The sequence below is a fragment of the Streptomyces sp. NPDC039736 genome (genome assembly GCF_055596485.1).
The window spans coordinates 1-110788 of record NZ_JBVIUQ010000011.1; the positions used below are offsets into that span (position 1 = coordinate 1).

Consider the following 110788-nt stretch of genomic DNA (forward strand, 5'->3'; position numbering starts at 1 on the left):
ACGCCCGGTTACATTCCGAACCCGGAAGCTAAGCCTTTCAGCGCCGATGGTACTGCAGGGGGGACCCTGTGGGAGAGTAGGACGCCGCCGAACAAATTTTAAAAAGCCGCTGCCCCCGAGTCTGTTGACTCGGGGGCAGCGGCTTTTTTGCGTTTATGGTCAGATCATGCGCTATGAACTGGTCATCTTCGACAATGACGGCGTCCTCGTGGACAGCGAGCCGCTCTCGAACAGGATTCTTTCCGGATACCTGACGGAGCTCGGGCACCCCACGACGTACGAGGACTCGCTCAGGGACTACATGGGGGCCGCCGTGCACCGGGTGCACGACCTCGTACTGGAGCGGACCGGTCAGGAACTGCCGGTGGACTTCGGGGACCGGCTGCACGAGCGCGTCTTCGCCGCGTTCGAGCAGGAGCTGCGGCCCGTCCCCGGGGTGGAGGACGTGCTCGCCGACCTGGTCGCCGAAGGCGTGCCGTACTGCGTGGCGTCGTCCGGGAGTCACGAGCGGATCCGGGTCGGGCACCGCAGGACCGGGCTCGACGAGTGGTTCGAGGAGGAGTGGATCTTCAGTTCCGAGGACGTCGGGAAGGGGAAGCCGGCGCCGGACCTGTTCCGGTACGCGGCGGAGCGGATGGGGGTGGCGGCCGGGCGGTGCGTCGTCGTCGAGGACAGCCCGCTCGGGGTCCAGGCCGCGCAAGCCGCGGGGATGGACGTGTACGGGTTCACCGCGATGACTCCCGCCGAGCGGCTGGCGGGGGCCAAGGGGTTCTTCTCGGACATGAAGGAGTTGCTCGGGCTGCTCGGCTAGGGTCGGGCCGAGATTGGGCGCGTGATCCATCTACCCACGGGTAGACCCGAGTCGTACTCTCACCGTTCATGACAGATGCGCGCCTGCGGCACGGCAGGGCTTCCTTGGCGTTGAGCTTCTTCGCGCAGGGGCTCGCCTTTGCGATCCTCGTGACCCGCATCCCCGCGTTGCAGAGGCAGTACGGGATGTCGGACGCGGTGCTTCCGGTCTTTCTGGCGGCGGTGCCGATCCTGGCGGGCGCGGGCAGCTTCGTCGCCGAGGCGGTGGCGAAGCGGGCGGGGCCGGCGGCCGTGCTGCGGTGGTCCCAGCCCATGGTGCTGCTGGCCCTCCTGGGGGTCGGGGCCGGGCGCGAGATGTGGCATGTCGCCGTCGCGCTCGGGGTGTTCGGGCTGGCGGTCGGCATGCTGGACGCGTCCATGAACATGCTCGGCGTCAGCCTTCAGCGGGCGTACGGGCGGAGCATCATGACCGGGTTCCACGCGGCGTACAGCCTCGGGGGAATCGTGGGGGCCTCGCTGGCGTGGGCGGGGGCGCACGGGGAGCTGTCGCTGCTCGCCCTCTACCTGCCGGTTGCGGGTGTGCTGGTGCCGGTGGTGCTGGTGGGGAGCCGGTGGTACGTCGACGCGGTGGACGGCGGGGAGGGGGAGGCGGCCGCGGCGGCGAAGGGGGCGTCGTTCTCGTTCAAGCTGTTGTTGCCGTTGTGCATGGTGATGGCTTTCGCGTACATCGGGGATTCGACGGTCTCCAACTGGAGTGCCAAGTACCTCCAGGACGTGCTGGGTTCGTCGGAGGCGCTGGCGACCGTTCCGTACAACCTCTACATGGTGACGACGTTGCTGGGGAGGGCCGTCGGGGACTTCGGGGTGCGGCGGTTCGGGGCGGCGGCCGTGGTGCGGGGTGGGGCGGTGGTGGCTGCCGTGGGGTTCGGGGTGGTGGCGGCGGCTCCGGGGGCGTGGGCCGGGATGGCCGGATTCACGCTGCTGGGGCTCGGGTTGTGCGTGATCGTGCCGCAGACCTTCGCGGCGGCGGGGCGGATGTTCCCGGGGGCGAGTGACCGGGCCGTGGCCCGGCTGAACGTCTTCAACTACGTGGGGTTCCTGGTGGGGTCGCCGTTGGTGGGGGCGATCGGGGACGCGTGGAACTACCGGGGGGCGATGCTCGTACCGATGGTTCTGGTGTTGGTGACGCTGGTGCACGCCCGCTCCTTCGCGGCGGAGGGCGACCGATACGGTGGCGGGCATGAGCGGCCGCGCACTGTTGATGTGGGATGACGCCGTCACGGCGTACGACTTCGGCCCGCACCACCCGATGGATCCGGTCAGGCTTGAGCTGACCATGGGGTTGGTGCGGGCCCTCGGGCTGGACGCGGCGGTGGAGGTGGTGGCCGCGCCGGCGGCGGGGGACTCGACGTTGCACCTCGTGCACCGGGAGGACTACGTCGCCGCGGTGCGGGCGGCGTCCGGTGCGCCGGGGGAGGCGGACGGGTCGTACGGGCTGGGGACCGTCGACGACCCGGCGTTCGCGGGGATGCACGAGGCGTCGGCGCTGATCGCCGGGCAGTCCGTGGGGGCCGCGGAGGCGCTGTGGCGGGGGGACGCGGCGCACGCGGTGAACTTCGCGGGCGGGCTGCACCACGCCATGCCCGGTTCGGCGTCGGGGTTCTGCGTGTACAACGACGCGGCGCTGGCGATCGCGCGGTTGCTGGAGATGGGGGCCGAGCGGGTCGCGTACGTGGACGTGGACGTGCATCACGGGGACGGGGTGCAGGCGGCGTTCTGGGACGATCCGCGGGTTCTGACGATCTCGCTGCACGAGCATCCGCGGCATCTGTTTCCGGGGACGGGGTGGCCCGAGGAGACCGGCGGGGAGGGCGCGGCGGAGGGCAGCGCGGTGAACGTGGCGCTGCCGGCCGGGACCGGGGACGCGGGGTGGCTGCGGGCCTTTCACTCGGTGGTGCCGGAGCTGCTGGCCGATTTTCGGCCGCAGGTGCTGGTTTCGCAGCACGGGGCGGACACGCACGTCGACGACCCGTTGGCGGATCTGGCGGTGTCGCTGGACGCGCAGCGGGCGGTGCAGGCGGCGTGTCATGAGCTGGCCCATGAGTACGTCGAGGGCGGGCGGTGGCTGGCGTTGGGGGGCGGGGGTTATGCGGTGATGGATGTGGTGCCGAGGGCGTGGACGCATCTGGTGGGGATCGCGGGGCATCGGCCGGTGGATCCGGAGGCGGAGGTGCCGGAGGTGTGGCGGGAGTGGGTCCGTTCGTTGCGGGGGGAGTCGGGGCCGGGGCGGATGACGGATGGGAGGACGGTGGCTTGGCGGGGGTGGGATGAGGGTTATGACCCGGGGGACCGGGTGGATCAGGCGGTGGTGGCGGCGAGGAGGGCGGTGTTTCCGTTGCGGGGGCTTTTGGCGTAGGGGGTACGGGGCCGGGGGCGGGGGCGTGCGGCCGGTGCGGGCGCTCGGGCCCGGGGCGGCGCCGGGGTGGGCCGGGGGCGGGAGGGGCCGCCCCTTGCCCGCCCTCCCCCGAGCTCTCGGCTTCGCTTGAGCAGGGGGCACCCCCTCGCACCCTTGGGGCGGCCCCGTCGCCCCAAGGGGGCCAGGGAGCCAGGGGATTGGGCTGATCGGTGGGGAGGGACGGGGTTCGGGGGACAGGGGGGTGGCGGGCGAGGAGCATGGTGGGGTGTTGAGTCGTGGGGCAGTGAAGGCGCACTTGTTGGCGGCGCGGTTGGCGGGGGCCGTGGCGACGTCGAGGGAGGTGAGTCTGCGGAGTTATCGGCTGTTCGGGGCCGGTGATCCGCGGGTGTTGCTCGGGTTGGAGCCCCAAAGGCGGTGGGGGGAGGGGGAGTTGGTCGACCTGATGGCGCGGAAGTGTGGTGTGTCGAGGGATCCGGGGTACCGGGTGGGGCCCGACGCGATTGATCCGGAACGGACCCTGGCGGCCCTGGACGCCTTCGCCGAGAGGGTCGGGGAGGCGGCCGCGCGGCGGGTTCCGGTGTTGTTCGGGACCGGCCATCCGCACCGGTTGCTCGATTTCTACGCCGAGTTGGCGGGGGCCATGTCGGCGGCGGGATGTGAAGTGCTCACCCCGGCGCGGGGGAAGCGTGTCGACATAACGACCCGGTTCGGCGTACGTACGTACAACCTTGACTACGTACGAGGAGTCGCGCTGATGCGCGAACCCGGCGCACAGGGCGGCGCGAGTGACCCCGGCGTGCACTCCCATTCTCCCCTGCCGATTCGGGTGGTTCTGGGGGCCGCGGCGGAGGGTGGCGGGCCCTTGCCCGGGCTGGTCGTCGGGGATCACGGTTGGGTCGTCGGCGCAGGTCAGCTCGGGCTTGAGGCGATCGGTCCGGCGGACGTGGACGACCCCGCGATGTTCGTCGGGGAGGCGGAGGGGCGGGTTGCCGTGGCCGTTCCGCTTGATGACGGTGTGCGGTCTGATTACTACCGACCGCTTACTCGCTATGTACTCAATCGAGCGTGTCTGTCACGGTAGCGGGCCGAACGCATCTCCTCTTCCCCACTCGCATCACCCGCCCCTAGTCTGGGGAGTGAGCGCACAGCGACGAAGAGTCACCGGAAGGGGAAGCCGGTGCGCGTCTTGTGCGGAAGGTACAGGTGGGTCATGACTGCTTCAGGCGAGAGGCCTCTCAACGAGGTCAAGTTTCTGACCGTGGCGGAAGTCGCCTCGGTGATGCGAGTGTCGAAGATGACCGTGTACCGCTTGGTGCACAGCGGTCATCTGCCGGCGATCCGGGTGGGCAGGTCCTTCCGGGTCCCGGAGCAAGCGGTTCACGAGTACCTCCGGGAGTCGTTCGTGGGGGTCGAGACGGCCTAGTCATGGCCTGGGCCGCCCTCGGATTACGTCCCTCACCCGGTGGGCGGTAGGCTAGGCCCTTGTAGGTCGTGTGGGCCCAGACGCCCCGCACCAGTAGAGAGAAGCGAGGGTAGTCGTGGGCTCTGTTATCAAGAAGCGGCGTAAGCGGATGGCTAAGAAGAAGCACCGCAAGCTGCTGAAGCGCACGCGCGTTCAGCGTCGCAACAAGAAGTAAGCGACGGCTTGACGCAGTACGCAGTTCGGAACGGCCCCCCTGCCGGCAACGGCAGGGGGGCCGTTCCGCGTTCCGGCCCCGGCACGCCCCCCGGCCCCGGGCGGGCCCCGGGTGGCCGAGAGTGCCGCGAGGACATCACAGGGCGACATCCAGGCGCTAACGTGGCCCGGGGAGACCCAGGAGACCCGGCCCGGCCGGCCGGGAGACCGACGGGGAGACCGAGGGGAAGGCGCTGATCTTGGGAAAGGTCGTGCTCGTCACAGGAGTGGCCCGGCAACTGGGGGGCCGCTTCGTGCGGCGCGTGCAGCGGGATCCGGAGGTGGACCGGGTGATCGGGGTCGACGCCGTCGTGCCCGAGCACCAACTGGGCGAAGCCGACTTCGTACGGGCGGACATCCGGCAGCCCGCGATCGCCCGGGTCCTCGCCGAGTACGGCGTCGACACGGTGGTCCACCTGGACGTCACCGGCACCCCGCTGGGCGGGGGCGGGGGCAGGGCGACCGTGAAGGAGACGAACGTCATCGGGACGATGCAGCTCCTCGGCGCGTGCCAGAAGTCGCCGACCGTGCAGCGCCTGGTGGTGAAGTCCACGACCAGCGTGTACGGGTCCGCGCCGCGCGATCCGGCCGCCTTCGGGGAGTCCACGCCGCCCAAGGCGCTGCCCAGCGGGGGCTTCGCGAAGGACGCCGTCGAGGTCGAGGGGTATGTGCGGGGGTTCGCGCGGCGGCGGCCGGACGTCGCGGTGTGCGTGCTGCGGTTCGCGAACATCCTGGGGCCCTGCGCCGATTCGCCGCTCTCCGAGTACTTCTCGCTGCCCGCGCTGCCGACCGTCTTCGGGTACGACCCGAGGCTTCAGTTCGTCCACGAGGACGACGTGGTGGAGGTCCTGCGGATCGCCGCGCACGAGCCCCGGCGCGGGACGCTCAACAGCGGGACCTTCAACATCGCCGGCGACGGTGTGCTGCTGCTCTCGCAGTGCGCGCGCAGGCTGGGGCGGCCGACCGTGCCGTTCCTGCTGCCTGCCGTGCGCTGGGTGGGCTCGGCGCTGCGGACGGTCGGGATGAGCGACTTCTCGCCCGAGCAGATACGGCTGCTGACGCACGGCCGGGTGGTGCGCACCGGGCAGATGCGCGAGACCCTCGGCTTCGAGCCCGCGTACACGACGGCCGGGACCTTCGAGGACTTCGCCCGCAGCCGGGGCCGGGGCCTGCTGCCGCCCGAGGTGCTCGCCCGTACGGTGGACAGGGCGGCAGGACGGGTCTCCGGGCTCGTCCGCGTCGTACGACCGGCAGGCGAGGCCTCGCCCGCCCGGCCCTCGTCCTTCGAAGCCCCGCCCGCCACGGAATCCAAGGAGCGCATCTGACATGGCCGACGCCAAGGTCATCCCCTTCGGTGACGAGCCCCGGTCGCGGCGCGGCGCGGGGAGCGCACGGGCGGGGGCCCACAAGCGTGGCGGCGCCCGCAAGAGCGGCTCGGCGGGTGCGCTCGCGCCCGTACCGCAGCAGCGGACGGCATCGGCCGAGGACGGCCCGCAGAAGCCCGCCGAGCAGCCGCAGGAGCAGGGCGACGGCTGGGAGCGGCGGATCGCGGGCGGGCTCGCCTTCCTGCGGCGGCGGCTGACCGGGGACTACGAGGTCGACGAGTTCGGGTACGACGAGGAGCTGACCGATCAGGTCCTGATGTCGATGCTCCGGCCGCTGTACGAGAAGTACTTCCGGGTCGAGGTGAAGGGCATCGAGAACGTGCCCGCCGAGGGCGGGGCGCTGATCGTCGCGAACCACTCCGGGACGCTGCCGCTGGACGGGCTGATGCTCCAGGCCGCCGTGCACGACGAGCACCCGGCGGGCCGGCATCTGCGGCTGCTCGCCGCCGACCTGGTCTTCGTGCTGCCCGTGGTGAACGAGCTGGCCCGCAAGGCCGGGCACACCCTGGCGTGCGCGGAGGACGCGCAGGCGCTGCTGGAGCGGGGCGAGCTGGTGGGCGTGATGCCCGAGGGGTTCAAGGGGATAGGGAAGCCGTTCAGCGAGCGGTACAAGTTGCAGCGCTTCGGGCGGGGCGGTTTCGTGTCGACCGCGATGCGGGCGGGCGCGCCGATCGTGCCGTGCTCGATCGTGGGCGCGGAGGAGATCTACCCGATGGTCGGGAACTCCAGGACGCTGGCGCGGGTGCTGGGGCTGCCGTACTTCCCGATCACGCCGACCTTCCCGTGGCTGGGGCCGCTGGGGGCGGTGCCGCTGCCGACGAAGTGGACGATCCAGTTCGGCGAGCCGATCGAGACGAAGGACTACCCGGCGGACGCGGCCGAGGACCCGATGCTGATGTTCAACCTGACGGACCAGGTGCGCGAGCAGATCCAGCACACCCTCTACAAGCTGCTCGTGCAGCGGCGGTCGGTGTTCTTCTAGGCGCCGACCGCCGCTGCACCGGCAATGTCCGTGTGGTTACCGCTTGTTGAGGTCCTCGCCGTCGATGCCCAGGCCCGGGAGCACGTCCGGGAGGATGGGCGGGATGGTGACGTCGGGGACGGCGGGCTTGGCGGGTTTGCCCGGCTTGCCGGGGGCGGGCGGGGCGGGCTTGTTGGACGGGGGGTCCAGCAGGTCGCCGGCGCCGCCGATCAGGCTCTCGGACGGCTTGCCGTCCGACGAGGCGGGCGGAGGGCTGCCGGGCTTGCCCTGGTGGGGGCGGCCCGGGGTGGTGCCCGGGGTGGCGGGACGGGTGCTGTCGGTGCGGTGCGGGGTGCCGGGGCGGTCCTTGTGGGTGCCGGGGGCGGACGGCTTCTGGTCGGTCTGCGGCAGCGTGGGCAGCAGTGGCCTGAGCGGGTTGACCTTCTGGTCTATGGCGTCGAAGACGGAACTCACCTGCGAGCCGACGTCGCCCAGCTGGGCCGGCAGCAGGCCGCGCAGGCTGCTCCAGCTTTCGCGGTGGGACTTGGCGAACGCGTCGAGGGCCTGGATGGGGCCGATGTTCCCGTCGCGTTCGTACGCCTCGTAGAGGAGCCGGTGGCCCTCGTCGACGTCGTGCTTCATCCCGTTCAACGTGCGTCTTACTTCGCCCAGTTGCTCGTGGTCGAGCTGAGCCGCTCTGCCCCGCTCCATGAGGCGTCTGGCCTCCTGGAGTCTGGTGGACGCCTGGTCGAGGTAGATCCGGCCGCGGTCGGACACGTCGTCCGCCATGGTCAGCTTCAGATCTTCCATGCCGCGCTTGAGCCCGTACAGCGAATCACCGGGGAGGGCGTTGGAGCTGGCGGCGGCGACGCCGCCGAAGGCTCCGGCCGCCACTCCGACGGTGAGGCCGCCCGCCGCGAGGCCCTTCGACCAGCGGGAGCGGGGGCGCAGCTTCCGGAGGGTGGCCCGGTGGGCCCCCCGGCCGGTGCGCTGCTCGGGCACCTGAGGACCCGTGGGGCCTTCCGCGGTGCCTTCCAGCAGCATGGCTTCCATGGCGGCGACGAGCTGGGCTCGTTGCACCACTTTGACCTCGGGGTCCATTTCCGGTGCGGGCAGGTCGCCAAGGCCCGCGACAAGGGAGAGCAGTGCTCCCTGGTCACCGGGCCCTTCGGCTGCTCCGGCCGTACCTTCGGGCTGTTCGGCCGCCGTGCCCTGGAGTTCCTGGTCCTCCAGGGCCTGGGCGAAGGCGTTGGCCCGCCGGTGCGCCGATACGTTAGCGATCACTGGCGGCACCTCCTCTCGTCATGACGATCGACTCCCCGGGTGGTCCGGAAGGTTGCACGCCATGAGCGCATCCACACGATGGAATGAGTGGCTGCGGGCATGGCGTGACCGCAGGGAGCCTGCATTCCGCACAACGAGCCGTTGGGCAGTTGGGTTACGGACGAAAGATGATCCGACTGCCGAAGGGTTCAGGTTTCGACAGACGGTGATCGAACGGTCACCTGGCGTCGTCGGGGAGCAGGCGGGCGAGAGTGCGGACCGCCCGGTACTGCAGGGTCTTGATCGCGCCTTCGTTCTTGCCCATGACGCGGGCGGTCTCGGCGACCGAGAGCCCTTGCAGGAAGCGGAGTGTGACGCACTCCTGCTGCTGCGGGTTGAGCTTGCGCACGGCTTCGAGGAGCGCCGCGTTGGAGAGGGACTCCAGGACGGAGTCCTCGGGGCTGCGCTCGACCTCGTTGGCGTCGAGCATTTCGCCCGTGGTCACTTCGAGCCGGAACCGGCTCGACTTGAAGTGGTCCGCGACCAGGTTCCGGGCGATCGTGACCAGCCAGGCGCCGAAGTCACGGCCCTGCCAGGTGAAGGTGGAGATCCTCCGCAGGGCGCGCAGGAACGTCTCGCTGGTCAGGTCTTCTGCCGTCGCCTTTCCGCCGACGCGGTAGTAGATGTAGCGGTAGACCGTGTCGCTGTACTGGTCGTAGAGGCGGCCGAAGGCATCGGCTTCGCCTCCCTGTGCGCGCTCGACGAGGTCCATCATGCGCGCGCTGTCGCTGTCGGCGGTGGGCCGACGGACGGTGGACGTGCCGGTGCCCGACCCGCCGCCGGCGCCGCGGCTACGTCTGCCGACGGCGGCACCGCCGTCGGCCAAGGCGTAGCAGGGTCCTGCGGGTAGAGGGGTGGCAAAGGCGGGGACGGCGTACGCGGTGGGGACGAAGCCGCGCAGTCGGTCGATGACCGTTGCGCGCAGCGTAGCCAGGCCCGAGGCGTCAACCCCGACGTGTGGGTACACGGGACTCCCAGAGGCAGAGCTTCCATCACGTGCAGTGCCGGACTGTTCACTCGTGATGCTGATGAATGGGTTCCGGAATGCGTCTGAGGAGAATAACGCTTCGTACAGGCAGCACTACACCCAGTTGCTCAAATCACCGTTTCCGTCGCTTCTGTTACGTCTGAGTGACGGTTCGGACAGCAGATAGTGAGCACTTGTTGATCGCTTCGCGTCGCGATCTGGCCGAATGCGGGATCTGTTGTGCCCGAGTGCCGGGAGGACGACTGGCCGGGCGATCCGGGGGTAAGCCTCGGGGATTGGCCGCCGAACGGCTGTGGCACGGAGAAGGGCCGGGCCCGTCCCCTGTGCGGGGGACGGGCCCGGCCCTTCTCCGTACGGAAGGGAGGGGAAGGCGGTACGGAGGGGACGGAGGCGGAGGTCCGTCAGTGGCGGCGGCGGTGCAGGGCGAGGGCGGCGGCGGTGCCGCCGGCCAGGGCGCCGACTCCGGCGGCGGCCGGGATGCCGACCTTCGCGGCCTTGCGGCCGGTGCGGTAGTCGCGCAGTCGCCACTCGCGCTCGCGGGCGTACTTGCGGAGCTTGGCGTCGGGGTTGATCGCGTAGGGGTGGCCGACGAGCGAGAGCATCGGGATGTCGTTGTGGCTGTCGCTGTACGCGGCGCAGCGGGTGAGGTCCAGGCCCTCGGCGGCGGCGAGCGCGCGGACGGCTTCCGCCTTCGCGGGGCCGTGCAGGGGTTCGCCGACCAGACGGCCGGTGTAGACGCCGTCGTGGGACTCGGCGACCGTGCCCAGCGCGCCGGTCAGGCCGAGGCGGCGGGCGATGATCGTCGCGGTCTCGACGGGGGCTGCGGTCACCAGCCAGACCTTCTGCCCGGCGTCCAGGTGGGCCTGGGCGAGGGCGCGGGTGCCGGGCCAGATGCGCTCGGCCATGTACTCGTCGTAGATCTCCTCGCCGATGGTCATCAGCTCGGAGACCTTGTGGCCCTTCACGATGGACAGCGCGCTTTCGCGGGCGTCCTGCATGTGCTCGGGGTCCTCGACGCCGGCCAGCCGGAACCAGGCCTGCTGCCAGGCGAAGCGGGCCAGCTCCTGGCGCTCGAAGAACTTCCGCTTGTACAGGCCGCGGCCGAAGTGGAAGATCGCGGCGCCCTGCATGACCGTGTTGTCGAGATCGAAGAAGGCGGCGGCCTGGGTGTCGCCGGGGACCGGGAACGCGGGCTCGGTCGGCTGCGCGGATTCCGTGGCTGCCGGGTCGGCGGCGCGGGCCGCTTCCAGGTGGTCGAGTTCCTGTGACGTCTTGCGTGCTGCTTCGGCTGCAGCCTCGCCCGCCAGCACGCTCCGTGCGGTCGCGGAGCGCCTACGGGGGGTGAGCCATCCCAGTGCGGCCATGTCGTGAGCATAGCGATTCTGTTCGGAACTTCCCGAGCGGGAGGGCTGCGGAGGTGTGAACTCTCCGCGTCCGGTCCGTTACGGCGCGCCCGGGCGGGTGTCGGCGGGGGCGGTCAGAATGGAGGGATGAGTCCTTTGCTGCGGCGGAAGAAGAAGGAGCCCGCGTCGGGTGAGCGGGTGGTGACGTTGATCGGTAAGCCCGGGTGTCATCTGTGCGATGACGCGCGGGTGGTGGTGGAAGAGGTGTGCGGGGGGATGGGGGTGCGGTGGGAGGAGCTCGACATCTCCGTGGACGCGGAGCTGCACCGGGAGTACTGGGAGCAGATTCCGGTGGTGCTGGTGGACGGGGAGCAGCACACGTTCTGGAAGGTGGACGGGGAGAGGCTGCGGCGGGCGCTCGGGGGGTGAGGGGGCTCGGCCTCCTGTGGATGTGCGGCCGGTGCGGGTGCCGGCGTGGAGGACGTCCGGGCGGGCCGGGAGCGGGCGGGCCCGTCGCCGAGGGGGCTGGGGGGAAGGGGGAGGGGGCGTAGCATCGGAGGTGGTTTGGGTGGGCTTGGGGGTTGGGTTGTGAGGAGAGTGTCCGGGTTTGCCCCCGAAGCGATGGCGACGTCACCGTGCGTGTTCTGGTTCCAGGGTGACGCGGCGTGAACGCGTGACCCCGGTCACTTTGCTTGGACAAATCGGACACAATCTTTGTGCACGCGTTCACAAAGACATAGCCTGCATCCGACGGGGCGGTCTTGGGACATACGGCCGCCTGCAGCCCCGCTCATCCCGCAGGAGCACCGTGGCAACTGGCCGAACTCACCGACCGGCGACCCGTAGCCGAGGCATTCCCGAGGCCACCGTCGCCCGACTTCCGCTGTATCTGCGCGCCCTCACCGCGCTCTCCGAGCGCTCGGTTCCGACCGTGTCGTCGGAGGAGCTGGCCGCGGCCGCGGGGGTCAACTCCGCGAAGCTGCGGAAGGACTTCTCGTACCTCGGGTCCTACGGGACGCGGGGCGTGGGGTACGACGTCGAGTACCTCGTCTACCAGATCTCGCGTGAGCTGGGGCTCACCCAGGACTGGCCCGTCGTCATCGTCGGCATCGGCAATCTCGGTGCGGCGCTGGCCAACTACGGAGGGTTCGCCTCGCGCGGCTTCCGGGTGGCCGCGCTGATCGACGCGGACCCCGCGATGGCCGGGAAGCCGGTCGCCGGGATGCCCGTCCAGCACACCGACGAGCTGGAGAAGATCATCGAGGACAACGGCGTCTCGATCGGCGTCATCGCGACCCCGGCGGGCGCCGCCCAGCAGGTCAGCGAGCGGCTGATCGCGGCCGGGGTCACCTCGATCCTGAATTTCGCGCCGACGGTGCTCCAGGTGCCGGACGGCGTCGACGTGCGCAAGGTCGACCTGTCGATCGAGCTGCAGATCCTCGCGTTCCACGAGCAGCGCAAGGCCGGTGACGCGGAGGCCGCGGCCGCCGCTGCCGCGTCCGTGCTGCCGCCCCGGGCCGCCGAGGGCACTCCCCGGAAGGGACCCGACGGCGACGTGCCCGCCGTGATGCCGGCATGAGTCTTCTGGTCGTCGGGCTGAGCCACCGCAGCGCGCCCGTCAGTGTGCTGGAGCGCGCCTCGCTGTCGGTGGAGGCGAAGGCGAAGCTGCTCCAGGACGCGCTGGCGTCGGAGCCCGCCGCCGAGGCGACGGTGCTCGCCACGTGCAACCGCATCGAGCTGTACGCGGACGTGGAGAAGTTCCACGCGGGTGTCGCCGAACTGTCCACGCTGCTGGCACAGCACAGCGGGGTGGGGCTGGAGGAGCTGACCCCTCATCTGTACGTGCACTACGAGGACAGGGCGGTGCACCACCTGTTCTCGGTGGCGTGCGGGCTCGACTCGATGGTCGTCGGCGAGGGGCAGATCCTCGGGCAGATCAAGGACGCGCTGGCGCTCGGCCAGGAACTGCACACCGCGGGCCGGCTCATCAACGACCTGTTCCAGCAGGCGCTGCGGGTCGGCAAGCGCGCGCACTCCGAGACCGGGATCGACCGGGCCGGACAGTCGCTGGTCACCTTCGGGCTGGAGCAGCTCGCCGCCGGCGCGCAGGTCGACGCCTGGGCCGCCGGGAAGCGGGCGCTGGTGATCGGCGCCGGGTCGATGTCCTCGCTGGCCGCCGCCACCCTGGTACGGGTCGGGGTCGCCGAGGTCGTCGTCGCCAACCGCACCGCGGCGCGCGCGGAGCGGCTGGCCGAGATCCTCAACCAGTCGGGCGGGTCCGCCAGGGCCGTGCCGATGGACGAGGTGGCCCAGGAGCTGACACGAGTCGACGTGGCGATCTCCTGCACCGGGGCGACGGGTCTGGTCCTCACCGTCGAGGACGTCGCCGCGGCCCTCGGTCTGGACGCCGCGGACGCGTCCGGCGGGGCCGAGCCCGGTCACGTACCGCAGATGCGGCACGAGGCCGACCCCAACTCCCTCGAACTGCACGCCGCGTGGGCCGACAACGGGGAGGCGGCCGCGCAGGCGCAGCCCCGGATCAGGCCGCTGGGCGACAGCGGGCGGGCCGTGCGGCTCGCGCTGCTCGACCTGGCGATGCCGCGCGACATCGACGGCGCCGCGCACCGCCTCGACGGGGTGCGCCTGGTGGACATCGAGTCGCTCGCCGACGCCTCGGCGGACGCCCCCATGGCCGCCGACGTGGACCGGGTGCGCCAGATCGTCGCCGACGAGGTGGCCGCCTTCGGCGCCGCCCAGCGTGCCGCGCAGATCACCCCGACCGTGGTGGCGCTGCGCAGCATGGCCGCGGACGTGGTGACCAACGAGGTGGCGCGGCTGGAGGGCCGGCTGCCGGGGCTGGACGCCAAGCAGCGGGCCGAGATCACCCAGACCGTCCGGCGGGTGGTCGACAAGCTGCTGCACGCGCCGACCGTACGGGTCAAGCAGCTGGCCAGCGAGCCCGGCGGCGCCGGGTACGCGGACGCGCTGCGCGAGCTGTTCGACCTCGACCCGCAGACGGTCGCGGCCGTCAGCCGGGCCGACGGGCCGAAGGGTCCGCAGGGCCTGCCGGGTCTGCCGGAACTGCCGGGGATGCAGAGTCCCGAGAGCGCCCTGCTGGGCGAAACGAACGACACCATGGGTGCCGAGAGCGCGAAGAGAGGTCGGGCATGACTGATGCCGTGAAGGCCGGTACGGCCTTGAAGCTGGGGACCCGGCGCAGCAGGCTCGCCATGGCCCAGTCCGGCCACGTCGCCGCGTGGGTGCGGGAACTCACCGGCCGCGACGTGGAGCTGGTGGAGATCACCACCTACGGCGACGTGTCGAAGGAGCAGCTCGCCCAGATCGGCGGCACCGGCGTCTTCGTCACCGCGCTGCGCGACGCGCTGCTGCGGGGCGAGGTCGACTTCGCCGTGCACTCGCTCAAGGACCTGCCGACCGCGCAGCCCGCGGAGCTGGCGCTGGCCGCCGTGCCGGTGCGGGAGGACCCCCGTGACGTCCTCGTGGCGCGGGACGGGCTGACCTTCGCGCAGCTCCCCGACGGGGCGCGGATCGGCACCGGTTCGCCGCGCCGGATGGCTCAGCTGAACGCGTATGCCCGCAGCCACGGGATGCGGATCGAGACCGTGCCGATCCGGGGGAACATCGACACCCGGGTCGGATACGTACGGAACGGCGAGCTGGACGCGGTGGTTCTCGCCGCGGCCGGGCTGCGCCGCATCGGCAGGGTCGAGGAGGTGTCCGAGTTCCTGGACACCGCGATCGTCCTGCCCGCCCCCGGCCAGGGGGCGCTGGCCGTCGAGTGCACGGCAGCCAATGCCGGCCTCGCCGCCGTGCTCGCCGAGCTCGACGACCCGCACACGCGGTTCGCCGTGACGGCCGAGCGTGCCCTGCTCGCCGCCCTGGAGGCCGGTTGCAGTGCTCCTGTCGGAGCCCTGGCCGACTTCTTGGTTGACGGGCAGATTGTCAATGAAATGCGCCTGCGGGGCGTCGTCGGCTCGACCGACGGCGCCGAGCTGGTGCAGCTGTCCACTACCGGTCCCGTACCCACGTCGCACCACGCCGCGGAGGCTCTCGGGCGCGAACTCGCGTCGGAGATGCTCGCCAAGGGTGCGGCCGGTCTTATGGGGGAGCGAGCACTTTGAGCCCCACACCTGCATCCTCGGCGTCCTCGGTGTTCTCTGCACCCGGGCACGTCACCTTCCTCGGCGCCGGTCCCGGAGATCCGGGCCTGCTGACGCTGCGCGCCGTCGAGGCGCTCGCGAGCGCGGACGTGCTCATCGCCGAGCCGGCCGTCCTCGACGTCGTACGCGCTCATGCCAAGGCAGGGGTAAGTACGCCGCAACTGGCCGTGGTTGACGACTCGTCAGTAACTCCGGGCACGCCTGCGATCCGGACGCCCATGTCGTCCAAGGTCGTGGTCAATCTTGTCATGGAGGCTGCGCGCAGCGGCAAGCGGGTGGTCCGTGCGGTCTGCGGCGACCCCGGGCTCGACGGCAACGCGGGCGAGGAGATGCTCGCGTGCGCGGCCGAGGGCGTCGCCTTCGAGGTCGTGCCCGGCGTCGCCACCGCGGTCGGCGTGCCCGCCTACGCGGGGGTGCCGCTGCGCGACGCCGGGGGCGTCGACGTGCGCTTCGTGGACGCGCGGACGGCGGACGAGCGGTGCTGGAGCGAGGTGGGCGCCAGTGACGCGACCGCCGTCGTGTCGACGACGCTCGACTCGGTCGCGGCCGCCGCGGGTGAGCTGGTCTCGGCCGGGCGCAAGCCCGACACCCCGATGACGGTCACCGTCGCGGGCACCACGACGCGTCAGCGGACCTGGAACGCCACCCTCGGCACCGTCGCCCAGGTGCTCAAGCAGGCCAAGGTGCTGCCCTCCCCGGAGGGCCACCAGCCCGTCATAGCCGTGGTCGGCGAGCGCGGTGCCGCCGACCGGCGCGAGCAGCTCTCGTGGTTCGAGTCGAAGCCGCTCTTCGGGTGGCGGGTGCTCGTGCCGCGGACGAAGGAGCAGGCGGCGTCGCTCTCCGACCAGCTCAGGTCGTACGGCGCCGTGCCGCACGAGGTCCCGACGATCGCCGTCGAGCCGCCCCGCACCCCGCAGCAGATGGAGCGGGCGGTGAAGGGCCTGGTCACCGGACGGTATGAGTGGATCGCCTTCACGTCCGTGAACGCCGTGAAGGCGGTGCGGGAGAAGTTCGAGGAGTACGGGCTCGACGCCCGGGCCTTCGCGGGGATCAAGGTCGCGGCCGTCGGCGAGCAGACGGCGGCCTCGCTGGTGGAGTTCGGGGTCAAGCCCGACCTCGTGCCCAGTGGTGAGCAGTCGGCCGCCGGCCTGCTGGAGGACTGGCCGCCGTACGACCCGGTCTTCGACCCGATCGACCGGGTCTTCCTGCCGCGTGCCGACATCGCGACGGAGACGCTGGTCGCCGGGCTCATCGAGCTCGGGTGGGAGGTCGACGACGTCACGGCCTACCGGACCGTGCGGGCCTCGCCGCCGCCGGCGGACACCCGGGAGGCGATCAAGGGCGGTGGCTTCGACGCGGTCCTCTTCACGTCGTCGAGCACCGTGCGCAACCTGGTCGGCATCGCGGGGAAGCCGCACAACGTGACCGTCATCGCGTGCATCGGCCCGGCCACGGCCAAGACCGCCGAGGAGCACGGGCTGCGGGTCGACGTGCTGTCGCCGGAGCCGTCGGTGCTGCGGCTGGCGGAGGCGCTGGCCGAGTTCGGGGCGGCCCGGCGGGCTGCGGCCCTGGAGGCCGGCGAGCACGTGGCGCGGCCGAGCGAGCGGCGGCCGGGTTCGCGCAGGCGGCGCACGACGTAGTCGGGTGCTTGGGGCAGGGGCGGTGCGCGGGGAGATCCCCGCGGGCCGCCCCTTTTCCGTACGCCTGCTCGTGTGCGTCTGCTCCCGGGCGTCTGCATCTCCTGCGTACGGGAAGGGGCTCAGCGGCGGTGGACGGCCGTGCCGCGGTGGCGGGCGCCGAGGGAGTGCAGGCACTCCAGGGCGTCCAGCAGAACGGTCCGGTTGTACCAGGCGAGCCACTGGCCGGCCTGGGCGCCGAGGGCGGCGAGGGTCTCGCTCTGCCCGGCGGAGACGCCCTTGATCGTGTGGCCGAGGTGTGCGGAGACCATGCCGACGCAGCCGCCCGCGGAGGTGGTGAGGGGCAGGCTGTGCACGGCGCGGGCGCCGGCGGCGAGGACCGCCCGGCGGGAGGCCTCGTCGAAGACCGGGTCGGCCTCGACGTCGTGGACGGTGACCTGGGCGACGTTGCGGGCGGCGAGGGAGCAGGCGGTGCCGTCGTCGCCGACGTGCGCGAAGAAGTCGACGAAGTCGTCGCTGAGGCCGGTGTGCTGCTCCAGGCGCAGGCCGCCGCGGACGCGGTCGGGGAGCTGGACGTTGCCCATCGAGGTGTCGAGCACGGCGAGGGCCTGGCTCAGTACGGAGCGCAGGACGGCGGCCTGGTGGGGCTCCTCGCGGCGGTTGTTCTCCCGGGCGGCGGGGAAGGTCAGCGGCGGCGCGGGCAGCCGGGCGCGCCGCGGGAACCAGAGGGGGCTGCGGGGATCGGGGCGGGGGGTGCGGACGACGGCCTCGACGAGCTGGCGCAGGCGGACGTTGTGCTGCTGGGAGGCGCGCTGGAGGAGGGCGAAGGCGGACTCGCCGTCGGGCAGGGAGTAGCGCTCCTGGAGGATGCCCTGGGCCTGGGAGACGAGGGGGTGGGTCTGGGCGCGGGCCCGGAGGTGGCGGAGCTCGCCGCGGAGGCGTTCGAGTTCGGGGTCCCGGGAGGCGCCGGGGGTGCGGGGGTCCGTCACGGGGCGGGTCCTTTCGGGGGCGGCCATGTCCGGGGGCTGGGGGCCTGGGCGACCCCCTAGCTGACCACACCGGCGGGACGGGGCGGGAGAGGGGTGGGCGGCGCCCCGGTGCTTCCGGGCGCGGTGGGCCGCGGGGGCCGACAGGCGGTCGGTAAAGGACGCCGGGCGGCGGGCGTAGCGTGGACGCATGACTGTGTATGGCTCTTTTCCGGGGGCTCGGCCCCGGCGGTTGCGCACCACTCCGGCGATGCGGCGCATGGTCGCCCAGACCCGGCTGGACCCGGCGGACCTGATCCTGCCCGCGTTCGTGCGCGAGGGGATCACCGAGCCGGTGGCCATCGGCGCGATGCCCGGGGTGTACCAGCACACGCTGGACACCCTGCGGAAGGCGGCGGCGGAGGCCGTGGCGGCGGGCGTCTCCGGGATCATGCTGTTCGGCGTCCCCGAGGACGCGAAGAAGGACGCGGCGGGCACGGCGGGCACCGACCCGGACGGCATCCTCCAGGTCGCGCTGCGCGCGGTGCGCGAGGAGGTCGGGGACGACCTCGTGGTGATGTCCGACCTGTGCCTGGACGAGTTCACCGACCACGGGCACTGCGGCGTGCTGGACGCGCGGGGGCGGGTCGACAACGACGCGACGCTGGAGCGCTACGCCGAGATGGCGCAGGTGCAGGCCGACGCGGGCGCCCACGTGGTCGGCCCGAGCGGCATGATGGACGGTCAGGTCGGGGTCGTGCGCGACGCGTTGGACGGGATCGGGCGGGAGGACGTGTCGATCCTCGCGTACACCGCGAAGTACTCGAGCGCGTTCTACGGGCCGTTCCGGGAGGCCGTCGGGTCCTCGCTCACGGGTGACCGCAAGACGTACCAGCAGGACCCGGCCAACTCCCGGGAGTCGCTGCGGGAGCTGGCGCTCGACCTGGAGGAGGGGGCGGACATGGTGATGGTGAAGCCCGCCGGTCCGTACCTGGACATCCTCGCGAAGGTCGCCGAGAGCGTGGACGTGCCGGTGGCGGCGTACCAGATCAGCGGCGAGTACGCGATGGTCGAGGCCGCCGCCGAGAAGGGGTGGATCGAGCGGGACCGGGCGATCCTGGAGACCCTGACGGGGATCAAGCGGGCCGGCGGGCAGATGATCCTGACGTACTGGGCGACGGAGGCGGCGGGGATGCTGCGCTGAGGGGGTGCGGTCGGCGCGGGTGACGCGCGGGTGCGGGTGCGGTGCCCGGGGCTCAGGTGAGGGTGGCGGCGTTGGAGTAGCCGCCCATGTAGTAGTCCACCGTGGCCCGTTTGCTGCACACCGACACCGTGCCGTGTCGCTGGAGGGACTGGCAGAAGGCCATGTCCTCGGTGGTCTCCAGGAGGCGCTGCCACACGGAGAATTCGGTGGGAAAGGGAATGCGGCGGTGGGTCCCGCGGCGGACCAGGAGTTCGTTCGTGTCCACGCGGCTCAGTGACTTGCCGTCCATCACGCGCATGGCGTCGCGCACCACCGCTGACCCCGGTACGAACACGCCCTGCTTGACCAGGGCGTCGTATGAAGCGGCTCGCCTGCCCGGGACGGGGTGCCAGGGGTCTTCGCCCGACGGGATGAAGTCGGATCCGTCGGCTTGGTGCAAGTGCCGCCAACTGTAGGCGACTTCGGCCTCCGGGTGGGCGTCGAGCGTGTCCACCAGTGTGCGCAGGTGGGCTGGGCGGTAGGCGTTGTCGTCGTCGAGGTGTGCGACGAACTCGCCGTGCGCGCGGGCGATACCGAGATTGCGCAGGCGGGACAGCCGGGCGGGCAGGTAGTCCGTCGGCGGGCCCGGGAGGTCGGCGGGCGTCACGTTGACGAACTCCGCGTGCGGGAAGTGCGTTCGGAGGGTACGGAGCGTTCCCGGGTCGGCCAGGTGGGGGCAGTCGTCGCCGATGACCACGTGGTGGACCGAGACGCCCTCCTGTCGGGCGACCGAGGCGAGCGCACGCATCAGTAGCTGCGGCCGCCCCTTGGTGGGGGTGACGACGGTGACGGTCGGGGGTGTGGTCCGGCGGGCAGGCACGAGTTCTCTCCTGGGGTGGCGGTTCGCTGGGCTCATGGCATGGGGTCGTTTCAGGGGCGGGGCGCGGAAAGGACGAGGGAAGCGTTGTTCCCGGAGAACCCGAAACTGTTGACGAGCACGTGGCGGGCCCGTGGCACGGCGATCGGCCCGACCGGTACCAGGAGGCGGTCGGGCAGTTCGAGCGGGGTACGGAGGCCGGGGGTGCCCGGTGCGGTCCGTTCGCGCAGGAAGCCGACGGCCGCAGCGACGCCCGCGAAGGCGGAGGCATGCAGCAGGTGGCCCACGGAACCCTTGTGGGACCCGACGGGCACGCCGTTCCAGCCGAGTTCGCGCGCGACGTCGCCGAGCGCGGCCACTTCGGCGCCGTCGCCCTGCGGCGTCCCCGTGGCGTGCGCCTGGACGTGGTCGACGGGGGGTTCTCCCGCCTCCCGCAGGGCGGTGCGCATGCACGTGCGGATGGCCCGGACCTCCGAGGCCGCGGCCCCCTGCCCGTCCACCAAGCATGCGGCCCCGCTCAGTAGCGCTTTCGGGGCCCTTCCCCGGGCCGCCGCGTGTCCGGCGCTCTCCAGGACGAACGCGCCACCGCCCTCGCCGACGGTGACCCCGTTCCGCGCGCCGTCCAACGGCCTGGCGCCCGTCGGGCTCAGTGCCCTGACGACGTCCATGCTGGCGTACTCGAAGCGGTTGAGGGCGCTGGCCCCCACCACGAGTGCGCACGGGCCCAGGCCCGCGAGCAGCCAGTCGCGGGCGAAGGCCGCGCCGAACGCGGCGGAGGCGCAGGCGTGGGACAGGTGCGTCACGGTCACGGCGGTGTGCGGGGTGCCGATCGCGTCGAGCAGCGCCGTCGGTGAGGGACCGGTGAAGTCGGTCCCGGTCCGGTCGGCTTCGTGCTGATCGGTCTCGTACGGGTCGGTGTCGTACGGCGCCTGGGAGACCACCACCACCAGGGACCCCGCCGGGAGGCGGTTGAGACCGGCGTCGGTGAGTGCCTGGCGGGCCGCGTCAGAGACGAGGCGCGCCTTGCGCGCGCCGGCCGGAACGGGGCAGGCGGCGAAGGGGACTTCGGCGACGACGTCACTCCGGTACGCGCCGGCGAGACGTGTGAGCCGCCCCAGTGCGCGCCGACCGTCGAGCAGTCCCCGCCAGAAGGCGTCGGGCCCGCTGCCCAGGGCCGTCACCAGACCGAGGCCCGTCAGTGCCACCGCGGTCATGAGGCCATGCCTTCCGCGGCGAGGGCACGCAGGCGCACCCGGTCGGGTTTGCCCGCTCCGGTCCGCGGCAGCTCGGCCATGATCCGTACGGTACGGGGGCGCATGTGGGGTGGCAGCAGCTTCCGGCACGTCTCCGCGACGTGACGGCGGGTGGCCGCCGCTTCGGGCCGGGTGCTCTCGGCGAACGCACAGATCGTGTCCCCCCGGTCGCCGACGCGCACACCGACCACTGCCGCGTCCAGCACACCGGACGCCGTGCGTACGGCCTCCTCGACCACGGCGGGGGCGACGGTCTCGCCGTTGACCACGAGGACCTCCTTGAGACGGCCGGTCACGCTCAGCCAGTCGCCGTCGAGGGCGCCGCTGTCACCCGTGCGCAGCCACCCGTCCTCGGTGAAGGCGGCCCGGGACAGCCCGTCGCCCCCGGTGTCCAGGTAACCGAGCATCTGGCTCGGGCTCAGGACCTGGATCTCCTTGGTTCCAGGGTCGAGCCGGGCTCTGACACCGTCCAGCAGCGTGCCCACCGTCGATGACCGCAGCAGGCCGGGAGCGTTCAGCGCCACGTTCGGGCCCGCCTCCGACAGGCCGTAGCCGTCATGGAGCGGGGCGCCGACCACGGAGCGGAACTCGTCGTGGAGGGCCGTGCCGAGCACGTCACCGCCACACCCCCGCACGCGCAGGCCGCGCAGGGCCCGTGCTACCGAAGCGTCCCGCGAGGCGGCGGTCAGCAGGACGCGGTACATGGCGGGTACGCCGTCCAGCGAGGTGATGCCCTCGCGGGCCGTCAGGTCCAGTACGCGCGCGGGCCGGAAGGCGGACTCGACGTACAGGTGCGCCCCCGTGTGCCGCCACACCCGCAGCACGCTGAAGCCGTAGGCGTGTGAGAGGGGCAGCGGCAGGAGGAGCCGGTCCTCGTCGGAGACGGCCAGGCGGGCGGCGGTGGCCGCCCCCTGGAAGCGCAGCGCGGACTGCGACAGGACAACGGCCTTGGGATCGCCCGAACTGCCGGAGGTCCAGAACACGGCCCCGGCCGTGTCGGGCAGCCCGACCGGCCGACCGGCTGAGGCGGTGACCAGGGGCCCGCCCGTACGTGAGGTGTGCACGGTTGCCGTCACCGCGACGCGGCGGGGTGCGCGGGCGCCGGCGAACAGGAGCGGAGCGCCCAGGCGTTCGGCGGCCAACGCCGAGACCACCGTGGTCAGGGGGTGTTCGCCGGTGAGGGCGAAGAGCCGTCCCCGGCCCACGCCCGCGTCGCGCAGTTGTGCGGCGGTGCGGTTGACGAGGGCAGCCAGCTCGCGCGGGACCACCCGCTCCCCGTCGATGGTCAGACGTGCCCGTGACAGGGGGTGGTACGTCATGAGGGCCGCACTTCGGACACGTCGGAGGGCCGCGCGGTGGGGGTGGGGGTCCTGTCCGGGCCGGTGGGGGCTTCCGCCTCCGTTCCCAGCAGGCCGCGCACGCCGACCGGGACGTCCGCGTCGTCCACCGGCACGGTGATGACCGCGGTCCTGCCGTCCGCCGTGACCTTCGCGGCCTCGGTGAGGGCGGCCCGCAGTTCGGCCCGCGTCCTGACCACCGCTGTCCAGCCGCCCGATGCCAGGACGGCAGCGGGGCCGAGCGAGGGCGCCCGGAACCGGGTCGCCCGGTCGTCCGCGCCGGCGCTCGTCCGCAACAGACGGGGCCACCCGTACCCCCGGTTGTCCAGCACCAGCACGGTGATGCCGCACCGCTGTTCCGCGGCGGTCGACAGGGCCGCCGTGCTCATCTCCAGGGCACCGTCCCCGCAGACGAGGACCGTGCGGCGCGTCGGGTCGGCCACGGCCGCGCCGACGGCGGCCGGCAGCCCGAAGCCCACCATGGTCTGCTCCCCCGGGACGATCACCCGGGTGTCCTCGCCGACGGTCAGTACGGGGAAGTGGTAACCCCACATGTCGTGCAGCCCGTTCTCCTGCACCACCGTCGTCGGCGTCTCGAACGTCTCCTGGAGCAGGCCCAGCGCCGAGCGGACCGTCAGCGCGGCATCGGCGGCCTCGTCGGGACCGGTGCTTCCGTACCTGCGGAACATCTCCGCCCGTACGGCGTGAACGCGTCCCGCACGCTCCCGCGCTGCTTCGTGGGACGGCGTGAGCCCCTCCAGGAGTTGCTCCAGGACGACACCGGCGTCGCCGAGCAGCGCCGCGGCCGGTTCCAGGGCGGCGAGGAACGCCTGGGACGAGGCGTCGATGTGGATCAGCTGCTTGGAGCCGAAGCTGTCCCAGCCCATCCGCGCCGTCTCCTCCAGCCGCGAACCGACCGCGACGACCACGTCGGCCTCGGCGAGCAGGGAGTCGGCCGGGGGCGTCGTGTACAACCCCACCAGCCCGCAGGCGAGCGGGTGGCGCTCGTCGAAGGCGCCGCGTCCGGCCGCGGTGGTGAACACGGGGGCGCCGAGCGCTTCGGCCAGCCGCCGCAGACCCGCATGCGCGTCGGGCGTTGCGCAACCACCCCCGGCGACCAGGACGGGAAACCGTGCCGCAGCGAGCAGGTTCCGTGCCCGGCGTACGTCTTCGGGGTCGGCCCCACCGCGTATTCGGCGTACGGGGTGCTGCGCGACCGGGGGTTCCACCACGCCGTTCAGCACCTCGTGGGAGATCTCGACGAGGACGACGCCGGGGGCGCCGTTGACCGCCAGGTGCACGGCGCGACGCAGCGCCCACACCAACTGCCGGGGCCGTTCCACCAGGAACCGCCACTTGGTCAGGGACGCGGCCATGCCCGCCTGGTCGGTGTACTGGAAGGCCCCCTTGCCGATCTCGTCGACGGGAACGCGCGTGGTGACCACGACGACCGGCGCGCCCAGGGAGGAGGCCTCCAGCAAGCCCGTCAGGGTGTTGGCGAAGCTCGGTCCCGACTCCACCGCGAGCACCGCAGGCCTGCCCGTGCCGGCCGCGTGGCCGATGGCGGCGCAGGCGCCGACGCGCTGGTCCCGCACGCCGACGACACGTAGACGCTGCTGTGCTTCGGCCGCGTCCATGAGCCCCGGTTCGTCCGAAGGGAGTCCGAAGACGACGTCGCATCCCGCGTCCGCGAGGGCCGTCGCGGCCACGTGCCAGGGGTGGGTCTGAGTCACAGTTCCTGTCCGTACCTGTCGGGGGAGAGCCAAGGGGGAGGGGTGTCAGCGGAGCGGTGGGGCGGCAGAGAGGCGTTCGGGCCGGTCGGCCCGGGCCGACCGCTGTTCGCGACGCGCCCCTGCGAGGGCGCTGCGGGCCCACACGTCGGGCGGCACCCCGGCGGGTGCCTCCGGGGAGGCGTCCACGAGTTCGTCCGTGCCGACGGGGTGTGGCCGCAGCCGGGTGGCCAGTGCCCAGAAGGCACCGGTCTCGTCGTCCCGCAGGACCTCGCACACGTACGCCGAAGCGGCCCGGCCCGACTCCACCAGGCCCAGGCCCAGGCCGAGGGCGGTGGCCCCGCCGGCCGCGGGTGCGCTTGTCGCGTAGCAGGGACCCGTCCAGCCGGTCCGCACGGTGAACTGCTGGAGCAGGGCTACGGGTTCGAGCGCGACGGAGTCGGCGGGGCGCAGCCGCCGTACCGCGTCGTCGCAGCGCTCGACGAACTGGCGGGCCGCGAAGCGGCAGTACGCGAAGACCTCCAGGACCACCGGGGGGCCCGGCCGCCCCGAGCGGTACTCGTCCGCCTCGGTGTGCTCCGCCAGAGCCCGGTGCACCGCCTCCATGGCATCCGGATCCGCCACCAGGCGACGGGACATCGCGGCGGTGGGCGGACGGCCGGCGCCTTGCGGGCCGCCATGGACCGCCAACGGAGCCAGGACGACGGTCACGGGCGGGGCCGGGCGGTGGCCACGGGGCCGCCACCGGCGCGGGCGGCCTCGGCGGACAGCAGGAGCGGGCGTCCCTGGATCTCACCGAACCGCCGTACGTTTCCGGCTCGGGGGCCGTAGCCGCCGAAGGGGCGGTTTCCGTCCTCCACGTCAAAGGTGATCTGGTTCTCGCACACCGTGCTGGTACCTATGCGGGGACCGGCGAGGCCGGGCTCACCGAAATTCGACACATACATTCCACGTTCCCGCTCCATCGGTGTGTTCAGCCATTCCACGATCTGCGCGGGATCGTCGTATTCCATTGTCAGCAGCACGGGCGAGAAGAATTCCGGGGGATGGAAGCGGGCGTTCCATGGCATGTGGAGAAGAGTCGGCTCGACGATGTTCCGTTCGACGTCGGTGCCGCCGCCAACGACGACGAGTTCCCGGTTCTCGGTGAGGAAGCGGTCAGCACCGGCCACCGCGTCCGGATAGACCAGGGAGGAGACCCTGGTGGCGGGGTCTCGCCGGTCGCCGACCTCGACCGCGCGCAGGGCATCGGCGAGCCGCGCCGTGACCTCGCGCGCGACGGACCGGTGGAGGAAAACGATGTCCGTGGAGAGGCAGTCCTGGCCCGAGTTGTACAGCCGGGCGTCGAGCACGGTCCGGCACACCGTGTCCGGATCGCTGTCGGGACCCACCACCACGGGGTTGGGGCCCGACCCGAAGGACAGCAGCAGGGACTCCCGGGGCAGCCGCCGTGCCACGTGCTCCGCGTTGTCGGGCTGTCCCGTGAACACCACGGCATCCGACAGCGCGCAGTCGTCGAGGAACTCGCGCTGGGACACCCGGCGCATGTCCAGGTTCCCGCCCCACTCGCGGACCATCGGGCCCAGGATGTCGTGCACCGCCATCGCGGTCTCCGAGACCCGGGCCGACGGCCTGATCAGGACGCGGTCCGTGTACAGCGAGGGGACGACACCGAACAGGACGTAGGAGTACAGAAGGTTGTTGGACGGCAGGAACGTGGCCAGCCTGCCGAGGCGACCGGGCACGGTGCGCGACAGCTCCCACGGCGCGCCCGCCAGCACCCGCAAGGACCGGAAGAACTCGTCCTGTGCCGCCTGGTGGGTGGCCACCCGGGTCAGCACGGACAACAGCTCTTCCTGCCTGCGCAACAGTACGCGCGACAGCGCCGCGACGGTCTCTTCGGCCGCCGCAGGAGCACTGCCTGTCGAGGTCGTGACCGGCTTCCGGTCGATGACTCCACTGAACATCCGAGTTGCCTTCCCTCTGCCCGGCGAATGGGCCTTTCACCGACTTTCCAACAAGTGCGGCGGCGAACGCATCTTCTGACGTGCCCTGTTGACGAAGAGAACCTTCCGAAACGCCGAGTGTTCCCGGCAGTCCGGAACAGGGCACTCTCGGAGATGGCGGAAGGAGGGGCGACGAGTAGCGTGAATCGCGTGGAACACTCGGAAACCCTGGAATTCCGGTTCAGCGAATTCATTTCCCTGGTCGAGGTCGGCCGGGGAATCCTGCTGGCGCACGGTCCGCTCATGCAGCGCATCGTGCTCGACGAGGAACTGGCCGGCCCGGTGCGCCGTTTGCGGCACGCCTCCTTCACGCCTGAGGCCTTCTACGGCGCGTACGACGGAGCGGTGACGGGACGGGCTTTGTTCGCCTCGTTGCGAGAGCGCGGTCATGTGGTCCCCGTGGGCTTCGACGAGGCACGGCAGATCCGTGAGGAGATCCGGCCCCCCGGGCCCGGCGCACCCCGCCCCCGCGACGCCTCGACATGGCCGACGACGCGCTACGGCAACGCCCCCCGGCTGAGCGCCGGGGGTCTGCACACGGCGCATGGGGAGGGAGGCGGCCTCGCCCCGCTCACGGTGCTGCTCCTCGGTGGCTGCGTCACGCAGTTCGCCGAGGAGCCGCTCGTCGAACGCGGCCTCGCGTACGGCAAGGACGTACGGACCGTGCACGAGTGGCCGGGGACCGCCGCCCGGGCGGCACGCACCATCGCACGTGTCGACCCCGGACTGACGGTGTACCAGGCCGGTGTCCAGCCCTTCCTCACCGCACTGTGGGACCAGGCGCACCTCGTCGACGCGCAGGAACGCGCGAGGCTGCTCGGCCTGATGAAGAGTGCCCTGTCGGTGAACATATCCGCGCTTGCCCACGCGCTGGACGGCCGTCCCGGCCTCGTGCACAACTTCGGGCCACCCGCCCTGTCGCCCTTCGGCCGGTTCGACTTCGCCGAGGAGTACGGCATGCGGCGGCTCACCGCCGAGCTGAACGCCCACGTCGACCACTGCGTGCGGCGCCACTCCCACCTGGCGGTCGTGGACGAGGAGCGGCTCGTACGGATGCACGGCGCCCCCGCGCTCTTCGACGACCTGTACTACCCCTTCGGGCACCACGGGGGCTCGCTGGACCCCGAGTGCGACAAGGTGCACCAACTGCCCGCCCTCGGGCAGGCGCTGGCGGACGAGTACCTGGCCCTGCACGCCGTCCACCGGGGCGAGAACATCGTCAAGTGCGTGGTCGTGGACCTCGACAACACGCTGTGGCCGGGCATCGCGGCGGACGACGGGTTCGGATGGCTCGACACGGACGCCACCAGCCGGTGGGTGCACCTCGGGCTGCACCAGGCCCTGTCGGTGCTCAAGTCGCGCGGAATCCTCCTGGCCACGTGCAGCAAGGGCGACGAGAAGGCCACGCTGGACATGTGGCGCGCAGCAGGAAGCAGACAGCTCCTGAGCCCCGACGACTTCGTGCTGCACCGCATCAACTGGCGTCCCAAGTCGGCCAACGTCGCGGAGATCTGCGCGCGTCTCGGCTTCGACCCGGGCCAGGTGATGTTCCTGGACGACCATCCGGTCGAACGCGCGGAAGTGGCCAACGCCCTGCCGTCCGTACGGGTGGTGGACGCGCCCGTGCACGCCTTCCGGGAGCGGCTGCTGACGGACCCCGCGCTCGAAGTGCGCGCACCCACGGAATCGGCGCGGCGGCGCGCGGGCACGACCCGGGCCATGCTGGCGCGCGACGAACTCGCGGCGGGCGTGGACCGCGAGGAGTTCCTGTCGTCCCTGGGGATCAGCCTGAGCGTGACGGCCGACGCGGGGTCCGGGACGGACTTGGACCGCGTGACGGAACTGTTCAACAGAACGAACCAATTCACGACGACCTCGTGGCGCACCACATCCCAGGAGCTGGCGCGACGCGTCGCCAGGCCGGGCGCCCGGCTGTACACGGCGCGGGTGTCCGACCGGTTCACGGACTACGGTCTGGTCGGCGCGTGCCTGATCGAGGGCGTCGGGAGCGGCGGTGCTCCCGGTGCTGCCCCCGAAGGCCGCGAGGTCTCCGGCGCACTGGTCATCGACGCGTTCGCCCTCAGCTGCCGGGTCATCGGACTCGACGTGGCCGTGCCGTTCCTGGCCGCGGCCCTCGACGACGCCGCGGTGGGCACGTCCCCTGCCGGAACACGCGCCCGCGTCGTCGTGACCGCGCGGAACACTCCGGCGCAGGACCTGTACCCCGACGCGGGGTTCGACCCCGACCCCGGTCCCGACACCGATACCGATCCCGAATCGGCCCCCCGGACCATGCGCCACTACGTACTCGCCGACCCGCGGCGGCTGCGTGCCGCGCGTGGCACGGCCGTCGCGGTCGCCGTCCGGCACAGCCCGTCCCAACCACCCGTAGCAGAAGAGGAACTGGCATGAGAGCAGTTGTCACCGGCGGGGCAGGATTCGTCGGCTCCCACCTGTGCGAGCGGCTCGTGACGCTCGGTCACGACGTGGTGTGCGTGGACAACTTCGCCACCGGCCGACGGGAGAACGTAGCCCGTCTGCTGCGCGGTCCCCGCTTCCACCTCATCGAGCAAGACGTGTCCGAGGCCCTTGAGGTGGACGGGGAGATCGACGCGCTCTTCCACCTCGCTTCACCGGCTTCGCCCGCCGACTACCTGCGCCTTCCCGTGGAAACGTTGAAGGTGGGCTCCCTGGGCACCCTGAACGCACTCGAACTCGCTCGTGCCAAGGGTGCGCGCTTCCTGATCTCCTCCACGTCCGAGGTCTACGGAGACCCCGAGGTCCACCCGCAGCCCGAGGGGTACTGGGGGAACGTCAACCCCATCGGCCCCCGCTCCGTCTACGACGAGGCCAAGCGCTTCGGCGAGGCGGCCACGATGGCGTACCGCCGGACGTACGGCGTGGCCACCACCATCGTCCGGATTTTCAACACGTACGGGCCGAGGATGCGCCGCGACGACGGCCGGGCCGTGCCCGCCTTCATCACCCAGGCGCTCGCCGGTGACCCGATGACGGTCACCGGCGACGGCGGACAGACCCGCTCGCTGTGTTACGTCGACGACCTCGTGGAGGGCCTCGTCACGGCCCTGGAGCAGAGCCACCCCGGACCGGTGAACCTCGGCAACCCGCACGAGGTGTCGATGCGGCGACTCGCCCTCGTGGTGAAGGAGATCTGCGAATCGACGAGCCCGCTGTCGTTCGTTCCGCGCCCCGAGGACGACCCCCAGGTGCGACGTCCCGACATCGCGCGGGCGACCGCCGAACTCGGCTGGAGTCCCCGTACGGAGCTGGCGGAGGGGCTGCGCAGGACCGTCGCCTGGTTCCGCCTGACGGACCCGGTCCCCCCGGCGGCACGCCTGTCCCCTCCCGAGCCGTACCGGCTCCGACACGAAATGGCGGCAGCCCGATGACCGTGACCCCTTCCCACCTCACCCTGCGGCCCACCGCGGACGTTCCTGCGGAGGCACTGGTACGACTCGTGCGCTCCTACGAGGAACAGCTGACCGGCGAGTCCCGCTGCACACTCGAAGCGGTGGAGTCGGAGACCGGCCACCCTGGGTACGACGCGCGCCACAACAGCTGGTGCCTGACCGACCCCGACGGCGAAGCCGTCGCCTGGGCGGGCCTGACCGTGCGAGGCGGCAGCACGCTCGACTGCGCTCTGACGGTCCTGCCGGGGCGGTACGCCGAGGACGCCGCCGATTGCCTGCTGGCCGAGCTGCAGGAGCGGATCGCGCAGCTCGAAGCCGAGCGGGGTGCCCCGCTCGCCGTGACGCTCGGCGGAGTGTTCGAGGGGGACGAAGCGGCCGTCAACGCCCTCGCGCGGGCGGGCTTCCACCGCCGGGCCAGCAGGTACACGTGGGACGTGGACCTGACCGCGGAGCCGATACCGGTCCGGCTGCCCAGGAACGGTCTCGTGCGTCCGCTCGCCGCCGCCGACCTGCCCGCGCTGCACACGCTGCACCTGCGGAACCGGGGCGGGGCGTTCAAGACGGCGGACTACGAACCCTTCCGCCGTCGCGTCGAGGCGGTACGCGTGGCGGCGGCACGGGGCGCGGCCGTCGCACAGGTCCTGGAAGTGGCCGGTCAGCCGGTCGGATACGTTCTCGTACGCACGCAGGACGGCGGTGCCCAGTTCCTGGACACCGCCGTCGCACCCTCCGCCCGGGGCCAGGGCGTGGGCCTCGCTCTGGTGCTGTCCGCGGTGGACGCGCTCCGCGGACTGGGCTGCCGACGCGCCACGCTGGCCGTGGCCGGGGCCGACCCGGTGGAGCAGAAGGCCCTGTGCGGTGTGCTCGCGGTGACGCGCGAGCTGGCGGTGCTCCGCTTCGCACGGGGCCCCGCGTAGCCGGCGGAGTTCAGTTGGCCCAGGGCAGGGCCGCAGACATCTCTGTGTGGGTGCCCCGTCCGTACGTGCCCGGCCCGGGTGGCGCCGTCAGCACCGGGGGGTCCAGCTCGTCGGACGGCCGCAGTGTGACGACGGCCGGCAGCAGGGCGGTACCGCCCGGGGTGACCGGCCCGTAACCGCCCACGTACGCGGGCGTGCCCGGGTCCGCCACGGGCACACGGCACGCCGCGCCGGGCAACGAGTGGCCCAGGACGTACCACGAGCCGGCGGGCACGTCGGTGAAGGTGAAGGGACCCGGCCGGTCCAGGACGATCCGCCGCACGGGAAGCCCCTGGTGCGTCGGCGCCGGGAAGAGCCCCACGACGCAGGGGCCGAGCGCGTCGGCGGCCGCCGTGCCGACGGTGTGGTCCGGGGCGGGCGGCAGCACGCGGCCGTGCACCACCGGATCCCGCGCGGCGGAATGCCGGAAGTCCACCCGTCGGTCGGAATTCCGTTTCGCGGAATGCCGTGGGGAGGAGAGGGCGCCAACGTCTCCGTAGGTGTACGAGGCGAATCCACCGGTCGAGCGGAACTCGCTCGGCGGGAGTCCCACGCACTCCTTGAAGCGGGTGCTGAATGTTCCCACGCTGCTGTACCCCACCTGGGCGCTGATCTCCGCGACGCTGAATCCCGTGGTGCGCAGCAGGCGCTTGGCCTCCTGCAACCGCAGAGCGGACAGGAACCGGCCCGGGGAAAGCCCCGTGCTGTCACGGAAGAGCCGGGTGAAATGGAACTTGCTGAACATTGCCGCGGCGGCCATCTCGTCGACGGTCCACTCCCGTCCGGTGTCGGCGCGCATGTCGCGTATCACCCGGCGGACGGCGTTCGTGCTGGCTGTGCTGGGCACCGCTCCCCCTCGTTGGGCTGAACCGGCAGGACCTCGGCAGTGCTGTGCGGTCCCGATGTGAGTGATCCACATCATTGCCAGCCGAAGTCCGAGGGGGTGATAGTGACGCTCGACGGTTCCACGCGTGCCGATTCGACATGGGTCGGCGCGTGCGTTTCCGTGCCGCCCGCGAAAGACAGCAGCGGGAGGATGCAGGCCGCAACAAGACCGGTCATGAGTAGTTTGGCGCGCTTCATGGATCTCCCCCGGAGTCATTTGCTGATTGGAATCACCGGCCCCATTCCCTGCCGGTGCGAATATCTTCGATCAGCCCCGAGGGGGAAACCAGGCGTCCTCGGTGACACAAACTGTCACTGACACGTTTATGTCCGAGGCGGCGCGAGCCGCAGAGGAGAGCAATCGGCCATGTTCCAGGCGCTCATGGGATGGCCGCCGTGTTGGACGCCCGCCCACAGCGTGTGCGCGTAGGACCGGGCGGAGGCCTCGTCGCCCGCCCGCAGGAACAGGACCGCGCGGGCGCTGCCGCGGGCGAGGTGCACCCGTACGTGCTCCAGCCGGCCGGAGCACCGCTGGTCCTGCCGCAGCAGCAGTGATCGCAGCTCGTCCTCGGCGGGGGGACGGGGCGGGGGCGTGAAGATCCACACGGCGGAGACGAGAATCATCGAATCCCTCCCGCGGGGCAGGTTTCCGGCCCGGTCCGGAACCGGCGCGGAGAGGGACAGTGCAAGGGGGGAACGTGCTGTACACGTGGGAGGTGGGCGACGCCACCGACGCCGTCTACCGGGAGATGATCCGGTGTCCCGGCATAGACGTTTCGGGCCTGTGCGCCCGGCTCGGACTGTCGGAGGCCGAAGTACGGAGGTCCTTGGACCGGTTGGCCGACTCCGCGCTGATCCAGGCGTCCTGGGACACGGCGGGTCCGTCGGACGCCGTGCGCCCGGTGAGCCCGCGCCTGGGATTCCAGGCACTCCTGGCCAGGAGACAGGCGGAGATCGCCCGCCAGCAGCAGGAACTGGAAGAGACCCGGCTGAAGATGTCGTCGCTGATCGACGACTACGTCGCCGAGTACGCCGAGGCGCGAGGCATGGGGATGGAGCGGCTGCACAGCCTGTCCGCCGTCCGGATGCGTCTGGAGGAGCTCGCGGCCAGAACCGAGCGGGAGTCGCTGTCCTTCGCCCCGGGCGGCCCGCAGACCTCGGACAACAGGTCGTCGAGCACCCCACTGCTGAGAGAACTCCTGGCGCGGTCGGTCTCCGTGAAGACCGTGTATCTCGACAGCATCCGCAACGACGCGGACACCCTGCGGCATGCGCGGTGGCTGGACGACAACGGGGGAGAGACGCGCACCGTTCCGTATCTGCCCTTCCGGATGCAGATCGTCGACCGCGAGGCGGCGCTGGTGCCGCTGCACCTGGAGGACTCCGCACAGGGGGCGCTGCTGATCGAGGAACCTTCGGTCGTGTCGATCCTGTGCGCCCTCTTCGACATGGTCTGGACGGCCGCCGCCTCCCTGTCCTCCGCCTCGGGGGTCGCCGACGGCGTCTCGGCGCAGGAGCGCGAGCTGCTGCGGTTGCTGGCCCAGGGGCACACCGATGAGGCCGTCGCCCGCAAGCTGGGCGTCTCCCTGCGGACCGAACGCCGGATGCTCACCAGGGTCTCCGAGCACCTCAATGCCCAGAGCCGCTTCCAACTGGGACAACGGGCTGTCGAGGCGGGACTGCTCTGAGCGGGCCTTCTGCGAGGTCACCCGCGCTGCCCCCGGGAGGCGTCCGCGCGGGCGGCCATGAGGTCCGTGGCCTGTTCGTCCCGCGCGTGGACGCGTGCGACGTGCTGTCGGCACTGGGCGAGAGCCTGGTGGGACCAGGACCTGCTGTGCAGGTGGACGGTGCGTGCGAGGGCCATGATCCCGTCGGATGAATCCCGCAGGAGACGCGCCAGTTCGCGGTCCCGGTCGGCCGCGTACGACGAATCCGCCCGCGCCGCCTCCCGGTCGAGCACTGCGGCCAGCAGGCGGCGATCGCCCGCGACCTGTCGTTGCAGAGGGCCCGACACGCGCTGTCGCAGCATGCGTGGCCTGTCCGCCAGCTCCTCGATGACCCCAGGGAGGGCCTGGAGGCCCGCGAGCCCGGCCTCCTGTTGGGTCGGCTCCCGCATCTGGCGTACGGAGCGTGCCAGCAGGGAGGCCAATTCGGCGTCCCAGCCGTCCAGTTTCCGCGGCCCCTCCCGTACGGGGGCGGACGGCTCCCAGACGAGCAGGGCCGCTCCCGCCATTCCCCGCCGCAGCTCCTCGACGGGCATGGTGCCCCGGTGGTCCGTGAAAGCGGCGCGCCGGTGGTCGTTGCGGTCCGCGATCCACGCCGTGTCACCGTCGAGCCGGTGGACGAGGAAGGTGTGGGGGTAGCCGACGAAGGGCACCCGGTAGAACTCCGAATGCCACATGCCCGACAGGTCCGGGGAGACGGGGACGGCGTGACCGCGGTCGAGTTCCGCGGCGATCCGGTCGAGGGCGGCGTCCCCGTCGAGCGGCGTCGTGACCCAGGAAGCCATGAGGCCGCGCTGGAAGACCGGTGCGTGGTAGTCGGTGTCGATGCCGCCGTACAGGGTGAGCACACTCCCGTCCGCGTCGCGCTCCACGACGAAGTTCAGGGCCTGGGCGAGTTCTCGTACGGTCTCCGGGCGGCCGGTGGCGTACAGGGCGTCGCGCAGGCAGTGGAGCCAGCACGACAGCCGGGCGTGGGGGAGGCCCTCCACCGCGTCCAGCTCCGGCCCGAGGAAGGGGAACGGTTCCTGACCGGCCAGGGCGGCGGCGCTCACCGGGCGGCGCCGGCCGGCGGGGCGAGGTCCTCGTCGCGGGGCCCGGAAGCGAGTTGCACGGCGAGGACGAGTACGGGCACGGCCATGGCCAGCCCGACGAGCACGGCACTCCAGGTCACCCCGAGCACCACGGCCGCGCCGCCGAGGGTCACGCCGCCCACGAGGAACACGTCAGACAGGGGCACCAGGGTGGCGTAGTAGCGCCCGGTGAGACCCACCGGCAGGCGCTTCTGCACCTCGGCGAAGTACACCACCGAGGCCACGGACTCGAACACTCCGGCCACGAACAGCAGCACCACGGCGACCGCCACGTCACCGGTGAGGCACAGGGCGGCCCAGCACACGCCTTCGAGCGCGTTGCCGAGGATGTAGACGATGCCCTGGTTCCAGTTCCGGAACCGGGCCGCCGCCACCGCCCCGACGGCGCCTCCCAGACCCATCGCGGCGAGGAGGTACCCGAACATCCCGGGGACACCGGCGAAGTCCTCCAGCGCGTACGAGGCCAAGAAGGTGCGTCCGAGCCCCAGGGCGACCATGTACGTGAACGCCGTGATGGTCAGCGAGGCCAGCCGGGAGTCGCCGCGCACCATGCGCACCAGCTCGGTCGCCCCCCGCCCCAGAGAACGCGCCCACGAGAGTACCCAGTTGACACGGACGGCGGGCTTCGAGGACGCGGGGGCGGCCATGGAGGCGCCGGGCAGGCTGCGGACCAGGAGCAGAGCGGCGACGACGGCGGTGGCCGCTTCCACGCAGAACAGCCAGTTCAGGCCGAGTCCCGCCGTGATGACACCGGCCAGGGCAGGGCCGAGCAGCTTGGGGATGCGCTCGGCCGACACGATGAGGCCGTTGCCCTCCAGCTCGCTGCCTTCGGGAATGACCCGGGGGCGCAGCGCCATGGTCGCGGGGAAGCTGAACATGTAGCCGAACCCTATGACCAGAGCCAGGAGTTGGATCTGCCACAACGCCCCGGCAAGCGGGAAGAGCAGTGCGACGGCTCCGCTGCCCAGGGCGGCCAGCAGGGCGACCTTGCGTGGGTCGTGACGGTCGACCACCTGGCCCGCGAGCGGTCCGAGGAGGATATTGGGCAGGAACCGCACGGCCAGGGTCGCGCCGGCTTCGATGCCCAGCCCGTATCGCTGCATCACGAGCAGCGGAAGGCCCACCGTCGTCATGGCCGAGCCGAGCTCCAGGACGAACAGGGAGCCGATCAGGCGCAGCGCGCCCGGGGTCCGCAGAACTCCCGCGAAACCGCTCCGGGTGGTCCGGCCCTTTCCGGAACCGGCGCTCGCGCCGCCGTCGCGGACGGCTTCGTGCTGCCCGTCGGGAGCTACGTCTACCTCTGCCATGCGGTGTCCTTCGTGACGTTCTTCGTGGTGGGCGGGGCCGGGCACGCTGTCCTACGCGGCGGCCGTGAACGGTGCGTTCAGCACCGCGGCCTGGGCCGCCCTGCACTTTCCGAGGACGTGCGTGGTGAAGTCGTGCGGCATGTCGAGCTGGCGCATCCGTACGGAGATCGTCTGCAGGAGCTCCTGGGCGGCGCGCGCGGACGCCGCTGCCTGACCGGGGGTCCGGCCGGGCGCGATGCCGACGACCGACGCCAGCGGCATGCCGGACTCGATGACCTCATGGATGGGTTCGGCGAACCCTTCCTTCACGCCGTGGCGCAGCGCGTGCAGCCCAAAGCTGACGTGCCGGGACTCGTCGCGCGTCATGGCGGTGAATCCGGCCCGGGTGCCGGGGAGCAGTGGGACGCGCTGCAGGCTGCGGACCAGCCCACGCTGCCCGTGCAGGGCGAGCACGCCCTCGGTGATCAGATGGAAGAAGGCGACGGCGCGCAACCAGGTCGCGTAGTCGCGGGGCGAACGGTAGAGGTCCCGCAGGATCTCGTTCTCCGTGTCGTGCACCGCGCGGTGTGCCGGACTGAGCCGGGCCCAGGACGCGATGAGCTGCTCGCGCGTGCTCGCGGACATTCCGAGTAGTTCTTCGGAGAGGCGGCTGACGAAAACGGTGTGCCGGGATTCGTCTGCGGCCTGGGTGCCGAGATAGACGAGGGAATCCTCGTCCGGACAGGCTGCGAGGATCGGCGTAATGAGATCAAGGCCGGTGTATTCACCCACGAGGAAACTCTGGATGAAATATGTCAGCCTTTCCTTGGTGCGTTTGCTGAGCAGTACGTCCCAGTGCTGACGGTCCCGTTCGAGGTCGATGTCGGACGCGGACCACTGCTGCCGTTCCCACCTGCGGTACAGCTCCCGCGAGTCGAACCGGCGCTCCAGGGTGTCGGAGGCGCCGCGCAGCAGGTCCTCCGCGTCGAGCCGGGACAGCTGGTCAAGATCAGAGTTGTCGAACAGCAGTGTCGACCACCGCATGCCGTCTCCTTCCCTGGGGATCGGGACAGTGCCGCCCACCGCCCGCCGCCCGTGCCGCGAGGCAGGGCGACGGGTGATCGGCTGACATACGGAGAGTCAGGCGGCCTTGCCCATGATGAGCTCCTCGATCTCCGAGGCGACCGCCTCGAAGAGGCCTTCATTGGTGCCCTTGAGTCCCTCGGCCCAGGCCTCGAACGCGACGGCGTCGTCGGTGCTCGGTGCGGCGGCACCGGTCTCGGAGACGATGCGCTGCTGAATGTCCGTGCTGAGTGCGGTGGCCATGCCAGCACCCCTTTCCAGTGGTTGATAAAGAGCAATGAATAACCGGCTCCCGGTGGGCCGCTGTGCGGTTTTCCGAGTTCCGATGTCTGAATGCTGTCATCGCGTACGACGCGCGGCATCTCTCAAACTGCTGTTTCGCGCGGTCCGGAAGGGGCCCCGGGCCCGAAGCGATCAGGCCCACCGGGAGGCCTTGTCAGCGGGACGGGCGTCGGGAGCGAGTCACGGATCGTCACCCTGCCCCGGGACGACAAGTCCTTCCTGGACGTGTTCATCGCGCCCGCGCCCGGAAGGGGAAGGCGCTGCACCTGAGAGGCCCCGGACGAAAGGGGTGGCCCCGGCGGACTTCTTGTCCGCCGGGGCCGGTCCCGTGGGTCCGGTGGGTTCCAGGGGTTCCATGGGTGCGGGTGGATGCAGGTGGGGGAGAGGGTTCAGAGGCTGCTGACGTCGTCCAGGTCGGACTGCCAGAAGGAGACCCGGATGCTGCTGTCGACGTAGACGCCCTTCGCGGGGAGGCGGACCGGGGCGAAGGCGTCGAGGTTGCGGTGGTCCTTGTCGTAGAAGCCGATGGACAGGGACTTCGCCGTGTGGCCGGGGTCCGGGGTGCCTGTGGGGGAGGAGAGCTTCACGGCGGCGTAACCGCTGCGGCCCGGCTTGAGGCCGACGATCGCCTGCGGCTGGGTGTCCTTCATCGACGGGGGCACGGACTGCGCGCCCTCGAAGCGGACCACCGGGGCGTAGAAGAGGTCGCAGAGCTTCGAGCCGGTGTTGGTGGCCGTGAGGATCATCGTGTTGAGGGGGCGGTCCACCACCTGGGCGGTCACCTTGATGTTCGAGGCGTCGCAGCGGGCGCGGTTCGCGGGGGCGTGCGGGTCGGAGTCGCCGTTGCCGGCGGCGCTGTTCTTGCCGCCGGTGCTGCCCGTGGTGCTCTTGCCGGTGCTGCCGGAGGGGGCGTGCCGGGTGCCGCTGGAGGCGGTGCCCGTGCTGGAGGCTCCGGTGGACGTGCCGTCGGTGGTGGACGGGGTGCCGACGGGCCGGGCGGGTGCGGAGGCGCGGGGTGCGCCGGCGTCCTTGGTGCCTTCGCCGCTCTCGCAGGCCGTCAGGGAGAGGGAGGCCGCGAGGGCGATCGAGGCGGCGGCCAGGAGGCGGGTGCGGCGGGCGGTGCGTGCGGACATGACGGTCTCGTTTCTGTGCGGGGCGAGCGGGAGGAAGCGGGCCGCTCGACCCGTTGCCGGGGGCGGCGTGCTTTGATGCCCAGAGCTTGTACGAGGGGGCGTCCCAGCGGCCAGAGCTGACGGGCAGTTGGGGACGGTGGAACGCTCGTACCGGCTTTGACCTGCGGTGATGCGGTGTGCCTGGAACGCCGGGATGGGATGGGGAGCGGTGCCCGAGACCGAGGGAGCGGCCGAATTCGCGCTCGCGCTGCGAGAACTGAAGGATCGTTCGGGCCTCAGTTACGGGGCGCTGGCCAAGCGGCTGCACATGAGTACGTCGACGCTTCACCGGTACTGCAACGGGGACGCCGTGCCGACGGAGTTCGCTCCCGTGGAGCGGCTGGCGCGGGTGTGCAGGGCGACGCCGGACGAGATGGTGCGGGTGCACCGGCTGTGGATCCTGGCGGATGCGACGCGGGGGCGGAGGGCGGGGTCCGGGGCGGGGGCGGGGCCGGGATCGGGGGGAGCTGGTCCGGTCCGTGTTCCGGAGGAGGCGGCTCCGGGGGTGCGCGAGCCCGGCCGCGCTTCTGAGGAGTTCGCTTCCGCCCGTGCTTCCGAGGAGTCCGCTCCCGGCCTCGCTTCCGAGGAGTCCGCGCCGTCCACCGCACCCACTGCGCCGCCTGCCGCACCTGCCGCACCTGCCGCGCCCGACGGGTCCGGGCGGGCACGTTCCTCCCCGGCGGTGTCCGACCCCGCGCCCCTCGTCTCCTCCGTCGCCGACGTGCCCGGCAGGACGCCCACGCGGCGTCGCAACACCCTCCTCGCGGCGGCGGCCGTCCTCGCGGTCGCCGCTTCCACCGTGCTCGTCACCCAGTTCACTGGCGGCGGGCCGGGGCACGACGATGCCCCCGGCGGGCGTCCGGTGAGCGCCCGTACGCCCGCCGGGCCGACCGCGGGCGCGGGCGCCGACGGTGGCGGGCCGGTCACGTCCCCGCCCGCCACCGTCACCCCGCCCCCGCCCCCGGCCCCGGCGAGCACCGGGCCCGGCGGCGGTCCCGGCCGGAAGGGGAGCGTCGGCGGCGACAAGGAAAAGCGGGAGGGACAGGGGAGCAGCGGTGCGGGCGTCCCCTTCTCGGCCACCGTGCGGCCCTTCGTGTACGAGAGCCCGTGCAGCCAGTTCTTCCTCGTGGACAGCCCGCCCGAGCAGGTCTCCCCGCCGCCGAGCGAGCAGGACGCACCCGGCTGGGCCGCGTCGTTCAAGGCCGTGTCGGCGGACGAACAGCTCGTCGCGCTCACCCTTCAGGGGCGGACGAAGGAGACCGTCGTGCTGGAGGCTCTGCACGTGCGGGTCGTGCGCAGCGGGGCGCCGCTGCCCTGGAACCGGTACGCGGCCGGGGTCGGCTGCGGCGGCAACGTCGACACCAAGTCGTTCGCCGTGGACCTCGACGCGGGGCGGCCGGTCACCGTCCCGCACGCCGGTCAGCGGGACTTCCCGTACAAGATCAGCGAGACGGACCCCGAGGTCTTCTACGTGAAGGCGAAGGCCCGCACGCACGACGTCAGTTGGTACCTGGAGCTGGAGTGGTCCAGCGGTGACCGGCACGGGGTGCAGCGGATCGACAGCCACGGGAAGCCGTTCCGTACGAGCGGGTCGGCGGGCCGGCCGGAGTACGTGCACCCGCTGGGGTCCTCCGCCTGGGAGAAGCCGCTCGACGAGGGCGGCGGCCCGCAGGAGGGCTGAGGGTCCCGCGCGCACGGGAACGGCCCCGGCGGAGAGCGTCTCCGTCGGGGCCGTTCCCGTGTGCGTGTGCGGAAGGTCAGAGCCGCTCGGGGGTGCGGATGCCCAGCAGCGCCAGGCCCCGGTGCAGGGTCGCCGCCGTCAGCTCCGAGAGGAAGAGGCGGTTGGCCGCCACGTCCGCCGGGACGTCCTCCTTGAGGATCGGGCACTGGTCGTAGAACGTCGTGAACAGCGACGAGAGCTGGTAGATGTACGCGGCCAGCTTGTGCGGCTCGTACGCGGTCGCCGCATCGGCCACCGTCTCGCCGAACTGGTCCAGGTGCAGGCCCAGCGCCCGCTCCGCCGGGGCGAGTCCGAGCTCCGGGTGCGCCTGCGGCACGACCGCGCCCGCCGCGTTGCGGCTGATCGACTTCGACCGGGCGTACGCGTACTGCGAGTACACCGACGTGTCGCCGTTCAGCGACACCATCTGGTCCAGGTCGAACTTGTAGTCGCGGGCGGCGGAGGTCGAGAGGTCCGCGTACTTCACCGCGCCGATGCCGATCTGCGCGCCGTTCTCGACGATCTCCGCCTCGGTCAGGCCGACCTTCTCGTTGTTCTTCTCCCGCACGACCGCCGTCGCCCGCTCGATCGCCTCGTCCAGGAGGTCCACCAGCCGTACGGTCTCGCCCTCACGGGTCTTGAACGGCTTGCCGTCCTTGCCGAGCACCGTGCCGAAGCCCAGCTGGTGGGCCGTGACGTCGTCCGTCAGCCAGCCCGCCCGCCGCGCCGTCTCGAAGACCATCCTGAAGTGCAGCGACTGGCGCACGTCCACGACGTACAGCAGGGTGTTCGCCTTCAGGTCGCCCACCCGGTTGCGGATCGCGGAGAGGTCGGTGGCCGCGTAGCCGTAGCCGCCGTTCGACTTCTTCACGATCAGCGGGGTCGGGTTGCCGTCCGGGCCCTTCACGTCGTCGAAGAAGACGCAGAGCGCCCCCTCGGAACGGACCGCGACGCCCGAGTCCTCCAGGATCCGGCAGGTCTCTTCGAGCATGTCGTTGTAGCCCGACTCGCCGACCACGTCCGCGTCGGCGATGTCCATGTCGAGCTTGTTGAAGACCGAGTAGAAGTAGATCTTGGACTCGTCGACGAACCGCTGCCACAGCGCGCGCGACTCCTCGTCGCCCGCCTGGAGCTGTACGACCCGGTCCCGGGCCCGCGTCTTGAACTCCTCGTCGGAGTCGAACAGGACCCGCGCGGCCTTGTAGATCCGGTTCAGGGCGGACATCGCCTCTTCGCCGTCGGCCCCCTGGTGGTCCAGGGCCCCCGGGTGCTCCACCAGGTACTGGATGAGCATGCCGAACTGGGTGCCCCAGTCGCCGATGTGGTGGCGCCTGACGACCTTCTCGCCGGTGAACTCCAGGATCTCGACCATCGCGGCGCCGATCACGGCGGAGCGGAGGTGGCCGACGTGCATCTCCTTGGCGACGTTCGGCTGGGCGTAGTCGACGACCGTCGTACCGGCGTTCTCGTGGTACGGAACGCCCAGGCGCGCGTCGGCGGCCCGCGCGGCCAGCGTCTCGATGATCGCCCGGTCGGAGACCGTGATGTTCAGGAAGCCGGGGCCCGAGACCTCGATGTCCTTCAGCACGTCCCCCGTGGCGAGCTTCTCGACGACCTGCGTCGCCAGCTCCCGCGGGTTCGCCTTCGCCTTCTTGGCGAGGGCCAGGATGCCGTTGGCCTGGAAGTCGGCCCGGTCGCTTCGGCGCAGCAGCGGGTCGGCCGGGGCGGCGTCCGGCAGGGCTGCCGAGAGCGCGTCCGCGAGCCGCTGGTTGACGGTCGAAGCGAGCGAGGGGACCGAGGCCATGGGGTGCCGTTCCTGTTGGTGAGTGCGTGGTGTGTGCTCCGAGTATTTCACGCAGGCCCCGGGCGGCCCGCGCAACCTTATTCGTGAGGCCGCCGTCTGCCCGTCTGGGAGAATGGCCCCGCCAGCCCTCACTCAATCCGGAGAACCTCCGGGGAACCAAGGACGTGCCGACCGTGTCCCAGAGCAGCACCCCCGAGACCGACTGGGTCTCCCGTTTCGCGGACGATGTCATCGCCGAGTCGGAGCGACGTGCGCCTGGCAAACCGGTCGTCGTCGCCTCCGGCCTGTCCCCCTCCGGTCCGATCCACCTGGGCAACCTCCGCGAGGTCATGACCCCGCACCTGGTCGCCGACGAGATCCGCCGCCGCGGGCACGCGGTCCGCCACCTCATCTCCTGGGACGACTACGACCGGTACCGCAAGGTCCCCAACGGCGTCCCGGGCATCGACGAGTCCTGGGCCGAGCACATCGGCAAGCCCCTGACCTCGGTCCCCGCCCCGGCCGGCTCCTCGTACCCGAACTGGGCCGAGCACTTCAAGGCGCCCATGGTGGCGGCCCTGGCCGAGCTGGGCGTGGAGTTCGACGGCATCAGCCAGACCGAGCAGTACACCGCGGGCACCTACCGCGAGCAGGTCCTGCACGCGATGAAGCACCGCGCCGACATCGACGCCGTGCTGGACCGCTACCGCACGAAGAAGGACCCGGCGGCCGCCAAGAAGTCCCAGAAGCCGGTGGACGAGGCCGAGCTGGAGGCGGCCGAGGGGTCGGGTGCGGCGAGCGAGGACGACGGAACGAGCGGTTCCGCCTACTACCCGTACAAGCCCTACTGCGGGCGGTGCGAGCGCGACCTGACCACCGTCACCTCCTACGACGACGCGTCGACCGAGCTGACGTACACCTGCGTGTGCGGCTTCACCGAGACCGTCTTCCTGAAGGAGTTCAACCGCGGCAAGCTGGTCTGGAAGGTCGACTGGCCGATGCGGTGGGCGTACGAGGGCGTGATCTTCGAGCCCAGCGGCGTCGACCACTCGTCGCCGGGGTCGTCCTTCGTGGTCGGCGGGCAGATCGTGCGCGAGGTCTTCGACGGCGTGCAGCCGATCGGCCCGATGTACGCCTTCGTCGGCATCTCGGGCATGGCCAAGATGTCGTCCTCCAAGGGCGGCGTGCCCACGCCCGGCGACGCGCTGAAGATCATGGAGGCGCCGCTGCTGCGCTGGCTGTACGCGCGCCGCAGGCCGAACCAGTCCTTCAAGATCGCCTTCGACCAGGAGATCCAGCGGCTGTACGACGAGTGGGACAAGCTGTCGCTGAAGGTGGCGGACGGTTCCGTGCTGCCGGCGGACGCGGCCGCGTACTCCCGGGCGGTCGGGACGGCCGCCGGTGAGCTGCCGCGCACGCCGCGCCCGCTGCCGTACCGGACGCTGGCCTCCGTCGCGGACATCACGGCCGGGGCACAGGACCAGACGCTGCGCATCCTGAGCGAGCTGGACCCGTCCGACCCGATCGCCTCGCTGGACGAGGTGCGGCCGCGCCTGGACCGGGCGGAGTCGTGGATCACCGCCTACGTGCCCGCCGACCAGCGGACGCTGGTGCGGGACGAGCCGGACACGGTCGCGCTGGGCGCGCTGGGCGACGCGGACCGGGAGTCGCTGCGGCTGCTGGTCGAGGGCCTGGACTCGCACTGGTCGCTGGACGGGCTGACCACGCTCGTCTACGGCGTGCCGAAGATCCAGGCGGGGCTGGCGGCGGACGCCAAGCCGACGCCGGAGCTGAAGGTGGCGCAGCGGACCTTCTTCGCGCTGCTGTACCAGTTGCTGGTGGGGCGGGACACCGGGCCGCGGCTGCCCACGCTGCTGCTGGCGGTGGGGGCGGAGCGGGTGCGGAAGCTGCTGGGGGCGTAGCTCGCCGGGAGCGGGAGGGGCCGTCCCCCAAGGGGGGCGCCCCGCCCAACGGGGAAGGGCGGGGCGTGTGCTGCATCTTTCGGGGGAGGGCGGGCGCGGGGTTTCCACCCCGGGCAGGATGACGCGGGCCGTCCCCGCCGCCGACGCTGGACCCATGAAGAACGAACTGCTCGCCATCATCGGCTGGGTCGTCGGCATCCAAGGCGCACTCGGCTTCATCGGCCGCACCTGGTTCGACAGGGACTGGGGCCTGCTGCACCTCTGGTTCAACCCGCCCAGCGCCCTCTACCTCGCGATGGCGCTCGTCGGCATCCCCCTCGGCGTCGCCGCCGACCTCGCCCGCAAGAAGCAGAAGGCCGCCCGGTACCGCGCCTAGGGCGTGTGCTCGTCCAGTTCGAGCTGGTACTGCTCCACGTACCGCTTCGCGTACATCTCCAGGTCCTCGACCGGCAGCTCCTGCCCGTACAGGTCGAAGAGGTACGAGCCGAACTGCAGCGGCGTCGGGAACGCCCCGTTCTCGATCGCGCACTTGCGGAAGGCCGCGTAGTACGCGTCGTCGTCCAGGACGAAGTCCTCCTCGGCGCCGGGGCCGTTCGCCGCGAAGTCCGGCCCGAACTCGGCGTCGTAGTCCGGGTCGTACCCGCCGAGCGGCCGGCTGCGGCCCGGTCCGGCGGGCACCGTCACCGGTGTCGCTCCCGCGGGGTCGTACTCACCCGCGTAGTGCTCCTGCTGCGCGGGCACCGGCGCCGCGAACCACGGGCTCGGGTGGGTCGGCGGCTGCTCATCGGGGGCGGGGGAGGCCGGGGCGGTTTCGCCGGCCGGGGCGGTCCGGTCGGCCTGGTCGGCCTGGTCGGTCGGGGCGGCCGGGTCGGGGACGGCCCGGGCGGCGGCCGTCGGGGCGGGACCGGTGCCGGTGGGGTCCTCCCGTACGTCAGTCCCGTCCTTCGTCAGCCGCACCCGGTCCCCCTCGGCTATCGGGCCGGGTTCGCTCCGTGCCTCCCGCGCCGCGGGCAGCGCCGGGGTCTGCGTCTGGGCCGCCGTCTCCGGGGCCGGCGGCAGCAGCACCGGCTCGATGCCCGCCGCGGCCAGGCCCGCCGGGCCCGTGTCCGACAGCGGGACGCCGTACTTCGCCAGGCGCAGCGGCATCAGCGACTCGACCGGCGCCTTGCGCTTCCAGGAGCGCCCGAACCGGGCCTGGAGGCGGGCCTGGTAGATCAGCCGGTCCTGCTCCAGCTTGATGACCTGCTCGTAACTCCGCAGCTCCCACAGCTTCATCCGCCGCCACAGCCGGAACGTCGGCAACGGCGACAGCAGCCAGCGCGTCAGCCGCACGCCCTCCATGTGCTTGTCGGCGGTGATGTCCGCGATCCGGCCCACCGCGTGGCGGGCCGCCTCGACCGACACCACGAACAGCACCGGAATGACCGCGTGCATGCCGACGCCCAGCGGGTCCGGCCACGACGCCGCGCCGTTGAACGCGATCGTCGCCGCCGTCAGCAGCCACGCGGTCTGCCGCAGCAGCGGGAACGGAATCCGCATCCAGGTCAGCAGCAGGTCCAGCGCGAGCAGCACGCAGATGCCCGCGTCGATCCCGATCGGGAAGACCAGGGAGAAGTTCCCGAAGCCCTTCTCCTCGGCGAGCTCGCGCACCGCCGCGTACGAACCGGCGAAACCGATCCCCGCGATGATCACCGCGCCGGCGACCACCACACCGATCAGTATTCGGTGCGTGCGTGTCAGCTGCATCGCCGCCACCTGCGAACCCCTTCCGTGCGTTCCCGCGAGGTCTGTACCTTCCGTGCCTGGCGGCCACAGCCTGGCACACGCCCCCGGGGCACAGCAGCCTCAGGGAGGGGCAAGTACGGGCAAAAGTCGCTTATTCGGGCTCATCTGTAGTCAAGTTGTGGCTGCTGGGCACGGTGTCGGAGACGGGGAACGGCGGCGTCGGCGGCCGTCCGTGCGGGGGCGGCCCTGGTCCCGCCGCGGAGCCGGCGCGGTCCTCCGGCTCCGCGAACCCGTCCGCGTCAACACGCATCTTTGGGTGCAAATCGGTTAAACGTTCGTTCTAAGAGGCGGGCGGCCCCCGCGCCCGTCGGTGAAGGACAAGGAGTCTCCATGCGCATCGCATTCCTCGTGGCCACCGAAGGCATCGAGCAGATCGAGCTGACCGAGCCCTGGGCGGCGGTGGGCGCCGCCGGCGGCACCCCCGTCCTCGTCTCGACCGAGCAGGGCGAGGTGCAGGCCTTCCACCACCTCGACAAGGGCGACACCTTCCCGGTGGACCAGGTGGTCGGGGACGCGAAGGCGGAGGATTTCGACGGACTCGTGCTGCCGGGCGGCGTCGCCAACCCCGACGCGCTGCGGATGGACGAGAAGGCCGTCGCCTTCGTGAAGGCGTTCTTCGACGCGGGCAAGCCGGTCGCCGCCATCTGCCACGCCCCGTGGTCCCTGATCGAGGCCGACGTGCTGCGCGGCCGCACGCTCACCTCCTGGCCCAGCCTGCGCACCGACATCACCAACGCGGGCGGCACCTGGGTGGACGAGCAGGTCAAGGTCTGCACCGGCGGCCCCAACACGCTGATCACCAGCCGCAAGCCGGACGACCTCAAGGCGTTCTGCGAAACCCTGGTCGGCGAGTTCGGCAAGAGCGCCGACGAGGACGGGAAGGGCCGGGCATGAGCGACACGGCACGCGGGGACGACGTCTACCAGCCCGACGGCGGCAACGAGGAGCAGGAGGACGCGGCCCCGCTGGACCTCCAGGACGCGATCGGCGAGCGGACGTACGACGACATGCTCGACGAAGGGTACTCGCCCCCCGAGAAGCCCCTCGGCGTGAACAAGACCGGCACCACCGCCGCCGAGCAGCACGAGGGCGAGTCCCTCGACGAGCGGCTGAGCCAGGAGGTGCCGGACGTGGGCGAGCGCCCGGCCGACGAGGGCCGGGACGGCATCGGCGACCTGCCCGGCGGCGAGGGCGAACCGCTCGACCCGGAGACGGGCGCCGACCGGGCAGGGCGGCTGGTCGCCCCGGACGAAGGGGCCCACCCGGACGTGACCAAGGACCTCGTCGCCTCCGACGCGGGCATCGACGGCGGCGCCGCCGGGGCCGAGGAAGCCGCCGTCCACGTGGTCGACGAGGCGGACCTGCCTCCCGTGGACGCCCCCGCGGATCTCGACGCGGACACCACCGGGGAACCCGGCTCGGAGCGCTGAGCGCCCCGACCGCCCCGCCGGGCGCCCGGTCCCGCACGGCACCGGGCCCTCGGCCTCCCGGCTCAGCGCGCGGCGCTGCGAGCGGACGCGGACCCGGACGCCCTCGGACGGCCCGGACCCCCGGCCGGCGTGAGCGCCCCGGCGGACGGGCCCCCCGCCTCCGCGCGCCGGGCCCCCGCCCTCACCCGGCGGCCCGCGGCCGCGTACCAGGACGCGGCCACCACGACGGCCAGCGCCGCCTCCACCGCGTCGCCCCCGTAGTACATGAGCTGCGCGCCCGCGTGCAGATCGGCCGGGGCGAACGCGGTGCCGGGCGGCGGCGCTGCGTACAGGGTCTTGGCCAGTACGGCGTGCGCGGTGCCCGCCGCCAGCAGCGTCACCCCGCGCAGCACCGGGTGCCACCGGCGGCGCACCGGATCGAGCTGGCAGACGGCCGCCGTGAACAGCACCCCCGCCGCCAGCACGTGGGCGTACAGCAGGGCGTGCAGCCACGGCCGGTGGCTCGCGGCGGCGAACAGCCCCGTGCGGTACAGCAGCCACAGCCCGCCCAGGTCCAGCAGGGCCGCGACCGGCGGGAAGACCGGCACGCCCACGAAACGCGAGTGCAGTACGGACAGCAGCCCCCGGCGCGCCGCGCCGGGCGGCAGGACGCGCAGGGCCAGCGTCAGGGGGCGGGCCAGGACCAGCAGCAGCGGAGCCACCATGCCGACGGCCAGGTGCTGGGCCATGTGCGCGGTGAACGGCCCGCCCGGCGGGCCCCCGGCCGCGGCCCAGGCCACCGCCCCGCTCCCGGCGGCGAACGACGCGTCCCGCACCCGGGGCCAGGCGTCCCCGCGCCGCCGCAGCCGGGCCGACGCCAGCAGGTACGCGAGCACCCCCGCCCCGGCGAGCAGCAGGGCGACCGCCAGTGGGAGCTGCCCGGCGTGGCCGTGCCCGGGGTTCACGACGCCGGTCCGCGCCGGCCCGCCCGTACGGCCAGGGCCGTGCCGGTCAGCAGCAGCACCGCACCGGCGGCGTTCCACGCCCAGTCGTACGGGGTGACGTCGACGCCGTAACGGATCTGGTGCAGGCGCAGCAGCTTGTGGTCCACGATCCCGTCGAAGAGCTGGAAGGCCCCCAGCCCGAGGACGAACCCGGCCAGGCAGGACGCCGGGTGCAGGGCGCGGCGGCGGCGCAGGTCGGCGTACAGGAAGAACCCGGTGACCAGCGCCAGCAGTTCGGCGGTGTGCAGCAGACCGTCGGACAGCAGGCCGACGCCGGGGGTGGAGCGGTCGTAGAAGTGGTGCCAGCCGAGGAGCTGGTGGAAGACGATCTCGTCGACCGCCGCCATCACCCCCGTCCCGATCACCGCCCCCACCAGCAGGGACCTGCGTGCGGGGGATGACGACTGCGGGAGGAACGGGGTGCTCATCGGACTGCCTTCCTGACGGGAACGCGCGGCGCGGACGAAGGACCCCGTCCCGGGACGGGGAGGGCGGACCGGGGGCGCAGGCCCAGGACTCAACACGCCGCTACCGGGTACCCGCCGGGGCATGATCAAGCGTGCACTGTGGCAGGGAATGATCGCCGGAACCGTGGGAGGACTCGCGATGACCCTCGGTGAGAAGGCCGAACAGGCCGTCACCGGCCGGCCCGACTCGTACGTGCCCGCCCGGGTCCTCCAGCGCCTCACCGGCCTGCCCGAACACCCCGGGAAGCAGCCGCTGCCCGTCAACTGGGCCATGCACTTCGGCCAGGCCGCCCTGCTGGGCGTCCTGCGCTCGGTCATGGCCCAGTCGGGCCTGCGCGGCCCCGCGGCCTCCGCGAAGTTCGCCGTGGTGCGCCTGACCAACGACCAGATCCTGGAGAACGCGACCGGTGTGGGCGCCCCGCCGACCACCTGGCCCCGCCGGGAACTCGCCGTCGACCTGCTGCACAAGAGCGTCTACGCCTTCGTGACCGGCGTCGTCGCCGACGCCCTCGCCGCACGCGGCGGCCCCGGCCCCGGGCAGCGCCACGCCGCGCTGCGCCCCGGCCGCCACAGCGGCGTGGGGCCTCTGCCGCGCGAGGAGGCCCACGGGCGGAAGGCCGCCGGATGACCGCACTGGAGCGCGCCGCCTTCCGTACGGCGCGGACCGTCGCCCGCCGCCGGGGCCTCAGGCCCGCCCTGCACCCCAGCGGGGTGCTGCTCTCGGGCCGCGTCGCGGTTTCCGGCCGCGGTCCCTCCTGGGGCGTGCCGTGGCTGGACGCGCCGGGCTCCTACGAGGTGACCGCGCGCTGGTCCCGGGCGGCCGGGCTGCCGCGCCCGCTGCCGGACGGAACGGGGCTCGCGCTGCGCGTGCGGGACGCCGGCGGGCCGGGCCGCCCGCTGGACCTGCTGCTCACCGGCAGCGGCCGGGGCCGGTGGACGCGCCACGTGCCCCTGCCCCGCACGTCGGCCACGGCGGGCCCGTACAGCACGCTGCTGTCGTACGAGCTCGGCGGGCAGCGTGGGGTCGTGGCCGCGTTCCCGGCGCCCGGAGCGCCGCCGGTGCCCGCCGAGCCCGGCGCGGTGGCCGACGTCCTCGCCCGGCGGACCGTCGAGTTCGTGCTCTGCTTCGGGGCGGGCACGGCCTGGCGCCCGCTGGCCCGGCTGACCCTGGACGGGACCGCCCCCGACGACCGGCCGCAGGACCAGGCGTACGACCCGTACCTGAACGCGCTGCCCGGCTTCGGCCCGGGGGAGCGCCTGCGGGCGCTGCGCACCGCCGCCTACGCCGGATCGAGAGCGGGCCGGGGCGCACAGCCCCCGGCCTGAGCTGCGGGAAGGGGCGCTCAGGCGGGGGCGTCCCGGGCGCTACTCGGTGTTCTTCTGCAGCAGGCAGTCGTAGCCGAGCTGCAAGGTGTCGGCCACCGCCAGCGCGGTCAGGGACGCCGTCACGGTCCGCGTGGCCCGCGGCCACAGCGACTGGGCGCCGGTGAAGGTGGTCGTCACCCAGACGCCGAGGCAGAACGGGCACGTGATCAGCTCGCCCACCGTCGACCTGACGGAGCCGCCGCGCGGGCTCTCGTTCACCTCGGCGGGACCCGTCGCCTCCTCGAAACGCGTGAACGGCGCCCGCAGCGGGCTCGTGACGGTCCCCTTGCCGATCAGCCGGCTCAGCCGGAACGCGGCGGCCCCCGTCAGCAGTACGTCCCAGGGCCCGGGGCGGCCGGCGGGCTTCACCCCGCGCAGGTGGGCCGCCACGCCCCAGGCGGCCGCGTACGCGCCGAAGGCGACGACGGCGCCGAGGTGTCCGCCCAGCGCGCGGTCCTCGTGCGGCGAGTAGGCCCTGCTCACCCGGCGCAGGGCCGCGCCGACGCGGCGCGTGGGGGACGAGGGGCGGTGCGGGTCGTGCCGCGCGGACGCATCGTGGTGACGCGGGTCGTGCTGAGCGGGCGAGGGCATCGCGGAGATCTCCATCGAGGGTGTCGGAGTTTCGTCGTGCGAGGGGGGCCGACGTCCCGGCGTCACAGGCCGGGGGGTTTGAGTTCGGGCGGGTCGTGGGCGGGCCGGCCGGTGACTCTCACGATGAGGTCGGCGCACAGGTCCCGGAGCTTGACGTTGCGGTTCTGGGAGGCGGAGCGCAGGATCGCGAAGGCCTCGGCGCTGGTGCAGCGCTGCTGGGCCATGAGGATGCCGATCGCCTGGTCGATGACGGCGCGGTGCTGGACGGCCTTGCGCAGGTCGTCGGCGAACTGCTGGGAACGGGCCGTCCGCCGGGCCAGGGCGATGGCTCCGGTGGCCTGCCCGGCGAGTTCCCGCAGGGCGGTCAGGTCGGCCGTGTCGAAGCCGTCGGCCTCGGGCGAGTACAGGTTCAGCGCCCCGGCGGTGTCGCTGTGCGGGGCGACGGGGAAGGACGCGGAGGACCGGGTGCCCGCGGCGACCGCGTGGGCGGGGTACGTGCCCCAGCGGGTCTCCTCCAGCGTGTCGCGTACGTGCACCTCCTCGCCCGAGCGCAGGGCCTGCAGGCAGGGCCCGGTGTCCAGGCCGTACTGCTTCTCGTCGAGGGCGCAGGCGCTGGTGCCCGCGCTGGTCACGGTCAGCGGGTGGCCGTGCCGCTCCAGGGTGATTCCGCAGCCGTCGGCGGCCGGGGCGTGCCGCAGCGCCGCCTCCGCCAGTCCGTGCAGCAGCCCCTCCAACGTGTCGGTGGCCAGCAGCAGGTCGACCACGGTGGGTTCGGGCAGGGGCTCGGGGTACGAGGGGCTCATCGGAATCCGTTCCGCGGGGTCCGTGGCACGTGCGGTGGGGCGGGAGGCGAGCGGACCGCGTCGGCGGGACGAGTCTCCCGCTCGCGCGCCGTCAAACCCCTCGCTGCCCCGCGCGCCTCCTGCGGAACTGTGTTCCCCTCCCGGACCGGCCGTCATGGGCGGGCCCTGCGCCTGTCCCGCGCAGGAGGAACCCGCTCGCTGGGGCGTTCGCCGTACGCGAGCCGGGCCGCCGTGCGGGTGTCCGGGTGGGGGATGAGCATGGGCCTTGGCCTTTCCGTGCCGAGCCGCCCCTCGCGGTGCGCGCGAGGGGCGGCGGGAAGGGACCGTGACCGGCGGGCATCGGGGACCGTGGCTCCTGGCCGAACCCGGCTCCTCCCAGTCTCCGGCCCGTGCTCGCGGGGTGCCACTCGGCGCGCGGACGACGGTGGACGGACCGCCGTCCGGCACGCCGGAAACCCGGGCTCACGCGGTCGCGCGCACCGGCGCATTCGGCGCCGGGGGGCGAGCGGGCACGGAGCGCCCGTATTCAGTACCGGTGTGACACCCGCCGCGGAACATATTCATTTGACGCACCGTCAGGAATGGGGCGGGTCCGCTCGGGACGGCACGTCCTGGCCGCCACCGTCCTTCTCGTTCTCGTTCTCGTCGCGGAGCACGCCCGGCACGGCCGGAGCGGTCCCGCCGACGGCAAGGGCTCGGGAGGGGCCTCCCCGCCCGGGCCCTACTTGTTCGCCGCGGCGACCGACGCCACGACCTCCTTCGTCGCCGTCTGCGCGCCCTTCAGCAGGTCCGCCGGGTCCGGCGCCTTCGTGCCGGCGTAACCCGCGCCGTTGTAGTCCAGCGTCACGACCACGTTGCCGGTGCGGGCGACCACCACCGCGTGGTTGAAGTCCGTGCCGGCCTCGCGCGCGCCGTAACCGATCGTCGAGGCCTGGTCACCGATGCCCTCGGCCGGATTGGCGCGCACGTCCTTCACGCCCTCCTTGCCCTGCACCTTGTTGACCTGCTTGGTCACGTACTCGGTGGCACGCTTCTCACCGCTGCCCAGCGCCTGGTTCGACTCGAAGAGCTGGAGCGAGTACGTCAGGTAGTGGTACTGCGAACCCTTGACGCCCTTGTCGTCCAGACCGCCCCACGAGCAGCCCCGCCGCGACTGCGGGTCCGAGGACTCGTCGGCCGTGCCCTCCGCCTTGTCGGCCTTCGGCACCAGGTCCTCGACCGTGTCCTTCTTGAGCGCCTTGCACGCGTCCGGCAGCGCCGCGAACTTCGCCGCGGCCACGGTCGGCGGCGCCGACGGCTTCTTCTGCTGCTGCTGCGCGCCCGCGTCCTTCTTCCCGCCGTCCGAACCGGAACCAGAACCGGAGTCCGACGAACAGCCGGCCACGACGAGCAGTGCCGGGACGGCCACCGCGCAGGTCAGTATGCGGGCGATACGGGGAGCTTTTCGGTACATGGTTCGTGGAGTTCCTTAACTTCGGATCGCTGCGGGTTCCGATTGCTGTGACTGATGTGTTCTCTGTGAGGGACCGCTGTTCGTTTATTCGCCGCTGTCGGAGAACTGCTCGGCGAGCTTACGGGCCATGGCCTGCGCCCGGTCCTGGAGCGCCCGGCCGTCCGGAAGCTGGTCGGGCCGGCCCGGCTGCTCGCCGTACGTGACGCTCACGAGCACGTTGGACGTACGGAAGACGATCGAGACCGTACGGTCCTTGGCCGCCGTCGACCCGCCCGGCGCGCGCACGTCGTCGAGGAAGGCGGCGTCCCCGAGCCCTTCGAGGGTACGTGGCTGGAGGGACGCCGCATCGGGAGCGCCCGGCGAACCGGAGGCCCCGGCGGAATCCGCGGGCGGCGTCACCGGCGCCGTCGGCGAGGCCGGCGGGGCGCTCGACGCGGGCGGCGGGTCCACCGGCGCGGGGAGATCGGCGGCCGTCAACTGCTCGCGGTACACGGCCTGGGCGCGGTCGTCGTCGCTCACCGCGGCGTCGTAGGACACCACCCGCTCGAAGTCCACCGTCAGCAGGTGGGTGGCCTCCGGCGACTCCGCCTTCCAGCGGCAGCCGACCCTGCGGTCCGTGTCGTACGTCACCGCCGGCTCGCCCGCGAACAGCTTCCGCTGCTGCTCCTCGGGCAGCTTCTCCGCGCCGGGCAGCATCGCCCTCAGTACGCCCTGGTCGACGATCCGGCAGGGCTCGGGGAGCGTGCGGTACTTGCCGGGGGGTGCGGCCGGGGCGGCGGACTCGCCGGACTTGGCGTCACCCGCGGTGTCCGTCCCCGGGTCGGCGCCGGAACATCCGCTGATCCCGGCGGCCAGGGCCGCGAGGAGCGCGATGCCGGGCACGGAGACCTTCGCGCGAGCCCTGCCGGCGGCCCTGCCGCCCGCCGTGACGCCCGCTTGCCCGCCCGCCTGTCGTGGCACAGTCCAGGCCCCCTTCGAAGGAAAAGTGTTTGCCGCCCTGCGGTGGCCGATGACCACAATGTGTATCGCACGCACTGGTGTGGACGCCGGTCCGCTGTCCCGTTCGCGGCCGTTCCCACCCTTTTTTGCGCTCTGCATACCTTTCTTGTCGTTTCGGGGGATCGGGACTCATGTCATACGTGGAAGTACCGGGGGCGAAGGTCCCGATCCGGATGTGACGGATCCGCCGACGGTCGAGGACGGCGGCCCCCACAGAGGGCTGAACGGGCACGGGCCCCGGGGCGTTGCCGGGGCCCAACCCGTCAGCGGCCGGGAGGGGCTTCGCTGGGAGCTGCCACTTGGCCGGTGCGCAGGCGCCAGAGCCGAAGAGCGCAGCTGTTCTCCGTGCGGTTCAGTTCGGCGGCGGCCGCCTCCGCGTTCCCGATCTGCAGCAGCGCTGTGTCTTCCCAGGGCTTCCAGGCGCGTCGACCGACTACCCGCTTCATGTCCGCCGGACGTTCCCATGTCGCGAGCGCTGATGCAGCCAGTTGTTTGCGCTTGAGGGAAAGGCAGTCCGGGTAGTACAGGTCGGCCGCCAACTGCATCGCTGCTTCCTTCTGGAACATCACGTTGTAGATGTTGTCGCGCTTGTTGCGACCGATGTAGCGCTGCACGCCGGTGACCTTCCTTCCGTACACGCAGAAGTAGGCACCGATTGCTGTGCTGGCTGTTGTCAACGAGATGAACGGAAGCCCCGCTGACGTGAATCCCACGGAGCCGTCCGCGTCGATTACGCCGCGCAGGTAGTCGCGGCGCGAGAACTCGACCCTGGGTGGCGTGATCTTTCGGGACTTCCTGCCGTACGGGATGCCGAGTTCGTTGAGGCGGGTGCGGGCTTCGAGAGCGCACAGGGTCCAGGTTGCGGAATGGTGGGACGCGGAGAAGTTCGTGGTCCGGGTGCGCTCGGTGATGCTGCTGTTGTACGGGGTCAGGCGTTGGAACTCGCGCAGGACGGCGATGTCCCGGACGTTGATTTCTACGGTCAGCCTGCCCTTCAGGCCGGGGCCTGCGGCGAGGTGCCCGTCCGCCTGGAGGAAGCCGAACATGTAGGCGTAGTCGGGGTCCTCCAGGTCCATGAAGGACACCTGTGACTCGGGAGTCAGGGCGCTGAGGTCGAAGAGCGCGGGAGGGTTAGGGTCGTGTTCAGCCATGGGGAAGTCGCACCTTCCGTGTGGTGAGGTCCTCGTCCGGGATTGCCGTCCTGGGCGGGGGCCGTTCTGTTTGGGCTTGCGTGGCGAGCCTAGGCAGAGGGTTCGGCGGCCGTGTGGGAGATCGGAAGGGTTCACCCGTACGAGCGTGGGGCGGGGGTTCTGGCTATGGTGCCGGGGTTCGTCCGTACCGCCGTAGCCGCACCCGTGGAGTTCCGCACATGTCCGAGATGACGTCCGACCTGCGTTCCGATTGCGGGAGCTGCTTCGGGTTGTGCTGTGTGGCGTTGACGTTGACGAAGTCGTCGGACTTCGCGATCGACAAGCCCGCCGGGAAGCCGTGCCCGAATCTCGGGGAGGACTTCGGGTGCGGAATCCACGCGAAGCTGCGGGGTGAGGGGTTCCCCGGGTGCACGGTCTACGACTGTTTCGGCGCGGGCCAGAAGCTGTCGCAGGTCACCTTCGACGGGGTGGGGTGGCGGGAGGAGCCCGGGAGCGCGGAGCTGATGTTTCCGCTGCTGCCGGTGATGAAGCAGTTGCACGAGCTGCTCTGGTACGTGGGGGACGGGCTGCGGCGGGACGCGGCGCGGCCGGTGTGGGGGGAGCTGCGGGCCTTGCGGGAGGAGACCGAGGCGCTGACGCGGGGGAGCGCGGAGGAACTGGTCGCGCTCGACGCGGAGGGGCATCGGCTGAAGGTGAACGCGGTGCTGGTGCAGGTGAGTGAGCTGGTGCGGGGGGAGTGGGCGGGGCGGGTGCCGCCGGCGAGGAAGAAGGGGAAGAAGCGGCGGGTGGATTTCCGGGGGGCGGACCTGATGGGGGCGCGCCGGGCCGGGGCGGATCTGCGGGGGATGAACTTCCGGGGGGCGTATCTGATCGCGGCCGATCTGAGCGGGGCGGATCTGCGGGGGGCGGACGTGATCGGGGCGGACTTCCGGGACGCGGATGTGCGGGGGGCGGATCTGAGCGAGGCGCTCTTCTTGACGCAGACGCAGGTGAATGCGGGGAGGGGGGACGGGGGGACGGGGCTGCCGGGGGCGCTGCGGAGGCCGGAGCACTGGGGGTAGGCGGTGGCTTGCGGGGGGCCTCTCCCAGGGGCCCCTTCAGGGGCGCGGGGAACTGCGCGACCAGCCACGACGCTCCTGCACGGAACCGTGCGCCTGGCCGCGCGGCGAGCGCTTTAGGGAAAGGGGCGGGTCCGGGGCCTCTCCTGCGTGAGCAGAACGGGGCTGCCTGGCCCGGTACCGGGGCTGAGCTCTCGGCCTCGCCGAAGGAGCGTGCCCGGTACAGGCGCTGACGCGAGGGGCGGCACCCGGGTGGGCCGGGAGCGGGAGGGGCCGCCCCCTTGCCCGCCCGTTCCGCCCCCTTGGGGCGGCCCCGTCGCCCAAGGGAGCGGGGGTGCAGGGCGGCTGCGAAAGCCCAAGGGAGCGGGGTGGCAGGGCGGCCCCGACGGCCAAGGGGGCGGAGGGGGCAGGGCGACCACGTTGCCCGAGGGGGATCAGAGGGTGCGGTGGATTTTTGTGTTGGAGGCCTGGGCCCGGGGACGCACCACCAGCAGGTCGATGTTGACGTGGCTCGGGCGGGACACCGCCCACGCGATGGTCTCGGCGACATCGGACGCCGTGAGCGGATCCGCCACCCCCGCGTAGACCTTCGCCGCCCGCTCCGCGTCCCCCTCGAAACGCGTCAGCGCGAACTCCTCCGTCTTGACCATCCCGGGAGCGATCTCGACGACCCGGACCGGCGTGCCGACGATCTCCAGGCGCAGCGTCTCCGCCAGGACGTGCGCGCCGTGCTTGGCGGCCACGTAACCGCCGCCGCCTTCGTACGTCCCGTGGCCCGCCGTCGAGGAGAGGATCACGACCGTGCCGTCGCCGGACGCGGTCAGGGCGGGCAGCAGGGCCTGCGTGAGGTTGAGGGTGCCGAGGACGTTCGTCTCGTACATCTGGCGCCAGTCGGCCGGGTCCGAGGTGGCGACCGGGTCCGCGCCGAGTGCGCCGCCCGCGTTGTTGACGAGTACGGCGATCGTCCTGAAGGCGGTGGCGAACTCGTCCACGGCCGCGCGGTCGGTGACGTCCAGGGCGTACGGCATCGCCTGGTGGCCGGCTGCGGTGAGCTCCTCCGCGAGGGCCTCGATGCGGTCCTTGCGGCGGGCCGTGAGGACCACCCGGTAGCCGGCCTCGGCCAGTTGCCGGGCCGTGGCCGCGCCGATTCCGCTGCTCGCTCCGGTGACGACGGCGATGGGGGCGCTGGGCATGCGGGGACTCCTCGGGCGTACGGACGGGTGGGTACGCGTACGAGGATAGGCCGGGTCAGCGGCCCCTCGGGGCGTACATGATCAAGGCCATGCCCAGCAGGCAGACCAGCGCGCCGACCACGTCCCAGCGGTCGGGGCGGTAGCCGTCGGCGACCATGCCCCAGGCGATCGACCCGGCGACGAAGACGCCGCCGTACGCGGCGAGGATGCGGCCGAAGTCGCCGTCGGACTGGAGGGTCGCGACGAAGCCGTACAGGCCGAGGGCCACGACGCCCGCGCCGATCCAGATCCAGCCCCTGTGCTCGCGGACGCCCTGCCAGACCAGCCAGGCGCCTCCGATCTCGAAGAGCGCGGCGACGGCGAAGAGTGCTGCTGAGCGGGCGACGAGCATGGTCATAAGGGTGGCATGGGCGCGGGGCGGGAGCGGTTCCCGGGAGGAGGGGGTACGTAGGGGGCCATGACAACTGTGTGGCGCAAGGTACTGGTGTGGGGGCTGGCGGGGCTCGGGGTGCTGACGGGCAGCGGGGTGACCGCCGCGCACGCGAGGGAACCTGCCCCCGCGCAGGCCACGGGCGCAAGCGACCCGGCCCACGGCCGACCCGCCCGCGCGGGCGACCCGGCACCTCAGCACCCCGCCGACGCCGACGGCAGTGCCGATGCCGACGCCGACGAGGTGGACCTCGCGCATCACGGGCGGGTCGTGTACCAGCGCGGGCAGCTCACCGTGCACCTGCGGACGTGGAACCACGGCCCGTCGAGCCTCGACTCGGCAACCGTCCGGCTGTCCTTCTCGGCGCCGGTCACCGGGAAGCTCCCCGGCACCTGCGCGCGGCAGGCCCCCGCGGTGCTGCACTGCGAGACCGGGGCCCTGCGCGCGGGCGCGGCCGCCTCCCGGGGCCTGGACCTGGCCCTGCGCGTGCCGGGGGCGCCGGACGAGGTCTGGGTCGACGTCCGGACGACCCGGCTGGGGCAGTCCGCCGCTCCCACGACACGGGACCTGAACCCGGCGAACGACCACCAGCGCGTGCTGGCCCTGGCCACGGGCGACCCGTACTACTTCTGAGGGGAGTCCGGGCGGGAGTTCCCACCGGAGGCCCGGCGTTCGGCCGCCGCCCGCCGCCGCTGCCGTGCGCTCGGCTCGTACGCCGCCCACGCCGCGTATCCGTCCGGGCGCACCAGCAGGGACGAGCCCCGGGCCCAGTGCGCGCGGACCGTGTGCGGGGGCACCGCGAGCGGAAGGGGACCGTCCGCGGAGGCGACCAGGACGTGTTCGCCCTTGCGCAGGAGTTCGTACAGGCGGCCCTCGACCAGGGTCAGGTCGGGGACCCGGCGGCCGACGAGGGGGTGTTCGCCGCGGCCCGAGCCGTACGAGATGCCGATGCCCGAGATGAGCCGCATCGCCCGGCCGGCCAGGGGCGGCACGCTTCCCGCGAGCCGGGTGGCGAGGGTCCGGCCCGCCCGGCTCAGCGGGTTGCCGGACAGGGCGACCCGCACCATGGCCCCGCTGACCCGCAGCACCATGGCCCCCACCGGGTGGCGTTCCTCGTGGTAGGTGTCGAGGAGCTCGTCCTCGGCCCGGCCGCGCAGCACCGCCGCCAGCTTCCAGGAGAGGTTCGCGGCGTCCTGGATGCCGGTGTTCATGCCCATGCCGCCCGCCGGGGAGTGCACGTGCGCGGCGTCGCCGACGAGGAAGACCCGGCCCACCCGGTAGGAGGGGACCTGGCGTTCGTCGCTGTGGAAACGGGTGAGGAAGCGGGGGTCGTGCAGGCCGTGGTCGACGCCGAGGGCGGTGCGGGCGATCTCCTGGATCTCGGAGAGCTCCACCGGGCTCGACGGGTCCGCCGGCTCCGTCCGCGCCGCCTCCCGGCTGCGGGACCAGCCCATCACCCGGTGGTAGCCGTCCCCGAACGGCACCATGAAGGCGAACGCGTCGCCCTTGCCGCCCACGGTCAGGACCGCCTCGGGCTCCTCGTCGAGGCGCACGTCGGCGAGGATCATCGAGGCGATGACCGACTCGCCGGGGAAGGGCAGGCCCAGCGATTCCCGTACCCGGCTGCGCACGCCGTCCGCCCCCACCAGGTAGGGCGCGGTGAGGTCGGAGACAGCGCCCTCGGCGGTGCACAGACGGGCGGTGACGCCGGTGGTGTGCGTCTCGACGGCGGTCAGTTCGGTGTCGTAGCGGAAGTCGACCCCGGCGGCCAGCGCCCGCCGTTCCAGGACGCGTTCCACCTCGTACTGCGGAGTGATCTGCACGAAGGGGAAGCGCGAGCGGAGACGCGAGAGGTCCAGGGCCCGGGAGCCGAAGAGGTTGAACTCGGTGACCTGGCGGCCGGTCTTCAGGAGGTCGTCGGCCAGTCCCCGCGCGTCGAGGACTTCGAGCGTGCGCGCGTGCACGGCGAAGGCGCGGGTGAGGTTCCCGGCGGTGTGCGCGCGGCGTTCGACCAGGGTGACCTTCAGGTTCGCGGCGGCGAGGTCGCCCGCGAGCAGGAGGCCGGCGGGGCCCGCGCCGACGACGATCACGTCGGGGGCCGCGTGGCGGGCGGCCGGGCCGGGGGCGGAGGGAACGGGGTCCGGAGCGTCCTTGGGGGTCGGCATGTCCGCACCCTCCCCGCCGGACGCGGGGCGTACACCGGGGGCGCGCACATCGCGGGCGGCGGCCTGTTCGCGCCGCCCGGGCCCCCACCCCCGAAAGGGGGGGCTCAGCCGAATTCGGCCACGGCCGCTTCGACGACCTCGGCCAGGCGCGCGTGGTGCGCCCCGCGCCAGTACGGGCGCTCGCACGCCGTGCACTGCGCGAAGACGTCGTACGAACGCTCCGTGCCGCCCTCCAGCAGTCCCGCCACCGACTCCTTCGTGGCCTCCTTCAGCTCGCCGTTGCAGGCGGTGCAGCGCGTCCACGGCGCGAGGGGCGGCGCGAAGCGGCCCAGCACGTCGCGCAGTTGCTCCTCGGGCCGGTCGCTGTAGACGTACGCGCCCGCCCACAGCTCGCGCCGCCGCAGCAGGCCCCGGTCCCGGGACAGCAGGACGCGCTGCTCGCGGGCGGAGCAGGTGGCCAGCGCCGGGTCCCCGATGTCCTCGCTGAAGTACGCGGCGTCGACGCCCAGCAGGCGCATGCGCCGGGCCAGGGTGCCCAGGTGCACGTCCAGCAGGAACCGCAGGGGCGCGCCGGGGACCCGCTGCGGCCGGGCCACCGCCGCCACCTCGATCCGCTCGCCCTCCCGGGGCACGTGCCCCGCGGTGACGACGGCCCCGTCCACGGACAGCGTCCCCGCCTCGGTGAGGGGCACGCCGAGCGACTCGACGACGTGCCCGAGGCTGGAGACGCCGTCGGTCTCGGTCTCGGTGCGTCCGGCGCGGCGGTCGGCGGCGATGAAGAGGTTCAGCTCGGGGGCGAACGCGATGTGTACCCGGGGTCCATTCACGCGCCCTACAATGCCACCGGCCGCGCCGGGAGTTGCCGGAATTTTCCCGCCCGGGACACCGGGTCCGCGCCGGGAGCGGGTCCCCGCCCCCGATGCGCCCGCCTCACCGCACCGGATCGTCCAGGAACGGGAAGTCCCACCGGTGCGCCTCCGCGTATGTCCAGCCGATCCGCTCCGGCGACAGGTTGGCCCGCTCGGCGGCCGGCCGCCGGGCCTTCAGCTCGCGGAGGAACCGCTCGCCGGTCCCCGGCCGCACGAACACGTTCAGCCAGTACGCCCCGCCGAACGGCAGCCCTGCCGAGTACGTCCACCTCTCCTTCCTGACGTGGTCGACGACCGTGCGCGAGGAGGCCGTCCCGAACCAGTTCCTGTCCTCGTCCGGCCCCCCGGCCGGCACGACGACCGCCGCGCCGTGCTGCGCGAACACCTCGCGCGGGATGCCCCCGGGGTCCGCCCGGTACGGGTCGGCGAGCCCGCCCAGGTCGACGGCCTGCTGGTGCTCGTTGAGCGCGTACGGGAGGACGCCCGCGTCGCCCGTGCCCACCAGGCCCCTGACGGTGGGGTCCCGGGCCATGAGCCGCCCCAGCTCCTCGTGCGCCTCGCGCAGGTGGAAGCGGTACGTCATGCCGCCGACCAGCGACTCCAGCGGAATCGCCGACACCGCGAGCATGAGCCCGGCCGACCCGGCTGCCAGCAACGGCGTCGCCGTCCGCCCCCACAGCACCAGGGCCGCCACGACCGCGGCGGACCCGCCGACGACGACCGCCGTCGGGTCGACGCCCGGCATCCCCTGGAAGTGCAGCACCGCGACCCCGGTCAGCCCGAGCGCCGGCGCGGCCCACTTCGGGGCGGCCCCGTCGGTGGCCCTGGCCCCGCCCGGCAGCCTGCGCCCCTTCAGCGGGCGGCACAGCAGCACGAGGGCGACCGGGGCGGTGAGCTGCCAGAAGAAGCGGTTGCCGACGTCCATGTGCAGGGCCGACAGCGGATAGTAGACCAGCGCGATGCCGCAGGTCAGCGCGGCCGGCACGACCGGCGTCAGGTCCTGGAGCGGCAGCGGGCCGCGCCCGCCCGGCCGCGGCCCCGGCCCGCGGGCGGCCCGCGCCCCGCCGTCCTGCTCGCGGCAGCGGCGGGCGTCCGCGCGCCGCCACAGGAACGCGCACAGCACCGCGCCGCCGGCCAGCGTCCCGAGGACCGGCAGGACCGGGTGGACGAGCTGCCGCACGACGCCGGACGCGTCCACGGACCCGGAGGTCACCAGGTACGTGTGGGGCAGCAGGCGCCCGAACCACCAGGCGCGCAGCGCCCAGTAGCCCGCCAGCCCGCCCGCGACGGCGAGCGCGCCGCGCACCTCGCGCCGGTCCCCGCGGTTGGCCAGCGCCGCCCAGGCGACGGCCGCGAACGCGTACGCCATGCCCTCGGGGCGGGACAGCGCGACCAGGACGGCGGCGGTCCGGCCGAGCGCGCCGAGCCTTCCGCGCCGGTACAGGACGCCGTACAGCAGCGCGATGAAGAGGGCGAAGCTGCCGCTCTCCAGGCCGTGGAAGAAGTGCGAGACGAACACCGGGTTGGCGGCCATCACCGCCACCAGGACGACCCGCTGGTGACGCGGCACGTCCCGCAGCACGGCCGCGACCGCGATCCCGCCGCACAGCAGCAGCAGGCCGAACGCCTTGAAGAACGCCTCCACCGGCCAGCCGGCGACGGCGGGGACGATCGAGAGTGCCGCGTACAGCGGGTTGGTGTACGCCTCCACGCGCGGCAGTCCGGAGCCCGCCACGACCGGGTTCCAGTCCCACACCCCGCTCCCGGCGAAGGACTTGCCGTACCGCCAGCTGATGAAGGCGTCGTCGACGGTGAGGCGGCAGAGCCAGAACGCCAGCCAGCCCATGAGTCCGGTCAGACCGGCCAGCGAGACGAGGAACAGGGCGCGGGCCGCCCGGACGGGGACGCGGGGCAGCCGCACCCCGGGCGGGCCGACGCCGGACGGCTCGTCTCCGGGGCTGCGCCGGGGGGCGGACGGCAGGTCGAGGACGGTCACGGGGCCGCCTTCCGGGTGAGGCGCGGGGGACAGGGCCCGCCCCCACGGGCGGCCGGGCCGGCCGAGGGGGAAGGGACAGCCCCTGATCCAAGCGGCCGTTCACCCCTGCGGGCGGGACATCGCGTCCCGTTGACCCGGAATCACCCGCTCGGCAGCGTGACCCGCCGCCGGACGATCCGGAATCACCTGCCCGGCAGCGTGACCCGCCGCCGGACGATCCGGAATCACCTGCCCGGCAGCGTGACCCCTCGCCGGAACGGGAACGCGTATCCCCGACGCACCGCTGACGCACCTCTGACGCACGTGCGCGGCACACCCGATCCGTGAGGAGTTCCGATGCCCATCGCCACCTACGCCCTCGTCGCCATCGACTGCCCGGACCCGCGCGCGCTGGCGGACTTCTACCGCGAGGTCCTGGGCGGCGAGGTCAAGCAGAACGACGACGACTGGTGGGACCTGTACGCCCCCGGCGGCCACCGCATCGCCTTCCAGCGGGCCGCCGACCTGACGCCCCCCGAGTGGCCGAGCGCCACCCGCAACTCCCAGCAGCTCCACCTGGACTTCGACGTCCCCGACCTGGACGAGGCCGAGGCCCGGGTCCTGGCCCTGGGCGCCCGGGCGCTGGACACCGAGGACCGGGACCGCGCCTTCCGGGTCTACGCCGACCCGGCGGGCCATCCGTTCTGCCTCTGCCGGGCCTGAACCGCGCCGGTCCCGGCGTCCCGCCTCACAGCCAGCCGTTCCTGCGGAAGGCGCGGTGCACGGTGAAGCAGGCCGCGGCCATCACGGACAGGGCGAGCGGATAGCCGTACGTCCATTCCAGTTCCGGCATGTGCTCGAAGTTCATGCCGTACACACCGCAGCCCATGGTGGGTACGGCGACGATCGCCGCCCAGGCGGTGATCTTCCGCATGTCCTCGTTCTGGGCGACGGTCACCTGGGCCAGGTGCGCCTGGAGTATCGAGTCGAGCAGGGCGTCGTACGAGGAGAGCTGGTCGACGGTACGGGCCAGGTGGTCGGCGACGTCGCGGAAGTACGGCTGGAGCCCGGGTCCGACGGGCGGCAGCGGCTTGAGGGGGTCGGCGAGCGCGAGGAGCGGGCGGGCGAGGGGGGCCACCGCCCGCTTCAGCTCCAGGAGTTCGCGCTTGAGCTGGTAGATGTGGCCGGGGTCGACGCGTCCCGAGCCGGGGCTGAAGACGGTGGACTCGACCAGGTCGATGTCGTCCTGGACGGCGTCGGTGACCTGCTCGTACTCGTCGACGACGAAGTCCGCGAGGGCGTGCAGGACGGCCGCCGGGCCGAGCTTGAGCTGTTCCGGCACGTCTTCGAGGGCCTCGCGGATGGGTCCGAGCGAGCCGGAGCCGCCGTGCCGGACGGTGATGACGAAGTCGGGGCCCGCGAAGGCGATCAGCTCGCCGGTGTCCACGACCTCGCTGGTGGCGGTGAGTTGCTCGTGCTCGACGTAGCGGACGGTCTTGAAGACCGCGCAGAGCGTGTCGTCGTACCGCATCAGGCGCGGCCGGCGGTGCGGTCCCGCGGCGTCCTGGAGGGCGAGCGGGTGCAGGCCGAAGAGGGCGCCCAGCGCGTCGAGTTCGGAGGGTTCGGGTTCGTGCAGGCCGAGCCAGACGAAGGCCCTGCCGTCCCCCTTGCGGACCCGCTCCAGCGCCTCGGCGGCCGAGCAGTCGCGGGGGGTGCGCACCCCCTCCTCGAAGACCACGCAGTTCTCGACCGCGCTGCCCAGCGGGGAACGGGCGGGATGGCTGAGATCCACCGTCGCGCGGACCGCCCGGAGGCGTCGGCGGGCGGCACTGCGCAGGCGGTGCATGAGCGGCATGCCGGGGAGTCTGCCCCGCCCGCCGCCGTCCAGGCCAGTTCCTTGCCGAGCCTTGACCAGGGCCTGGCGGTGCGCAGTCGTGGTTACGCGGCCTTGACCAGGGCCTCACGCACCGCGGCGGCCCACTCCACGAGCAGCTCCTGGTAGCGCGCCTCGTCGGCTGCGGACAGCGCGCCGTCCGTGCGCGACCAGAGCGCGCGGATCTCCGCGTTGACGGCGGCGGCGGAACGTACGGAACGCGCGGAACCAGGGCTCGAAGAAGTGGAGGACATGTGTACAAGCGTAGGGGCTGCCACTGACAGTCGTCGTTCCGGACGGCTGAGAATGGCCTGAAAATCCGCCGGGCGTACGCCGGAGTGCGTAACCGGGGGGCGGGACGCGAGTGGGATGCGGGCGGGGCGGGGGCGGAGGGCGGTCGGGGGCGCGGGTGACGGGCGGTCGGCGGTGCGGGATTCCTACGGCCAGACCAGGCAGTACGCCTGGTGTCCCGCCTCGTGCAGCCGGTGCGAGAAGTCCTGCCACTCGTGCAGGAGCCGGTACACGTTGAACGCGTCGCTCGGGCCGCCCCGGTCGGGGACCGTCGACCAGATGAAGGCCGCCGCGCCCACCGACTCCTCGCCGACGCCGCGCAGCGGGTCGACCACGGTCATGGGGAGCTTCACCACGGCGTAGTCGGGATGCAGGACGACCAGTTCCAGCGGCGGGACCTTGTGCAGGGGTATGCCCTGGATGCCGGTGAGGACCATCGCGGCCATCGTCTCCGGCTTGATCTTGGTGAACATGCCGCCCATGCCCAGCTCGTCGCCGCCCAGTTCCTCCGGGCGCATCGAGATCGGCACGCGGGCGGCCGTCGCGCCGTTCGGGGCGCCGAAGTACTTGTAGGTCACCCCCACGCGGCCAACCCTGCTTCCCGTACCCGACGACTGAGGCCCAGCGCTCCATCCTGCCAGGGAATCGTGACCCGCCGGAGAGCCGTGCGCCAAAGCGTCGGCGCCGCGGGCGTCACCGCTGAGGGCGTCGAAGGCCCGGGGCTCCGCGCCGCGTGCGTCCAGGCTCCGGGCGTCGCCGCCGAGGGCGTCGGCGCTGCGGCCGTCGGCGACCGGGGCCGCGTCCGGGGCCTCGCCCGCCTCCGCACGTGCCGCACGTTCCCGTCGCCGGTGCCGTCCGCGCCGGGCCCGCTCGGGACCCAGGTCGTCGGTCCCCTCGCCCAGTCCGCCACCGCGATGCATATCTCTCACCCGACTGTGCTGTGTCAGCGCTTGTTGCCGTGTCCGGCCCACGGGCTCAGCCCCGGCCGCGCGGCCCGATCATCGTCTTGGTTTGGTGACCAGTGACCTCCCCAGCACCCGTGCGGTGAAACACCTGTCCGCAAGACCGGGCGGGCCTCTGACACCATTGCTGTGTGAGCCTCCCCTATGACGCCCCAGTTTCGCAGACGCTTTTCGACCGCGCGTCCCTCGTGACGCCCGGCGGCGTGAACTCCCCGGTACGGGCCTTCAAGGCCGTGGGCGGTACGCCCCGGTTCATGGTGTCCGGTACGGGTCCGTACCTCACCGACGCCGACGGCCGTGAGTACGTCGACCTCGTGTGCTCGTGGGGTCCGATGATCCTCGGGCACGCGCACCCGGAAGTCCTCGCCGCCGTCCAGGAAGCGGTCGCCCGCGGCACCTCCTTCGGCACGCCCGGCGAGGGCGAGGTCGCGCTCGCCGAGGAGATCGTCGCCCGCATCGCCCCCGTCGAGCAGGTGCGCCTGGTGTCCTCCGGCACCGAGGCGACCATGTCGGCCATCCGGCTCGCCCGTGGATTCACCGGGCGCGCGAAGGTGATCAAGTTCGCCGGCTGCTACCACGGGCACGTGGACGCGCTGCTCGCCGCCGCCGGTTCGGGCCTGGCCACGTTCGCGCTGCCGGACACCCCCGGGGTCACCGGCGCCCAGGCCGGCGACACGATCGTGCTCCCGTACAACGATCTGGACGCGGTCCGCGCCGCCTTCGCCGCGCACCCCGGCGAGATCGCCTGCGTGATCACCGAGGCCTCGCCCGGCAACATGGGCGTCGTCCCGCCGCACGAGGGCTTCAATGCCGGTCTGAAGGACGCCTGCGCCGAGAACGGCGCGCTCTACATCTCCGACGAGGTGATGACCGGCTTCCGTACGAGCAAGGCGGGCTGGTACGGCGTCGACGGCGTCGCGCCCGACCTGATGACCTTCGGCAAGGTCATGGGCGGCGGCTTCCCGGCCGCGGCCTTCGGCGGCCGCAAGGACGTCATGGAGCACCTCGCCCCGGTCGGCCCGGTCTACCAGGCGGGCACCCTGTCCGGCAACCCGGTCGCCACCGCCGCCGGTCTCGCGCAGCTGCGGCTGCTGGACGACGCGGCGTACGAGAAGGTCGACGCGGTCTCCGCCGAGCTCCAGGGCCTGTTCACCGAGGCGCTGACCAAGGAGGGCGTGGCGCACCGCCTCCAGACGGCGTCCAACATGTTCTCCGTCTTCTTCACCCCCGACCAGGTGCGCGACTACGACGACGCCCGCCGGCAGGAGTCCTTCCGCTTCACCGCGTTCTTCCACTCGATGCTGTCGCAGGGCGTCTACCTGCCGCCCTCGGCCTTCGAGTCGTACTTCGTCTCCACCGCCCACGACGAGCGGGCGATCGAGCGCGTCGCCGCCGCCCTGCCCGCCGCCGCCCGAGCCGCAGCAGAGGCCACCGCATGAGCAGCTCCACCAGCAGCAAGAGCGATCTCACCGTCGTCCACCTGATGCGGCACGGCGAGGTCCACAACCCCGACGGCGTCCTCTACGGCCGCCGCGCGGGCTACCACCTCTCCGAGCTGGGCAACAAGATGGCCGAGCGGGTCGCCGAGCACCTCGCGGACCGCGACATCACCCACGTCGTGGCCTCCCCGCTGGAGCGCGCCCAGGAGACGGCCGCGCCGATCGCGACCGCGCACGGCCTGGACCTGGTCACCGACGCCGCGCTGATCGAGGCGGGCAACGTCTTCGAGGGCAAGACCTTCGGCGTCGGCGACGGCGCGCTGCGCCGCCCGGCGAACTGGCGGCACCTCACCAACCCGTTCCGCCCGTCCTGGGGCGAGCCGTACGTCGAGCAGGTCGTACGGATGATGGGCGCCCTGAACGCGGCCCGCGACGCCGCGCGCGGCCACGAGGCGGTGTGCGTCAGCCACCAACTGCCGATCTGGATCGTGCGCAGTTTCGTGGAGCGCCGCCGGCTGTGGCACGACCCGCGCAAGCGGCAGTGCACGCTGGCCTCGCTGACCACGTTCACCTACCGGGGCGACAAGATCGCCTCGGTGGGTTACACGGAGCCCGCCCGGGACCTCGTGCCGGCGCACCTGCTGGCGGGGGCGAAGCCGGTCAAGGGCAAGGACAAGGCGTTCGGCGCCTGAGTCCGGAGCACGCGAAACCGGCCGGATGCGGACGTTCCGCGTCCGGCCGGTCGGGTAGCAGTCGCACGTACACGCGAACCGCACATGATCGCTTCGTGTCTTCACGAACACTCAGCGAATTATGTGCAATTTGCCGGAACCTGAGCGTTCGCCGGGCCCTCTCAGTACGTGTCCATCTGATGGGCCGAAGGCGCGACGAATGCGGATGGGGAGTTATGCGCGACATCACCCGAAGGGGACTGCTCGGAGCCGGTGCGGGAGCAGCGGCCGCGATAGGCCTCGCCGCCTGCAAGGGCGGCGACGGCGACGGCCCCGCACCCGCGGGCAAGGGGCAGGGCACGGAGCGGCCCGGCAAGGGCGGCACTCCCGCGCCCACCGCGGAGGCGAAGCCGATCGGCGACGGCTCGACCGCCGACACCGGCAAGCAGCCCAACCAGCCCGACAAGCCGGTGCCGCTCCAGCCCGGCGAGGCCCCGCCGCAGTTCGTGATCTTCTCCTGGGACGGCGCCGGCGAGGTCGGCAACGGACTCTTCCCGCGCTTCCTGAAGCTCGCCGAGGAGCACGAAGCGGCGATGACCTTCTTCCTCTCCGGGCTCTACCTCCTGCCGGAGAGCAAGAAGAACCTCTACAAGCCCCCGAACAACCGCGTCGGCGCCTCCGACATCGGCTACCTCACCGACGAGCACATCAAGCAGACGCTCCAGTACGTGCGTCAGGCCTGGCTCGAGGGCCATGAGATAGGCACCCACTTCAACGGCCACTTCTGCACGGGCTCCGGCTCGGTCGCCAAGTGGACCCCCGCGCAGTGGGAGAGCGAGATCGACCAGGCCGTGAAGTTCGTCACCCAGTGGAAGACGAACACCGGCTGGAGCGACCTGGACCCGCTGCCCTTCGACTACTCGAAGGAACTGGTCGGCGGCCGCACCCCCTGCCTGCTCGGCCAGGACAACCTGCTGCCGGTCGCCAAGAAGCTGGGCTGGCGCTACGACGCCTCCTCGCCCGGCGGCCGCCAGATGTGGCCGGTCAAGCGGGGCGGCGTCTGGGACCTGCCGCTCCAGCAGGTGCCCTTCCCCGGCCGCGGCTTCGAGGTCCTCTCGATGGACTACAACATGCTGGCCAACCAGTCCAAGAACTCCACCAAGGGCCCCACCGCCCGCTACCCCGAGTGGAAGAAGCAGGCCACCGGCGCCTACATCAAGGGCTTCCAGCGCGCGCACTCCACCAACCGCGCCCCCTTCTACGTCGGCAACCACTTCGAGCAGTGGAACGGCGGCATCTACATGGACGCCGTCGAGGAGGCGATCAAGCACATCGCCGGCACGAAGGACACCCGGCTGGTCTCCTTCCGGCAGTACGTCGACTGGCTCGACGTGCAGGACCCGCAGGTCCTCGCCAAGCTGCGCACCCTGGAGGTCGGCCAGAAGCCCGCGGGCGGCTGGCAGGGCTTCCTGACGCCGGGCTCCAAGACCGCGCCGCCCACCCCGCCCGCGTCCTGAGAACGGCGCATGGCCCCTTATGTGCCCTTGACAAGGGGCTTTGCAGGCACGTAGGGGGGCGGGCAAGATCGTAGGAACTGCCATGCGAAACTTTTCACATGAGTCCTGCCCGTGCCCCCCGCCGTCGCCCGGCCCGCGCCTCCCGCACCGCGCTCGCGGTCTCCGCGGCGCTCGCCGGCGCCCTCGCCCTGTCGGCCTGCGGCGGTGACGGCGACACGTCGTCCGGCGGGGGCGGCGGCACCAACTTCGTCGCGGGCAAGGACAACCTGGACACGGTCCCCGCGGCGGACCGGGCGGCCGCCCCGAAGCTCGACGGCAAGACCCTCCAGGGCGAGGACTTCGACTCCACCTCCCTCAAGGGGAAGGTCGTCGTCATCAACGTCTGGGGCTCCTGGTGCCCGCCCTGCCGGGCCGAGGCGCCGACCTTCGCGAAGGTCTCCAAGGAACTCAAGGGCAAGGGCGTGGAGTTCCTCGGCATCGACGCCCGTGACCCGCAGAAGGACCAGGCCCTCGCCTTCGAGAAGGACGCGGGCATCGAGTACCCCAGCCTGTACGACCCGGACGGCAAGCTGATGCTGCGCTTCCCCAAGGGCAGCCTCAACCCGCAGGCCATCCCCTCCACGATCGTCCTCGACAAGGACGGCAGGATCGCGGGCCGCTCGCTGGCCGCGCTCAGCGAGAAGAAGCTGCGCAAGCTGATCGACCCCCTGATCGCCGAGAAGTGACGCACGTGAACGCCGTCTCCCTCGCCGACGCCGCCGGCACGGTGCAGTCGGGCGCGCTGCTGCTCGCCCTGCCCATCGCGCTGCTGGCCGGTCTCGTCTCCTTCTTCTCGCCGTGCGTGCTGCCGCTGGTGCCCGGTTATCTGTCGTACGTCACGGGCACGAGCGGTACCGACCTCGCCGAGCAGCGGCGCGGCCGGATGGCGGTCGGGGCGTTGCTGTTCGTCCTCGGCTTCAGCGCCGTGTTCGTCTCCGGCGGTGTGCTCTTCGGCTACTTCGGCACCGTCCTCCAGGGCTACAAGAGCACCACGAACATCGTCCTCGGCGTCCTGATGGTGCTGATGGGTCTGTTCTTCATGGGGGCCTTCCCCTTCCTGACCCAGCGTGAGTTCCGCTTCCACCGGAAACCGGTCGCCGGGTGGATCGGGGCGCCGGTGCTCGGCGTGCTCTTCGGGATCGGCTGGACGCCGTGCCTGGGCCCCACGCTCGGCGTGATCCAGGGTCTGGCCTGGCACGAGGCCAGCGCGGGGCGCGGGGCGCTGCTCACCGCGGTGTACTGCCTGGGCCTCGGGCTGCCATTCATCGTGGCGGCCGTGGCCTTCCGCAAGGCGCTCGGCGCGTTCGGCTGGGTGAAGAAGCACTACGTCTGGGTCATGCGCATCGGCGGCGTCATGATGATCGCGACCGGCCTCCTGCTCCTCACGGGCCTCTGGGAGACGGTCCTGCTGTCCATGCAAAGCTGGACCGACAGCTTCCAGGTGGGGATCTAGTTCCATGAGCAAGACCGAAGAGCAGGCCGCCGAGACGGACGAGCGGGTGGCCGGAGACCGGCTCTCCACCGCCCCCAAGGACGACCGCGAGAGCGACCCCCAGGGCGGCGGGCCCGCTCCCGCGTCCTTCGGCGTCGTCGGCTGGGCCCGCTGGTTCTGGCGGCAGCTCACCTCGATGCGGGTCGCGCTGATCCTGCTGTTCATGCTGTCGATCGCCTCGATCCCCGGCTCGCTGGTCCCGCAGCGCAGCGTGGACCAGACGAAGGTCGACGACTTCTTCAAGGCGCACGAGACGCTCGCACCGCTCTACGACAAGGTGCAGCTCTTCGACGTCTACAGCTCGGTGTGGTTCTCCGCGATCTACATCCTGCTGTTCGTCTCCCTCATCGGCTGCATCGTGCCCCGGAGCTGGCAGTTCGTCGGCCAGCTCCGCAGCCGTCCGCCGGGCGCGCCCGGCCGCCTGACGCGCATGCCGGCGTACACGACCTGGCGCACGGACAAGACCCCCGACGAGGTCCGCGCGCTCGCGCTGGCGATGCTGAAGAAGAAGCGCTTCCGCGCGCACGTGGACGGCACCGCCGTCACCGCCGAGAAGGGCTATCTGCGCGAAGCCGGGAACCTGATCTTCCACATCGCGTTGATCGTGCTGCTCCTGGCCTTCGCGACCGGCCAGCTCTTCAAGTCCGAGGGCGGCAAGCTGATCACCGAGGGCAGCGGCTTCTCCAACACCCTCACCCAGTACGACGACTTCAAGTCGGGCTCGCTCTTCGACCGCGACCACGACCTGGAGCCCTTCGGCTTCCGCCTCGACGACTTCGTCGGCACCTACGAGCGCTCCGGCCCGCAGCGCGGCACCCCCCGCGTCTACAAGGCCCACATCACGTACTCCGAGGGCGCCGACGGCAAGGAGAAGAAGGGCGTCATCGAGGTCAACACCCCGCTGACGGTCGGCGGCTCCAAGGTCCACCTCATCGGCCACGGCTACGCGCCCACGATCACCGTCCGCGACGGCCGCGGCAAGGCGGTCTTCCGGGGCCCCGCGCCGCTCCTGCCCACCGACTCCAACGTCACCTCCACCGGCGCGATCAAGGTGATGGACGGCTACCGGGACAAGAACGGCAAGCGGACCCAGCTCGGCTTCACCGCGGTCTTCGTGCCGACCTTCGGCGGTGCGGGCAAGGGCAGCATGTTCTCCAAGTACCCGGGCCTGGACTACCCGGCGCTCGCCCTGACCGGCTACCACGGCAGCCTCGGCGTCGACGCGGGCCTGCCGCAGAACGTGTACCAGCTCGACACCCGCAAGATGACCCAGTTCAAGAAGCCCGACGGCAGCCCCTTCGCCAAGATGCTCCTGCCCGGCGAGACCATGACCCTGCCCGACGGGGCGGGCTCGGTCACCTTCGAGAAGGACATCAAGGAGTGGGCGACCTTCCAGGTCTCCCAGCAGCCCGGCAACATGTGGGCCCTCGCGGGCGCGATCGCCGCCATCCTGGGACTCGCGGGCTCGCTCTTCATCCAGCGCCGCCGCGTCTGGGTCCGTGCCGTACGGTCCGACGACGGCACCACCCTCGTCGAGATGGCGGGCCTCGGGCGCAGCGAGTCCGGCCGCCTCCCCGAGGAGCTGGCCGCCCTGGCCGAAACCCTGCACACCCGGGCGCCGACGACCGCGACGCCCCCTCCCGCCCCGTCCGCCTCGCCCGCCGAAGAACCCCCTGCCGAAGGAGCGCGCGCGTGATCCTCGCAGCCGCCGCAGTCACCGAGACCAATCAGAGCCTGGCGGAGACCAGCAACGTCCTGATCTACTCCGCGATGGCCGTCTACACCCTGGCCTTCCTGGCGCACATCGCCGAGTGGACCTTCGGCAGCCGCAGCAAGGTCGGCCGCACCGCCGCCGCGCTGACCCGCCCGGCCGCGGCCCCCGCCGTGACCGTCCGCTCCCGGGGCGGCACCGCGGTCCTCGACAAGCCCCAGGTCGTCACCCGGGCCGCCGCCGGTGCGCGGGACGCCGAGGACGGCGCGGGCGCGGCGGGCGGCACCGAGAAGGGCGACCTCTACGGCCGCATCGCGATCTCCCTCACGGTGCTGGCGTTCCTGGTCGCCGCGGGCGGCGTCGCCACCCGGGCGCTCTCCGTGCAGCGGGCCCCCTGGGGCAACATGTACGAGTTCTCCATCACCTTCTCCACGGTCGCGGTCGGCGTCTACCTCGCCTTCCTCCTCACGAAGATGAACGTGCGCTGGGTGGGGCTGCCGCTGGTCACCACGGTCCTGCTGGACCTCGGCATCGCCACCAAGTGGCTCTACACCGACAGCGACCAGCTCGTCCCCGCGCTGGACTCCTACTGGCTGTGGATCCACGTCTCCACCGCGATCATCTGCGGTGCGATCTTCTACGTCGGCGCCGTCGGCACCATCGGCTACCTGCTCCGCGACCGCTACGAGGTCCGCGCCGAGCTGGGCGAGACCGCCGACACGCTCAAGGCGCACCTGGCCGCCCTCCCGAAGGCCAACCCCTTCGTGACGACCGTCCGCGCCGCCCGCGTCCCGCTGCGCCGCGTCATGGACAGCGCGGTCTCCCGGCTGCCCTCGGCGGCCTCGCTCGACAAGTTCTCGTACCGCATCAACGCGGGCGTCTTCCCGCTGTGGACGTTCACGATCGTCGCGGGCGCCATCTGGGCGGGCGACGCCTGGGGCCGCTTCTGGGGCTGGGACCCCAAGGAGGTCTGGTCCTTCGTCACGTGGATCGTGTACGCCACCTACCTGCACGCCCGCGCCACCGCGGGCTGGAAGGGCCGCAAGGCCGCCTACCTGGCCCTCTTCGCCTTCGCGACCTGGCTCTGGAACTACTACGGCGTGAACATCTTCCTCTCCGGCAAGCACTCCTACGCGGGCGTGTAGCCGCCGCTGCTCCATCCAGCCCGGCCCGGTCGCGTCCCGCACGCGGCCGGGCCACGCTGTCTGCCATGACCGAAGTCCCGTACGGCACGGCCGAACCGCGCCCCGGAAACGTCTGGTACCTCCGCCACGAGCTGCCGCTGCCCCATCCCCTGGACCACGTCTGGGCCGCGGTGGCCACCCCGGCCGGGCTGGGCCAGTGGCTGGCCGTCCCCGACCCCTGGGACCCGAGACCCGGCGCGGCCACCGCCTTCACCTGGCAGGACACCGGCCGGGACGGCGACCCGCCAACGGTCGACGAGGGCCGGATCACCGCCTGGGACCCCGGCCGGGTCGCCGAGTACACCCTCGCCGTCCACGGTCGCCTCCGCTTCCACCTGGAGCCCAACGGGCCCGCCGGGACCGTGCTGCGCCTCACCAACGAGGTCCCCGACCTCACCGCCGCCGAACGCGCCGGCCGCCTCGTCGGCTGGCACCTCCACCTGGAACTCCTGGCCCGGTCCCTGGCGGGCGCCCCCCACGACTGGTCCACCTGGTCCCCGTCCCGCTACGAGGAACTGCTCAGGGCGTACACGTCCCGCTGACCCCCACCCGCACGCCGTCCGGCACCGGATACGGCGACTCGGCCGGCATCAGCGACGCCGCGCTCTCCGCGCTGCCGGCCATGGCCCTGGCCAGCGGGGTCACGTCCCGGATGCCGACGATCCACTCGTCCGCGTACCGCCGCGCCGCCTCCCCGGCGAGGCCGAGCTGGAGCGAGCGGTAGGGCAGCGGACGCAGCCGCACGTCCCGCTCCGGGTCCCACTGCACCCGTACCGACGAGTGCTTCAGCTCCCGTTGCCAGGCCGCCCGGTCGGGGTGCACCCCGGGCGCGTAGTGCGACAGCACGGCGTTGCGCAGCGCCCAGTCGAAGCCCTCGCGCCGGATCTCCACGGCGAGAACGACCTCCTGGCCCTCCTTCCGGGCCCAGCCGCAGCGGTACATCATCCACAGGAACGACGGCTTGATCCACGTCATCCGGTCCCGCTTCCAACTTCCCGGAAACCGGCCGTCCCGCGCCGCCGCCAGCCCGATCTCGGGCCGGTAGGCCTGGTACACGGTGACGGTCTCGTCGGTGTGCAGGGCGCGTATCTGCCGCTGGGGCGCTTCGAGGGATGCCATGCGCGTCACAGTGACGCACCGGCGGGCACGGCGGCCAGCGAATATGCGGCGCGGGCTACTTCGCCGGGTCCTCCGGGCCCTTGGGGCCGTCCTCGTTGCCGTCGCGGCGCTTCAGTTCCTCCTCGCGGCGGCGCAGGTCGGCCTCCCAGTCCTTGAGGAGGGACTCGTCCTTCTTGGTCTCGTCCTTGATGGACTTCAGGAACTCGGGGTTGTCGTCCGGCGCCACCCAGGTCGAGCGGTGGCCCCGGTGCCACTCGGAGGGGGTGCGCCCGCCCCGCGGCGGGCGGCGGTCCTTGCCCGCGGCGAGCCAGACGATCGGGCCGACGATCCAGAAGAGCAGGATGATGAAGACCCAGGCGACCTTCGGCAGGTGCTTGGCCTCGTCCTCGGGGGTGTTCAGGCAGTCGATGAACGCGTAGATCGTCAGCGCCAGCGGCAGGATGAACATCAGTGCCCTGAGCATGGAGTGCTTCCCCCTGGGAACGTCAGACGGGCCGTACGGGCGGCCCCGGTGAGGGGCCCAGGGTAGTCGGTGTCCGATACTGGACGGCATGGCTTACGACGATCTTCGCTCGTTCCTCCGTGCCCTGGACCGCGAGGGCGACCTCAAGCGCATCACCGCCGAAGTCGACCCCCACCTGGAAGTCGGGGAGATCGTCGACCGGGTGAACAAGGCCGGGGGCCCGGCCCTCCTCTTCGAGAACGTCAAGGGCTCGGCGATGCCGCTGGCCATGAACGTCTTCGGGACCGACCGGCGCCTGCTCAAGGCCCTCGGCCTGAAGTCGTACGGCGAGATCAGCGAGCAGATCGGCGGGCTGCTGAAGCCCGAGCTGCCGCAGGGCTTCGTGGGGGTCCGGGAGGCCTTCGGCAAGCTGGGGTCGATGGCCCACGTGCCGCCGAAGAAGGTGAAGGAGGCCCCGGTCCAGGAGGTCGTGCTGCGGGGGGAGGAGGTCGACCTCGACAAGCTCCCGGCGCTGTTCACCTGGCCGGAGGACGGCGGGTCGTTCTTCAACCTCGGGCTGACGCACACCAAGCACCCGGAGACCGGGATCCGCAACCTCGGGCTCTACCGCCTCCAGCGCCACGACAAGCGCACCATCGGTATGCACTGGCAGATCCACAAGGACAGCCGCAACCACTACCAGGTGGCCGCCAAGCGGGGCGAGAAGCTGCCGGTCGCGATCGCCTTCGGCGCGCCGCCCGCCGTGACGTACGCCTCCACCGCGCCGCTGCCGGGGGACATCGACGAGTACCTCTTCGCCGGGTTCCTCCAGGGGAAGCGGGTGGAGATGGTCGACTGCAAGACCGTGCCGCTCCAGGTGCCGGCGCACGCCGAGGTCGTCCTGGAGGGCTGGCTGGAGCCGGGGCGGATGCTGCCCGAGGGGCCGTTCGGCGACCACACCGGGTTCTACACGCCGCAGGAGGACTTCCCCGCGCTGACGATCGACACGATCACGATGCGCAAGCGGCCCCTGTTGCAGTCGATCGTGGTGGGACGGCCGCCGACCGAGGACGGGCCGCTGGGCCGGGCCACCGAGAGCTTCTTCCTGCCGCTGCTGAAGATCATCGTGCCGGACATCGTGGACTACCACCTCCCCGAGTCGGGCGGCTTCCACAACTGCATCATCGTGTCGATCGACAAGAAGTACCCGAAGCACGCGCAGAAGGTGATGTCGGCGATCTGGGGCGCGCACATGCTGTCCCTGGAGAAGCTGATCGTGGTCGTGGACAGCGACTGCGACGTACGCAACTACCACGAGGTGTCCTGGCGGGCCTTCGGGAACGTCGACTACTCCCGCGACCTGGTCGTCGTGGAGGGCCCGGTCGACCACCTCGACCACGCCTCCTACCAGCAGTACTGGGGCGGCAAGGCGGGCGTCGACGCCACGAAGAAGCTCCCCGAAGAGGGATACACCCGAGACGGTGGCTGGCCGAACATGGTCGAGTCGGACCCGGCGACGGCCTCCAAGGTCGACCGCCGCTGGAAGGAATACGGCCTGTGAGCAGCGCCGCAGCAGCAATCCCGCAGCCGCAGCCGGGGCCCCCGCCCGGGAAGGTCCGCGCGTTCCTGAACCTGGTGCTCATCGAGCACTCGGTCTTCGCGCTGCCCTTCGCGTACATCGCCGCGCTGACGGCCATGTACCGGCTCGACGGGAACATCCACTGGGGCCGGCTGCTCCTGGTGACCGTCGCGATGGTCGGCCTGCGGACCTTCGCCATGGCGGCCAACCGCATCATCGACCGCGAGATCGACGCCCGTAACCCGCGCACCGCGCACCGCGAGATCGTCACGGGCGCCGTCAGCGTCAAGTCCGCGTGGACGGGGGCGGGCATCGCGCTGCTCTTCTTCCTGGGCGCCGCGGCGCTGCTGAATCCTTTGTGCCTGGCGCTGGCCCCCGTCGCGGTCGTCCCGATGGTCGTCTATCCGTACGGCAAGCGCTTCACGAACTTCCCGCACGCGATCCTGGGCCTGGCCCAGGCGATGGGCCCGGTCGGCGCGTGGATCGCGGTCACCGGGGAGTGGTCCTGGGACGCGGTCGTGCTCGGCCTCGCGGTCGGCGTCTGGATCGGCGGCTTCGACCTGATCTTCGGCTCGCAGGACGTCCAGGCGGACCGCGCCCACGGCGTGAAGTCGGTCCCGGCGCGCTTCGGCATCCCGGTGGCCCTGCACGGGGCGCGCGCCTGCCACGTGGTCACCACCGCGCTGTTGGTCTGGTACGGGCTGCGCACCGACGCCGGTGTCTTCTTCTGGATCGGCATGGTGATCGTGGCGGCGGCCTTCGTGTACGAGCACACGATCGTCCGCCCGCACGACCTCTCGCGCCTGAACCGGGCCTTCTTCACCGTCAACGGGTTCATCGGCATTGCCCTGTTCGTGTGCGCCCTGCTGGATCTCCTGGTTCGTGGTCTGACCGTGTAGGTACGTTGCCGCCTACCATCGAGAGCAGGGAAGGGAGAGCCGACGTGACCATCTCGGAGATCGACCGCCTGCACTCGCAGCTCAGCCGGTTCGAGGACCAGTTCCCCGGTTACCGGACAGAGATTGTCGAGGGCAACATTGTGATGAGTCCGGTGCGCGCGTTCCACGCCAAGACGATCCGGTTTGTATGGAACCTGCTGGAGCCGCAGCTCGAACCGGATTGGGAATGTGTCAGCGACGTGAGCTTCCCGTTCAGCGACGATTTCGAGTTCTGCCCCGACCTGGCGGTCATCCCCGCCGCTGAGGAGGCACGGAATCCCAGCGTCTGCTCCCCGGACCTGATCGAGCTTGCTGTCGAGGTCGTGTCGCCCAGCAGCGTGCGCAATGACTACGAGATCAAGAACAGGGAGTACGCCGCGCGAGGCATCGCCAACTACTTGATCTTCGATCCTCGGAAGGGCCACTGCGTGACGCTGTGGCACCCCGGCCCGGACGGCTATCAGGGCCGCGACACCGTCCCGTACGGCAAGCAACTGGTGGTTGAGGCGAGCATGGGCCGTCTCGTCATCGACACGACGAAGCTGCCGGTCGATCCGGGCACGTCCTGACCGCACGGCGGTTCAGGCGGGTATCCGCCCCCGCCTGAACCAGAACGCCGCCAGCACCCCTCCCACCAGCCCGAACAAGTGGCCCTGCCAGCTCACCGCCGTGTTCGTCGGCAGGACGCCCCACAGGATCGACCCGTACACGACGGCGACGACCAGGCCGGTCACCACGTCCCACGGGCGGCGGTCCACGAAGCCCCGCACCACCAGGTAGCCGAAGAGGCCGAACACCACGCCCGACGCCCCGGCCGTGACCGAGTACGCGGGGGCCGTCAGCCAGACGCCCAGGCCGCCGACCAGCATGATCGTCAGGACCACGGCGGCGAACCTGCGTATCCCGCCGAGCGCCGCGATGAAGCCCAGGACCAGCAGCGGCAGGGTGTTCGACGCGAGGTGGTCGAAGCCGTGGTGCAGGAAGGCCATCGGGATCACGTCCCGCAGCTCCGGGAGCGAGCGCGGGGACAGGCCGAAGGTGTGGAGCGCGCCGGTCGCGGAGTCGACCGCTTCGAGGACCCACAGCAGGGCGGCCCAGAGCAGCATCAGTCCGGCGGCGGCCCTCACCCGGGCACCCCTGGTCGGCGGTCGTGGCTGTGCCTGCGGCAGATACGTCATGTCCGTCACCCCCTGGTGTTCCTAGAACGTCCCCGTGCCTTCCCCGGTTCCCGGGAACCGGCCCCGATCCGGCCCCCGATAAGCTCCGCCCATGACTGAGCCCGCCGCGCACCGCGCCCGTACCCCCTGGGTGGTAGGGGTCTCCGGCGCCTCCGGAACCCCGTACGCCGCCGCCGTCCTGCGTGGTCTGCTCGCCGCGGGCGAGGCCGTCGACCTCGTCGTCAGCCGGGCCTCCCGGCTGACCATCCTGGACGAGACGGGGATCTCCTATCGCGACAGCCACTGGCGCGAGGACCTCGCGGCCTGGCTGGCCCGGGGCGCGGACGGCAAGCCGGACACCTTCACCGGCCTGGACCTGTCCGACGTGCGGCACTGGAGCGCAGGGGACCTCGCGGCGGGCCCGTCGTCCGGGTCGTACGCCGTCAAGGGGATGCTGATCGTCCCGGCCTCCACGGCGAGTGTCGCCGGGGTCGCGCTGGGGCTGTCGAAGGACCTGTTGCAGCGGGCCGCGAGCGTCACGCTCAAGGAGCGGCGGCGGCTGGTGGTGGCGGTCCGGGAGACCCCGCTGAACGGTCAGACGCTCAAGCACCTGGTAGCGCTGGACGAGGCGGGCGCCGTGGTGCTGCCCGCCTCTCCCGCGTTCTACGCCGGGGCGACGCACATCCAGGACCTGGTGGACTTCGTCGCGGGGCGGGTGCTCGACGCGGCCGGTGTGCCGCACGGCCTCTACCGCAGGTGGGAGGGCGAGCTCGGCGGAGCCTCCCGCGACCCGGCGCCCCGCGGCCCCGCGTCCGGCGCCCCGGCGCCCGGCGGCCCCGCCGCCCGCAACCCGTAGCAGGGACCGCCTCACCCCCGCTCGGCCAGTTGGTGAAGATCCGCAGGGGAGTCGGCCCCTGTGCCTTAGGTTCTACTCGTAAACTCGCGGTATCGCTGAACAATGGAAGGCTTCAGGCATATGGACGCCGTGGACAGGCAGCTCATCCAGGCCCTTCGGGAGAACGGCAGGGCCTCGTACGCCGAGCTGGGACGCCTCGTCGGCCTCTCCGGCCCGAGCGTCACCGACCGCATCAACCGGCTCGAATCGGCGGGGGTCATCACCGGCTACCGCGCCACCGTCGACGCCAAGTCGCTCGGTCTCGGCGTCACCGCCCTGATCGGCATCTCGCTGTCCGACGCCGCCGACCACGAGGACGTGGCCCGCCGGCTGAAGGACCTGGAGGAGATCGAGGACTGCTGGTTCATCGCGGGCGACGACTCGTACATGCTCAAGATCCGTGCCGGGGACGTGGACGGCCTGGAGCGCACGATCCGCCGGCTGAGCGGGACCCGGGGCGTCTCCCGGACCCGCACCACCATCGTGCTCTCCACCAAGTGGGAGAACCGGGTCGGGGAACTGCCCGAGGAGAGCTAGGCGCGCGGGCGCCGCATCGGGGGCATCTCCCGCCCGAAGGGCGGGGGAGTACCGTGGTCAAGGCTTGTTGGCACGTACAGACATAGGAGGCGGCCGGGTATGGACGCGGGACTCAAGCGCGAGCTGGAGCAGAAGGTCCGGGCCGGGGAGCGGCTGAGCCGCGAGGACGGCATCGCGCTCTACGCGTCGGACGACCTGGCCTGGCTGGGCGGCCTCGCCCACGAGGTGCGGACGCGGAAGAACGGCGACGTCGTCCACTTCAACGTCAACCGTCACCTCAACATGACGAACGTCTGCACCGCCTCCTGCGCCTACTGCTCCTTCCAGCGCAAGCCGGGCGAGAAGGACGCGTACACGATGCGCATCGAGGAGGCCGTCCGCCTCGCCAAGGCGATGGAGAACGAGAACCTCACCGAGCTGCACATCGTCAACGGCCTGCACCCGACCCTGCCGTGGCGCTACTACCCGCGCTCGCTGTCCGCCCTGAAGGAGGCCCTTCCGCAGGTCTCCCTCAAGGCGTTCACCGCCACCGAGATCCACCACTTCGAGACGATCTCCGGGCTCTCCGCCTCCGAGATCCTGGACGAGCTGATCGAGGCCGGTCTGGAGTCGCTGACCGGCGGCGGCGCCGAGATCTTCGACTGGGAGGTGAGGCAGCACATCGTGGACCACAACACCCACTGGGAGGACTGGTCGCGCATCCACCGCCTCGCCCACGAGAAGGGCCTCAAGACCCCGGCCACCATGCTCTACGGCCACATCGAGGAGCCCCGCCACCGCGTGGACCACGTGCTGCGGCTGCGCGAGATGCAGGACGAGACGAACGGCTTCCAGGTCTTCATCCCGCTGCGCTACCAGCACGACTTCGTGGACATGAAGGACGGCAAGGTCCGCAACAAGCTCCAGGCGCGGACGACGATGGCGACGGGCGCCGAGGCGCTGAAGACCTTCGCGGTCTCCCGGCTGCTCTTCGACAACGTCCCGCACGTCAAGGTCTTCTGGGTGATGCACGGCGTCCAGACCGCGCAGCTCGCGCTCCAGCACGGCGCGGACGACATGGACGGCTCGGTGGTCGAGTACAAGATCACGCACGACGCGGACGACTACGGCACGCCGAACAAGCTCGGCCGCGACGACCTGCTGGAGCTGATCCGCGACGCCGGGTTCCGCCCGGTCGAGCGCAACACGCGCTACGAGATCATCAAGGAGTACGAGGGCCCGGACGCCGCGCGCCGCGAGAGCCCGCAGGCGATGCGCGTCTGACCTGCCCTTCCGCGTTCCGCACGGGAGCCCCGGCCGACCCCACGGCCGGGGCTCCCGCGTTCCGTACGAGGGTCCCGGCCGACCCCACGGCCGGGGCTCCCGGCTTCTGGCGTTAGCGTGCCGGGCATGACAGCTCGTACCTCTCTCCGCTTCGTCTTCGACCCGCCCGTCGACGCGGCCCTCCGGGACGGACTCCTCGCCCTGTGGGCCGACGTCACCGACGCGGGCGGGTCGGTCGGCTTCGTGCCGCCCGCCGACCCGGAGGAGATCCGGCCCGAGCTCGTGCGCCACCTCGTCGCGATGGCGCGGGGCCGCACCCGGCTGCTCGTCGGGTACGACGCGGACGGCACGGTCGCCGCGGCGGCGTTCCTGGCCCTGAACGACCACCGCCTGATGACCCACTGGATCTGGCTCTACACCGTGATGGTCCACCCCGGGCACCAGGGCAAGGGCTGCGGCCGCGACCTCATGGCCGCCGCCGCCGACGCCGCCCGGACGCTCCCCGGCGTCGAGGCGATCCGCCTGACCTGCCGGGGCGGCACGGGCACCGACGCCTTCTACACGGCGTGCGGATACCAGGAGGTCGGACGGGTGCCGGGCGCGATCCGGGTGGCCCCGGGCGACGACCGGGACGACGTGATCATGCTGCTGGAGCTGGGGGCCTGACAGGGGGCGCGGTCCGCCCGTACCGCGAAGCACAGGGGCCCGGCAGCGCCGCCGGGCCCCTGTGCTGTACTGGAGGAGCCGTATGTCTCCGTCGCCACGAAGAAGGTCACGCCGTGAGCACCAAGCACGCCACGCTCCGCTACACCGCCCTGCGCCTCGGTGTCTTCGCCGCCTGCTTCGCGGTCGTCTGGGTCCTGGTGAGCCTGCGTGTCCTGCCGTCCGGCCTCGGCGGCATGTCGAACGTGCTGTGGGTGCTGCTGCTCGCGATCGTCCTCTCCGCGCCCCTGAGCTTCGTGCTCCTGCGCAAGCAGCGGGACGCGATGTCGGAGCACATCGTGGCCAGGGTCGACCGGACCAAGGCCCGCCTGGAGACCAACCGCAACCAGGAGGACCTGGCGTGAGCGCCGGGTAAGCTGCGTCACACTCGACGGCGCCCCGGGAGTGAGCCACTGGCTCAACTCCCGGGGCGCTGCACGTTTTTCACGGCACCCGCGCCACTTCCGCACCGCTCCTGCCCAAAGAAGACCTTTGATGTTCTCAAAGTACCGGTGTTAACGTGTCGGACATGACGACATCCGCCGCGCCCCAGAACCCCATGAGCGTCCCGCTCGTGGCGCGCCTGCATGTCGATCTCTGCCGCCGCGTCTCGGCCGCCTGTCGCCGCTCCGTCTGAAGTTTCAGCGCGACCCCTCTCTTCCCTCTCTCCTGCCTTTACGCAGCTTCCTTCACCGGAGTGTGTCCGTGTCCGCGTCCGCGTCCCCCGACGAGCCGCAGCAGGCCTCCCAGGCCGATCGGCAGCCCGCCGCCCAGCCACAGGTCCAGGCCAAGAAGAAGAACCCGCTCTCCCGCATACCCTTCTGGGTGCAGATCGTCGCCGGTCTCGTCCTGGGCGTGGTCTTCGGCTACCTGGCCCGCCAGTTCGAGATCGCCTGGCTCTCCACCACCCTGGAGACCATCGGCAAGACCTTCGTCGGCCTGCTGAAGCTGGCCGTCGCCCCGCTGGTCTTCTTCGCGATCCTCGTCTCGATCACCAACCTCCGCCAGGTCAACAACGCCGCCCGGCTCGCCGGACGCACCCTGCTCTGGTTCATGATCACCTCGCTGATCGCGGTCGCGATCGGCCTGCTGCTCGGCCTCTTCACCAACCCTGGCTCCGGCACCGGCCTGACCCCGGCGGACGGCAAGAAGCCGGAGGGCTCGGGCTCCTGGCTCGACTTCCTCACCGGCATCATCCCGACCGACGTCATCACGCCGTTCCAGGAGCTGGAAGTCCTCCAGATCGTCTTCATGGCGGTCGTCGCGGGCATCGCCGCCCTCGCCCTCGGCGAGAAGGCCCAGCCGATCCTGACGCTGTCCTCCTCGGTCCTGGAGCTGCTCCAGAAGGCCCTGTGGTGGGTCATCCTGCTCGCCCCGATCGGCACCATCGGCCTCATCGGCAAGGCGGTCTCGCAGTACGGCTGGGACCTGCTCGGCCCGTACGCGACCTTCACCATCGACATCTACGTCGGTTGCGCCCTGGTCCTCTTCGGCGTCTACCCGCTGCTCCTCGCGACGGTCGCCAAGGTCAACCCGATCCAGTTCTTCAAGGGCGCCTGGCCGGCCATCCAGCTCGCCTTCGTCTCCCGCTCCTCGGTCGGCACCATGCCGGTCACCCAGCGGGTCACCGAGCGCCTGGGCGTTCCGAAGGAGTACGCCTCCTTCGCGGTGCCCTTCGGCGCCACCACCAAGATGGACGGCTGCGCCGCGATCTACCCGGCGCTCGCCGCGATCTTCATCGCGCAGATCTTCGACGTGCAGCTCGGCGTCAAGGAGTACCTGCTGATCGCGTTCGTGTCGGTCGTCGGCTCGGCGGCCACCGCCGGTCTCACCGGTGCGACGGTCATGCTGACCCTGACCCTGTCCACGCTGGGGCTGCCCCTGGAGGGCGTCGGCCTGCTGCTGGCCATCGACCCGATCCTGGACATGATCCGCACGGCCACCAACGTCGCGGGCCAGGCGCTGGTCCCGGTGCTGGTCTCGGCCCGCGAGAAGATCCTCGACCTCGACGCGTACAACTCGGCGTCGTCGTCCCCGCTGGACGACAGCTACGCCGCCGCCCCGGCCAAGCAGCCCGTCACGGTCTGACCGCTTTCCCGTACTTCCCCGTACGCACCCGAGCCCCCCTGCCCCTCCCCGGGCCGGGGGGCTCCGTGCGTACCCTTGCCGGGGGGCAACGACGGGTGCGCGGAGGGGACGAGCGGATGGGGGCGGACGGGGTGTCCGAGGAGAACGGTGCGGCGGGTCCGGGCGCCGGGCGGCAGGCGGGGAGCGCCCCCGCGAGGACCCGGCGGATGCCCCGGGCCGTGCGGGAGCGGCAGATGCTGGACGCCGCCGTGCGGACCTTCGCGCGGCACGGGTACCGGGCGGCCTCCATGGACCGGATCGCCGAGCTGGCGGGGGTGTCGAAGCCGCTGGTGTACCTGTACCTGCACTCCAAGGACGAGCTGTTCACCGCCTGCATCCGGCGGGAGGCGGGCGCGCTCGTGGCGGCGGTACGGGCCGGGGTCGAGCCCGGTCTGCCCGCCGACCGGCAGTTGTGGGACGGGCTCACCGCCTTCTTCACCCACACCGCCGAGAACCCCGACGGCTGGTCCGTCCTGCACAGCCAGGCCCGCACCCACGGCGAGCCGTTCGCCGCCGAGGTCGCCGCGATGCGCGCGGAGATCACGGCCTTCGTGAACCACCTCATCGGGGACGCCGCCCGCGCGGCCCGCTGCGATCCCCACCTCGCCGACCGCGAGGTCGCCGGGCTCGGCGAGGCCCTGGTCGGCGCGGCCGAGTCCCTCGCGGCCTGGGCGAACGACACCCCCGGCGTCACCGCCCGGGACGCCGCCGCCACCCTGATGAACTTCGCCTGGCCGGGGCTGGAGAACCTGATGAAGGGGGAGCGGTGGTCGGCCTCGGCCGGGTTCAGGCCCCCAGCAGGCTCTGCCCGCACACCCGGACCACCTGCCCCGTGACCGCGCCCGACCCCGGATGCGCCAGCCACGCCGTCGTCTCGGCCACGTCCTCCGGGAGGCCGCCCTGGCCCAGGGAGTTCAACCGGCGGCCCGCCTCGCGGATCATCAGCGGGACGGCCGCCGTCATCCGCGACTCGATGAAGCCAGGGGCCACCGCGTTCACCGTGATGCCGTACGCGGCGAGGCCCGGCGCCAGGGCCCGCACCAGGCCCGCGACGCCCGCCTTGCTCGCCGCGTAGTTCGTCTGCCCCGCGTTGCCCGCGATCCCCGCGATCGAGGAGGTGGCGACGATCCGCGCGCCCTCGCCCAGCGCGCCCGACTTCACGAGCGACTGGGTGGTGCGGATGACCGCGCCGAGGTTGACGTCGAGAACCGAACTCCACGCCTCCGCCGTCATGCCGGCGAGGCGTCTGTCGCGCGTGATGCCCGCGTTGTGGACCAGGACGTCCAGCGGGCCCGCCGCCACCATGCGCTCGGCGGCGTCCGGTGCAGTGACGTCCAGCGGCAGGGCCGTGCCCCCGACCCGTACCGCCGTACGCTCCAGGTCCTCGGCCACCTGGGGCACGTCCAGGCACACCACGTGCGCCCCGTCCCTGGCCAGCGTCGCCGCGACGGCCGCGCCGATGCCCCTGGCGGCGCCGGTCACCAGTGCCGTCCGGCCGGCGAGCGGCCGGTCCCAGTCGATGTCGTACGGCAGCGGGCCCCCGGCGTCGGCGAGTTGGACGACCTGCCCGCTCACGTACGCCGACCTCGGGGACAGCAGGAAGCGCAGGGTGGACTCCGCACCGGAGAGCCCGCCGGGGGCGAGCCGCAGGAGCTGGGCGGTGCGGCCCTGCCCGAGTTCCTTGGCGAGGGAGCGGGTGAAGCCCTCCAGGGCCTGCTGGGCGGCGGCCTGTTCGGGGTCGTCGGGGGAGAGGTGCGCGCCGAGCACGAGGACGCGGCCGCCGGCGGCTATGGACCGTACGACCGGGTGCAGGGCGGCGTGGACCCCGGCGAGGTCCTCCACGGTGCCCACGCCCGTCGCGTCCAGGACCACGGCGGGGGGCGCGGCGGCGGAGGCGGAGCCGGGGCGTGCGACGCGCAGGCCGGTGCGGGGGAGGAGGTCGTCGAGGGCGTCCGTGTGCGGAGAGGTTCCCGCGGTGAGGTGCAGCAACTCGCCCTCGAAGGTGGGGCGTTCGGGGGACCAGCGGGGCAGGGGGGCCGGTTGGGGGAGGCCGAGTCTGCGGGTGAGGAAGCGGCCGGGTGCGGTGCCCGTGAAGTGCAGATAGCGATCGGCCATGGTCCTACTCCCTGCGGGGTGATCGGCGGCGTTCGCCTCCCGTTTGCCCGCTGCGGGGGCCCGTACGCGACACCTTCCCGGACCAACGGGGCCGCCGTCCCCTCGGGCGTCGCAGCCGCCCGCCGCCCCCGCTCCCTTGGGCTTTCGCAGCCGCCCTGCACCCCCGCCCCCTTGGGCGACGGGGCCGCCCCAAGGGGGCGAGGGGGGTACCCCCTGCTCGAGCGAAGCCGAGAGCTTGGGGGAGGGCGGGCAAGGGGGCGGCCCCTCCCGCTCCCGGCCCACCCGGGTGCCGCCCCTCGCGTCAGCGCCTGTGCCGGACGCTCGACCCCGCCAAGGTCGAGACCCCAGCCCCGTACCGGACGCGTCAGCCCCGCCCGGCTCGGGCAGAGAGGCCCCGGACCCGCCCCTCCACCTAAAGCGCTCGCCGCGCGGCCAGGCGCAGGGTTCCCGTGCAGGTGAGTGGGTGGCTGGGCGCGCAGTTCCCCGCGCCCCTGGCGGGGTGTCACCCGGGGTGGAAGCCGTGCAGGAGCGTCGTGGCTGGGCGCGCAGTTCCCCGCGCCCCTGAAGGGGCGTCACCCGGGGTGGAAGCCGTGCAGGAGCGTCGTGGCTGGTCGCGCAGTTCCCCGCGCCCCTGGACGGGGCGTACCGCCCGGGGTGGAAGCCGTGCGGGAGCGTTGGGGTGGGGCGCGGAGTTCCCCGCGCCCCTGGAGGAGCGCCCCCTCTATCCCTCCCGCACCGAGATCGCCCCCACCGGGCACGCCTGGATCGCCAGGGTCACCCGGGGGCTCCGGGGGTTGGCGTCCGGCAGTACCTCCGAGAAGCCGTCGTCGTCCTGGGTGAAGGTCTCCGGCGCGGTGAGGACGCACTGGCCCGCCCCGATGCACACGTCCGTGTCGATCGCGATACGCCTGTCCACGTCTCTCCTCACCACTCCACCGGCAGTTCCGCCAGCCCCTGGATCTGGTCGCCCGGTTTGCACGGGATGCGGTCCGCCGGGGCGCCCAGGCGCAGGCCCGGCAGGCGGCGGAAGAGGGCGGGCAGGGCGATCTCCAGTTCCGCGCGGGCCAGGTTCTGGCCCAGGCACTGGTGGATGCCGAAGCCGAAGGCCAGGTGGCGGTCGGGCCGGGTCAGGTCGAGTGTGTCCGGGGCGGCGTAGACGGCCGGGTCGCGGTTGATCAGGGAGGTGGCGAGGACGACCGCCTCCCCGGCCCGGATCGTCTCCCCGGCGATGTCGATGTCCTCGATCGCCAGCCGGGTCATCCCGTCCGCGATGGACAGGAAGCGGAGGAGCTCCTCGCAGGCCAGGGACACTCCGGCCGGGTCCGCCGCCTTGAAGCGGGCGAGCTGCTCCGGGTGCTCCAGCAGGGTGTACGTGCCGAGCGCGATCATGTTCGCGGTCGTCTCGTGCCCCGCGAGCAGCAGGATCAGTGCCAGGTTGACCAGTTCGTCGCGGTCGTCGAAGACGCCGGTCATGTCGTCGAGCAGACCCTCGGGGAGCCCCGGCTCGGCGGCCTGCTTGCGGTCGACCAAGTCGTTGAGGTACGCGTCCAACGCGTCCCGTGCCGCCTCCACGTCCTCCTTCCCGGGCCCGCGCAGCAGCCGCCGCGAAGCCCCTTCGAAGAAGTCGTGGTCCGCGTACGGGACCCCGAGCAGCGCGCAGATGACGATGGACGGGACCGGCAGGGCGAAGGAGGCGACCAGGTCGGCGGGGGAGCCCTGCGCGACCATGTCGTCCAGCAGGCGGTCCACCGTGGCCTGGATGGCCGGGCGCAGCGCCGCCGTGCGCTTCAGGGTGAAGCCGGGGATCAACTTGCGCCGCTGGGCGTTGTGTTCGGGGTCGTCCACGCCGAGCAGTTCGACGCGGCGGCGCTCGATGCCGACGAGCCGTTCGGCGAAGACGGGGAAGTCGGGCCGTTCGCGGTCGGAGGAGAGCCGCTGGTCGGCGAGGAGCGCGCGGGCCTCGGCGAGGCCGCTCACCATCCACACCTCGGTGCCGTCGAAGAGTTCGACCCGGTTCAGGGGTTGGCCGGTGACCCGCACGGGGTCGTAGCCGGGCGGGGGGTCGTACGGACAGGTGCGGCTCTGCGGAAAGACGACGGGCGGCGTGGTCGTGGGCGATACGGGCGTGGGAGATGCGGGTGCGGGCGATGCGGGTGCGGGCGACTGCGTCACGGACAACCTCACTCACGGGCAAGCGGAGGAACCTCTACCGATCACCTTCCACTAGATGCCCCAAGCATCTATCCGGTCTACGCGATGTTCGGCCAAAAAGCGTCCCGACCGGCTCCCGGGCGCGCACATCAAGCGCGAGGACGCCCTGAGGCCGTGCGCGGCCCCGGCCCCCGGCGCGCGTCCTGGAGGGCGGTCGCACCCTCCAGGACCGCGAGCCGGTCCGACCGGACCCCTGGCTCAGCCCCGGGCGTTGCGGCGGCGGCGCGAGGCCACCAGCAGGCCCGCGCCCACGGCCAGCGCGGCGGCGGTGGCGCCGGCCGCCCACGGCAGGGAGTCGCCCGCGCCGGTGGAGGCGAGGTCGGAGCCGCCGGTGGCGGGGGCCGGGGTGTTCTTGTCACCCTCGGCCGCCGGCTTGCCGGAGGTCTCGCCCGCTCCGGCGCCGCCGGTGCCCGAGGTACCCGGGGTACCGGTGGTGCCGGCCGTGCCGGTGCCCCTGGAGGCGTCGGGCGCGGGGGTGCCCTTGTCGCCGGGGGCGCCCGTGGTGGCGTCCTTGGAGGGCTTCGGGGACGGCTTGCCCGTCTCCTTGCCCGGCTCCTTCGAACCGGCCGCGTCGGCCTCGTCCTGCTTGCGGGCCTCGTGCTGGCCCTTGTCGAGGAACGCCTGTACGTCGGCGGGCGTGCCCTGGAGGGCCTTCTTCCCGGCTTCCCGCACCCGGGGGCCGCCGGTGCTCATGACCTGGCCGACCAGCACCCGGTTGTCGGTCGCGCGGGCTTCGTGCTGGCCCTTGTCGAGGAACGCCTGCACGTCCTCGGGCGTGCCCTTCAGCGCCTTCAGGGCGGCTTCCTTCACGCCCGGCCCGCCCTTGCCGTAGATCCGGGTGGCCAGCACCCGGTTGTCGACGACACGAGCCTGGAACCGGCCCTTCTCCAGGAACTCCCGGAGGTCGGCCGGGGTGCCGTCGAGGGCCTTGAGGGCGGCCTCCTTGACGCCCGGACCCGAGTCCTTGGACCCGTAGATGCGGACGACCTCGACGCGGTCGTCCTCCGCCGACGGGGAGGCGGCCTGCGGCGCCGCGACGAACGCGGCCCCGAGGCCGGCGGCCTGGGCGGGTGCGGCGAACAGGACGGCCGGTGCGATGGCGGCGGAGGCGACGAGCGCGGATATGCGCGTGTACTTCACGAGTGGTTCCCCGAGATGATCAAGAAAGGCAGGAATGGTCGCCTCAGGGTAGACCGGCCCTCACAAGACCTTTACATCAGGATGATCACCGTCCGCTTTACGGTGAGTTGGAAGGTTCGCTGGACGGCGTCACCAGGTCCACCGGAACCGGATCGAGGGCGTCGAAGACGAGGACGCGCTTCTCGAAGTCGACGTGGAAGCTCGCGGCGTACCGGCCGCCCCCGGTCACCGCCCCCTCGAAGCCCTCGCTGGTCCGCCATCGGGCCCCGGCCGGCAGCAGCGGGGCGACGGCCTCGGGGACGGAAGGCGCGGTGGCCTCCCGCCACTCGTACCCCGTGCGCAGTCGTTCGGCGTCCCGCGACGAGAGGTCCACCACGCCGGCCATCCGGACGTCCGTGGGCCCGGGAAGCCGGGGGTCGCTGAGCGTGACGCCCACCCAGCGCGCCCGGACGAACTCCCCGAACGCGGGGAAGCGGCGCTCCACCGGCCGTCGTTCCTCCCGTACGGGGACCTCGGCCTTCTCCCGGACCGGCTCCCGTGCCTCCTCGCATCCGGCGAGGCCCGTCACCAGGGCCCCGCTCACGACCGCCACCGCAAGCTTCCGTCCCCACCCCATGCCGCCCCCTCCCGCCCCGTGCGCGCCTGCACTCCTCTGTACCCGTATAGGTGTTCGAAAGCTATAGGGTGGCGGCTCCGTTGCTGGCCGCAGGCGAGGAGTCCGGGCATGGTCGAGGTCGTACTGTTCCACCACGCGCAGGGGCTGACGCCCGGAGTCCTCGCGTTCGCGGACGCGTTGCGCGCGGCCGGGCACGCCGTGCGTACGCCCGACCTCTTCGAGGGGCGCGTCTTCGGTTCCCTCCGGGACGGGATGGCGTACGTCGAGAAGGTCGGGTTCGGGGAGGTCGTCGAGCGGGGCGTCCGCGCGGCCGAGCGGCTGCCGCAGGACGGCGTCGTGTACGCCGGGCTCTCGCTCGGCGTGCTGCCCGCCCAGAAGCTCGCGCAGACGCGGACGGGTGCGCGCGGCGCGCTCCTGGTCGACGCCTGTGTCCCGCCCGAGGAGTTCGGTACGGCGTGGCCTGCGGGCGTGCCGGTGCGGGTGCACGCGAAGGACGCCGATCCGCTCGTCGCCGAGGACCTGGCCGCCGCCCGCGCGCTCGTCGCGGAGGCCGACGACGCGGAGCTGTGCCTCTACCCCGGCGACCAGCACCTCTTCATGGACAGTTCCCTGCCGTCGTACGACCCGGAGGCCGCCGGACTCCTCACCGCGCGCGTGGTGGAGTTCCTGGGACGCCTGGACCCGCGCTGAGTCAGAAGGCGGGGTCCGGGTGGACCCGGGCCCGCAACGGGGCCCAGGCGCCGCCCCGTTCCTCCTCCACCAGCTCCGCCAGCATCGGGTACTCGCGGCGGCAGGGATCGCACAGCGTCTCGTCCCCGAGGGGCACGAAGGCGTGCGGTCCGGGCCGCCCCGGCCCTCCGCACTCCCTGGGCCCCTGCCGGGACGCGACGGCGGTCCGTGCGGCCTCCGCTTCCGCCGCCTGCTGCCGCCTGGCCGCGTCGGCGGCGGCGAGGGCAGCAGCGTCCGGGACCTGGGTCGCGAGGCGGTGGGTGACGAAGCCCGCCGCGTTGCGGATGGGGTCGGCGGGGAGGCCGTGGGTCAGCGCGCTGTGGATCTCCCAGGCCGGGACGCCGAGGTGCAGCCGGTCGGCGATGTTCGCGGCCAGGTAGCGCACGTCGCGGAAGGTGAGCGACAGGTCCTTGCGAACGGTCTTGAGCCCCCAGAGGATCTGCTCCGCTCGGGCGAAGTGCGGAGCGCGATCGGGGCTGCCGCCGGACTGCGGGGTGTTCGCGGCAGCCTCCGCCGCCGCCGGGGCTTCCTGGGTGTCTTGGGGTGGGCGGGTGGGAGATGTCTTGCTGTTCGTCTGAGCAGTACCGGTGGAGCGGCCGACGGATCGGTCACCCGGCGCACCGGCCGTCGGTTCCGGCCCACCCGGAGCCGCCGTCGCCGCGCCGGTGCGCAGCGCGGTGAACTCCTCCTTGGTCAGCGGTACGTTGCTGACCCACTGGTCGGTGTACCAGCGCCCGTCCTCGCCCTGCGCCCGGTAGTCGTGCACGTAACCGTGCTGGAGGAGTTCCTTCTTCACCCTCCTGTACGTTCCCGGCTTCAGCCCGAGGTCCTCGGCGTGCTTGCTGAGCGGCGCGTACCGCTCGGCGGACGGGAGCCCGCCGATGTGCGCGAGGAGCAGACGGGAGGCGGCGTCCAGTTCGGTGCGGCGGAAGAGGGCGTTCGGCACCTTGGTGAAGGAACGCGAGGGCGAGATAGCATGCAGGAACATTCCTGGGGCTCCTAGATCAGCCTTCGGGGGTGAGGCCCTCGCGTCTGGTGCTGCTAACACCTGCGGGGGCCGCTCTACGTGCCGTACGGCATGCGGAGCGTGATGGAGCGCTGACGCTAGCGCATCAACTCCCCATCTCCTGCTGCTCTTTGGGAATCTTCCCTCGTGTGGGTGATCAGGCGCGCGCGTACGCGAGGAAGTCGCTCCAGGCGGCGGGGGAGAGGCCGAGCTGCGGACCGGCGTCGGCGAGCTTGGAGTCGCGGACGTGGATGGTGGCGGGGTGCGCGGCGACCTCGACGCACTCGCCGCCTTCGCCGCCGCTGTGACTGGACTTCTTCCAGTCGTACGCGACCTCCAGGCAGTCGCCGCCCTCGCCGCCGCTGTAGCTGGACTTCCGCCACTCGTAAGCGACTTCGAGGCACTGGCCGCCCTCGCCGTCGCTGTAGCTCGACTTGAACCAGGTCAGGTGTTCGGCGTTCATCGATCTCCCAGCATCTTCTCGATATAGGCCATCGCCTCGGGTGGCCTGAGAGCCTGCGTGCGCATGATCGCATAACGTGCTTCGAGTTCGCGGACCTCTTGCGGATCGGAGATGAGGCGCGGGTGCCCCTGCGATTCGGTGTAACCCACGTGCTTCTCATTCTTCGCGACCAGCAGCGTGAATGCACCACCCAGGTTGCAATGTTCGGTGCGCTCCGTCTGCATCACCTGGAGCTGGACGTTCCGCGCCTGCCCCACCTTCAGCAGGTGCCGAAGCTGTTCCCGCTGAACGTCGTATCCGCCGATGGGGCGATGGAGGACCACCTCTTCGATGATGAAGCTGAACTCGGGAGCCGGCCACTTCTGGAAGACCTGCTGCCGAGACAGGCGATCCGCCACGCGCTTCTCGATGGTCTCCTCGTCCAGCAGCGGACGGCGCTGCGAGAAGACCGCGCGGGCGTAAGCCTCGGTCTGGAGCAGACCCAGGATGGTCTGGTTGCTGTAGTCGTGGATCTCCAGCGCCTCGGCCTCCAACTTGGCGTAATCCCGGTACCAGTCGGGGTGCCGGGTACGACTGCGCTTGAGCGCCTCCTCCACGTCCGGGATCACCGCGATGAGGGCCCCGTGCGCACCGAGCACCGGATCGGCGGCCCGCAGGAAGTCGGGCTGGGGGGTGCGCGCGCCGCGTTCGATCGCGGAGACGAGGTCCGGGCCGAAGCACACGGCGGTGGCCAACTCGACCTGCTTCATGCCCCGGTGTTCGCGCAGGGCCTTGATCTGCTTGCCGAGGGCGCTGAACAGATGGGCGGTTCCGTCCTCCTGGGACGGGGTCTCGGGGGTGGGGTTCTTGTCCGGGTTCACGAGCACGCGGGCCGCCTTGGGGGGTCACGGTGGACTGGCCGTACAACACGCGTGACGCACCCGTACAACTACCCACGGTCGCCACGCCGCACCTGTTCAGCGTAGAGCCGACCGACCACGCTGCGTCACATGAACAGCGAAATGAGTACGCGGGACGTGGAGTTCGGGCAGCGGATCAGTTCCACGCGGCGGGGGGCCCGGCTCGCACGGCTGCTGGCGGAGCGGCAGCTCCAGGAGTGGGGGGTGCCGTACGGATGCGAGTTCGCGGACGCGGTGGTGGCGGTCGTGGCGGAGCTGGCCGCGAACGCCGTGCTGCACGGGCACGTGCAGGGGCGGGACTTCGCGCTGCGGATGGCGCTCGGTGACGTACTGCGCATCGAGGTGTCGGACACGCGGGGTGAACGGCGGCCCGTGCGGCGTCCGCGCCCGCACCCGCCGCAGGTGGTCGAGGGCGGGCTCGGGCTGGTCCTGGTGGAGGAGCTGGCCGACGACTGGGGCGTCACGGACCGCAACCCCGGCAAGACGGTGTGGGCGGAGCTGAAGTGGCCGGGGGCGGCAGCGGGGAGGGGTGCGGGTCTGCCGGGAGGCGGCAGTGAAGTGCGGGGCGGGGAGGGGGAAGGATCGTCGTAAGGGTGGCGCCACAGGGTGGTGGCACGGGCAGAGGTCGTCGGGAGAGGGAATGGACCCGGTCGCGGGATGGGTGTGCGGGGTGGGGCTGCTGGTGCTGGGCGCGTGCGTCCAGTTCGTGCGGCGGCACGCGGGGGGAGGGGCCGGGGGCCTGGGGCGGAACTCGATGATCGGGATCAGGACGAGGGCCACGCTGGCTTCGGACGAGGGCTGGGAACGGGGCCACGCGGCGGCGGGCCCGTTGCTGACGGCGACGTTCCGCACGGCGTACGCGGCGGGGGTGGCGACGGTGCTGGTGACGGGGGTGGCGGGCGGCGACGGGAGCGCGGCGGTCCTGGCCGTCCCCGTCGGCGGACTGGTGGCGGTGCTGGGCCTGCTCGGCGCGGCGTCGGTCCGGGCGAACAGGGCGGCCCGGGGCCGCTAGGGCTCCTGGGGCTCCTTGGATTTCCGGGGCTCCTGGGCGTCGAGTTCCGCGGCCAGCTCCATGCAGCGCAGGCGGGCGGGGGAGAGGCCGTGGGGCAGCTTCCCGAGGGCGGCGGCGGCGCTCATCGCGCCGGGGCCCGGGGCGGGGGCGGGGTGCAGGGCCTCCCAGGCGTCGAAGAGCGCGTCGTCGTCCCGGGCCAGGCCGGAGTTCTCGATGCGGGCATGCAGGGCCTCCTCGAAGGCGTGGCGTTCGGCGGCCACTTGGGCGACGCGGGGGTCGTCGACGGCGACGGTGTCGTCGAGCGCCTCCTCGGCCGCGTCGACACGGTCGGACCGCTCGCGCAGGTCCGGGTGGGTGGCGAGGGCGATGAACCGGCCTGCCTGGACGGCCGCGCCGAGCGGGCCGAAGACGCGCTCGGTGACGAGCAGGCTGTCCAGGTCCGCCTGGCGCAGGGAGCCGTCGGGCAGGTCCTGGAGGCGGCGGGTGACGAAGTCGGAGAGCAGGCCGAGCCGGCTGCCTTCGGCGCGCATGCGCCGGACGGCGGTGCGCCGGTGGCGCAGTTCGGCCTGCTGGGCGGCGAGGGACTGCTCCAGCCGTTCCAGGACGTGCGCGATGTCCGTACCGCCCGCACGGCCGTGGGCCTCGCCGGTGGCGGCGTCACGGATGTCCTCCAGGGCGATGCCAGCGTCGGCCATGCGCCGGATCCACAGGAGCCGGACCAGGTCGTCGTAGCCGTAGCGGCGACGGCCGTCACCCCCGCGCTCGGGCTCGGGGAGCAGGCCGACGGCGTGGTAGTGCCGGATCGCCCGGGGGGTGACGCCGACGAAGGCCGCCGCGTCACCGATCTTGACCTGCCGGGGCGGAACGAAGGACGCGTGCACGGGCGAGCCTCTTTCGGCGGGGACGGGTGGTGGGTCCACCCGACCACATGCCGCTGCGTGAGGTGCAACTCGGCCTCAGGCCAGGAGGGTTTCCTCCGCTGCCGTCGGCACCGGCTCCAGGGCGCGTGCGTGCGGGTAACTGCCCAGGAAGCGCACGTCGATCCCCTTCTGGTGCAGGGCGGTGATCGCGCGGCCCACCCCCTCGTCGTCGATGTGGCCGTCGACGTCCAGGAAGAAGTGGTAACTGCCCAGCCGCGTACCGGCGGGCCAGGACTGCATCCAGGTCACGTCCACGCCCCGGGCCGCGAACGTGGTCAGCAGTTCCGTCACCGGGCGTCCCGCGACCGCTTCGGACGGCACGAGGAACGAGGTGCGGTCCCGGCCGGTGGGCGCGGCCGCGGGGCCGGCCCCGCGCAGGGCGACGAACCGGGTGACCGCGTCGACGCGCTCCCCGATGTCCGTGGCCAGGACGCGCAGCCCGTACCGTTCGGCGGCGACGGGGGCGGCGATGGCCGCGTCGCACGACAGACCGGACTCGGACACTTCCCGGGCGGCGCCCGCGGTGGACGTGGAGAGCAGCACCCGGGCGTCCGGCAGCCGGGCGGACAGCCACTGGCGGCACTGTCCGTGGGCGTGCGGGTGGCTCAGCACGCGGTCGACGTCTTCGAGCGCGGTGCCGGGCTTGGCCATCAGCGCGAAGCCGACGGGCAGTTCGATCTCGGCGGTGATGTGCAGGGCGCTGCCGCTCACCGCGAGCTCGTCGAGCGTCGCGGGCACCACGCCCCGTACCGAGTTCTCCAGCGGCACCACGGCGGTGGAGGCCGTGCCGTCACGCACGGCGTCCAGTGCCGCGCGGACCGTGGCGCACGGCGTCCAGGGGGCGCCCTCGGCCGCCGGGAGCAGTCGCAGGGCGGCCTCGGCGAAGGTTCCGCGGGGGCCCAGATAGGCGTAGGTCACCGGTGCTCAGCCCTCACCGGTTCCGCCGCGGGACAGCCGCAGCACGAGCATCGCGAGGTCGGTGCCGAGCCTGCCGAGGCGGGCGCGGTAGCGGCCGATGACCTGTGCCTCGCGGGACAGGGCGAGATGCGGCCCGCCCGCGTCCTTGCGGATGCGCTGGACCTCGGAGGAGACGGCGACGCGCTCCTCGACCAGGGCGATCAGCCGTCCGTCGATCTCGTCGATGCGGTCGCGGAGGCGCAGGACGGCGGCGTCGGCGTCCGGGGCGTGGGCGGGGACTCCGGTGCGGGGTGCGGCGGTGGCGTGGGACACGGCAGGTCTCCTTCGGCGGATGGGTGCGTGGTCGGTCGGCGGGGCCGGGGCCGGGTCAGGACACCAGTACGGGTGTCTGCCCGAGCTCCAGGGCCAGCCGCGCCCGGACGACGTCCAGGTCCTCGCAGTCGCCTCCGGCCCGCTCGGCGATGTGCACCCGGTACAGCTCGTGCAGCCGCTCGTCGTCGACCTCGATGCCCAACTGCTCCAGCAGGTGGCGCAGCACGGCGCGGCCGGAGTGGCGGCCGATGAGCAGGGAGCGCTCGCGCCCGAACCGCGAGGGCTCCACGTACTCGTACGTCTCCGGGTTGGCGAGGATGCCCTGCTGGTGGATGCCCGCCGTGGTGCCGAAGGCGTACGTACCGAAGATCGCCTTGTTGCGGGGCTGCTCCAGCGCGATGATCCCGCGCAGCGCCGTGTAGGCGTCGTACATGGCGGAGATGTCGATGTCCGTGTGCACGCCGAGGTGGTCGCTCTTGTACGCGAGGAGCCCGGCCAGCTCCTCCAGGGCGGTGTTGCCCGCGCGTTCGCCGATGCCGCCCAGGGTGGCCTGGACCTCGTCCGCGCCCGCCTCGATGCCGGCGAGGGCGTTGGCGAGGGAGAGGCCGAAGTCGTCGTGGCAGTGGGTGGACAGCCGGATGGGGGCCGGGGCCCAGCGGCGGATCTTGCCGATGAGGGTGCCGTACTGGTCGGGGGTGGTGCAGCCCGAGGTGTCGGCGATGATGATGCAGGTCGCGCCCGCCTCGACGGCGCTCTCGGTGAGCGCCTGGAGGAAGACGTCCTCGCTGCGCGTGGCGTCCTCGATGCCGACGGAGATGTGCTCGATGCCCAGTGACCGGGCGAAGGCCACCGTGTCGGTCACCTCGGCGACGGACTGCTCGCGGCTGATGCCGCGCTTGTACTTCAGGTGCAGGTCGCTGCCGGTGGCGACCATCTGGACCTCGTGGTTCACCGTTCCGCCGGCCTCCACCGCGGTCTCTACGTCGCGCCGGACGGTGCGGGAGAAGGTGGCGAAGCGGGCCCGGGTCAGCTCCTTCGCGATGAGCTGGGTGGCCTCGAAGTCACTGGGCGAGGAGGCGGGGAAGCCCGCCTCCACCGAGTCCACGCCGAGCGCCTCGATGCGCAGGGCCATGTCCAGCTTCTGTTCGGGGCTCATCGCGTTGGCGGGCGCCTGCTCGCCGTCACGCAGTGTGGTGTCGAAGACGGATATCCGTCGGGTGGCGGGCGGGTGGGACATCGTTCCCCCTGGGACTGAGATGAGTGGCACGGTCCGAAAGCGTGGTGAGGCGCGGTCCGGCGACGGGCGAGGGCCGCGGAGAGACGCGGTCCGGCGACGGGCGAGGGCCGCGGAGACGCGGTCCAGCGACGGGCGAGAGCCGCGGAGACGCGGTCTAGCGACGGGCGAGGGCCGCGGAGACGCGGGTCACCGCTTCCTCGATGACCTGCTGCGACGTCGCGAAGGAGAGGCGTACGTGTCCTTCGCCGCCGGGCCCGAACGCCGACCCGGGGGTCAGCGCCACACCGGCCGCGTCCAGCGCCCAGGACGCGAAGTCGGCGCTCGTCGGGAAGCCGGTGCCGCGGATGTCGGCGAAGGCGTAGAAGGCGCCCTCCGGCAGCGGACAGCGCACGCCGGGGAGCGAGTTGAGGCCGCTGACGAGGAGGTCGCGGCGCACGGCGTACTCGGCGGCCATCTCCGCCACGGTGTCCTGCGGACCGGTGAGCGCGGCGACGCCGCCCCGCTGGACGAAGGAGCCGGCGCAGCCGACCGTGTGCTCCTGGGCCTTGAGCACCTGGGAGATGACGTCGGCGGAGCCCGCGACGTAGCCGAGCCGCCAGCCGGTCATGGCGTAGCCCTTGGAGAACCCGTTCACGGTGAGCGTGCGCTCGGCGCAGCCGGGGAGCACGGCGGGCGAGTGGTGCTCGGCGCCGTCGTAGCGGATCTTCTCGTAGATCTCGTCGGCGATGACGAACAGGTCGTGCGCGACGGCGAACTCGGCCACGGTCCGGGCCTCTTCGCGGGTCAGCAGGCGACCGGTCGGATTGTTCGGGGTGTTGATCAGGACGGCCTTGCTGCGCGGGGAGACCCGGCTTTCGAGGATCTCCCGGGTGAGGCGGAACCCGTCGTCGGCGCTGAGCTCGGCGGGCACGGCGCGTGCTCCCGCGAGCTGCGCCATCGAGGAGTAACTGACCCAGCTCGGGGTGGGGACGATCAGCTCGTCGCCCGGGTCCAGTACCGCGAGCAGGGAGATGAAGAGGGCGTGTTTGGCGGACGGGGTGACGATGATGTCCGTCGCGGGGTCCGCCGTGATCCCGTTGTCCTTCGCCAGCTTCTCGCCGATGGCCTCGCGCAGCGCGAGCAGACCGCGGCTGGGGGTGTAGTGGGTGAACCCCTCGCGCAGGGCGGCACCCGCCTCGGCGGCGATGTGGTCCGCGGTGGCGAAGTCCGGCTCCCCGCCGTTGAGGTCCAGGACGGCGACGCCCTGCGCCCGCAGTGCGTGGACCTGGTCCAGGAGGGCGACGGTCGCCGACCTCTCCAGCTGCGAGAAGCGGGTCGCCATACGGCTCTTCACGGAAGTTTCCCCTCGGGCGGATCGTCGTACGGTGCACGGGCGGGTCGTCTGGAGCGGCGCGGGGTGCGGCGCGCGGGGCGGGGGAGGCGCTCGTGGGGGCGCGCCTCCCCCTTTCCCGGCGGGGGTGGCTCACGGTGACGGGTGTCCCGGGAGCCGGTTCACCGGTGGCTCAGTAGCCGACGGTGAAGCGCTTCTGGACGTGCTTGGGCTCGTCCAGCTCGTCGACGAACGCGACCGCGTAGTCCTCGGCGCTGATGCGGCTGTCGCCGTCCGCGCCGATGATCAGGTCGTCGAGGCCCAGGCGGTAGGCGCCCGTGCGCTCGCCCGGCTCGATCTGCGCGGCCGGGGAGAAGTGGGTCCACTTCACGTCGGTGACGGTGCGCAGGTAGTCCAGGGCCTCGCCCTGGCCGTGCATGACCTGGGTGACCAGCTCCGGCAGGCCCGGGGTGTCCCAGACCTTCTTCCCGTCAGGGGTGCTGAGGGAGCCGGCGCCGCCGACCGAGACGAAGCGCGGGGCGTCGGCGCCGAGGGTGCGCAGGCCCTCGACGAGGGACTGGGCGGCCTGGCGCACGAAGGCGGCGTGCGCCTTGCCGTCGGTGTAGCCGCCGCCGACCGCGGAGACGACCGCGTAGGCGCCCTTGGCGGCCTCGGCGACCGACGCGGGGTCGAGCACGTCACCGGTGGTGACCTTCAGGTTCGGGTGCGACACGGCGGGCTCGGACGCGCCGGGCCGGACGACCGCGGTGACGTCGTAGCCGCGGTTCAGCGCCTCGGTCAGGATGCGCGAGCCGAAGGTGCCGGTGGCGCCGAAGAATGCGAGCTTCTTGGACATGAGAGGTGGATTCCTGTCTGTGGGGAACCGGTGGGACCACCGGTGCGGAGGAGGCTTGCCGGGCCGGGGTACGGCCCTCTGAAGCCGGGGTGCGGCTCGGGGGAGCCGGGAGTGCGGTCGGCCGTCGGCACGGGGCCCGTCGGCCGGCCGGCCGCACACAGCGACGGGCAGCTGCGGTCTGTGGGCGCGGCCTGCGTTACGGGAGGGCGATCGACTGGGCGTGCCGGAACACGTTCTTGGGGTCGTACGCCTTCTTCACCTGTTGCAGGCGCGGGTAGTGCTCCTTGTAGTAGAGCGTCGTCCAGGGAACCCCGGACGTGTTCTGCGCGGGGTCGGTGATGTCCACGTCGGGGTAGTTCACGTAGCAGCCGTCGGTGCTCGCGTTGGGCACCGGGTAGCCGCCGCTGGAGGAGTACACCTCGGCGTACACCTCGCGCAGCCAGGCGGTGTTCCTGGCGTCGTCGGCGGGCGTCGACCACTGGGTGGCGTAGAGCGCCTTGAAGACCGAGTCCCGCTGTGCGGACGCCGTGTCCGCGGCGGGGACGGTGTTGACCTTCGAGCCGTAGCCGAAGAGCATCACGTTGGCCACCGGGTTGCTGAAGTCGGTGCGGGTCAGGTGGTTGTAGAGCGCGCCGGCCTGGGCGACGGTGAAGCCCTTGCGGTGGTAGGCCGACTTGTTCGCCGACCGCAGGGTCGGGTTGGTCAGCGCCGGGTTGTTCGTGCCGAGCAGGCGCACCGAGGTCAGCCAGGGCAGCTTGCGCGGGGTGAAGAACGCGGGCAGCGGGCCCTGTTCGCCGACCGCCTTGACCATCGGCGCGGTGTCCACCCCGGTCGGGTCGGTGATCTCGGCGAGGTAACTCTCGATCAACTGCTGGGCGTTCGGCACGGCGGCGTCGAGCTGCGTGATGATGCCTATGCTGCCGTTGGACCTGTGGTTCATCACCAGCAGGCTGGTCAGGCCCGAACTCGGCGACTCCATCGTGCTGTTGCGCTCGTGCCAGTCGCCGTAGTGGCGCACCAGGGCGGTGAACCTGGCCTTGTCGAAGTCCGCCCAGGGCAGTGAGACCGCGCTCAGGTAGACGTCCTTCGGCGGCTTCATGAGCTGGTCCTTCGCCGCGGTGCCGGTGGCGTCGGGCGAGCGGAAGAAGTACCGCGTCACCAGGCCGAAGTTGCCGCCGCCGCCCCCGGTGTGGGCCCACCACAGGTCGCGCCGGGGGTCGGCGGCCTCCCGGGTGGCCACCACGCTCTTGGCCCGGCCGGTGGCGTCGACGACCACCACCTCGACCCCGTAGAGGTGGTCGACGGTGACACCGTACTGCCGGGACAGCAGGCCGAAGCCGCCGCCCGCCACGTGTCCGCCGATGCCCACCGAGTAGCACAGGCCGGCGGGCAGTGCGACCCCCCAGCCCTTGTAGAGGGCCTGGTAGGCGTGCAGGAGGGTCGCTCCCGCCTCGACCACGAACGCCTTGCGGTACGTGTCGTAGTAGACCTCGTCCATCTGCGTCATGTCGATGAGCGTGCGCACCGCGGGGTTGAAGACGAAGTCGGCGTAGCAGTGGCCGCCGCCGCGCACCGCGAGGCGCTTGTTCGCGGTGACCGCCTCCTGCACCGCGGCCACCGCCTGGGCGGTGTTGTGCACCACCTTCACGGCGTCCGGGGTGCCGACCCAGCGGGTGTTGTGGCCGACCGTCATCTCCTGGTACCGGGCGTCGCCCGGCAGGACGGTGGCCGCGGGCTCCACCACGGTGGCGTCGTCCGCGACCGCGGCCGACGGGTTCCCCAGTACGGTCGCGCCGGCGACCCCCGCGGCGGCCCCGGTGAGGACCGTCCGCCTGCTCAACATGCCCACTTCTTTTACCTGAACCTCTCGGGCGTCACGCCTGGAAAATCGCGCAGAATAGGCAGAGTTCATTTCGCGCCCCGGGGCCGGAAGGAAATCGAAGGCATGAATTGCCCGGCTCGGGGAAAGTTCCTCGCTGCGCCGCTGGATCAAAGCAACCTGCCGAAAGCCTTGTCAAGCATGGTTCGGCGCTTCCATAATCCCGCCTACGCCCAAAGGAGCAGCCCGGTCAATTCCCTCCACTTTCGGGGGTGGAGGTCTCCACCAAGGTGGAGACGGGGCCCCGGACTTCCTCCTTCGGCCGATGCCCGGGGCCGCCGGCCGGGCACAGAATGGCCGCCACAGCGATCGTCCAAGCGATCGCCCCTCGAATCGGAATTGCGAGCAATGCAGCCCTTCTATGTACTCACCGACGCCGAGCGCGATGAGCTCGGCGCAGCTCTGGCTTCGGTCACCAAGAGCCCGTACGAGGACTACCCGGCCTTCTCCCGCTCGGTGAGCGACCTGGTGGACCGCGGCGACGTTCCGGCGTTCTTCTCCGAGGCCGTGGCGGGAATCCGCGCGGAGCGCGAGGCGGGCGCCTCGGACGCGCACGTGCTGCGCAACTGCCCCATCGACGAGGAAGTCCCGGTCCTGGGGCACGACGACCCCCTCGCGGACAAGTACGCGAAGAAGACGACTTTCGTGGCCGAGGTGCTGCTCGAACTGTTCGCGCAGCTCGCCGGCACGCCGCTGCTCGCGTACGACACCCGTTTCAACGGCGACTTCTTCACGGACGTCATCGCGATCAACCGCTACAGCGGCAAGCAGACCGGTTTCAGCGACGGCGAACTGGTCTTCCACAACGACCGCACCGCCCACCCGGTGCGCGCGGACTTCATCTCGCTCGTGGGCATGCGCTGCCCCGAGGGCGAACTCACCTACACCGGGTTCGTGGAGGGACGCGCGCTGCTGGCGCACCTGACGGCCGAGGAGCAGGAGATCCTGCGCAAGCCGTACTTCGTGACGCCGTTCGACGTCTTCTCACGGGACAACAACAAGAACCTCACGGTGTCCGAGGCGCACCCGATCCTGGAGCGCGCGCACAGCATCCGCTACCTGGACACCCACACGACCGTGGCCCCCGACAGTCCGCCGGAGGCCAAGGACACCCTGATCGCGCTGAAGAACGCCCTGGTCCGCGCGGAGAAGAAGCGCCACCGGATCCTCACCGGCGACCTGTTCTCCTTCGCCAACCAGGACGGTCTGCACAGCCGCGACAAGATCGAGGTCATCGACCCGGAGCGGGCCCGCTCGCGGTGGCTGCTGAAGACGTACGCCTTCCGCGACGAGGCGATGGCCGAGCAGCACGCGGACAAGTGGGTCGACGGCGTCCGCGGCCGCGTGGGCGACTAGGACAGGCCCTGGGTCCCGGCGAGAGCGGGCCCCGGCCGGGACGGGCCCCGGCCGGTCCCCGGTCGGGACGGGCTCCGGCCGGGGGCCGGTTCGCGCGGGGTCCGCGTCTCTCCCGGGCGGCCGTGCGGGGTGTGCTGCGGCTTGGGCGTGCCGGTGCCGCGCATCAGCAGGACGGCCTCCAGCCGGTTGCGCACGCCCAGCTTGGTGAGCGTGTGCGAGATGTGGCTCTTGATGGTCGCCGAGGAGACCTGGAGGCGGTCCGCCGCCTCGACCGTGGACAGGCCGTCGGTGAGCAGCCCGAGCACCTCGCGCTCGCGCTCGGTGAGCACGCCCAGTATCTGCTGCGCCGGGTCCGCGTCGGCCTTCGGCGGCGCCTCGGCGGCGTGCCGCACGGGGCGCCGGGCGGACGGGGAGCGGTACATCGCGTCCAGTTCCGGCGAGAGGACCGTGTGGCCGGACGCCACCGCCCGGGTGGCCGCCGCCAGACCTCCGATCCGGGTGTCCTTCAGCAGGCAGCCCTTCGCGCCGGCCTCCAGCACGGTGTCCAGTTTCTCCCTGGTCCAGCCGACCCCGATCAGCAGGACCGCGACATGGTGGGCGACGAGTTCGCGGACCGTGTCGGCGGGTTCGCAGTGGTAGCCCATTCCCAGCACCGCGACGTCGACCTGGCCGAGCGGCCACTGGGTGAGCGGCTGGCGGATGTCGACGCTGGCCACCAGGGTCAGCCGGTCGGCCCGGTGGACCACTCCGCCCAGCACGTGCCGGGAAATCGGGTCCTGGTCGGCGAGCAGAATGCGGGCTTCGGGTTCGGCGACCCGGCCGTTTGTAAACCAATCATCAGCAAAGATATGCGTTTCCACGAGATCCCCCCTCGTTAATAGCCGGAAGGATACATGTCCTCCTCGCTTCCTCCTTTGTCAGTGAGGGGAATTTCACAGTTCAACGGGCGTCGGACGCGCGGCACTTGACGCCCCCGTGGCCGAAAACCCATGGCGCGAACCGGACGGTGACCCGCCGCGGGGGAACGCTCTGACCTGGCCAGACGGGGAAAAGACCGACGAAACCCGGCCGGTCGGCCGGATTTCACCCGGGATCGGACGCCGCCGCACAGAGGGCGCCCGTCGGGTGCCACGCCCTCGTAGAAGCGAACGCAGCAATTCACAAGGAGTTAAAGGTTCCATGGGTTCGACATTGGCGCAGAAGACGTGGGATGCCCATGTCGTACGCCCCGGCAGGTCCGGCGACGATCTCCTCTACGTCGATATGCACTTGCTGCACGAGGTCAACACCCCGCAGGCTTTCGACGACCTGCGGGCAGCCGGACGCACGGTGCGCAGGCCCGATCTGACGGTGGGCACGGAGGACCACAACACCCCCACCGTCGCCATCGACAAGATCATCAAGGACCCGGCGGGCCGCAGGCAGACCACGCTGATGCGGGCGAACTGCGAGGAGTTCGGCATCCCGCTGCACCGGCTGGGCTCCGCGGGCCAGGGCATCGTGCACGTCATCGGACCCGAGCTCGGCCTCGTACGGCCCGGGATGACGATCGTCTGCTGCGACTCCCACACCACCACCCTCGGCGCCTTCGGCGCGATCGCCTTCGGCATCGGCACCAAGCAGGTCGAGCACGTGCTCGCCACCCAGACCCTGCCGATGACCCGCCCCAAGGACATGGCCGTCACGGTCACCGGTGCCCTGCCGCCGGGGGTCTCGGCCAAGGACCTGGTGCTCGCGGTCATCGCCCGGATCGGTACGGGCGGCGGCGTGGGCCACGTCATCGAGTACCGCGGGGAAGCCGTCACCGCGCTCTCCATGGAGGGCCGCATGACGCTGTGCAACATGTCCGTCGAGGCCGGGTCGCGCGCCGGTCTCGTCGCGCCGGACGAGACCACCTTCGCCTACCTGAAGAGCCGCCCCGGCATGCCGCAGGGCGCCGCCTGGGAGGCGGAGACCGCCCACTGGGCGTCCCTGCGCAGCGACGCGGACGCCGTGTACGACAAGGAGGTCGTCATCGACGCCTCCCGGCTCAGCCCCTACGTCTCGTGGGGCAACAACCCGGGCCAGTCCGTCCCGCTGGACGCGGCGGTGCCCGCCCCCGCCGACTTCGCCGACCCGCAGGAACGCACCGCCGCCGAACGGGCCCTGGCCTACATGGACCTCACACCGGGCACCGCGATGCGCGACCTCGCCGTCGACGCCGTCTTCCTGGGCTCCTGCACCAACGGCCGCATCGAGGACCTGCGGGCCGCGGCCGAGGTGCTCCAGGGCCGCAGGGTCGCCGACGGCCTGCACATGATGATCGTGCCCGGCTCGACGCCGGTGCGCGAGCAGGCCGTGGCCGAGGGACTCGACCGGGTCTTCGCCGAAGCGGGCGCCGACTTCCGGGCCGCCGCGGGCTGCTCCATGTGCGCCGCGCTCAACGAGGACCGGCTGAGCCCCGGCCAGCGGGCCGCGTCCACCAGCAACCGCAACTTCGAGGGACGGCAGGGGAAGGGCTCCCGCACCCACATCGTCTCCCCGGCGGTGGCCGCCGCCACCGCCGTCGCGGGCCGGCTCGCCGCTCCCGCCGATCTCTGAGGCACGAGGAAAGCGCACCCATGGAAAAGTTCACCACCCACACCGGCACGGCCCTGCCGCTGCGCCGCAGCAACGTCGACACCGACCAGATCATCCCGGCCCGGTACGTCCCGTACTTCAGCTGGAAGGGCCACGCCAACGCCCTCTTCGCGGACTGGCGCGACGACCCCGCCTTCCCGCTGAACCTGCCCCAGTACCAGGGCGCGACCGTGCTGCTGGCCGGGAACGACTTCGCCACCGGGTCCTCCCGGGAGTCCGCGGTCTGGGCCCTGGAGCGCTTCGGCTTCAAGGTGGTCCTCGCGCCCCGGTTCGGCGACATCTTCCGGGGCAACTCCCTGATGCGCGGACTGCTCACGGTCACCGTCCCGGCGGAGGTGATCGAGAGGCTGTGGGAGACGGTCGAACGGGACCCCTTCACCGAGGTCACCGTCGACCTGGCGAAGCGCGAGGTCCGCTGCGACGGCCTCGTCCAGCCCTTCGAGCTGGACGAGGACGCCCGGCAGCGGCTGCTGGCCGGGCAGGACCCGATCGCCGCCACGCTCGACGAGTACGCCGACGCCATCGACGCCTACGAGGCGACCCGCCGGCCCGCCCTGCCCGTGACCCGCTGAGCCACCGGCCCGCGGGCCCGCCGACGCGCCGACCCGCTCGCCCGCGGGCCTGCCCGCCCCGCCCTTCCGCCGCGCCGGACGGCTCCCTCCCCCCGAGGGCCGCCGTCCGGCGCACACGTGTCCCCGAAGCCATGGAAGTGACATGAAGATCTCCCAGTGCACCGCCCTCGTCGCCATCGCCGACGCCGGCAGCTTCACCCTCGCCGCGAAGGCGCTGTCGGTCAGCCAGTCCGCGGTGAGCCACGCGGTGTCGAGCCTGGAGAAGAGCCTCGGCGTCGCCCTGATGAGCCGCAGCCGCAGCGGCATCGAGTTCACCGACGTCGGCGAGCGGGTGCTCCAGCACGCCCGCACCGTCGTGCACGGCGCGGAGCAGATCCGGCAGGAGGCGCGGGCCGTGCGCGAACACCGCTCCGGCACGCTCCGGGTGGGCACCAGCCAGAGCTTCGCGGGCCGTCTGCTGCCCCGCCTGCTGAGCGAGTTCCGGGCCGCCTGGCCGGGCATCGGAATCGAGCTGCGGGAGGGCACCGACCAGGAGATCGCCGAATGGCTCGGCGGGTACGCGGTCGACGTCGGCGTGGTGGCGCTGCCCAAGGAGCGGCTGAACACCGTCCCGTTGCTCCAGGACGAGGTGTACGCCGTGCTGCCGCAGGACCACCCGCTCGCCGGGCGCGGCGAGCTGAGCGTCACCGACCTCGCCGACGAGCTGTTCGTCATGCCGGTGAGCGGGGTGGAGACCCTGCTGCGCGCGGCCTTCCGGACGGCGGGCCTGACCCCGCGCATCGGCTACCGGGCCCACGACGTCAACAGCCTGCTGTCGATGGTGGCCGAAGGGCTCGGCATCACCGTCGTGCCGGCCCTCGCCCTGCCCTCCGCCCCGATCCATCCGCACCTGCGCGTGCTGCCGTTCGCCCCCTCGCTGACCCGGAGCGTCGGCATCGGCGTCCGGACGGGCGCCCGGCACGTCCCGGCCGTCGAGGCGTTCGTCGCCACGGCCAGGAAACTGGCCCGCGAGGACACCTGGAACCGGCCTGCCGTCCGCACCCCCGGCGCCGGTCCGGGCGGCCCGGCCGGAGCCGCCGCGCCTCAGACGCCCTGGAGGCGCAGCGGCTCCGCCGGCACGCCGACCGGTCCGGGCGCCCGGGGCGCCGGGTCCAGCGCGTGCTCCGCTATGGCGTCCGCGTCGTAGACGAAGTCGCTCCAGATGCCGGGCCTGCTGCTGCCCGCCTGCATGAACCAACGGGTGTGCTCGGTCGGAATGCCCAGCACGTACAGACCGGTGTCCGCCTTCCCGTCGCTGCCGACCGGGTGGTACGGGGACCGGGTGACCGCGACCCCGCCGGTGTCGAACGCCGCCGTGCCGGAACCGTTGACGTAACTGGTCCAGATGCCCTGCTCCCGCAGCCCCCGGGTCAGCGGGGACGGGTCGGTACGCACGTCGGGCGACGGGATCCGGGCGTCCAGGACGGTGTCCACGGCCACGAGCGACCCGCTCACCTGCGGAGAACGCGCCAGGAAACGGCCGCTGTCCGGGTCCGCCTCGAAGCGGGTGCCGGGCCCCACGACCCGCAGCACCCCGGCCCTGATCAGCGCGGCTGCCTGGGCGAGCCGCACCGGGGGCGGGCCCGCCGCCAGGAAGGAACTGCGCGGGACGTACCAGCCGAGGAAGTCCTCGCGGTGCGAGCCGGGTGCCAGGCCCGAGTAGTCGACGAACTCGCGGATGACGCCCCGGGTGTCGCGCAGCACGTCGAGCGCCGCCTTGAGCGGCGAGCCGACATTGCCCCGGGCGGCCTCCGCCAGGTCGGCGCGGAGCACGTCGAGGAGTTCCGCCGCGAAGACCTCCGGCCCGGCGAAGGTCCGCCCGGTGAAGGGCCGGGCCAGTGCGTCCAGGTCGAGCGGCGGCAGGCCGGCCACGCCGTACCGGCCCGCGAGCGCGGCCACGTCGGGCAGCGGTGCGCCCACGGGGAGCGCGAGTTCGGCCCGGAACGCGGCCTCCCGCCCGGCGCCGTGCCGGTGGCGGATCTCGGTGCCGTAGTAGACCAGGCTCATCTCGGCGTGCAGCCACGGCCACACGTCCGCGCGGAAGTCGACGGGCGCGCCCGCGTGCCCGTGCCGGACGCGCTCCGCCGTGAACAGGATCGGACGGTAGGGGTTGGTGGCCGACTTCTGGTTGCGGCCCCGGGCGGGCAGCGGCATGCCACTGCGGGAACCCGCCACCAGCAGCGGCTCCGCACCGCTGGGCAGATACGTCAGGGTCCCGTCGGCCTCCTCCTTGAAGACGCCGCCGCGGCCGAGGGTGAGGGCCGCCATGACGTCGTAGAACGACAGGCCGAGACCGAGGACGCCGACCGCGGACCCCGCCGGAATGCCCTCCAGGTCCATGTCCGCCGCCGAGTCCCCCTGGAGGTGGCGCAGCCCGGGGCGCTCGGCGGCGAACCGCGCGAGGTCCCGCTGCTCCCCGTCCGGTCCGGGCCTGGCGTGGCCCGTGGTGAGCACCACCCGGTCCACGCAGAGCCGCGACCCGTCCGAGAGCCGCAACCGGTAGCCCCTGCCGATCCGCGCCAACTCCACGACCGAGAGACGCAGTTCGTGCAGCCTGACACCGCGGGGGAGGCCGCTCTTGACCGCGCTGAGCACATACCGCATGTACCGGCCGTACACCGCGCGCGGGGCGTAGCTGTTGGGTCCGGGGTGGTCGGGGTCGACCGTCCGCCACCACTCGCCGAACGAGGGCCCGGCCCCGGCCCGGTGCGGGCCGTCGTCGGGGGTCCCGGAGAAGGCGGAGATCTCGTCGGCGACGGTGTTCATCATGAACCACTCGGGCTGGTCGCTGCGCCAGATGCGGCCGCAGCCCACCTCGACGGGGTCGATCAGGTAGATCTCCACCGGCCCCGCGCCCGCCGCCCGGCCGGCCGAGACCCGTGCGCCCAGCCGCTCGACGACGCTCAGGCCGCGCGGCCCGCTGCCGACCACCGCGATGCGGTGCACACCGGCCGCGTCCCCCGGCCCCCGGGCCGCCCCGCCCGCCTGCTTCTCCACCGGTTTCTCCCCCCACATCCACGGACTCCGCCCGGAATTCACCGAAAGGCAAAGAGTCGAAATCCCTGGAGTGCGACTTTATGCGGGCGGCAACCTGCTTTCAACAAGGGTTTGTTCATGCCTTGCATGAGCGATGTCGATGCGTCGTTCCCCGCCGGAAATCCGTGATTGCGTACCGGATGACGTCGGGATACGCTCCCGAACCGTTCGACCGAACAAGCAAGTTGACAAGCGTGGGGATCAACATGGAACGCCGTCCGGCTCTTCTCGTGCTCGACCTGATAAACGAACTCGTGCACCCCGACGGGAAATACGCCGCCGACGGTTTCTGCGAGCAGGTCGCCGAGCGGGGCGTCCTGGACCGGACGGCCGTCGCGATCGACCGGGCCCGCCGTGACGGCGTTCCCGTCGTCTACGTCGTGGTCGGCTTCTCGCCCGGGTACGCGGACTGGCCGGCCGGATCGGAACTGTTCGCCACCGCCCGCGACGGCGAACGGGTCCAGCTCGGCACCTGGGGCACCCGGGTGCACGACGCGCTCAAGCCCGCCGTGGGAGAGCCGGTCGTCGAGAAGCGCCGGGTCAGCCCGTTCTTCGGTACGCACCTGGACCTGCTGCTGCGCAACCTCGGGGTCAACACCCTGCTGCTGACCGGGGTCACCACGGACCTGGTGGTCCTGTCCACGGCACGGGAGGGCCACGACCGCGACTACCAGGTGGAGGTCCTCGCGGACGCGACCGCCGCGGACAGCCTGGAGAGGCACGAGACCGCCCTCGGCGTGATCGCCCGAACGGCCGCGATCAGCTCGGTCGACGAGGCCCTGCCCGCCTGACCCGCCGGTCCGGCGCCGACGCGCGGGAGCAGGCCGGGAAACAGAGCGACAGCGCGACAGCGCGACAAGAGGGGCGGACCGAAGAGATGACCGTCGACGAGAAGACCCGGGAGCCGCTCGCACGGCGCGGACGGCTCTCGCGGGACCAGGCGTTCTGGCTGGTCGGCGGGATCCTGGTCCTGCTGCTGCTCTCCTCGTCCGCGCCCTCCCCGATGTACGTCCTCTACCAGCAGCGCTGGCACTTCTCCGCGACCCTCCTCACGGTCGTCTTCGGCGTCTACGCCGTGGCCGTGCTCGCGGCCCTGCTGCTGTTCGGCTCGCTGTCGGAGACCCTCGGCCGCCGCCGGGTCCTGCTCGTCTCACTGGTCGGCGAGGTGCTGAGCATGGCGCTGTTCATCGGCGCGCGGGACGTGCTGTGGCTGCTCGCCGCCCGCGTCGTGCAGGGCCTGGCGGTCGGCCTCGCCACCGGCGCCGTCAGCGCCGCGCTGATCGAACTCTCCCCGCCCGGCTCGCCCGCGCGCGGCACACTGCTCAACAGCGCGGGACCGACGGGCGGAATCGCGGCGGGGGCCCTGCTCGCGGGGCTGCTGGTCCAGTTCGCGCCCGCGCCGACCGTCCTGACGTACGCCCTGCTGCTGGCCGCCTTCGTGCTCTGCTCCGCCGGTGTGCTCGCCATGCCGGAGACGGCCCCCC

At 72.1% G+C, this 110788-nt stretch carries 110 protein-coding genes and 1 rRNA gene (1 of these 111 cut by a window edge); 56 read left to right on the forward strand and 55 right to left on the reverse strand.

The genetic code is table 11. The annotated features are described in order from the left end of the window. The 9 genes from rrf to ACZ56L_RS29000 form a co-directional block, all read left to right on the forward strand. Positions 1-93, forward strand: a 5S ribosomal RNA gene (gene rrf / locus ACZ56L_RS28960); the annotation flags it as partial. Between the two features lie 73 nt (positions 94-166). Further along, positions 167-811: an HAD family hydrolase gene (locus ACZ56L_RS28965; RefSeq protein WP_471067293.1), complete on the forward strand. Its 645-nt coding sequence runs from the start codon at positions 167-169 to the stop codon at positions 809-811. Positions 812-879: 68 nt separating this feature from the next. Beyond that, a complete protein-coding gene (locus ACZ56L_RS28970; protein WP_471067295.1) occupies positions 880-2082 on the forward strand; it encodes an MFS transporter in 1203 nt (400 codons plus the stop codon). Next, a complete protein-coding gene (locus ACZ56L_RS28975; protein ID WP_380837306.1) occupies positions 2051-3226 on the forward strand; it encodes an acetoin utilization protein AcuC in 1176 nt (391 codons plus the stop codon). The genes ACZ56L_RS28970 and ACZ56L_RS28975 overlap by 32 nt, the downstream gene beginning before the upstream one ends. Before the next feature lie 265 nt (positions 3227-3491). Further along, positions 3492-4307, forward strand: coding sequence for a phosphatase (locus tag ACZ56L_RS28980; protein WP_471067544.1), 816 nt, complete (start codon positions 3492-3494; stop codon positions 4305-4307). 129 nt (positions 4308-4436) lie between these two features. Beyond that, positions 4437-4649: a helix-turn-helix domain-containing protein gene (locus ACZ56L_RS28985; protein ID WP_185027739.1), complete on the forward strand. Its 213-nt coding sequence runs from the start codon at positions 4437-4439 to the stop codon at positions 4647-4649. A 115-nt stretch (positions 4650-4764) separates the two neighbouring features. Then, a complete protein-coding gene (locus tag ACZ56L_RS28990) occupies positions 4765-4863 on the forward strand; it encodes a 30S ribosomal protein bS22 (protein WP_003948845.1) in 99 nt (32 codons plus the stop codon). A gap of 238 nt (positions 4864-5101) precedes the next feature. Next, positions 5102-6226, forward strand: a complete 1125-nt coding sequence (locus tag ACZ56L_RS28995) for an NAD-dependent epimerase/dehydratase family protein (RefSeq protein WP_471067298.1) — start codon at positions 5102-5104, stop codon at positions 6224-6226. Position 6227: 1 nt separating this feature from the next. Then, positions 6228-7268: a lysophospholipid acyltransferase family protein gene (locus ACZ56L_RS29000; RefSeq protein ID WP_471067300.1), complete on the forward strand. Its 1041-nt coding sequence runs from the start codon at positions 6228-6230 to the stop codon at positions 7266-7268. 36 nt (positions 7269-7304) lie between these two features. Here the strand turns inward: ACZ56L_RS29000 and ACZ56L_RS29005 are convergent, their stop codons facing one another. The 3 genes from ACZ56L_RS29005 to ACZ56L_RS29015 form a co-directional block, all read right to left on the reverse strand. Beyond that, a complete protein-coding gene (locus ACZ56L_RS29005) occupies positions 7305-8531 on the reverse strand; it encodes a DUF5667 domain-containing protein (RefSeq protein WP_401756979.1) in 1227 nt (408 codons plus the stop codon). A 217-nt stretch (positions 8532-8748) separates the two neighbouring features. Further along, complete coding sequence (locus ACZ56L_RS29010) at positions 8749-9537, reverse strand: ECF subfamily RNA polymerase sigma factor, BldN family (protein WP_189821292.1); 789 nt, start codon at positions 9535-9537, stop codon at positions 8749-8751. 422 nt (positions 9538-9959) lie between these two features. Continuing rightward, positions 9960-10922, reverse strand: coding sequence for an HAD family hydrolase (locus ACZ56L_RS29015; protein ID WP_468686307.1), 963 nt, complete (start codon positions 10920-10922; stop codon positions 9960-9962). 126 nt (positions 10923-11048) lie between these two features. Between ACZ56L_RS29015 and ACZ56L_RS29020 the strand changes: the two genes are divergently transcribed. From ACZ56L_RS29020 to ACZ56L_RS29040, 5 genes are all read left to right on the forward strand, one after another. Further along, on the forward strand, positions 11049-11330 hold the full coding sequence (locus ACZ56L_RS29020) for a glutaredoxin family protein (RefSeq protein WP_345229117.1): 282 nt from the start codon (positions 11049-11051) through the stop codon (positions 11328-11330). Positions 11331-11709: 379 nt separating this feature from the next. Continuing rightward, complete coding sequence (locus tag ACZ56L_RS29025) at positions 11710-12480, forward strand: redox-sensing transcriptional repressor Rex (protein ID WP_345229116.1); 771 nt, start codon at positions 11710-11712, stop codon at positions 12478-12480. Further along, positions 12477-14072: a glutamyl-tRNA reductase gene (locus tag ACZ56L_RS29030; protein WP_471067304.1), complete on the forward strand. Its 1596-nt coding sequence runs from the start codon at positions 12477-12479 to the stop codon at positions 14070-14072. Before ACZ56L_RS29025 ends, ACZ56L_RS29030 begins: the two co-directional genes overlap by 4 nt. Beyond that, entirely contained in the window at positions 14069-15043 is a 975-nt protein-coding gene (hemC, locus tag ACZ56L_RS29035; RefSeq protein ID WP_345229114.1) for a hydroxymethylbilane synthase, read from the forward strand. Before ACZ56L_RS29030 ends, hemC begins: the two co-directional genes overlap by 4 nt. After that, positions 15040-16722 carry a bifunctional uroporphyrinogen-III C-methyltransferase/uroporphyrinogen-III synthase gene (locus ACZ56L_RS29040; RefSeq protein ID WP_345229113.1) on the forward strand — a complete coding sequence of 561 codons (1683 nt, stop codon included), beginning with the start codon at positions 15040-15042 and terminating at the stop codon, positions 16720-16722. The genes hemC and ACZ56L_RS29040 overlap by 4 nt, the downstream gene beginning before the upstream one ends. Positions 16723-16841: 119 nt before the next feature. On the opposite strand, the gene ACZ56L_RS29045 is transcribed toward ACZ56L_RS29040, so the two are convergent. Next, positions 16842-17708: an ANTAR domain-containing protein gene (locus ACZ56L_RS29045; protein WP_468686308.1), complete on the reverse strand. Its 867-nt coding sequence runs from the start codon at positions 17706-17708 to the stop codon at positions 16842-16844. A gap of 187 nt (positions 17709-17895) precedes the next feature. On the opposite strand from ACZ56L_RS29045, the gene hemB reads away from it, so the two are divergent. Then, complete coding sequence (gene hemB, locus ACZ56L_RS29050) at positions 17896-18888, forward strand: porphobilinogen synthase (RefSeq protein WP_345229111.1); 993 nt, start codon at positions 17896-17898, stop codon at positions 18886-18888. 52 nt (positions 18889-18940) lie between these two features. On the opposite strand, the gene ACZ56L_RS29055 is transcribed toward hemB, so the two are convergent. From ACZ56L_RS29055 to ACZ56L_RS29080, 6 genes are all read right to left on the reverse strand, one after another. After that, positions 18941-19747: a glycosyltransferase family 2 protein gene (locus ACZ56L_RS29055; RefSeq protein ID WP_471067308.1), complete on the reverse strand. Its 807-nt coding sequence runs from the start codon at positions 19745-19747 to the stop codon at positions 18941-18943. Positions 19748-19797: 50 nt separating this feature from the next. Continuing rightward, positions 19798-20958 (reverse strand): beta-ketoacyl synthase N-terminal-like domain-containing protein, encoded by a 1161-nt coding sequence (locus ACZ56L_RS29060; protein WP_471067310.1) that lies wholly within the window; start codon positions 20956-20958, stop codon positions 19798-19800. Next, the gene (locus tag ACZ56L_RS29065) at positions 20955-22316 is read right to left on the reverse strand and encodes a class I adenylate-forming enzyme family protein (RefSeq protein WP_471067312.1); all 1362 of its coding nucleotides are present in this window, start codon (positions 22314-22316) and stop codon (positions 20955-20957) included. The genes ACZ56L_RS29060 and ACZ56L_RS29065 overlap by 4 nt, the downstream gene beginning before the upstream one ends. Then, complete coding sequence (locus ACZ56L_RS29070) at positions 22313-24067, reverse strand: thiamine pyrophosphate-binding protein (protein ID WP_471067314.1); 1755 nt, start codon at positions 24065-24067, stop codon at positions 22313-22315. Before ACZ56L_RS29070 ends, ACZ56L_RS29065 begins: the two co-directional genes overlap by 4 nt. A 45-nt stretch (positions 24068-24112) precedes the next feature. Next, on the reverse strand, positions 24113-24688 hold the full coding sequence (locus ACZ56L_RS29075; RefSeq protein ID WP_471067316.1) for a hypothetical protein: 576 nt from the start codon (positions 24686-24688) through the stop codon (positions 24113-24115). Between the two features lie 83 nt (positions 24689-24771). Next, a complete protein-coding gene (locus ACZ56L_RS29080; protein WP_345229105.1) occupies positions 24772-26031 on the reverse strand; it encodes an aldehyde dehydrogenase family protein in 1260 nt (419 codons plus the stop codon). A gap of 189 nt (positions 26032-26220) precedes the next feature. Here ACZ56L_RS29080 and ACZ56L_RS29085 point away from each other — a divergent pair, with 189 nt between their 5' ends. Genes ACZ56L_RS29085 through ACZ56L_RS29095 form a run of 3 tightly spaced genes read left to right on the forward strand, consistent with a single transcriptional unit; the run spans position 26221 to position 30418 of the window. Then, the gene (locus tag ACZ56L_RS29085) at positions 26221-28482 is read left to right on the forward strand and encodes an HAD-IIIC family phosphatase (RefSeq protein WP_471067318.1); all 2262 of its coding nucleotides are present in this window, start codon (positions 26221-26223) and stop codon (positions 28480-28482) included. Then, positions 28479-29480 carry a UDP-glucuronic acid decarboxylase family protein gene (locus ACZ56L_RS29090; RefSeq protein ID WP_345229102.1) on the forward strand — a complete coding sequence of 334 codons (1002 nt, stop codon included), beginning with the start codon at positions 28479-28481 and terminating at the stop codon, positions 29478-29480. The genes ACZ56L_RS29085 and ACZ56L_RS29090 overlap by 4 nt, the downstream gene beginning before the upstream one ends. Further along, a complete protein-coding gene (locus ACZ56L_RS29095) occupies positions 29477-30418 on the forward strand; it encodes a GNAT family N-acetyltransferase (RefSeq protein WP_345229101.1) in 942 nt (313 codons plus the stop codon). Before ACZ56L_RS29090 ends, ACZ56L_RS29095 begins: the two co-directional genes overlap by 4 nt. A 10-nt stretch (positions 30419-30428) precedes the next feature. On the opposite strand, the gene ACZ56L_RS29100 is transcribed toward ACZ56L_RS29095, so the two are convergent. The 3 genes from ACZ56L_RS29100 to ACZ56L_RS29110 all read right to left on the reverse strand — a co-directional run bounded on the left by ACZ56L_RS29100 (position 30429) and on the right by ACZ56L_RS29110 (position 31966). After that, positions 30429-31256 carry a helix-turn-helix transcriptional regulator gene (locus tag ACZ56L_RS29100; RefSeq protein WP_446697200.1) on the reverse strand — a complete coding sequence of 276 codons (828 nt, stop codon included), beginning with the start codon at positions 31254-31256 and terminating at the stop codon, positions 30429-30431. A 119-nt stretch (positions 31257-31375) separates the two neighbouring features. Next, on the reverse strand, positions 31376-31540 hold the full coding sequence (locus ACZ56L_RS29105) for a hypothetical protein (protein WP_345229099.1): 165 nt from the start codon (positions 31538-31540) through the stop codon (positions 31376-31378). Positions 31541-31666: 126 nt separating this feature from the next. Continuing rightward, positions 31667-31966 (reverse strand): hypothetical protein, encoded by a 300-nt coding sequence (locus ACZ56L_RS29110; RefSeq protein WP_471067322.1) that lies wholly within the window; start codon positions 31964-31966, stop codon positions 31667-31669. Positions 31967-32040: 74 nt separating this feature from the next. Between ACZ56L_RS29110 and ACZ56L_RS29115 the strand changes: the two genes are divergently transcribed. Then, a complete protein-coding gene (locus ACZ56L_RS29115) occupies positions 32041-33030 on the forward strand; it encodes a helix-turn-helix transcriptional regulator (RefSeq protein WP_345229097.1) in 990 nt (329 codons plus the stop codon). A 17-nt stretch (positions 33031-33047) separates the two neighbouring features. On the opposite strand, the gene ACZ56L_RS29120 is transcribed toward ACZ56L_RS29115, so the two are convergent. The 5 genes from ACZ56L_RS29120 to ACZ56L_RS29140 form a co-directional block, all read right to left on the reverse strand. Then, complete coding sequence (locus ACZ56L_RS29120) at positions 33048-34118, reverse strand: hypothetical protein (RefSeq protein ID WP_471067324.1); 1071 nt, start codon at positions 34116-34118, stop codon at positions 33048-33050. Beyond that, positions 34115-35464, reverse strand: a complete 1350-nt coding sequence (locus ACZ56L_RS29125) for an MFS transporter (protein WP_471067326.1) — start codon at positions 35462-35464, stop codon at positions 34115-34117. The genes ACZ56L_RS29120 and ACZ56L_RS29125 overlap by 4 nt, the downstream gene beginning before the upstream one ends. A 51-nt stretch (positions 35465-35515) precedes the next feature. After that, entirely contained in the window at positions 35516-36487 is a 972-nt protein-coding gene (locus ACZ56L_RS29130) for a ribonucleotide-diphosphate reductase subunit beta (RefSeq protein ID WP_471067328.1), read from the reverse strand. Between the two features lie 96 nt (positions 36488-36583). Next, positions 36584-36769 (reverse strand): hypothetical protein, encoded by a 186-nt coding sequence (locus ACZ56L_RS29135; protein ID WP_345229093.1) that lies wholly within the window; start codon positions 36767-36769, stop codon positions 36584-36586. Positions 36770-37197: 428 nt separating this feature from the next. Then, positions 37198-37941, reverse strand: a complete 744-nt coding sequence (locus tag ACZ56L_RS29140; protein ID WP_471067330.1) for a DUF4232 domain-containing protein — start codon at positions 37939-37941, stop codon at positions 37198-37200. A gap of 208 nt (positions 37942-38149) precedes the next feature. Here ACZ56L_RS29140 and ACZ56L_RS29145 point away from each other — a divergent pair, with 208 nt between their 5' ends. Further along, positions 38150-39661 carry a helix-turn-helix domain-containing protein gene (locus ACZ56L_RS29145; protein ID WP_471067332.1) on the forward strand — a complete coding sequence of 504 codons (1512 nt, stop codon included), beginning with the start codon at positions 38150-38152 and terminating at the stop codon, positions 39659-39661. A gap of 76 nt (positions 39662-39737) precedes the next feature. Here ACZ56L_RS29145 and argS read toward each other — a convergent pair whose 3' ends face one another. Further along, positions 39738-41504: an arginine--tRNA ligase gene (gene argS, locus ACZ56L_RS29150; RefSeq protein ID WP_471067334.1), complete on the reverse strand. Its 1767-nt coding sequence runs from the start codon at positions 41502-41504 to the stop codon at positions 39738-39740. A 164-nt stretch (positions 41505-41668) separates the two neighbouring features. Here argS and lysS point away from each other — a divergent pair, with 164 nt between their 5' ends. Together lysS and ACZ56L_RS29160 are read left to right on the forward strand one after the other, a co-directional pair. Continuing rightward, positions 41669-43405 carry a lysine--tRNA ligase gene (lysS, locus tag ACZ56L_RS29155; RefSeq protein WP_471067336.1) on the forward strand — a complete coding sequence of 579 codons (1737 nt, stop codon included), beginning with the start codon at positions 41669-41671 and terminating at the stop codon, positions 43403-43405. Positions 43406-43559: 154 nt separating this feature from the next. Beyond that, complete coding sequence (locus tag ACZ56L_RS29160) at positions 43560-43781, forward strand: hypothetical protein (RefSeq protein ID WP_471067338.1); 222 nt, start codon at positions 43560-43562, stop codon at positions 43779-43781. On the opposite strand, the gene ACZ56L_RS29165 is transcribed toward ACZ56L_RS29160, so the two are convergent. After that, positions 43778-45160: a DUF2637 domain-containing protein gene (locus tag ACZ56L_RS29165; RefSeq protein ID WP_471067340.1), complete on the reverse strand. Its 1383-nt coding sequence runs from the start codon at positions 45158-45160 to the stop codon at positions 43778-43780. The genes ACZ56L_RS29160 and ACZ56L_RS29165 overlap by 4 nt on opposite strands. 360 nt (positions 45161-45520) lie before the next feature. Between ACZ56L_RS29165 and ACZ56L_RS29170 the strand changes: the two genes are divergently transcribed. Continuing rightward, on the forward strand, positions 45521-46084 hold the full coding sequence (locus ACZ56L_RS29170) for a type 1 glutamine amidotransferase domain-containing protein (protein ID WP_468686321.1): 564 nt from the start codon (positions 45521-45523) through the stop codon (positions 46082-46084). After that, on the forward strand, positions 46081-46620 hold the full coding sequence (locus tag ACZ56L_RS29175; RefSeq protein ID WP_471067342.1) for a DUF5709 domain-containing protein: 540 nt from the start codon (positions 46081-46083) through the stop codon (positions 46618-46620). Before ACZ56L_RS29170 ends, ACZ56L_RS29175 begins: the two co-directional genes overlap by 4 nt. Before the next feature lie 62 nt (positions 46621-46682). On the opposite strand, the gene ACZ56L_RS29180 is transcribed toward ACZ56L_RS29175, so the two are convergent. Together ACZ56L_RS29180 and ACZ56L_RS29185 are read right to left on the reverse strand one after the other, a co-directional pair. Further along, positions 46683-47564 carry a cytochrome c oxidase assembly protein gene (locus tag ACZ56L_RS29180; protein WP_471067344.1) on the reverse strand — a complete coding sequence of 294 codons (882 nt, stop codon included), beginning with the start codon at positions 47562-47564 and terminating at the stop codon, positions 46683-46685. After that, positions 47561-48031 carry a DUF2243 domain-containing protein gene (locus ACZ56L_RS29185; RefSeq protein ID WP_468686324.1) on the reverse strand — a complete coding sequence of 157 codons (471 nt, stop codon included), beginning with the start codon at positions 48029-48031 and terminating at the stop codon, positions 47561-47563. The genes ACZ56L_RS29180 and ACZ56L_RS29185 overlap by 4 nt, the downstream gene beginning before the upstream one ends. Before the next feature lie 121 nt (positions 48032-48152). Here ACZ56L_RS29185 and ACZ56L_RS29190 point away from each other — a divergent pair, with 121 nt between their 5' ends. Beyond that, positions 48153-48698 (forward strand): hypothetical protein, encoded by a 546-nt coding sequence (locus ACZ56L_RS29190; protein ID WP_468686325.1) that lies wholly within the window; start codon positions 48153-48155, stop codon positions 48696-48698. Beyond that, on the forward strand, positions 48695-49396 hold the full coding sequence (locus ACZ56L_RS29195; RefSeq protein ID WP_471067347.1) for a phosphodiesterase: 702 nt from the start codon (positions 48695-48697) through the stop codon (positions 49394-49396). Before ACZ56L_RS29190 ends, ACZ56L_RS29195 begins: the two co-directional genes overlap by 4 nt. A 39-nt stretch (positions 49397-49435) precedes the next feature. On the opposite strand, the gene ACZ56L_RS29200 is transcribed toward ACZ56L_RS29195, so the two are convergent. The 5 genes from ACZ56L_RS29200 to ACZ56L_RS29220 form a co-directional block, all read right to left on the reverse strand. After that, positions 49436-50026 carry a DUF1360 domain-containing protein gene (locus ACZ56L_RS29200; protein ID WP_468686327.1) on the reverse strand — a complete coding sequence of 197 codons (591 nt, stop codon included), beginning with the start codon at positions 50024-50026 and terminating at the stop codon, positions 49436-49438. Positions 50027-50088: 62 nt separating this feature from the next. Further along, positions 50089-50829 (reverse strand): GAF and ANTAR domain-containing protein, encoded by a 741-nt coding sequence (locus ACZ56L_RS29205; protein ID WP_471067349.1) that lies wholly within the window; start codon positions 50827-50829, stop codon positions 50089-50091. Between the two features lie 721 nt (positions 50830-51550). Then, positions 51551-52282 carry a DUF3558 family protein gene (locus ACZ56L_RS29210; protein ID WP_345229076.1) on the reverse strand — a complete coding sequence of 244 codons (732 nt, stop codon included), beginning with the start codon at positions 52280-52282 and terminating at the stop codon, positions 51551-51553. 84 nt (positions 52283-52366) lie between these two features. After that, positions 52367-53242: a DUF3558 domain-containing protein gene (locus ACZ56L_RS29215; RefSeq protein ID WP_471067352.1), complete on the reverse strand. Its 876-nt coding sequence runs from the start codon at positions 53240-53242 to the stop codon at positions 52367-52369. Positions 53243-53544: 302 nt separating this feature from the next. Next, positions 53545-54432 (reverse strand): hypothetical protein, encoded by an 888-nt coding sequence (locus tag ACZ56L_RS29220; protein WP_345229074.1) that lies wholly within the window; start codon positions 54430-54432, stop codon positions 53545-53547. 218 nt (positions 54433-54650) lie between these two features. Here ACZ56L_RS29220 and ACZ56L_RS29225 point away from each other — a divergent pair, with 218 nt between their 5' ends. Next, positions 54651-55493 carry a pentapeptide repeat-containing protein gene (locus tag ACZ56L_RS29225; RefSeq protein ID WP_401756947.1) on the forward strand — a complete coding sequence of 281 codons (843 nt, stop codon included), beginning with the start codon at positions 54651-54653 and terminating at the stop codon, positions 55491-55493. Positions 55494-55924: 431 nt separating this feature from the next. Here ACZ56L_RS29225 and ACZ56L_RS29230 read toward each other — a convergent pair whose 3' ends face one another. After that, positions 55925-56683 (reverse strand): SDR family NAD(P)-dependent oxidoreductase, encoded by a 759-nt coding sequence (locus ACZ56L_RS29230; RefSeq protein ID WP_471067354.1) that lies wholly within the window; start codon positions 56681-56683, stop codon positions 55925-55927. Positions 56684-56738: 55 nt separating this feature from the next. After that, positions 56739-57074 (reverse strand): YnfA family protein, encoded by a 336-nt coding sequence (locus ACZ56L_RS29235; protein ID WP_345229071.1) that lies wholly within the window; start codon positions 57072-57074, stop codon positions 56739-56741. Positions 57075-57140: 66 nt separating this feature from the next. Here ACZ56L_RS29235 and ACZ56L_RS29240 point away from each other — a divergent pair, with 66 nt between their 5' ends. After that, positions 57141-57746: a hypothetical protein gene (locus tag ACZ56L_RS29240; protein WP_471067356.1), complete on the forward strand. Its 606-nt coding sequence runs from the start codon at positions 57141-57143 to the stop codon at positions 57744-57746. On the opposite strand, the gene ACZ56L_RS29245 is transcribed toward ACZ56L_RS29240, so the two are convergent. The 3 genes from ACZ56L_RS29245 to ACZ56L_RS29255 all read right to left on the reverse strand — a co-directional run bounded on the left by ACZ56L_RS29245 (position 57737) and on the right by ACZ56L_RS29255 (position 62143). Beyond that, a complete protein-coding gene (locus tag ACZ56L_RS29245; protein ID WP_471067358.1) occupies positions 57737-59278 on the reverse strand; it encodes an FAD-dependent monooxygenase in 1542 nt (513 codons plus the stop codon). The two genes, ACZ56L_RS29240 and ACZ56L_RS29245, sit on opposite strands and share 10 nt — an antisense overlap. 104 nt (positions 59279-59382) lie before the next feature. Further along, positions 59383-60105: a Mut7-C RNAse domain-containing protein gene (locus ACZ56L_RS29250; RefSeq protein ID WP_471067360.1), complete on the reverse strand. Its 723-nt coding sequence runs from the start codon at positions 60103-60105 to the stop codon at positions 59383-59385. A 103-nt stretch (positions 60106-60208) separates the two neighbouring features. After that, entirely contained in the window at positions 60209-62143 is a 1935-nt protein-coding gene (locus tag ACZ56L_RS29255) for a hypothetical protein (RefSeq protein ID WP_471067362.1), read from the reverse strand. 336 nt (positions 62144-62479) lie between these two features. Here ACZ56L_RS29255 and ACZ56L_RS29260 point away from each other — a divergent pair, with 336 nt between their 5' ends. Further along, positions 62480-62845, forward strand: a complete 366-nt coding sequence (locus tag ACZ56L_RS29260; RefSeq protein WP_345229066.1) for a VOC family protein — start codon at positions 62480-62482, stop codon at positions 62843-62845. Between the two features lie 25 nt (positions 62846-62870). Here ACZ56L_RS29260 and ACZ56L_RS29265 read toward each other — a convergent pair whose 3' ends face one another. The 3 genes from ACZ56L_RS29265 to ACZ56L_RS29275 all read right to left on the reverse strand — a co-directional run bounded on the left by ACZ56L_RS29265 (position 62871) and on the right by ACZ56L_RS29275 (position 65206). Then, complete coding sequence (locus ACZ56L_RS29265; RefSeq protein WP_345229065.1) at positions 62871-63977, reverse strand: magnesium and cobalt transport protein CorA; 1107 nt, start codon at positions 63975-63977, stop codon at positions 62871-62873. Between the two features lie 83 nt (positions 63978-64060). Further along, positions 64061-64249, reverse strand: coding sequence for a hypothetical protein (locus ACZ56L_RS29270; protein ID WP_345229064.1), 189 nt, complete (start codon positions 64247-64249; stop codon positions 64061-64063). Positions 64250-64432: 183 nt separating this feature from the next. Next, positions 64433-65206, reverse strand: a complete 774-nt coding sequence (locus ACZ56L_RS29275; protein WP_401756939.1) for a hypothetical protein — start codon at positions 65204-65206, stop codon at positions 64433-64435. Between the two features lie 173 nt (positions 65207-65379). Between ACZ56L_RS29275 and hemL the strand changes: the two genes are divergently transcribed. From hemL to ACZ56L_RS29315, 8 genes are all read left to right on the forward strand, one after another. Then, positions 65380-66687: a glutamate-1-semialdehyde 2,1-aminomutase gene (gene hemL / locus ACZ56L_RS29280; protein ID WP_471067365.1), complete on the forward strand. Its 1308-nt coding sequence runs from the start codon at positions 65380-65382 to the stop codon at positions 66685-66687. Then, positions 66684-67379, forward strand: a complete 696-nt coding sequence (locus ACZ56L_RS29285; protein ID WP_471067367.1) for a histidine phosphatase family protein — start codon at positions 66684-66686, stop codon at positions 67377-67379. The genes hemL and ACZ56L_RS29285 overlap by 4 nt, the downstream gene beginning before the upstream one ends. 215 nt (positions 67380-67594) lie before the next feature. Beyond that, positions 67595-68875 carry a polysaccharide deacetylase family protein gene (locus ACZ56L_RS29290; RefSeq protein ID WP_345229061.1) on the forward strand — a complete coding sequence of 427 codons (1281 nt, stop codon included), beginning with the start codon at positions 67595-67597 and terminating at the stop codon, positions 68873-68875. Positions 68876-68973: 98 nt separating this feature from the next. Beyond that, positions 68974-69600 carry a TlpA family protein disulfide reductase gene (locus ACZ56L_RS29295; protein ID WP_345229060.1) on the forward strand — a complete coding sequence of 209 codons (627 nt, stop codon included), beginning with the start codon at positions 68974-68976 and terminating at the stop codon, positions 69598-69600. 5 nt (positions 69601-69605) lie between these two features. Beyond that, a complete protein-coding gene (locus ACZ56L_RS29300) occupies positions 69606-70367 on the forward strand; it encodes a cytochrome c biogenesis CcdA family protein (RefSeq protein ID WP_401756935.1) in 762 nt (253 codons plus the stop codon). Between the two features lie 4 nt (positions 70368-70371). Next, positions 70372-72102, forward strand: a complete 1731-nt coding sequence (resB, locus tag ACZ56L_RS29305; protein ID WP_471067370.1) for a cytochrome c biogenesis protein ResB — start codon at positions 70372-70374, stop codon at positions 72100-72102. Further along, positions 72099-73262 carry a c-type cytochrome biogenesis protein CcsB gene (ccsB, locus tag ACZ56L_RS29310; RefSeq protein ID WP_468686338.1) on the forward strand — a complete coding sequence of 388 codons (1164 nt, stop codon included), beginning with the start codon at positions 72099-72101 and terminating at the stop codon, positions 73260-73262. Before resB ends, ccsB begins: the two co-directional genes overlap by 4 nt. Before the next feature lie 65 nt (positions 73263-73327). Continuing rightward, positions 73328-73843, forward strand: coding sequence for an SRPBCC domain-containing protein (locus ACZ56L_RS29315; protein WP_401756931.1), 516 nt, complete (start codon positions 73328-73330; stop codon positions 73841-73843). Here ACZ56L_RS29315 and ACZ56L_RS29320 read toward each other — a convergent pair. Then, a complete protein-coding gene (locus ACZ56L_RS29320) occupies positions 73821-74420 on the reverse strand; it encodes a DUF4291 domain-containing protein (RefSeq protein ID WP_471067373.1) in 600 nt (199 codons plus the stop codon). The genes ACZ56L_RS29315 and ACZ56L_RS29320 overlap by 23 nt on opposite strands. Positions 74421-74475: 55 nt before the next feature. Beyond that, positions 74476-74883: a PLD nuclease N-terminal domain-containing protein gene (locus ACZ56L_RS29325; protein ID WP_468686341.1), complete on the reverse strand. Its 408-nt coding sequence runs from the start codon at positions 74881-74883 to the stop codon at positions 74476-74478. Positions 74884-74971: 88 nt separating this feature from the next. Here ACZ56L_RS29325 and ACZ56L_RS29330 point away from each other — a divergent pair, with 88 nt between their 5' ends. The 3 genes from ACZ56L_RS29330 to ACZ56L_RS29340 are packed head-to-tail and all read left to right on the forward strand — an operon-like array spanning position 74972 to position 77948. Next, positions 74972-76423 (forward strand): menaquinone biosynthesis decarboxylase, encoded by a 1452-nt coding sequence (locus ACZ56L_RS29330; protein ID WP_345229053.1) that lies wholly within the window; start codon positions 74972-74974, stop codon positions 76421-76423. Continuing rightward, positions 76420-77340, forward strand: coding sequence for a menaquinone biosynthesis prenyltransferase MqnP (gene mqnP, locus ACZ56L_RS29335; RefSeq protein ID WP_471067375.1), 921 nt, complete (start codon positions 76420-76422; stop codon positions 77338-77340). The genes ACZ56L_RS29330 and mqnP overlap by 4 nt, the downstream gene beginning before the upstream one ends. 44 nt (positions 77341-77384) lie before the next feature. Then, on the forward strand, positions 77385-77948 hold the full coding sequence (locus ACZ56L_RS29340) for a Uma2 family endonuclease (protein WP_468686342.1): 564 nt from the start codon (positions 77385-77387) through the stop codon (positions 77946-77948). Between the two features lie 12 nt (positions 77949-77960). Here the strand turns inward: ACZ56L_RS29340 and ACZ56L_RS29345 are convergent, their stop codons facing one another. Beyond that, positions 77961-78557, reverse strand: a complete 597-nt coding sequence (locus tag ACZ56L_RS29345) for a rhomboid family intramembrane serine protease (RefSeq protein ID WP_468686343.1) — start codon at positions 78555-78557, stop codon at positions 77961-77963. 91 nt (positions 78558-78648) lie between these two features. On the opposite strand from ACZ56L_RS29345, the gene ACZ56L_RS29350 reads away from it, so the two are divergent. From ACZ56L_RS29350 to ACZ56L_RS29380, 7 genes are all read left to right on the forward strand, one after another. Next, a complete protein-coding gene (locus tag ACZ56L_RS29350; protein ID WP_471067378.1) occupies positions 78649-79392 on the forward strand; it encodes a UbiX family flavin prenyltransferase in 744 nt (247 codons plus the stop codon). Between the two features lie 120 nt (positions 79393-79512). Beyond that, entirely contained in the window at positions 79513-79968 is a 456-nt protein-coding gene (locus tag ACZ56L_RS29355; protein WP_345229049.1) for an Lrp/AsnC family transcriptional regulator, read from the forward strand. 99 nt (positions 79969-80067) lie between these two features. Beyond that, a complete protein-coding gene (gene mqnE, locus ACZ56L_RS29360; RefSeq protein WP_345229048.1) occupies positions 80068-81231 on the forward strand; it encodes an aminofutalosine synthase MqnE in 1164 nt (387 codons plus the stop codon). A 126-nt stretch (positions 81232-81357) separates the two neighbouring features. Continuing rightward, a complete protein-coding gene (locus ACZ56L_RS29365) occupies positions 81358-81897 on the forward strand; it encodes a GNAT family N-acetyltransferase (protein WP_401756921.1) in 540 nt (179 codons plus the stop codon). A 113-nt stretch (positions 81898-82010) separates the two neighbouring features. Continuing rightward, positions 82011-82298, forward strand: a complete 288-nt coding sequence (locus ACZ56L_RS29370) for a DUF4229 domain-containing protein (protein WP_345229046.1) — start codon at positions 82011-82013, stop codon at positions 82296-82298. 448 nt (positions 82299-82746) lie between these two features. Beyond that, positions 82747-84021 carry a dicarboxylate/amino acid:cation symporter gene (locus ACZ56L_RS29375; RefSeq protein WP_345229188.1) on the forward strand — a complete coding sequence of 425 codons (1275 nt, stop codon included), beginning with the start codon at positions 82747-82749 and terminating at the stop codon, positions 84019-84021. Positions 84022-84227: 206 nt separating this feature from the next. Further along, a complete protein-coding gene (locus tag ACZ56L_RS29380; RefSeq protein ID WP_345229045.1) occupies positions 84228-84896 on the forward strand; it encodes a TetR/AcrR family transcriptional regulator in 669 nt (222 codons plus the stop codon). Here ACZ56L_RS29380 and ACZ56L_RS29385 read toward each other — a convergent pair. From ACZ56L_RS29385 to ACZ56L_RS29405, 5 genes are all read right to left on the reverse strand, one after another. Beyond that, positions 84847-86175, reverse strand: a complete 1329-nt coding sequence (locus ACZ56L_RS29385) for a 3-oxoacyl-ACP reductase (RefSeq protein WP_468686346.1) — start codon at positions 86173-86175, stop codon at positions 84847-84849. The two genes, ACZ56L_RS29380 and ACZ56L_RS29385, sit on opposite strands and share 50 nt — an antisense overlap. A 721-nt stretch (positions 86176-86896) precedes the next feature. Next, complete coding sequence (locus ACZ56L_RS29390) at positions 86897-87091, reverse strand: ferredoxin (protein ID WP_471067382.1); 195 nt, start codon at positions 87089-87091, stop codon at positions 86897-86899. A gap of 8 nt (positions 87092-87099) precedes the next feature. Next, on the reverse strand, positions 87100-88347 hold the full coding sequence (locus ACZ56L_RS29395) for a cytochrome P450 (protein WP_471067384.1): 1248 nt from the start codon (positions 88345-88347) through the stop codon (positions 87100-87102). Positions 88348-88584: 237 nt separating this feature from the next. Continuing rightward, complete coding sequence (locus tag ACZ56L_RS29400; RefSeq protein ID WP_471067386.1) at positions 88585-89526, reverse strand: ALF repeat-containing protein; 942 nt, start codon at positions 89524-89526, stop codon at positions 88585-88587. Between the two features lie 97 nt (positions 89527-89623). Further along, on the reverse strand, positions 89624-90109 hold the full coding sequence (locus ACZ56L_RS29405; RefSeq protein WP_471067388.1) for a hypothetical protein: 486 nt from the start codon (positions 90107-90109) through the stop codon (positions 89624-89626). A gap of 141 nt (positions 90110-90250) precedes the next feature. Here ACZ56L_RS29405 and ACZ56L_RS29410 point away from each other — a divergent pair, with 141 nt between their 5' ends. Then, a complete protein-coding gene (locus tag ACZ56L_RS29410) occupies positions 90251-90832 on the forward strand; it encodes a dienelactone hydrolase family protein (protein WP_468686350.1) in 582 nt (193 codons plus the stop codon). A gap of 1 nt (position 90833) precedes the next feature. Here ACZ56L_RS29410 and ACZ56L_RS29415 read toward each other — a convergent pair whose 3' ends face one another. The 3 genes from ACZ56L_RS29415 to ACZ56L_RS29425 all read right to left on the reverse strand — a co-directional run bounded on the left by ACZ56L_RS29415 (position 90834) and on the right by ACZ56L_RS29425 (position 93206). After that, complete coding sequence (locus ACZ56L_RS29415; RefSeq protein ID WP_471067390.1) at positions 90834-91859, reverse strand: hypothetical protein; 1026 nt, start codon at positions 91857-91859, stop codon at positions 90834-90836. Between the two features lie 175 nt (positions 91860-92034). Beyond that, on the reverse strand, positions 92035-92340 hold the full coding sequence (locus tag ACZ56L_RS29420; RefSeq protein WP_471067392.1) for a DUF397 domain-containing protein: 306 nt from the start codon (positions 92338-92340) through the stop codon (positions 92035-92037). Continuing rightward, entirely contained in the window at positions 92337-93206 is an 870-nt protein-coding gene (locus ACZ56L_RS29425) for a helix-turn-helix domain-containing protein (protein ID WP_471067394.1), read from the reverse strand. Before ACZ56L_RS29425 ends, ACZ56L_RS29420 begins: the two co-directional genes overlap by 4 nt. Positions 93207-93329: 123 nt before the next feature. Here ACZ56L_RS29425 and ACZ56L_RS29430 point away from each other — a divergent pair, with 123 nt between their 5' ends. Both ACZ56L_RS29430 and ACZ56L_RS29435 read left to right on the forward strand, forming a co-directional pair. Then, complete coding sequence (locus ACZ56L_RS29430; protein WP_345229036.1) at positions 93330-93830, forward strand: ATP-binding protein; 501 nt, start codon at positions 93330-93332, stop codon at positions 93828-93830. Positions 93831-93879: 49 nt separating this feature from the next. Further along, positions 93880-94251 (forward strand): SdpI family protein, encoded by a 372-nt coding sequence (locus tag ACZ56L_RS29435; protein ID WP_345229035.1) that lies wholly within the window; start codon positions 93880-93882, stop codon positions 94249-94251. On the opposite strand, the gene ACZ56L_RS29440 is transcribed toward ACZ56L_RS29435, so the two are convergent. The 7 genes from ACZ56L_RS29440 to ACZ56L_RS29470 all read right to left on the reverse strand — a co-directional run bounded on the left by ACZ56L_RS29440 (position 94248) and on the right by ACZ56L_RS29470 (position 101646). Beyond that, positions 94248-95132, reverse strand: coding sequence for a MerR family transcriptional regulator (locus ACZ56L_RS29440; RefSeq protein WP_471067397.1), 885 nt, complete (start codon positions 95130-95132; stop codon positions 94248-94250). The two genes, ACZ56L_RS29435 and ACZ56L_RS29440, sit on opposite strands and share 4 nt — an antisense overlap. Positions 95133-95207: 75 nt before the next feature. Next, positions 95208-96089 carry a prephenate dehydratase gene (pheA, locus tag ACZ56L_RS29445; protein WP_468686356.1) on the reverse strand — a complete coding sequence of 294 codons (882 nt, stop codon included), beginning with the start codon at positions 96087-96089 and terminating at the stop codon, positions 95208-95210. Positions 96090-96095: 6 nt separating this feature from the next. Continuing rightward, the gene (locus ACZ56L_RS29450; protein ID WP_401756897.1) at positions 96096-96401 is read right to left on the reverse strand and encodes a chorismate mutase; all 306 of its coding nucleotides are present in this window, start codon (positions 96399-96401) and stop codon (positions 96096-96098) included. Between the two features lie 55 nt (positions 96402-96456). Then, positions 96457-97638, reverse strand: coding sequence for a LeuA family protein (locus tag ACZ56L_RS29455; protein ID WP_401756895.1), 1182 nt, complete (start codon positions 97636-97638; stop codon positions 96457-96459). A gap of 154 nt (positions 97639-97792) precedes the next feature. Then, positions 97793-98971: a pyridoxal phosphate-dependent aminotransferase gene (locus ACZ56L_RS29460; protein WP_471067400.1), complete on the reverse strand. Its 1179-nt coding sequence runs from the start codon at positions 98969-98971 to the stop codon at positions 97793-97795. A 169-nt stretch (positions 98972-99140) separates the two neighbouring features. After that, positions 99141-99803 (reverse strand): NAD(P)-dependent oxidoreductase, encoded by a 663-nt coding sequence (locus ACZ56L_RS29465; protein ID WP_471067402.1) that lies wholly within the window; start codon positions 99801-99803, stop codon positions 99141-99143. Between the two features lie 196 nt (positions 99804-99999). Continuing rightward, positions 100000-101646, reverse strand: coding sequence for an FAD-binding oxidoreductase (locus tag ACZ56L_RS29470; protein WP_471067404.1), 1647 nt, complete (start codon positions 101644-101646; stop codon positions 100000-100002). Positions 101647-102030: 384 nt separating this feature from the next. Between ACZ56L_RS29470 and ACZ56L_RS29475 the strand changes: the two genes are divergently transcribed. Continuing rightward, on the forward strand, positions 102031-103038 hold the full coding sequence (locus ACZ56L_RS29475) for a TauD/TfdA family dioxygenase (RefSeq protein WP_401756887.1): 1008 nt from the start codon (positions 102031-102033) through the stop codon (positions 103036-103038). Here the strand turns inward: ACZ56L_RS29475 and ACZ56L_RS29480 are convergent. Further along, the gene (locus ACZ56L_RS29480) at positions 103035-103898 is read right to left on the reverse strand and encodes a LuxR C-terminal-related transcriptional regulator (RefSeq protein WP_468686360.1); all 864 of its coding nucleotides are present in this window, start codon (positions 103896-103898) and stop codon (positions 103035-103037) included. The genes ACZ56L_RS29475 and ACZ56L_RS29480 overlap by 4 nt on opposite strands. 319 nt (positions 103899-104217) lie before the next feature. On the opposite strand from ACZ56L_RS29480, the gene leuC reads away from it, so the two are divergent. The 3 genes from leuC (at position 104218) to ACZ56L_RS29495 (ending at position 107415) form a co-directional block, all read left to right on the forward strand. Next, a complete protein-coding gene (gene leuC, locus ACZ56L_RS29485; RefSeq protein ID WP_468686361.1) occupies positions 104218-105618 on the forward strand; it encodes a 3-isopropylmalate dehydratase large subunit in 1401 nt (466 codons plus the stop codon). A gap of 20 nt (positions 105619-105638) precedes the next feature. Continuing rightward, positions 105639-106229, forward strand: coding sequence for a 3-isopropylmalate dehydratase small subunit (leuD, locus tag ACZ56L_RS29490; RefSeq protein WP_401756881.1), 591 nt, complete (start codon positions 105639-105641; stop codon positions 106227-106229). A 142-nt stretch (positions 106230-106371) separates the two neighbouring features. Next, complete coding sequence (locus ACZ56L_RS29495) at positions 106372-107415, forward strand: LysR family transcriptional regulator (protein WP_468686362.1); 1044 nt, start codon at positions 106372-106374, stop codon at positions 107413-107415. Here ACZ56L_RS29495 and ACZ56L_RS29500 read toward each other — a convergent pair. After that, positions 107313-109265 (reverse strand): FAD/NAD(P)-binding protein, encoded by a 1953-nt coding sequence (locus tag ACZ56L_RS29500; RefSeq protein WP_471067408.1) that lies wholly within the window; start codon positions 109263-109265, stop codon positions 107313-107315. The genes ACZ56L_RS29495 and ACZ56L_RS29500 overlap by 103 nt on opposite strands. A 233-nt stretch (positions 109266-109498) precedes the next feature. On the opposite strand from ACZ56L_RS29500, the gene ACZ56L_RS29505 reads away from it, so the two are divergent. Together ACZ56L_RS29505 and ACZ56L_RS29510 are read left to right on the forward strand one after the other, a co-directional pair. Beyond that, positions 109499-110095 (forward strand): cysteine hydrolase family protein, encoded by a 597-nt coding sequence (locus ACZ56L_RS29505; protein WP_468686364.1) that lies wholly within the window; start codon positions 109499-109501, stop codon positions 110093-110095. Positions 110096-110181: 86 nt separating this feature from the next. Further along, positions 110182-110788: the start of an MFS transporter gene (locus ACZ56L_RS29510; RefSeq protein WP_468686365.1), read on the forward strand. 641 nt of this gene lie beyond the right edge of the window; the window shows 607 of its 1248 coding nt (coding positions 1-607); it begins with the start codon at positions 110182-110184; its stop codon lies off the right edge, out of view.

Excerpts from the sequence above, each read along its gene's own strand:
- ACZ56L_RS28965 (WP_471067293.1), top strand. The coding sequence starts at position 167 with ATGCGCTATGAACTGGTCATCTTCGACAATGACGGCGTCCTCGTGGAC.
- ACZ56L_RS28970 (WP_471067295.1), top strand. The coding sequence starts at position 880 with ATGACAGATGCGCGCCTGCGGCACGGCAGGGCTTCCTTGGCGTTGAGC.
- ACZ56L_RS28975 (WP_380837306.1), top strand. The coding sequence starts at position 2,051 with ATGAGCGGCCGCGCACTGTTGATGTGGGATGACGCCGTCACGGCGTAC.
- ACZ56L_RS28985 (WP_185027739.1), top strand. The coding sequence starts at position 4,437 with ATGACTGCTTCAGGCGAGAGGCCTCTCAACGAGGTCAAGTTTCTGACC.
- ACZ56L_RS29000 (WP_471067300.1), top strand. The coding sequence starts at position 6,228 with ATGGCCGACGCCAAGGTCATCCCCTTCGGTGACGAGCCCCGGTCGCGG.
- ACZ56L_RS29015 (WP_468686307.1), bottom strand. The coding sequence starts at position 10,922 with ATGGCCGCACTGGGATGGCTCACCCCCCGTAGGCGCTCCGCGACCGCA.
- ACZ56L_RS29020 (WP_345229117.1), top strand. The coding sequence starts at position 11,049 with ATGAGTCCTTTGCTGCGGCGGAAGAAGAAGGAGCCCGCGTCGGGTGAG.
- ACZ56L_RS29030 (WP_471067304.1), top strand. The coding sequence starts at position 12,477 with ATGAGTCTTCTGGTCGTCGGGCTGAGCCACCGCAGCGCGCCCGTCAGT.
- hemC (WP_345229114.1), top strand. The coding sequence starts at position 14,069 with ATGACTGATGCCGTGAAGGCCGGTACGGCCTTGAAGCTGGGGACCCGG.
- hemB (WP_345229111.1), top strand. The coding sequence starts at position 17,896 with ATGACTGTGTATGGCTCTTTTCCGGGGGCTCGGCCCCGGCGGTTGCGC.
- ACZ56L_RS29060 (WP_471067310.1), bottom strand. The coding sequence starts at position 20,958 with ATGACCGCGGTGGCACTGACGGGCCTCGGTCTGGTGACGGCCCTGGGC.
- ACZ56L_RS29065 (WP_471067312.1), bottom strand. The coding sequence starts at position 22,316 with ATGACGTACCACCCCCTGTCACGGGCACGTCTGACCATCGACGGGGAG.
- ACZ56L_RS29080 (WP_345229105.1), bottom strand. The coding sequence starts at position 26,031 with ATGTTCAGTGGAGTCATCGACCGGAAGCCGGTCACGACCTCGACAGGC.
- ACZ56L_RS29090 (WP_345229102.1), top strand. The coding sequence starts at position 28,479 with ATGAGAGCAGTTGTCACCGGCGGGGCAGGATTCGTCGGCTCCCACCTG.
- ACZ56L_RS29095 (WP_345229101.1), top strand. The coding sequence starts at position 29,477 with ATGACCGTGACCCCTTCCCACCTCACCCTGCGGCCCACCGCGGACGTT.
- ACZ56L_RS29100 (WP_446697200.1), bottom strand. The coding sequence starts at position 31,256 with ATGCGCGCCGACACCGGACGGGAGTGGACCGTCGACGAGATGGCCGCC.
- ACZ56L_RS29105 (WP_345229099.1), bottom strand. The coding sequence starts at position 31,540 with ATGAAGCGCGCCAAACTACTCATGACCGGTCTTGTTGCGGCCTGCATC.
- ACZ56L_RS29110 (WP_471067322.1), bottom strand. The coding sequence starts at position 31,966 with ATGATTCTCGTCTCCGCCGTGTGGATCTTCACGCCCCCGCCCCGTCCC.
- ACZ56L_RS29125 (WP_471067326.1), bottom strand. The coding sequence starts at position 35,464 with ATGGCAGAGGTAGACGTAGCTCCCGACGGGCAGCACGAAGCCGTCCGC.
- ACZ56L_RS29130 (WP_471067328.1), bottom strand. The coding sequence starts at position 36,487 with ATGCGGTGGTCGACACTGCTGTTCGACAACTCTGATCTTGACCAGCTG.
- ACZ56L_RS29135 (WP_345229093.1), bottom strand. The coding sequence starts at position 36,769 with ATGGCCACCGCACTCAGCACGGACATTCAGCAGCGCATCGTCTCCGAG.
- ACZ56L_RS29140 (WP_471067330.1), bottom strand. The coding sequence starts at position 37,941 with ATGTCCGCACGCACCGCCCGCCGCACCCGCCTCCTGGCCGCCGCCTCG.
- argS (WP_471067334.1), bottom strand. The coding sequence starts at position 41,504 with ATGGCCTCGGTCCCCTCGCTCGCTTCGACCGTCAACCAGCGGCTCGCG.
- ACZ56L_RS29160 (WP_471067338.1), top strand. The coding sequence starts at position 43,560 with ATGAAGAACGAACTGCTCGCCATCATCGGCTGGGTCGTCGGCATCCAA.
- ACZ56L_RS29170 (WP_468686321.1), top strand. The coding sequence starts at position 45,521 with ATGCGCATCGCATTCCTCGTGGCCACCGAAGGCATCGAGCAGATCGAG.
- ACZ56L_RS29175 (WP_471067342.1), top strand. The coding sequence starts at position 46,081 with ATGAGCGACACGGCACGCGGGGACGACGTCTACCAGCCCGACGGCGGC.
- ACZ56L_RS29185 (WP_468686324.1), bottom strand. The coding sequence starts at position 48,031 with ATGAGCACCCCGTTCCTCCCGCAGTCGTCATCCCCCGCACGCAGGTCC.
- ACZ56L_RS29190 (WP_468686325.1), top strand. The coding sequence starts at position 48,153 with ATGATCAAGCGTGCACTGTGGCAGGGAATGATCGCCGGAACCGTGGGA.
- ACZ56L_RS29195 (WP_471067347.1), top strand. The coding sequence starts at position 48,695 with ATGACCGCACTGGAGCGCGCCGCCTTCCGTACGGCGCGGACCGTCGCC.
- ACZ56L_RS29200 (WP_468686327.1), bottom strand. The coding sequence starts at position 50,026 with ATGCCCTCGCCCGCTCAGCACGACCCGCGTCACCACGATGCGTCCGCG.
- ACZ56L_RS29205 (WP_471067349.1), bottom strand. The coding sequence starts at position 50,829 with ATGAGCCCCTCGTACCCCGAGCCCCTGCCCGAACCCACCGTGGTCGAC.
- ACZ56L_RS29210 (WP_345229076.1), bottom strand. The coding sequence starts at position 52,282 with ATGTACCGAAAAGCTCCCCGTATCGCCCGCATACTGACCTGCGCGGTG.
- ACZ56L_RS29220 (WP_345229074.1), bottom strand. The coding sequence starts at position 54,432 with ATGGCTGAACACGACCCTAACCCTCCCGCGCTCTTCGACCTCAGCGCC.
- ACZ56L_RS29225 (WP_401756947.1), top strand. The coding sequence starts at position 54,651 with ATGTCCGAGATGACGTCCGACCTGCGTTCCGATTGCGGGAGCTGCTTC.
- ACZ56L_RS29230 (WP_471067354.1), bottom strand. The coding sequence starts at position 56,683 with ATGCCCAGCGCCCCCATCGCCGTCGTCACCGGAGCGAGCAGCGGAATC.
- ACZ56L_RS29235 (WP_345229071.1), bottom strand. The coding sequence starts at position 57,074 with ATGCTCGTCGCCCGCTCAGCAGCACTCTTCGCCGTCGCCGCGCTCTTC.
- ACZ56L_RS29240 (WP_471067356.1), top strand. The coding sequence starts at position 57,141 with ATGACAACTGTGTGGCGCAAGGTACTGGTGTGGGGGCTGGCGGGGCTC.
- ACZ56L_RS29245 (WP_471067358.1), bottom strand. The coding sequence starts at position 59,278 with ATGCCGACCCCCAAGGACGCTCCGGACCCCGTTCCCTCCGCCCCCGGC.
- ACZ56L_RS29260 (WP_345229066.1), top strand. The coding sequence starts at position 62,480 with ATGCCCATCGCCACCTACGCCCTCGTCGCCATCGACTGCCCGGACCCG.
- ACZ56L_RS29265 (WP_345229065.1), bottom strand. The coding sequence starts at position 63,977 with ATGCCGCTCATGCACCGCCTGCGCAGTGCCGCCCGCCGACGCCTCCGG.
- ACZ56L_RS29270 (WP_345229064.1), bottom strand. The coding sequence starts at position 64,249 with ATGTCCTCCACTTCTTCGAGCCCTGGTTCCGCGCGTTCCGTACGTTCC.
- ACZ56L_RS29275 (WP_401756939.1), bottom strand. The coding sequence starts at position 65,206 with ATGCATCGCGGTGGCGGACTGGGCGAGGGGACCGACGACCTGGGTCCC.
- ACZ56L_RS29285 (WP_471067367.1), top strand. The coding sequence starts at position 66,684 with ATGAGCAGCTCCACCAGCAGCAAGAGCGATCTCACCGTCGTCCACCTG.
- ACZ56L_RS29290 (WP_345229061.1), top strand. The coding sequence starts at position 67,595 with ATGCGCGACATCACCCGAAGGGGACTGCTCGGAGCCGGTGCGGGAGCA.
- ACZ56L_RS29295 (WP_345229060.1), top strand. The coding sequence starts at position 68,974 with ATGAGTCCTGCCCGTGCCCCCCGCCGTCGCCCGGCCCGCGCCTCCCGC.
- resB (WP_471067370.1), top strand. The coding sequence starts at position 70,372 with ATGAGCAAGACCGAAGAGCAGGCCGCCGAGACGGACGAGCGGGTGGCC.
- ACZ56L_RS29315 (WP_401756931.1), top strand. The coding sequence starts at position 73,328 with ATGACCGAAGTCCCGTACGGCACGGCCGAACCGCGCCCCGGAAACGTC.
- ACZ56L_RS29320 (WP_471067373.1), bottom strand. The coding sequence starts at position 74,420 with ATGGCATCCCTCGAAGCGCCCCAGCGGCAGATACGCGCCCTGCACACC.
- ACZ56L_RS29325 (WP_468686341.1), bottom strand. The coding sequence starts at position 74,883 with ATGCTCAGGGCACTGATGTTCATCCTGCCGCTGGCGCTGACGATCTAC.
- ACZ56L_RS29330 (WP_345229053.1), top strand. The coding sequence starts at position 74,972 with ATGGCTTACGACGATCTTCGCTCGTTCCTCCGTGCCCTGGACCGCGAG.
- ACZ56L_RS29345 (WP_468686343.1), bottom strand. The coding sequence starts at position 78,557 with ATGACGTATCTGCCGCAGGCACAGCCACGACCGCCGACCAGGGGTGCC.
- ACZ56L_RS29350 (WP_471067378.1), top strand. The coding sequence starts at position 78,649 with ATGACTGAGCCCGCCGCGCACCGCGCCCGTACCCCCTGGGTGGTAGGG.
- ACZ56L_RS29355 (WP_345229049.1), top strand. The coding sequence starts at position 79,513 with ATGGACGCCGTGGACAGGCAGCTCATCCAGGCCCTTCGGGAGAACGGC.
- mqnE (WP_345229048.1), top strand. The coding sequence starts at position 80,068 with ATGGACGCGGGACTCAAGCGCGAGCTGGAGCAGAAGGTCCGGGCCGGG.
- ACZ56L_RS29365 (WP_401756921.1), top strand. The coding sequence starts at position 81,358 with ATGACAGCTCGTACCTCTCTCCGCTTCGTCTTCGACCCGCCCGTCGAC.
- ACZ56L_RS29380 (WP_345229045.1), top strand. The coding sequence starts at position 84,228 with ATGCCCCGGGCCGTGCGGGAGCGGCAGATGCTGGACGCCGCCGTGCGG.
- ACZ56L_RS29385 (WP_468686346.1), bottom strand. The coding sequence starts at position 86,175 with ATGGCCGATCGCTATCTGCACTTCACGGGCACCGCACCCGGCCGCTTC.
- ACZ56L_RS29410 (WP_468686350.1), top strand. The coding sequence starts at position 90,251 with ATGGTCGAGGTCGTACTGTTCCACCACGCGCAGGGGCTGACGCCCGGA.
- ACZ56L_RS29415 (WP_471067390.1), bottom strand. The coding sequence starts at position 91,859 with ATGTTCCTGCATGCTATCTCGCCCTCGCGTTCCTTCACCAAGGTGCCG.
- ACZ56L_RS29420 (WP_471067392.1), bottom strand. The coding sequence starts at position 92,340 with ATGAACGCCGAACACCTGACCTGGTTCAAGTCGAGCTACAGCGACGGC.
- ACZ56L_RS29430 (WP_345229036.1), top strand. The coding sequence starts at position 93,330 with ATGAACAGCGAAATGAGTACGCGGGACGTGGAGTTCGGGCAGCGGATC.
- ACZ56L_RS29435 (WP_345229035.1), top strand. The coding sequence starts at position 93,880 with ATGGACCCGGTCGCGGGATGGGTGTGCGGGGTGGGGCTGCTGGTGCTG.
- ACZ56L_RS29455 (WP_401756895.1), bottom strand. The coding sequence starts at position 97,638 with ATGTCCCACCCGCCCGCCACCCGACGGATATCCGTCTTCGACACCACA.
- ACZ56L_RS29465 (WP_471067402.1), bottom strand. The coding sequence starts at position 99,803 with ATGTCCAAGAAGCTCGCATTCTTCGGCGCCACCGGCACCTTCGGCTCG.
- ACZ56L_RS29470 (WP_471067404.1), bottom strand. The coding sequence starts at position 101,646 with ATGTTGAGCAGGCGGACGGTCCTCACCGGGGCCGCCGCGGGGGTCGCC.
- ACZ56L_RS29475 (WP_401756887.1), top strand. The coding sequence starts at position 102,031 with ATGCAGCCCTTCTATGTACTCACCGACGCCGAGCGCGATGAGCTCGGC.
- leuC (WP_468686361.1), top strand. The coding sequence starts at position 104,218 with ATGGGTTCGACATTGGCGCAGAAGACGTGGGATGCCCATGTCGTACGC.
- leuD (WP_401756881.1), top strand. The coding sequence starts at position 105,639 with ATGGAAAAGTTCACCACCCACACCGGCACGGCCCTGCCGCTGCGCCGC.
- ACZ56L_RS29495 (WP_468686362.1), top strand. The coding sequence starts at position 106,372 with ATGAAGATCTCCCAGTGCACCGCCCTCGTCGCCATCGCCGACGCCGGC.